This window comes from Halomonas sp. GT (assembly GCF_002082565.1).
Lineage (GTDB): Bacteria > Pseudomonadota > Gammaproteobacteria > Pseudomonadales > Halomonadaceae > Vreelandella.
Map to the genome: position 1 here is coordinate 3162294 of NZ_CP020562.1, position 115343 is coordinate 3277636.

The 115343-nt window shown below is 51.9% G+C and carries 84 protein-coding genes and 5 tRNA genes (2 of these 89 cut by a window edge); 29 read left to right on the forward strand and 60 right to left on the reverse strand.

Translation table 11 applies throughout. The features are described from left to right. From B6A39_RS14545 to B6A39_RS14595, 11 genes are all read right to left on the reverse strand, one after another. Positions 1 to 687 carry the beginning of a hybrid sensor histidine kinase/response regulator gene (locus tag B6A39_RS14545; protein WP_083006843.1) on the reverse strand. It extends 726 nt beyond the left edge of the window, so 687 of the gene's 1413 nt are visible here — the first part of the coding sequence; it begins with the start codon at positions 685 to 687; its stop codon lies beyond the left edge, outside the window. After that, positions 659 to 1846 carry a nitric oxide-sensing protein NosP gene (gene nosP, locus B6A39_RS14550; RefSeq protein WP_083006844.1) on the reverse strand — a complete coding sequence of 396 codons (1188 nt, stop codon included), beginning with the start codon at positions 1844 to 1846 and terminating at the stop codon, positions 659 to 661. Before nosP ends, B6A39_RS14545 begins: the two co-directional genes overlap by 29 nt. Next, positions 1800 to 4052, reverse strand: a complete 2253-nt coding sequence (locus B6A39_RS14555) for an ATP-binding protein (protein ID WP_083006846.1) — start codon at positions 4050 to 4052, stop codon at positions 1800 to 1802. The genes nosP and B6A39_RS14555 overlap by 47 nt, the downstream gene beginning before the upstream one ends. Further along, positions 4042 to 4581 (reverse strand): molybdopterin-dependent oxidoreductase, encoded by a 540-nt coding sequence (locus B6A39_RS14560; protein ID WP_083006848.1) that lies wholly within the window; start codon positions 4579 to 4581, stop codon positions 4042 to 4044. Before B6A39_RS14560 ends, B6A39_RS14555 begins: the two co-directional genes overlap by 11 nt. 223 nt (positions 4582 to 4804) lie before the next feature. Continuing rightward, entirely contained in the window at positions 4805 to 5623 is an 819-nt protein-coding gene (locus B6A39_RS14565) for a DUF2189 domain-containing protein (protein ID WP_083006849.1), read from the reverse strand. A gap of 321 nt (positions 5624 to 5944) precedes the next feature. After that, on the reverse strand, positions 5945 to 6373 hold the full coding sequence (locus tag B6A39_RS14570) for a universal stress protein (protein ID WP_083006851.1): 429 nt from the start codon (positions 6371 to 6373) through the stop codon (positions 5945 to 5947). Between the two features lie 11 nt (positions 6374 to 6384). Continuing rightward, on the reverse strand, positions 6385 to 8979 hold the full coding sequence (locus tag B6A39_RS14575) for a TRAP transporter permease (RefSeq protein ID WP_083006853.1): 2595 nt from the start codon (positions 8977 to 8979) through the stop codon (positions 6385 to 6387). 137 nt (positions 8980 to 9116) lie between these two features. Then, positions 9117 to 10091, reverse strand: coding sequence for a TAXI family TRAP transporter solute-binding subunit (locus B6A39_RS14580; RefSeq protein WP_038477850.1), 975 nt, complete (start codon positions 10089 to 10091; stop codon positions 9117 to 9119). A 427-nt stretch (positions 10092 to 10518) separates the two neighbouring features. Then, a complete protein-coding gene (locus tag B6A39_RS14585; protein ID WP_083006854.1) occupies positions 10519 to 11820 on the reverse strand; it encodes a TRAP transporter large permease in 1302 nt (433 codons plus the stop codon). Next, positions 11810 to 12289, reverse strand: coding sequence for a TRAP transporter small permease (locus B6A39_RS14590; protein ID WP_083006856.1), 480 nt, complete (start codon positions 12287 to 12289; stop codon positions 11810 to 11812). The genes B6A39_RS14585 and B6A39_RS14590 overlap by 11 nt, the downstream gene beginning before the upstream one ends. 62 nt (positions 12290 to 12351) lie before the next feature. Then, the gene (locus B6A39_RS14595) at positions 12352 to 13362 is read right to left on the reverse strand and encodes a DctP family TRAP transporter solute-binding subunit (protein ID WP_083006858.1); all 1011 of its coding nucleotides are present in this window, start codon (positions 13360 to 13362) and stop codon (positions 12352 to 12354) included. Between the two features lie 249 nt (positions 13363 to 13611). On the opposite strand from B6A39_RS14595, the gene B6A39_RS14600 reads away from it, so the two are divergent. Then, complete coding sequence (locus B6A39_RS14600; RefSeq protein ID WP_083006859.1) at positions 13612 to 14478, forward strand: DMT family transporter; 867 nt, start codon at positions 13612 to 13614, stop codon at positions 14476 to 14478. Positions 14479 to 14586: 108 nt separating this feature from the next. Here the strand turns inward: B6A39_RS14600 and B6A39_RS14605 are convergent, their stop codons facing one another. The 8 genes from B6A39_RS14605 to B6A39_RS14640 form a co-directional block, all read right to left on the reverse strand. Continuing rightward, complete coding sequence (locus B6A39_RS14605) at positions 14587 to 15111, reverse strand: DUF192 domain-containing protein (protein WP_083006861.1); 525 nt, start codon at positions 15109 to 15111, stop codon at positions 14587 to 14589. Next, positions 15108 to 16313, reverse strand: a complete 1206-nt coding sequence (locus tag B6A39_RS14610; protein ID WP_232318720.1) for an ABC transporter ATP-binding protein — start codon at positions 16311 to 16313, stop codon at positions 15108 to 15110. Before B6A39_RS14610 ends, B6A39_RS14605 begins: the two co-directional genes overlap by 4 nt. Next, the gene (gene modB, locus B6A39_RS14615; protein ID WP_083006862.1) at positions 16306 to 16974 is read right to left on the reverse strand and encodes a molybdate ABC transporter permease subunit; all 669 of its coding nucleotides are present in this window, start codon (positions 16972 to 16974) and stop codon (positions 16306 to 16308) included. The genes B6A39_RS14610 and modB overlap by 8 nt, the downstream gene beginning before the upstream one ends. Continuing rightward, on the reverse strand, positions 16974 to 17741 hold the full coding sequence (gene modA, locus B6A39_RS14620; protein ID WP_083006864.1) for a molybdate ABC transporter substrate-binding protein: 768 nt from the start codon (positions 17739 to 17741) through the stop codon (positions 16974 to 16976). The genes modB and modA overlap by 1 nt, the downstream gene beginning before the upstream one ends. A 3-nt stretch (positions 17742 to 17744) precedes the next feature. Next, the gene (gene pyk, locus B6A39_RS14625) at positions 17745 to 19229 is read right to left on the reverse strand and encodes a pyruvate kinase (RefSeq protein WP_083006865.1); all 1485 of its coding nucleotides are present in this window, start codon (positions 19227 to 19229) and stop codon (positions 17745 to 17747) included. A gap of 105 nt (positions 19230 to 19334) precedes the next feature. Next, positions 19335 to 20183, reverse strand: a complete 849-nt coding sequence (locus B6A39_RS14630; RefSeq protein ID WP_083006867.1) for a glutathione S-transferase N-terminal domain-containing protein — start codon at positions 20181 to 20183, stop codon at positions 19335 to 19337. A 92-nt stretch (positions 20184 to 20275) separates the two neighbouring features. Beyond that, entirely contained in the window at positions 20276 to 20767 is a 492-nt protein-coding gene (locus tag B6A39_RS14635) for an ureidoglycolate lyase (RefSeq protein WP_083006868.1), read from the reverse strand. 111 nt (positions 20768 to 20878) lie between these two features. After that, positions 20879 to 21700: a bifunctional allantoicase/(S)-ureidoglycine aminohydrolase gene (locus B6A39_RS14640; RefSeq protein WP_083006870.1), complete on the reverse strand. Its 822-nt coding sequence runs from the start codon at positions 21698 to 21700 to the stop codon at positions 20879 to 20881. Positions 21701 to 21981: 281 nt separating this feature from the next. Here B6A39_RS14640 and B6A39_RS14645 point away from each other — a divergent pair, with 281 nt between their 5' ends. Next, a complete protein-coding gene (locus B6A39_RS14645; RefSeq protein WP_083006871.1) occupies positions 21982 to 23430 on the forward strand; it encodes a YfcC family protein in 1449 nt (482 codons plus the stop codon). 10 nt (positions 23431 to 23440) lie between these two features. On the opposite strand, the gene B6A39_RS14650 is transcribed toward B6A39_RS14645, so the two are convergent. The 6 genes from B6A39_RS14650 to puuE all read right to left on the reverse strand — a co-directional run bounded on the left by B6A39_RS14650 (position 23441) and on the right by puuE (position 28495). After that, complete coding sequence (locus B6A39_RS14650) at positions 23441 to 24169, reverse strand: amino acid ABC transporter ATP-binding protein (protein WP_083006873.1); 729 nt, start codon at positions 24167 to 24169, stop codon at positions 23441 to 23443. Continuing rightward, a complete protein-coding gene (locus B6A39_RS14655) occupies positions 24150 to 24806 on the reverse strand; it encodes an amino acid ABC transporter permease (protein ID WP_022522260.1) in 657 nt (218 codons plus the stop codon). Before B6A39_RS14655 ends, B6A39_RS14650 begins: the two co-directional genes overlap by 20 nt. Next, a complete protein-coding gene (locus B6A39_RS14660) occupies positions 24803 to 25480 on the reverse strand; it encodes an amino acid ABC transporter permease (RefSeq protein WP_083006874.1) in 678 nt (225 codons plus the stop codon). The genes B6A39_RS14655 and B6A39_RS14660 overlap by 4 nt, the downstream gene beginning before the upstream one ends. A gap of 8 nt (positions 25481 to 25488) precedes the next feature. Continuing rightward, a complete protein-coding gene (locus B6A39_RS14665; RefSeq protein ID WP_198036722.1) occupies positions 25489 to 26343 on the reverse strand; it encodes a transporter substrate-binding domain-containing protein in 855 nt (284 codons plus the stop codon). A gap of 308 nt (positions 26344 to 26651) precedes the next feature. Then, on the reverse strand, positions 26652 to 27527 hold the full coding sequence (locus B6A39_RS14670) for a MurR/RpiR family transcriptional regulator (protein WP_083006876.1): 876 nt from the start codon (positions 27525 to 27527) through the stop codon (positions 26652 to 26654). A 23-nt stretch (positions 27528 to 27550) separates the two neighbouring features. After that, entirely contained in the window at positions 27551 to 28495 is a 945-nt protein-coding gene (puuE, locus tag B6A39_RS14675; protein WP_083006878.1) for an allantoinase PuuE, read from the reverse strand. A gap of 308 nt (positions 28496 to 28803) precedes the next feature. On the opposite strand from puuE, the gene B6A39_RS14680 reads away from it, so the two are divergent. The 3 genes from B6A39_RS14680 to B6A39_RS14690 all read left to right on the forward strand — a co-directional run bounded on the left by B6A39_RS14680 (position 28804) and on the right by B6A39_RS14690 (position 32716). Then, a complete protein-coding gene (locus tag B6A39_RS14680; protein ID WP_083006879.1) occupies positions 28804 to 29559 on the forward strand; it encodes an aspartate/glutamate racemase family protein in 756 nt (251 codons plus the stop codon). A gap of 252 nt (positions 29560 to 29811) precedes the next feature. After that, complete coding sequence (locus B6A39_RS14685) at positions 29812 to 31182, forward strand: NCS1 family transporter (RefSeq protein ID WP_083006881.1); 1371 nt, start codon at positions 29812 to 29814, stop codon at positions 31180 to 31182. Positions 31183 to 31249: 67 nt separating this feature from the next. Continuing rightward, a complete protein-coding gene (locus B6A39_RS14690) occupies positions 31250 to 32716 on the forward strand; it encodes an NCS1 family nucleobase:cation symporter-1 (RefSeq protein WP_083006883.1) in 1467 nt (488 codons plus the stop codon). Between the two features lie 94 nt (positions 32717 to 32810). Here B6A39_RS14690 and B6A39_RS14695 read toward each other — a convergent pair whose 3' ends face one another. The 3 genes from B6A39_RS14695 to uraH are packed head-to-tail and all read right to left on the reverse strand — an operon-like array spanning position 32811 to position 35115. Further along, positions 32811 to 33527 (reverse strand): GntR family transcriptional regulator, encoded by a 717-nt coding sequence (locus tag B6A39_RS14695; RefSeq protein ID WP_083006885.1) that lies wholly within the window; start codon positions 33525 to 33527, stop codon positions 32811 to 32813. Between the two features lie 24 nt (positions 33528 to 33551). Next, positions 33552 to 34751, reverse strand: coding sequence for a urate hydroxylase PuuD (locus B6A39_RS14700; protein ID WP_083006887.1), 1200 nt, complete (start codon positions 34749 to 34751; stop codon positions 33552 to 33554). 10 nt (positions 34752 to 34761) lie between these two features. Then, the gene (uraH, locus tag B6A39_RS14705; protein WP_083006889.1) at positions 34762 to 35115 is read right to left on the reverse strand and encodes a hydroxyisourate hydrolase; all 354 of its coding nucleotides are present in this window, start codon (positions 35113 to 35115) and stop codon (positions 34762 to 34764) included. A gap of 125 nt (positions 35116 to 35240) precedes the next feature. Between uraH and uraD the strand changes: the two genes are divergently transcribed. Beyond that, a complete protein-coding gene (gene uraD / locus B6A39_RS14710; RefSeq protein ID WP_083006890.1) occupies positions 35241 to 35783 on the forward strand; it encodes a 2-oxo-4-hydroxy-4-carboxy-5-ureidoimidazoline decarboxylase in 543 nt (180 codons plus the stop codon). A gap of 184 nt (positions 35784 to 35967) precedes the next feature. Here the strand turns inward: uraD and B6A39_RS14715 are convergent, their stop codons facing one another. From B6A39_RS14715 to B6A39_RS14725, 3 genes are all read right to left on the reverse strand, one after another. After that, complete coding sequence (locus B6A39_RS14715) at positions 35968 to 36324, reverse strand: phasin family protein (protein ID WP_083006892.1); 357 nt, start codon at positions 36322 to 36324, stop codon at positions 35968 to 35970. Positions 36325 to 36504: 180 nt separating this feature from the next. Further along, entirely contained in the window at positions 36505 to 37194 is a 690-nt protein-coding gene (locus B6A39_RS14720) for a glutathione binding-like protein (protein WP_083006893.1), read from the reverse strand. A gap of 93 nt (positions 37195 to 37287) precedes the next feature. Further along, positions 37288 to 37980, reverse strand: a complete 693-nt coding sequence (locus tag B6A39_RS14725; RefSeq protein WP_083006895.1) for a glutathione S-transferase family protein — start codon at positions 37978 to 37980, stop codon at positions 37288 to 37290. Between the two features lie 454 nt (positions 37981 to 38434). Between B6A39_RS14725 and B6A39_RS14730 the strand changes: the two genes are divergently transcribed. From B6A39_RS14730 to B6A39_RS14750, 5 genes are all read left to right on the forward strand, one after another. Then, the gene (locus B6A39_RS14730) at positions 38435 to 40126 is read left to right on the forward strand and encodes an L-lactate permease (protein WP_009721311.1); all 1692 of its coding nucleotides are present in this window, start codon (positions 38435 to 38437) and stop codon (positions 40124 to 40126) included. Positions 40127 to 40362: 236 nt separating this feature from the next. Beyond that, positions 40363 to 41862 carry a glycolate oxidase subunit GlcD gene (glcD, locus tag B6A39_RS14735; RefSeq protein WP_083006897.1) on the forward strand — a complete coding sequence of 500 codons (1500 nt, stop codon included), beginning with the start codon at positions 40363 to 40365 and terminating at the stop codon, positions 41860 to 41862. Between the two features lie 51 nt (positions 41863 to 41913). Further along, positions 41914 to 43014 carry a glycolate oxidase subunit GlcE gene (gene glcE / locus B6A39_RS14740; RefSeq protein WP_083006899.1) on the forward strand — a complete coding sequence of 367 codons (1101 nt, stop codon included), beginning with the start codon at positions 41914 to 41916 and terminating at the stop codon, positions 43012 to 43014. Between the two features lie 14 nt (positions 43015 to 43028). Beyond that, the gene (gene glcF / locus B6A39_RS14745) at positions 43029 to 44261 is read left to right on the forward strand and encodes a glycolate oxidase subunit GlcF (RefSeq protein WP_083006900.1); all 1233 of its coding nucleotides are present in this window, start codon (positions 43029 to 43031) and stop codon (positions 44259 to 44261) included. An 86-nt stretch (positions 44262 to 44347) separates the two neighbouring features. Further along, positions 44348 to 44749: a GlcG/HbpS family heme-binding protein gene (locus B6A39_RS14750; protein ID WP_083006902.1), complete on the forward strand. Its 402-nt coding sequence runs from the start codon at positions 44348 to 44350 to the stop codon at positions 44747 to 44749. Positions 44750 to 44882: 133 nt separating this feature from the next. On the opposite strand, the gene B6A39_RS14755 is transcribed toward B6A39_RS14750, so the two are convergent. The 6 genes from B6A39_RS14755 to B6A39_RS14780 form a co-directional block, all read right to left on the reverse strand. Then, positions 44883 to 44959 (reverse strand) — tRNA-Asp (locus B6A39_RS14755). Between the two features lie 78 nt (positions 44960 to 45037). After that, positions 45038 to 45113: transfer RNA gene (locus B6A39_RS14760), tRNA-Val, on the reverse strand. 51 nt (positions 45114 to 45164) lie between these two features. After that, a tRNA-Asp gene (locus B6A39_RS14765) sits at positions 45165 to 45241 on the reverse strand. Between the two features lie 36 nt (positions 45242 to 45277). After that, positions 45278 to 45354, reverse strand: a tRNA-Asp gene (locus tag B6A39_RS14770). Positions 45355 to 45403: 49 nt separating this feature from the next. Then, positions 45404 to 45479: transfer RNA gene (locus B6A39_RS14775), tRNA-Val, on the reverse strand. Between the two features lie 93 nt (positions 45480 to 45572). Next, entirely contained in the window at positions 45573 to 46331 is a 759-nt protein-coding gene (locus B6A39_RS14780) for an alpha/beta fold hydrolase (RefSeq protein ID WP_083006904.1), read from the reverse strand. 177 nt (positions 46332 to 46508) lie between these two features. Here B6A39_RS14780 and ccoN point away from each other — a divergent pair, with 177 nt between their 5' ends. The 11 genes from ccoN (at position 46509) to fnr (ending at position 57645) form a co-directional block, all read left to right on the forward strand. Further along, on the forward strand, positions 46509 to 47936 hold the full coding sequence (ccoN, locus tag B6A39_RS14785; RefSeq protein ID WP_083006905.1) for a cytochrome-c oxidase, cbb3-type subunit I: 1428 nt from the start codon (positions 46509 to 46511) through the stop codon (positions 47934 to 47936). 19 nt (positions 47937 to 47955) lie between these two features. Beyond that, complete coding sequence (gene ccoO, locus B6A39_RS14790; protein ID WP_009721304.1) at positions 47956 to 48564, forward strand: cytochrome-c oxidase, cbb3-type subunit II; 609 nt, start codon at positions 47956 to 47958, stop codon at positions 48562 to 48564. A gap of 3 nt (positions 48565 to 48567) precedes the next feature. After that, positions 48568 to 48786, forward strand: coding sequence for a cbb3-type cytochrome oxidase subunit 3 (locus tag B6A39_RS14795; protein WP_083006907.1), 219 nt, complete (start codon positions 48568 to 48570; stop codon positions 48784 to 48786). Further along, the gene (ccoP, locus tag B6A39_RS14800; RefSeq protein ID WP_083006909.1) at positions 48783 to 49712 is read left to right on the forward strand and encodes a cytochrome-c oxidase, cbb3-type subunit III; all 930 of its coding nucleotides are present in this window, start codon (positions 48783 to 48785) and stop codon (positions 49710 to 49712) included. Before B6A39_RS14795 ends, ccoP begins: the two co-directional genes overlap by 4 nt. A 213-nt stretch (positions 49713 to 49925) precedes the next feature. After that, positions 49926 to 51362 (forward strand): cytochrome c oxidase accessory protein CcoG, encoded by a 1437-nt coding sequence (ccoG, locus tag B6A39_RS14805; RefSeq protein WP_083006911.1) that lies wholly within the window; start codon positions 49926 to 49928, stop codon positions 51360 to 51362. A 7-nt stretch (positions 51363 to 51369) separates the two neighbouring features. Beyond that, positions 51370 to 51894, forward strand: a complete 525-nt coding sequence (locus tag B6A39_RS14810) for a FixH family protein (RefSeq protein ID WP_083006912.1) — start codon at positions 51370 to 51372, stop codon at positions 51892 to 51894. Next, positions 51891 to 54368, forward strand: coding sequence for a heavy metal translocating P-type ATPase (locus B6A39_RS14815; RefSeq protein ID WP_083006914.1), 2478 nt, complete (start codon positions 51891 to 51893; stop codon positions 54366 to 54368). Before B6A39_RS14810 ends, B6A39_RS14815 begins: the two co-directional genes overlap by 4 nt. Next, complete coding sequence (ccoS, locus tag B6A39_RS14820; RefSeq protein WP_083006916.1) at positions 54365 to 54586, forward strand: cbb3-type cytochrome oxidase assembly protein CcoS; 222 nt, start codon at positions 54365 to 54367, stop codon at positions 54584 to 54586. The genes B6A39_RS14815 and ccoS overlap by 4 nt, the downstream gene beginning before the upstream one ends. Further along, positions 54583 to 55278: a sulfite exporter TauE/SafE family protein gene (locus tag B6A39_RS14825; RefSeq protein ID WP_083006917.1), complete on the forward strand. Its 696-nt coding sequence runs from the start codon at positions 54583 to 54585 to the stop codon at positions 55276 to 55278. The genes ccoS and B6A39_RS14825 overlap by 4 nt, the downstream gene beginning before the upstream one ends. Positions 55279 to 55406: 128 nt before the next feature. After that, positions 55407 to 56834 (forward strand): oxygen-independent coproporphyrinogen III oxidase, encoded by a 1428-nt coding sequence (hemN, locus tag B6A39_RS14830; RefSeq protein WP_083006919.1) that lies wholly within the window; start codon positions 55407 to 55409, stop codon positions 56832 to 56834. 58 nt (positions 56835 to 56892) lie between these two features. Beyond that, positions 56893 to 57645, forward strand: a complete 753-nt coding sequence (fnr, locus tag B6A39_RS14835) for a fumarate/nitrate reduction transcriptional regulator Fnr (protein WP_083006921.1) — start codon at positions 56893 to 56895, stop codon at positions 57643 to 57645. Here the strand turns inward: fnr and ttcA are convergent. The 3 genes from ttcA to B6A39_RS14850 all read right to left on the reverse strand — a co-directional run bounded on the left by ttcA (position 57632) and on the right by B6A39_RS14850 (position 61137). Then, complete coding sequence (ttcA, locus tag B6A39_RS14840) at positions 57632 to 58597, reverse strand: tRNA 2-thiocytidine(32) synthetase TtcA (protein ID WP_442906322.1); 966 nt, start codon at positions 58595 to 58597, stop codon at positions 57632 to 57634. The two genes, fnr and ttcA, sit on opposite strands and share 14 nt — an antisense overlap. Before the next feature lie 66 nt (positions 58598 to 58663). Continuing rightward, positions 58664 to 59314 (reverse strand): DNA polymerase III subunit epsilon, encoded by a 651-nt coding sequence (locus B6A39_RS14845; protein WP_083007924.1) that lies wholly within the window; start codon positions 59312 to 59314, stop codon positions 58664 to 58666. Between the two features lie 5 nt (positions 59315 to 59319). After that, on the reverse strand, positions 59320 to 61137 hold the full coding sequence (locus B6A39_RS14850; RefSeq protein WP_083006922.1) for a putative nucleotidyltransferase substrate binding domain-containing protein: 1818 nt from the start codon (positions 61135 to 61137) through the stop codon (positions 59320 to 59322). 593 nt (positions 61138 to 61730) lie between these two features. Between B6A39_RS14850 and B6A39_RS14855 the strand changes: the two genes are divergently transcribed. The 4 genes from B6A39_RS14855 to B6A39_RS14870 all read left to right on the forward strand — a co-directional run bounded on the left by B6A39_RS14855 (position 61731) and on the right by B6A39_RS14870 (position 68465). Further along, positions 61731 to 61991 (forward strand): DUF4212 domain-containing protein, encoded by a 261-nt coding sequence (locus B6A39_RS14855; RefSeq protein WP_038477966.1) that lies wholly within the window; start codon positions 61731 to 61733, stop codon positions 61989 to 61991. A 6-nt stretch (positions 61992 to 61997) separates the two neighbouring features. Then, positions 61998 to 63779: a sodium:solute symporter family protein gene (locus tag B6A39_RS14860; protein ID WP_083006924.1), complete on the forward strand. Its 1782-nt coding sequence runs from the start codon at positions 61998 to 62000 to the stop codon at positions 63777 to 63779. 105 nt (positions 63780 to 63884) lie between these two features. Then, the gene (locus B6A39_RS14865; RefSeq protein ID WP_083006925.1) at positions 63885 to 64415 is read left to right on the forward strand and encodes a hypothetical protein; all 531 of its coding nucleotides are present in this window, start codon (positions 63885 to 63887) and stop codon (positions 64413 to 64415) included. 102 nt (positions 64416 to 64517) lie between these two features. Continuing rightward, a complete protein-coding gene (locus tag B6A39_RS14870) occupies positions 64518 to 68465 on the forward strand; it encodes a hybrid sensor histidine kinase/response regulator (RefSeq protein ID WP_083006927.1) in 3948 nt (1315 codons plus the stop codon). A gap of 183 nt (positions 68466 to 68648) precedes the next feature. On the opposite strand, the gene B6A39_RS14875 is transcribed toward B6A39_RS14870, so the two are convergent. The 3 genes from B6A39_RS14875 to B6A39_RS14885 all read right to left on the reverse strand — a co-directional run bounded on the left by B6A39_RS14875 (position 68649) and on the right by B6A39_RS14885 (position 72252). After that, positions 68649 to 69311, reverse strand: a complete 663-nt coding sequence (locus B6A39_RS14875) for a response regulator (protein ID WP_009721286.1) — start codon at positions 69309 to 69311, stop codon at positions 68649 to 68651. Positions 69312 to 69584: 273 nt separating this feature from the next. Continuing rightward, positions 69585 to 71534, reverse strand: coding sequence for an acetate--CoA ligase (gene acs / locus B6A39_RS14880; RefSeq protein WP_083006929.1), 1950 nt, complete (start codon positions 71532 to 71534; stop codon positions 69585 to 69587). Positions 71535 to 71703: 169 nt separating this feature from the next. Then, positions 71704 to 72252, reverse strand: coding sequence for a SprT-like domain-containing protein (locus tag B6A39_RS14885; RefSeq protein ID WP_198036723.1), 549 nt, complete (start codon positions 72250 to 72252; stop codon positions 71704 to 71706). A gap of 90 nt (positions 72253 to 72342) precedes the next feature. Between B6A39_RS14885 and B6A39_RS14890 the strand changes: the two genes are divergently transcribed. Further along, positions 72343 to 73017: a YecA/YgfB family protein gene (locus B6A39_RS14890; RefSeq protein ID WP_083006933.1), complete on the forward strand. Its 675-nt coding sequence runs from the start codon at positions 72343 to 72345 to the stop codon at positions 73015 to 73017. 18 nt (positions 73018 to 73035) lie between these two features. On the opposite strand, the gene B6A39_RS14895 is transcribed toward B6A39_RS14890, so the two are convergent. The 7 genes from B6A39_RS14895 to ampD form a co-directional block, all read right to left on the reverse strand. Then, positions 73036 to 74157 (reverse strand): phospholipase D-like domain-containing protein, encoded by a 1122-nt coding sequence (locus B6A39_RS14895; protein WP_083006934.1) that lies wholly within the window; start codon positions 74155 to 74157, stop codon positions 73036 to 73038. Positions 74158 to 74184: 27 nt separating this feature from the next. Further along, positions 74185 to 74895, reverse strand: coding sequence for a class I SAM-dependent methyltransferase (locus B6A39_RS14900; RefSeq protein WP_442906323.1), 711 nt, complete (start codon positions 74893 to 74895; stop codon positions 74185 to 74187). Between the two features lie 5 nt (positions 74896 to 74900). Beyond that, entirely contained in the window at positions 74901 to 75602 is a 702-nt protein-coding gene (gene tsaB / locus B6A39_RS14905) for a tRNA (adenosine(37)-N6)-threonylcarbamoyltransferase complex dimerization subunit type 1 TsaB (protein ID WP_083006937.1), read from the reverse strand. Between the two features lie 110 nt (positions 75603 to 75712). Beyond that, positions 75713 to 76366: an adenylate kinase gene (adk, locus tag B6A39_RS14910; RefSeq protein ID WP_083006939.1), complete on the reverse strand. Its 654-nt coding sequence runs from the start codon at positions 76364 to 76366 to the stop codon at positions 75713 to 75715. Positions 76367 to 76615: 249 nt separating this feature from the next. Beyond that, complete coding sequence (gene aceF / locus B6A39_RS14915; protein WP_083006941.1) at positions 76616 to 78658, reverse strand: pyruvate dehydrogenase complex dihydrolipoyllysine-residue acetyltransferase; 2043 nt, start codon at positions 78656 to 78658, stop codon at positions 76616 to 76618. 58 nt (positions 78659 to 78716) lie between these two features. Next, the gene (aceE, locus tag B6A39_RS14920; RefSeq protein WP_083006943.1) at positions 78717 to 81389 is read right to left on the reverse strand and encodes a pyruvate dehydrogenase (acetyl-transferring), homodimeric type; all 2673 of its coding nucleotides are present in this window, start codon (positions 81387 to 81389) and stop codon (positions 78717 to 78719) included. A 419-nt stretch (positions 81390 to 81808) separates the two neighbouring features. Then, positions 81809 to 82375, reverse strand: a complete 567-nt coding sequence (gene ampD / locus B6A39_RS14925; protein ID WP_083007925.1) for a 1,6-anhydro-N-acetylmuramyl-L-alanine amidase AmpD — start codon at positions 82373 to 82375, stop codon at positions 81809 to 81811. Positions 82376 to 82458: 83 nt separating this feature from the next. Here ampD and nadC point away from each other — a divergent pair, with 83 nt between their 5' ends. Beyond that, positions 82459 to 83313, forward strand: coding sequence for a carboxylating nicotinate-nucleotide diphosphorylase (gene nadC / locus B6A39_RS14930; protein WP_083006945.1), 855 nt, complete (start codon positions 82459 to 82461; stop codon positions 83311 to 83313). Positions 83314 to 83318: 5 nt separating this feature from the next. Here nadC and B6A39_RS14935 read toward each other — a convergent pair whose 3' ends face one another. Then, positions 83319 to 83864 (reverse strand): GNAT family N-acetyltransferase, encoded by a 546-nt coding sequence (locus B6A39_RS14935; protein ID WP_156886231.1) that lies wholly within the window; start codon positions 83862 to 83864, stop codon positions 83319 to 83321. A gap of 106 nt (positions 83865 to 83970) precedes the next feature. Here B6A39_RS14935 and tsaA point away from each other — a divergent pair, with 106 nt between their 5' ends. Continuing rightward, positions 83971 to 84705, forward strand: coding sequence for a tRNA (N6-threonylcarbamoyladenosine(37)-N6)-methyltransferase TrmO (gene tsaA / locus B6A39_RS14940; protein ID WP_083006946.1), 735 nt, complete (start codon positions 83971 to 83973; stop codon positions 84703 to 84705). 18 nt (positions 84706 to 84723) lie between these two features. On the opposite strand, the gene B6A39_RS14945 is transcribed toward tsaA, so the two are convergent. The 9 genes from B6A39_RS14945 to B6A39_RS14985 form a co-directional block, all read right to left on the reverse strand. Continuing rightward, complete coding sequence (locus tag B6A39_RS14945; RefSeq protein ID WP_198036724.1) at positions 84724 to 86964, reverse strand: CHASE2 domain-containing protein; 2241 nt, start codon at positions 86962 to 86964, stop codon at positions 84724 to 84726. Positions 86965 to 87010: 46 nt separating this feature from the next. Next, entirely contained in the window at positions 87011 to 88318 is a 1308-nt protein-coding gene (locus B6A39_RS14950; RefSeq protein ID WP_083006949.1) for a FecR domain-containing protein, read from the reverse strand. Between the two features lie 52 nt (positions 88319 to 88370). Beyond that, on the reverse strand, positions 88371 to 89288 hold the full coding sequence (locus B6A39_RS14955; RefSeq protein WP_083006951.1) for an SH3 domain-containing protein: 918 nt from the start codon (positions 89286 to 89288) through the stop codon (positions 88371 to 88373). Positions 89289 to 89374: 86 nt separating this feature from the next. Continuing rightward, on the reverse strand, positions 89375 to 89710 hold the full coding sequence (locus tag B6A39_RS14960; RefSeq protein WP_232318721.1) for a DUF6447 family protein: 336 nt from the start codon (positions 89708 to 89710) through the stop codon (positions 89375 to 89377). A 66-nt stretch (positions 89711 to 89776) separates the two neighbouring features. Next, positions 89777 to 90187 (reverse strand): hypothetical protein, encoded by a 411-nt coding sequence (locus B6A39_RS14965; protein WP_083006953.1) that lies wholly within the window; start codon positions 90185 to 90187, stop codon positions 89777 to 89779. A 96-nt stretch (positions 90188 to 90283) separates the two neighbouring features. Further along, a complete protein-coding gene (locus B6A39_RS14970) occupies positions 90284 to 91117 on the reverse strand; it encodes an OmpA family protein (protein ID WP_083006954.1) in 834 nt (277 codons plus the stop codon). A gap of 11 nt (positions 91118 to 91128) precedes the next feature. After that, the gene (locus tag B6A39_RS14975) at positions 91129 to 107292 is read right to left on the reverse strand and encodes a YadA-like family protein (RefSeq protein WP_083006956.1); all 16164 of its coding nucleotides are present in this window, start codon (positions 107290 to 107292) and stop codon (positions 91129 to 91131) included. A gap of 849 nt (positions 107293 to 108141) precedes the next feature. Continuing rightward, positions 108142 to 108933 (reverse strand): OmpA family protein, encoded by a 792-nt coding sequence (locus B6A39_RS14980; protein ID WP_083006958.1) that lies wholly within the window; start codon positions 108931 to 108933, stop codon positions 108142 to 108144. Between the two features lie 80 nt (positions 108934 to 109013). After that, on the reverse strand, positions 109014 to 115343 hold the 3' end of the coding sequence (locus tag B6A39_RS14985; RefSeq protein WP_083006959.1) for an ESPR-type extended signal peptide-containing protein. It continues 7500 nt past the right edge of the window; the window shows 6330 of its 13830 coding nt (coding positions 7501–13830); its start codon lies beyond the right edge, outside the window; the stop codon is at positions 109014 to 109016.

Here is a 115343-nt window from a genome sequence, read left to right on the forward strand (position 1 = left end):
TAAGTGACCATGTTCAGTGTAGCGCACGGCATTACTGAGAAAGTTGCGCACAACACGCGCCAGCAGCGCTAGGTCAGATTCGACCACCACACTCGACGGCACATAGTGAAGCGTCAGCCCACGCACGGCGGCTACTTGCCGATACTCTTCGGCCAAGGCGTCTAGCAGTGTTCTTACCGCAAACGGTGCTTTATCCGCATGAAGCACGCCCGCATCCAGGCGGGAAATATCCACCAATGTACCTAAAAGGCCTTCGACATCTTTTAACGAACGTCCTATATGCCCCACTAAAGCTTGGGAGGCCTCGGGGAGCGCATGCGTTTCTAAGGCACTGGCGAATAATCGGGCGGCGTTTAAAGGCTGAAGCAGGTCATGACTAACCGCCGCTAAAAATTTCGTTTTAGAAAGGTTGGCCGCCTCCGCTTCGGCATTCGCCGCCAGCAGTCGAGCATTTACTTGGCTAAGTTCATCTAATGTGCGGTGAAGTGCATCGGTACGTTCGCGTACTTGCTCTGCTAGCAGCACCGAGCGCTCAAACGCTGCATAGGGAGCGCTATTAGGGCTTGCGCCGGACTCCACACGCTCCATTAGCGCTTGGCAAACCTTACGCAAACGGCGGTTTTCCTCGCTCAGCGTGGCATTATCTGCCGCAGTATCGCTATCCGCCGCTAGTTGGAAGAGCGCCAAAAGCCACCCCCGTGAAAGTTTGATTTACGTGCATGCCATGATGATGTTCGCCATAGGTATTAAATCCCACCACTCGTGCTTGGCGAAGCAGCGCTGACGCCTGATCAAGCTGCTGCAAAGACTCAAGCGCCATACGCCTTAAGAAACAATCACAGCCTATAATCGAAGGTGTTGCACCCAGGCGCTGTTGCACGCGCTGTAGCATCACCTCTAGATCTAAAAGTAACGGCGCAGGCCGCATCGCGGTGAGCACAATGCCTGTTTCTACCGCACAGTAAAACGTTAGGCTAGCATCTTCATTTACGCGTTGTATTGAACGAATATAATGTTGACCACCGATATAAACTGCCAACGGGTGCTGGGCAAAAATGGATGGCGATAGCGCATCAACTGAACAACCGACTAACGCTGCATAAACATCAGCAGCAGGCAACCCGTTGAGTTCTAGCACTCGGCGCTGCTCCCGGTCAGCTTCTGTTACCACCAATTTATGGGCAAGCGGTTCAAGGTGATGGGTGGAAAATACCTCAAACGGGAGCCGCGTGTTAAGCATTACCACCACGGCGGCGCGGGTATGAAAACGCCCATTTGCATAAACATGAGTGTGGGTAAGATGATTATCATCACCGGCTGAGCCGCCAAAACTGGGAATACGGCCAAGAGCAGCGTCTAAGGTTGCTAATACCTGTTCTTCACGGCTGGACAAACCATCTAACAAGGTGAGTGCGAAGCTATGCTCGTTCACTGGTGCAACCGCCTGCTGTCGACAGCGCTCCAGCAAGGTGTCGACGAGCGGTTGTGCATGGCTAAGATCAAAGTGTTCAAGATCGTCTACCAGCGCGGTTTCAATCGCAAACACGCGTTTATCAAAACCTATCGCAACCACAGAGCCTCGATCATAGCCTTGCGGTGTAATCTCGCCTGCCGTCGTACAGCCACTCATCGGCACCTTATCAAACGCACCGCCAAGGGCCGTTGCTAGTTCCGCTAACGGATACTCAGCACTGCAAAAAAATAGCACAAACCCTAAGTGTTCATGACCAAGCTGTTGAGCCAGTTCATCGGCAGCTTGGCAAGGATTTAGCTGGTTACTGGCAGCGGTCTGAATACCGCTATTCTTCGGTGCTATCGTCACGGCGCCATTTCTCCAACGCTGCATGCGTTCGCGAAGCGGTTTGTCTCAGTAGGTTCATGGACTCAGTAAAATCTTGCGGTGAAGATGCGCTATTACTGGCGATTATTTCAAGCCGTTTAGCCTCAGCAGCCAAACGCTCTGCCCCAACACCGAGCGATTCGCCGCGCAGCTGGTGTGCTAAGCGCGCCACTTGCTTGGCTTGCTCCTCTGACAGCAATGCCGCATTCCTTAGGTAAGCAGCTAACTGTGCAGAGTAATCACTCACTTGCTGGTGATAAAGCATGATCAGCTGATCGATACTTTCAGCCCCCAACGACATAACCAGAGACTCTAGCGTTGCACGGTTAAGCAGTGGCTGTAATTCATGCTGCACTTGATCTAAAGGCAACGATGACAAGGCATATGGGCGTGAAACCGTAAATAACTGCAGTGACAGCACATTGCTAAGGGAAAGTAGTGATAGTGGTTTGGTAATGTAATCGTTCATTCCTGCTGCTAGACAGCGCTGACGAACATCTTCTACGCCGCCAGCCGTCATGGCCACAATCGGCACATTCGCCAGCCAACCGCCTTGAGAACGAAGCTTTTTGGTCACAGTAATGCCATCGATATCCGGTAGTTGGATATCCATAAAGATGAGGTGCACTTGCTGAGTCTGCACCATATCAAGGGCATCTTGGCCATTCTCAGCACAGACAACATCGCACCCAAGGCGCGACAGCAACCCAGTGGCGACTTTACGATTGACGGCATTATCTTCCACAAGCAGTAAGGAGGTGCCTGCAAAATCCAGCATCGGTTCAGGCGGCAACGTTGTGGTGACGGGGCTGGCTTCTACAAGGGGCAACTCAAACCAAAATGTGCTGCCTTGCCCAGGAATGCTACGAACCCCTAATCGCCCTTGCATGGCCTCGCTTAAGCGTTTACAAATTGCCAAACCTAGTCCAGTACCACCGAATCTGCGCGCAACAGACTCGTCAGCTTGCTGAAATGGCTCAAACAACGATGCCTGTTGCTCCTCACTTAAACCACAGCCGGTATCACGAACTTCAAATGACAGCCACTTTACTGTGGAATAAATACGTATATCGACTTCACCATAGTCAGTAAATTTAATGGCGTTAGCGATAAGGTTAAGCAAAATCTGACGCAATCGGCTGGCATCGATCATCACCCATGCTGGCACTAAAGGGTCAATATATAAGGTTAACTTTAGGCCTTTTGCCTTAGCACGAGGCTCAAAAAGCGATATGACGCTGTCGACTAATGGTTTAAGGGCGGTCGGCGAGGTTTCAAGTGTTAGATGCCCCGCTTCGATCTTGGAAAAATCCAAAATCTCATTGATCATCGCCAGTAGCTGATTAGCACTGTCATGAATCGTACGGGCATAGTCTTCTACTTGTGCAAGACTGGAGGGTTCACGCAACAACTCACTCATACCAATCACGCCGTTAAGTGGCGTGCGAATTTCATGGCTAACCATCGCTAAAAAGTCAGACTTAGCGTGATTCGCAGCTTGCGCCTGTGTGGCAGTGACTTCAAGTTGGCGGCTCAGTTGCTCCTGCTCACGCCGAGCAGCGGCACTTTCTCGCATTTCACGCACGAGAAACACAATTACCAGTAGTACCGCAAAGCTCATTCCCACTAGTAGCGACATTAAAAGTTTATATAAAACACTAAGTAGAGCACGCTCTTCAGTAGCAGACTGCGCTAAATAACCATTAATAGCGATAACAAATCGCTCTGTAAGTCGGGTGAGCGCAAGTAGCTCTGTCTCTAGCTCAGCAATTGGCAACTGGGGTAGAGAAGCATGAGGTTCAAACATTGGGTCTAACGTGTCTAGCTGCTGCTGAATTTGATCTAACAACGCTTTTGCCATACTGATATTGTCTAACAGCAGGCTCACTTCGCCCTCTTGTAACAGCGTCATTCGGCTATAAAGCAGTTCGAAACGTAGATTTAGTTCATCTTGACTGGAAGGTGAAAGTGGTCCACGAGTGGATGCAAGCAGGTGGTTAAATAGCTGAATCGCGTCGCGATCAAGTTTATAGACTACCCAAGCCGTATCTTCTCTCAAACTCTGCGTCAGATTATCCTGACGCCAAGCCGCTAACGCTGCCACTACCAGAGCTGCCGCAAACAACAGGACGGTAATCATGGCAACCACTTTCAAGCGACGTGGATAACGCAGCAAGCGAGGCGCCCGGGAAATAGACTGACTAACGGACATTTATCTGCATGACTTGCCAAACAGCTCTAAAACGCATTTTTTCACTCAAAAGAGTCTCATCTTGGCTGAAAGGATAGAGCACCCACAAAGGGCCGTACTCACGAATAGGAATGCTTTGCCCGTTCCGCTCTAGTGCTAGTATCACATCGTACTCATAAAAGTCACTGATCGGAATTTCTGCTTCGTACCCGTTTAAAGCAGAGACATAAACGCTATTTGCAGAGCTTTTTTCATCGCTATTTCTAGGGCTATTTCCAGAATGATCTTCAGAACCAGGCAGGCCAACGTACTCTAATAACGTGCGCATTAGCGGCCCGCTGTAGGTACTACTGCCCTCTGTCCACGGCGTGCCCGTTTCAAAGGAGTGCTGCGGTAAGGCTTGTAACATACCACGATCAAAGTGCATCTCCTGGGCAGCGTTGAAATGTGTTATGTCTCCGCTAATTGTGAGAATAACAGGCCCTTCGAGCACCTCTAGGGAAGCCTCTTTCCGCTCAAGACCCGCCACGGGAATGCTGAGCATCAGCATAGTAAATCCCAGTAAAAACGCTTTCACAACGTTTACCTCACGACGCAATATCTTGAAAATAAGACCGTTTCTGCCAACGACCAAGACAGGTAGGACTCTGAATAAAAAAAGAGATAGCGTAAAGGTTACGCTATCTCTTTTACATAGTCAGGTTAAATGCTTTTTTACTCAACCGTTAGCTTAAGGCTCAACGTTTCAATGCTTTATTCAATGCCGTCTACTACTAGGTCTCAAGCTTTTCAACTGGCTCAAAGCGCACCAAGTCTTCATAAGCATGCCATGTTGCGTGACCCAACACTGGCAAAATGAGTGCAAGGCCAATATAAAACGTAAGCACACCGATCAAAACACAGCCGGTCAAAATAGCAGCCCACAACAGCATAGGACGGAAGTTTTTAGCAACACAACGTACGCTAGCTTCAATACCTTCCATGAAAGTAAGATCCTGATCCATTAGCGTTGGGATAGCCACTGAGCTAATTGCAAACGCGCCGAAAGCAAGAATACCGCCTGCCACTGAGCCTACCGCAATCATACCTAAGCCTTCAGGCGTAGTGAGCAGCGATGTATAAAGGGTGGCAGGGTTAGGTACTTCAAATCCAAAGAACAACGCAAACAGCAGAGTTGCAAGACGAATCCAGGCGAGGAAGAAAATCATCATCATCACGCCCATCATTGCTAACTGACCTGCGTGAGGGCGCCAGCTACCGAAAGCATCTCCAAGGTTAGGAACTCTTCCCCGCTCAAGTGCCAGACTAATACCATAGGAGCCTACCGCCACCAGTGGTCCAACAAACATAAATCCAGCGATCATAGGCAATAACCAGTACCAGTAACCGAGTGTTATTGCACCCGCTGTAATGGCTATGCTTAGTCCTACCCAAAACATACCGTAGGTCAAACTGATAGCTGTTGCACGACGAAAATCCTCAAACCCCGCGGCAAGCCATGCACGCGGCCGATCCATACCAACCTTATTAATAGTAATTTTTACGTTAGACATATCTGCTCGGTCGTGCGTTTTTGTTGTAGCTGCATTCATGGCATGACTCCTTAGATTTACCCCACAGCAGCGGTGGCCCTTTTAAACCCAGTTTCGGTTGAAGTAAAACCTCTTCCCAGAAAAAAGGTTGCCACATGCATGAGTTCGTTAACCATGAGTTAATGGCTTAACGTATCTTTAATGTAGCTGAGCAATGACGAGGTGGGGTTGTATAGAGACATCGCGTACAAAAAATCCTGCTTTCATGCTATTAACGCCAATTTATTCGATGCGTTAGCCTGCGTTAATATAACCCCACAAGCAAAAACTCCAGGCCAAATGGCCTGGAGTTCGTTTAACAAACAATACGGTACTAAAGCGTCAACGCACGATCATTACCGATACCTTGGAATGATGAACCACATGTTCAGCGTTAGGGCCCAAAACGTAATCTACAAATTTACGCTTGGTGTGTGATGCCATAACGATCAGATCCACATCCAGTTTCTTACCAGCCTTGATAATTCCCTCCCATGGGGATCCATCCACAGTGACACTTTGCACCTGAATGTCCTCAGGCACTTTCTCCTTAATGAAGTCATGGAGTGCATCGGTGATCGCTGCATGCGCCTTTTTAGCGAAGTCCTTGGGAAAATAGGAACCCACCATAGGCATACGGTAATCCGGCAGTACCGTAACCACATGTAGCGAAGCACCAAAAGTACGACATAACGTCAGGGCTGTAGGCAACGCCTTTGACCAAGAAGCTTCCTCATTCAAGTCCACCGGCAACATGATCTTGCTATACATGGCATTCTCCTTCATGCGGCAGCAGTCGCTGACGTGTTGTTACGACGCCGGCGCTGCATCAATACAATCAGCCCAAAGACCAGGAACGCAGGAATCCACATCAGCTCTTTAGTCCAACGGTCAACAGGAGCCAACACCTCGATGATTTCTTGATCGAAGTCCAGGCCAAGATCCGCTGCCGTGCTGCCGAAGGCCACCATGTCGACCACGGCCCGCTCATCTTCGATCAGCAGCTCTAGCCCCAGGTTCTCCAGGCGCTCCTCACCCGTCTGCCCTTCAGGCACAGGCAGGATCATGTAGGTGGTAAGCGGGTCACCGAAGTCATCTTCACCGCGGATCTGCAGCCGCAGCGTGCTCTCCTCGTCGACATCACCCAGCGTCTGGACGAATTGTGATGGCGGCACCGACTCATAGGGATCATGGATCATGTCCATCCAGAACCCCGGGCGGAACAGCGTGAACGCAACCAGCAGCATCAGGATCGATTCATACCAGCGGTTACGCACGATCATGAATCCCTGGGTGCCAGCAGCGAAGATCAGCATCGCGATCGTCGATATGATGAAGATCAGGATGCCCTGCAGGAAGCTCACGTCGATCAGCAGCAGGTCGGTGTTGAAGATGAACAGGAACGGTAACGCTGCGGTCCGCAAGCTGTAATAGAAGGCCTGAAAACCGGTCCGTATCGGGTCTCCCCCAGAGACCGCCGCTGCCGCGAAAGAGGCAAGCCCCACCGGTGGTGTCACATCGGCCATAATGCCGAAATAGAACACGAACAGGTGAACGGCGATTAGCGGCACCAGCAGACCGTTCTGTTCACCGAGCTGCACGATCACCGGGGCGAGCAGTGCCGACACCACGATGTAGTTGGCGGTGGTGGGCAGCCCCATGCCAAGGATCAGGCTGAGCACTGCTGTCAACAGCAGGATCAGCATCAGGTTCCCCATAGAGAGGATCTCCACCACATCGGCCAGCACCAGGCCCACACCAGTCTGGGAAACCGCGCCAACGATGATGCCGGCTGTCGCGGTGGCGATACCGATGCCGATCATGTTGCGGGCACCGGTCACCAAGCCACTCCACAGATCAAGGACACCCGCACGGATATCCTCGGCCAACTCGCTCTGTCCGCGGAAGATTGCCGTGATGGGCCGCTGGGTCAGGATGATGAAAACCATGAACACCGTGGCCCAGAATGCTGACAGCCCAGGCGACAAGCGTTCCACCATCAGGCACCACACCAACACGATCACCGGCAGAATAAACTGCAGCCCGACCATCACTGTTGGCCGAGTCTGGGGCAACTTGAAGATCGGCTCATTCGGATCATCGAGTTCGAGCTCCGGGTAGCCTGCAGCCACCTTGAGCAGTGCGATGTAGATCACCGCCAGAGCCACACTCACCACCCAAGGCGTGGCGGAGCCCAGAACGGGTTTTAACCACCCCAGGCCGTAGTAGACCACCAGCGCCGTTACCATCATCAGCAACAAACCGCCCAAAAAGCCGATCACCTTGCGCACCAGCGGCTTGGGTGGGTTGCTGGTTGGCAAGCCCTGCAGGTTGGCCTTCATGGCCTCGAGATGGACGATATAGATCAAGGCGATGTAGGAAATCAGTGCCGGCAGGAAGGCATGCTTGATGACCTCCACATAGGAGATACCGACATATTCGACCATCAGGAAGGCCGCGGCCCCCATCACGGGGGGCATGATCTGCCCGTTGACAGAGGAGGCCACCTCGACGGCACCCGCCTTTTCGGCGGAAAAACCGACGCGTTTCATCATCGGCACGGTGAAAGTACCGGTAGTTACCACGTTGGCAATCGAGGAGCCCGAGATCAGACCGGTCATGCCCGATGCCACCACAGCGGCCTTGGCCGGCCCTCCCTTGTAGTGGCCCAGCAACGAGAACGCCACCTTGATGAAATAGTTGCCGGCACCCGCCTTATCGAGTAAGGCACCGAACAGCACAAACAAGAATACGAAACTAGTCGATACCCCAAGGGCGATACCGAATACCCCCTGGGTAGTCAGCCATTGGTGATTAACCAGACCAAAGAGACTTACGCCCCGGTGGGAAAGAATGCCTGGCATGTAGGGCCCGGCAAGGGAATAGATAATGAAGATCGAGGCAATGATCATCAGCGGTGGCCCAAGCGCTCGACGCGTTGCCTCAAGCAGCAACAGGAGCCCCGCCACCCCAATGATCACATCCTGTAGGATCGGTGCCCCCGGTCGTTGAGATAGCTGTTCATAAAACATGAACATATAGGCACCACAGAAGGCAGCAGCCGAGGCCAATACCCAATCCTGAATGGGAATGCGGTCGCGCGGTGAACGCTTTAGCGCTGGATAGGCCATATAGGCCAGAAACAGCGCAAAAGCTAAGTGGATAGAGCGAGCTTCAGTGGCATTAAAAACACCAAACCCCAAAATGAAGGGCACTGGAGAAGCGATCCACAATTGAAATAGAGACCATGCCGCTGCAATGCTTACCAGAAGCTTACCGGGCATGCCGCTCGGTTTACGGGCTCCCGTGTCACTGGAGGCTACCATATCCTCCAAGTCTACTCCGGCTCCCGAAGGTCTATTCTTATCTTCAGTCATATGCCTGCCCTTCTCCGAGACGATTGACGCATAATTGCCATATCGAAATGCCCTATAAACATTCTAAACTAAAATGCGCGGTACCCTGGGGTAGCCGCGCATTTCTTACCAAGGTAACAGTACGTCAAGCTATACGGTTACTCGATCCAGCCTTGTTCACGGTAGTAACGGGCGGCACCTTCATGCAGTGGCGCCGACAGACCAGAGGTCACCATGTCTTCGGGGTCGAGGTTCTCGAAGGCCGGGTGCAGGCGCTTAAAGCGATCGAAGTTATCGAATACCGCCTTGACGGTCTGGTAGATGATGTCTTCATCGGTCTCCGCGGTGGTCACGAAGGTCGCTGCGACGCCGAAAGTTTCGACGTCTTCGTCATTACCTTTGTACAATCCACCTGGAATGACCGACATGGAATAGTACGGGAACTCGTCAACGATTCCCTGAACCGTCTCATCGTTGAGAGGTACCAGATGCGAATCAACGGTGGTGGTCGCTTCCTGGATGGCCCCATTGGGGTGACCCACGACATAGGCCATAGCGTCGATGTTGTTGTCAGCAAGCGCGGCAGCCATTTCGGCGGCATCAAGCTGAGACGCTAACGAGAAAGAGTCCTCGGTCCAACCTTTCGCCCTCATCACCACTTCCATGGTGTTGCGCTGCCCGGAGCCTGGGTTGCCGATATTGACGCGCTTACCTTCCAGGTCATCAAGCGTTTCGATTCCCGAGTCAGCACGCGCAAGCAGAGTCAAAGGCTCACCGTGTACACGGAATACCGCGCGCAGGTCTTCATAGGCCTCGCCTTCGAAATTGCCGGTGCCATTGTAAGCTTGGTACTGGACATCCGACTGAGCAACGCCCATGTCCAATTCGCCAGACTTGATACCATTAATATTGGCGACAGATCCACCTGTGGAAGGAGCATTACATTTGATATCTGCGTCTTCCAGACGGTTCACCAATCGACAGATCGACTGACCGACTACGTAGTACACACCTGTTTGGCCACCGGTGCCGATAGTGATGAAGCGTTCCTGTGCAACCGCCGGGGATGCAAATGTTGCGGCCGCAATCAGCGCGCCAGAGAAGGCGGCAGTGGAAAATACATGGCGTTTCATGGACACACCTCTTTATCTTGATGTTGTGAGCGTTATACGCTTTAACTCCACCTGCTGAACGATTCCCTCAGGTGTTTTTTTGCCAAAACGTTTTCAAGACAATCTGTTATCAACGTCGACTAATACAGCCGACACTTACTACTTTAGCGAAAAAAAACATACTTGGCGAAATACACAGCAAGTCATGACTGATATAGCGCCCCTACACATCCTAGTGCTTGCAATTAAGTCCTACTGTTCAACAGATACACTTAATGCTTAGAGACAATGCCCTATAGATGACATTGCCTACCACAAGCAGCTCAGACAACAAACTTAGATTACCGATGAATTACGTTTAGTTACCGTTAATAGCCATGCCGTATTCGCATAGCGTATAGCGGATTGAACATCTTATGGCGAATTACGTCCGGCATAGGCTTGTGTTTTAGATGTTATAGCCGAGTACCGATGGCAGCCACAGCGCAATACTTGGAAAAATGGCAACAAGAGCGAGTGCGCCCCCCATCGCCAAAACAAACAGCAAGGCCCAACCCAAGGTCTCTTCCAAACGGATTTTGGCAACCTCTGTCGTTACCATTAAATTCACCGCAACCGGCGGGGTAAATTGTCCAATCGCAATATTCATGGCTAGCAGAATACCGAACCAAACCGGGTTCCATTCAAAGTGCTGCATGACGGGGATCAGCACTGGCATCATGATGAGATAGATAGAAATAGCGTCAAGCAGCATGCCAGCGACCAAAACCGCTAGCATCACAAGCACCAGCAACAAAGCACCGTTGTCGGTTAAGCCAATAATCCACTCTGCCAAATGGCGGAAAGTCCCCAGCATGGTACCGGCCCAAGCAAAAATACCTGCCAGGGCAATAATCAACATCACCACTCCAGAAATAATCGCGGCCTCTCCTAACAACTCCCATAGGTCACGTAACGAAAGCTCTTTCGTCAAAAACAGCCCCACGATAGTGCCATAGGCAACCGCTACTACGGCAGCTTCTGTCGGGGTAAACAGGCCTGAGCGCAACCCTCCTAAAATGAGCACAGGAGCAAACAAGGCGGGCAACGCCTGCCTAAACGTCGCACGCACGGTCAAGGTTTCAGCGCCTGCTACCGGTGTTCCTTCCCAGCCGAAACGCTTAGCGACAATCATCGCAGGCACCAGCAGCGCTAGCCCCGCCAAAATGCCGGGAAAAAGTCCTGCAGCAAATAACGCGCGCAGATCGACACCAGGCACCACAATCGAGTAAAGAATTAGTGCCACAGAAGGAGGGATTAAAATAGCGGTGGATGCTGATGCTGCAATGAGTGTTGCGGAAAATGGCTTTGGATAGCCCGCTTTCGTCATACTTGGCAGCATTACCATAGCCACTGCCGCTGCATCCGCTGGGCCTGACCCACTCATGCCCCCCATAATCATGCACACCAACACAGCGACGAGTGCCAGGCCGCCATGGCGAGGCCCAATAAGTGCCTGCGCAAAGCGTACCAAACGTAGCGCCACACCAGAGCGCTCAAAAATCAGTCCAGTCAGTATGAAGAGCGGTATCGCAATCAAAGGGTACTTGGCGATGCTGTTATAGGTATTCGTGCCTAACGTTGCCAGCATATCGGGAGAAAGCCCAGCGACAATACCCACCGAGCCAGCTAACGCAAGCGAAAATGCCACTGGCACACCCGCTATTAAAAACCCGGCAAAGGCGAGAATCATCCAGACATCAGGCGTCATTATTTAGCCCTCCGCTCAATCGATCTCGGGTTTGCTGAACAAGACGCCATACCATGGCAACTGACAATATCGGAAGCCATACCAAGTACCACCACTGGGGCAACCCTAACCCTGGCGAGAGCGACTCCCATTGGTACTCCTGCCAGGCTAGTTTTCCACCATACCAAGTAATCAAGCCTAAGACGGCTAACCCGCATAAAGCTTGAAAAAAGATAAGTGCAGTGCGCCAGCGCCCTGGTAATGCCCTCTCCAAAAAACCGATACGAATATGGCGGTTTCGCCTAAGCGCCACCGACGCCCCAGCAAACGTCAGCACTACCAGCAAAAATACGGAAAATTCTTCAGTAAACGAAAATGAGCCGCCTGTCAGGTAACGTGTGACTACATTTCCCAAACTAATCAACGAAATAATAATAAGTGACAGCGCGCCCAGCCAGCGCTCAGGGCGTGCATCGGGAAAGCCTTTCATGGCAGCCTCATAACAAAAAGCTACCGGCCATAAAGGCCGGTAGTTAAAATACTAAGGAGTTATTAACGTGCGTCGATAGCCGACTGAGCAGCATTTACCACGTCTTCGCCAATACGCGGCGCCCATTTTTCATACACGGACTGAGTGGCTTCAACAAAGGCTTGGTATTGCTCATCGGTTAATTCGGTAACCGTAACACCGCGCTCTTGAATGGCCGTCAGGCGTTCGCTTTCTTCCTCGCGCGTCATGGCAATTTCCCACTCCCCCGCTTCAATGGCCGTTTCGCGCAACAGCACTTGCTGCTCTTCATCGAGCGACTGCCATACCTGCTGGTTTACCGCAAAAATCAGCGGATCGTTCATGTAGTTCCAGAGCGTTAAATGTACCTGTCCCACCTGATCGATACGCGCAACGTCAAATACTGAAAGCGGATTTTCTTGCCCATCAACCGCACCAGTGGTCAATGCTGGCTGGGCATCTGTCCAGCTCATTTGCGTAGGGTCTGCTCCAAGGGCAGAAAAAGTATCCTGAAACAGCGGTGAACCAACCACGCGAATTTTCAGGCCATCCAAATCTTCAGGCTGACTAATCGGCCCACGGGAGTTCGAAACTTGCCGAAAGCCATTTTCGCCCCAGGCCAATGGCATCACACCACGTGATTCAATCGCCGCAAAAACCAACTCCCCTGCATCTCCACCGGTCACGGCATCCACAGCAGCTTCATCGGGAATAAAGAATGGTAAAGAGAATAAATTCAGTTCAGGAACCTGAGGCGACCAGTTAATCGTCGAGCCTACCGCAGCATCAATTAGCCCCGAACGCATGGCCGAAAACTCACGAGTTTGGTCACCGGAAACCAACTGAGAGTTCGGGTAAACCCGCAGCGTTAGTTCTCCACCACTGCGCTCTTCCACCAACTCCGCCCACTTTTCCGCCGCCTGCCCCCATGGGAAAGCATCAGATAAAACAGTGGAAACAGAGAGTTCACGTGCTTGTGCAGAGAAAGAAGCCGAGAGTAAGGCCGCACCAGCTAAGCCTACCGTTAAACGAGCCATAGAGCGTGTCAGCGTCATTATTGTCGATCCTTTTTTATCAGTTGGTATCCAGCGATATCTATTATCTACCCACAGTGTGCCGCTTTTTGCTACAAAATAAGCGCTAAAGCAGGCAACGCTCTATTGTAGGCACTCATGAGTTTAAAGGAAGCCGGTCGTTAGCATTTCGCCGTTAACTGCAGATGGATGAACTCCGTGCCATTACGCTGCAGTAGCGCTTACTGATATGCTAAAGCCACTGTTAAATCGTTACCAACGGATATCAACGTGCCACTACGCGACCTGTTATTAGGCCTATTTGTCATCGCCATTTGGGCGCTGAATATCATTGTCATAAAGGTGGGTGTGGCGGAGCTACCGCCACTACTAATGACGACCCTGCGCTTTATGCTGGTCGCTGTTCTATTGGTGCCTTTCTACCCTGTCGCTCGAGCTCAGCTGCCTTTTCTGCTCTTGCTTTCGTTTACGTTTGGCAGCCTGCATTTTGCACTGCTATTTATTGGCTTAGGCCAAGCAGAGGCAGGCACAGGCGCACTTCTGGTGCAGATGGGCACGCCTTTTGCCACGCTGCTAGCGGTGGTGTTTCTCAAAGAAAAACTGGGGGCAAAGCGCATCGCGGGGCTGTTGCTCTCTTTCGCTGGCGTCATTGTGCTGGCCGGCGGGCCAACGCTACCCTCGCCGCTGCCGCTGACCATTCTTTTGTTAAGCGCCTTAGGCTGGGCAGTTTCCCAACTGTTGATTAAGCGCGGCCCGCCTATTGCTCCATTAGCATTAGCGGGCTGGGTAGCGCTGTTTGCGATTCCCCAGGTCGCGCTAGGGTCTTGGCTGTTTGAAACTGGCCAGTGGCAAGCCATTCAACAAGCGAGTTGGCGCGGGTGGGGAGCGATGATTTACACCGCCGTGATGTCATCAATTGTTGCTTACGGCATTTGGTACGCCTTACTACGCCGCCACCCTGTGAATCGCGTGGTGCCAATGACCTTGCTGGTACCGGTACTCGCTGTTGGCTTGGGCGCGCTATTAATGGGCGACAGCCTAGGTATCCATAAGCTGTTAGGCGGGGGCCTCGTGGTAGCCGGTATTGCCTTGATTGTACTCAACGTTGGCAAACGTCCTCCAGCAAAGCCTCTTTAGTACGCCGGTGTCGGCGTACTGTTTCTAAGTGCCCGTTGTTATAAGTGCCTGTTGTTATAAGTGCCTGTTGTTATAAGTGCCCGTTGTTATAAGTGCTCGTTATAAATGCTAGGTATCAGGACGGCAAAATCCTGCCAGCGCAGGGACTGATACGCAGTCGCCCACCTGAATACCGCGCTCAGCGAAGTAGCCTGCATTTACCTCCAGCGCAGCATGGTATGACGCACCGGCTGGATAGGTAGGACACTCTCGAGGGGTATCGGACGCACAGGGTTGCATGGTGTTAATCGCTACAATGCGCCCTTCACCGTTGATAAAAGCAATATCCAGCGGGATTAACGTGCGGTACATCCAGAAGGCGTTGCCAGCGGGCTGTTCGCTCTCGAACCGAAATAGCATGCCACGCGCTTCCGGCAGGTGCTCGCGTTCCATCAAGCCGCGCTGTCGCTGAGAAGCGGTCTCAGCCACTTCAACATCTAATCGGTGGGGGCCTTTCTGGCTGTGAATCGCCAGCGGCAATGTCGAGGCTTGGCGAGACTCACCAGCCCAAGCGCTCAACAGCGGCAACGGTAAACTCGCCGCTAGCGAAACTCCTAAAGACGTCTTCAGTAGCTGACGGCGAGTAACAGTCATGACAGATTCCTTTTATGATGAGAGGACATGTTATTAGAAGACTGGTTATTTGAAGACTGATTATTTGAGGACGTATGGCGTGAGGACATAGCAACATGCTTTCCTGACATAATATGAATGCCTTCAGCAAGCAGAGAGACATACACCTGCTCCCCCAGTGCTAGCTGGTTGCGCCTAGCGGCATGGGTGGCGATATCGAAACGTAGCATATCGCCATGCAATACGCGCAGCGAGATCGAGGTGATACCGCCAAGAACAACCATTTCATGCACGGTAGCGGCCACAGGGTTTTCACGCTCACCCTGTGAAGGCCGACCACGGCGATGCAGCACAATATCGGAAGGCGGTAAGTACCAGGTTACTCTCTCACCCTGCGGCAGATCAGTGATGCCACCGGCAACCTCTAAGTATCGATCTCCCCACTGCAGCCGTTTCTGGCCATTAACACTGGCAACTTCACCTTCGAAAATATTGTGGCGATCTAAAAGCCTTGCCACCAGCGGCGAAGCAGGCCGCCGAAACAGTGTTTCCGGGCTCCCCTGCTGCAGACTTACGCCGTTATGCAGCACGCAAATTTGATCTGCTAACGCAGCGGCTTCTTCTAAATCGTGGGTAACCAGGATAATCGGAATCGATATTTGCTGACGCAACAGCGCCAGTTCTCGCTGCAATCGGCGTCGGGTCACCTGATCAACGGCTGAGAAGGGTTCATCTAGCAGCAATACCTGCGGCTCACGCGCTAAGGCGCGTGCAAGCGCCACCCGCTGGCGCTGGCCGCCAGACAGTTCGCTGGGAAAGCGCTTTTCCAGCCCCTCCAAACGCACATTGGCAAGCCACAGTTTCGCTCTTTCCGGACGTTCAGAGTGGGGAAGATGCCCCAGGGCAAGCTGGACATTCGCTAACGCATTGAGATGGGGAAACAACGCATAATCTTGAAACACTATTCCAATTTTACGCTGCTGGGGAGTGAGGGAGTAGCGCTGCTCCGTTGCCAACCAAGTGTTGCTCAAGCATGCCACATGGCCCTGCTCTGGTTGATACAGGCCTGCAATGGTACGTAGCAACGTGGTTTTGCCACTACCGGACGGGCCTACCAGCGCTAAAAGCTCCCCCGCTGGGCAGCGAAATGTCGCGTCCAGCGGTATCGGGCCGCACTGCTTGGCCATTACCTCCAGTCCACTGCCAGTGATCACTTTAGCCACGCACCCACCTGCGCCTGCCTGCAAGCCCGTATACCAGCCCTAGAGTCGTTAAAGACACCAATAGCAGCAGCGCTGACATACGTGCGGCGCCCTGTTCATCAAACGCCTGTACCCGATCATAGATGGCAATCGCTAGCGTGCGCGTTTCTCCATCAATCGCACCACCAACCATTAAAATCACCCCAAACTCTCCCAACGTATGAGCAAATGTTAATGCAACAGCGGAAAGAATGCCTGGCCATACCAACGGTAGTTCAATGCGTAAAAAAGTTTGCCAGGGGCTCAACCCGCTGCACCAGGCAGCTTCACGCAGGTTGGTTGGTACATTCTCAAACGCGCGCTGAATAGGCTGAATCGCAAAAGGTAAATTAGCAATTAATGAGGCTAGCAAGATACCGCTAAAAGTGAAGTTGAGCCCGCCCCCTGTGAACGAGGCCCACATGCTTCCCAAAGGTGCGTCGCGGCCAAATTGCTGTAGCAAATAAAAGCCGAGCACGGTGGGTGGCAGCACTAACGGCAAGGCCACTAGCGCTTCACAAAGCCCTTTGCCACGAAAGTGTGCGGTAGCCAACGTACGGCCTAGCCACACCCCAATGGGCAGCAAAAAGAGGCAGGTCAATCCTGCTAAGCGCAGCGATACCGAAAGCGCTGTCCAGTCCATCAATCTGTATTAAAACCGTACTGTTGGAAAATAGTTTGCGCCTCTGCTTGCTGAAGCCATGCATAGAACGCCTGCGCCACGTCTCCTGCCTGGGGTGTCAATACCATGCGTTGGTACAGCGGCGTGTGCCACGTTTCGGGAATCAGCACAAACTCACTTCGCTCGCTGAGTGTTGAAGCCAGCACTAAAGAGTACGCCACTAACCCGCCACGAGCATCATCCGACAGGGCAAACTGCAGCGTTTGCGACACATTTTCACCTTGAATGCGTAATGGCTCGGTTGTTTCCCACAGCCCCGCATTTTGCAATACCTCTTGAGCAGCAACTCCATAAGGCGCGTGTTCAGGGCTGGCTATCGCAATACGCTGGCGTAGCCCTTCATCAAGTGCGGCGATAGCCTCATGAACACCATTAAGCGGCGCGTGCGGGTCAGGTGGCGGGTACTTTCCTTTAGGTTGTGCCCACGCAAGCCTTCCACGAGCGTAAAGAACGCCCTCGTTATCGACGTGGCCTTCTTGATAAAGCGCTTTTACAAAGCTTTCGTTCGCTGAGAGAAACAGCTCAAAAGGGGCCCCTTGAGCAATTTGACGGCGAAAATTTCCGGAGGAGCCAAAATTGAGGCGCAGAGTATGGCCCGTTTGCTGGGTAAAGCGTTCCGCAGACTCTTCCAACGCAAACTGCAGGTTAGAAGCTGCCGCAATAATAGGTGCGCCTGCAAACACAGGCGCAGCAATAAACAGCAAACACGCTAACAGCAGGATTCGCATCAATCAGCGCTGCGCTTGCTCAACATGCTGTTCGGTAATTGCCATGATCTTCATGGTATTAGTGCCGCCATGAGCGTTCATATGATCACCACGAGTCAGTATCACATGATCGCCAAGCGTAACAACACCCTGCTTGACCAGTAGCGTCAACGCTTCATCATTCAACTCTGTAGCGCTCATTTCTGAGGTATCAAACGGCAATGATACAACACCACGATAAAGCGCCATACGACGTTGAGCAATGGGAGTGTGGGCAAGACCCACGATAGGTAAGCCTGAACGAATACGCGAGGCAATTAGCGGCGTATAACCCGAGGAGGTCATACAGGCAATCGCAGTAACGCCTTTCATATGGTTAGCAGCATACATTGCCGAAAGTGCAATGGTTTCGTCTGGCCGCGAAAAACCTTCATGAATACGGTGTCCTGACTCCTGGGCTGTTTTCTCACGCTCGGCGCCTAAGCATACTCGTGCCATCGCCTCTACGGTTTCTAGTGGGTAGTCGCCTGCGGCTGTTTCGGCGGAAAGCATTACCGCATCACTGCCATCCAGCACCGCGTTGGCAACATCAAACACCTCTGCGCGGGTAGGCAGTGGCGCTGAAATCATGCTTTCCATCATTTGTGTGGCAGTAATCACGGCGCGGTTAAGCGATCGTGCGCGTTTGATCATGCGTTTTTGCACGCCGACCAACTTGGCATCGCCAATCTCTACCCCCAAATCGCCACGCGCCACCATGACCGCTTCTGATGCTTCAATAATGCCGTCAAGGGTTGCCTCATCCGCAACGGCTTCAGCACGTTCCACCTTGGCAACTAAACCAATATCCTTACCTGCCTCACCGAGTAGACGGCGCGCCTCTAACATATCTTCCGCATGACGGGGAAATGAGATAGCAAGGTAGTCGACACCAATCTCAACAGCGGTTTTTAGGTCGATTTTATCTTTCTCGGTCAACGCGGGAGCAGAAAGCCCACCACCCTGCTTGTTAATACCTTTGTGGTTGGAGAGCTTACCGCCCACAACCACCTCGGTGTGCACCTGCTGGCCATCTACCCGTGTGACATCCAGTACCACACGGCCATCATCTAGCAGTAAGCGATCACCGGCAGTCACATCTTGTGCCAAGGTTTTGTAGTCGCAGCCCACTTGGTGCACATCGCCCGCATCACCATCAAGCGCCATATCGAGTATAAACGGCTGGCCCTCTTGAAGAACCACAGCCCCCTCTTTGAAGCGCGCGATACGAATTTTAGGGCCTTGAAGGTCACCCAGCGCAGCGACGCTTCGGCCCAACTGGGCAGCAATTTCACGCACGCGCACTAAGCGTCGGCGATGATCATCTGCTGTGCCATGAGAGAAGTTTAAACGCACCACATCAACACCCGCCGCTAACATGGCTTCTAAGACACCTTCCCGGTCGCTGGCGGGGCCAAGGGTGGCGACAATTTTAGTACGACGGATCGAAGAGAAGTGCAGTGCGTTCATAGTTTTCCTAATTATTAATAGAATGAGAACAAAAACTTAATAAGCGTTCATCAGCGTGGGGACGATTACATCTTTCGCATCCCCCCTTTTACAAGTACAGGGTAACTACTGTGCCAACGCCTGCTGGATGAACAGCTCACAATGCTGCCGTGCAGGACGGTTTTGCAGCCCCGCCCAGTAATATTCGAATTCAGGACGGCGTGGAAGGGTTCCAAACTGCATTCCCCATCCAATGTGGGAACCGACATAAACATCGGCGGCGCTAAAAGCATCGCCAGCGATGAAGCGGCGCCCATCAACGGCCGTAGCCAGAGCGTCAATAACCGTCGCATAGTCGCCAGACCCTAGCCGCATCCGCTGCTCTGCATTAGGTTGGAAGCCCAAGCTATTCAGCGAAGCAGCAGCTTCTAACGGCCCAGCAGCGAAGAATAACCAGCGATAATAGTTGTCTCTTGCTGAAAGCGGCGGTGCCAAACCAGCCTCGGGGAATGCATCGGCAAGATACGCACAGATAGCCGCAGCCTCTGTGACCACTCGCTCACCGTGGCGAATAGCCGGCACCTTCCCCACCGGGTTGATGGCTAAATAGTCTGGCGAATACATAGTGGATCCGTACTCCAGGATCACTAAGCGATAAGGTACACCCAGCTCTTCAAGCATCCAGTGCACAATGCCTCCCCGCGAAAGGGGGTGGGTATAGAAAATCAGTTCGTCAGACAGTGCGTTGGTCGGTTCGCTCAGCGCTGGGGGAGGTAATTGAGCGCTAGCCGGGAGCACATAGCCTTGCCCTGGTTCACTAACAATTTCTATCCCTACCGCTCTAAGCACAGCAATATCTTTGTAGAGAACACTCAGCGGTATCCCCAGCGCTTCAGCCAGATCCGCACCGCTGACGGGATCGTCGTAGTGACGCAGCATTTTGAGTAGTTTTGGCAAACGGTGGGCTTGTGACATGCTGGTCTCCTACGCACAATGTGCGCTCTATTTTTCTCGTTCAGTCAAAAGCTAACCTGAGCAAGATGACAACCGTATGCTGTTAGCGCAAGTTATTCGCCTAGAGTAACGATAATATCAAGCGAGTACTCATCGCAGTTATTGCCATCTCCCCCCCTATCTACCACTAGAAACTCGCCCTCACGCTCAAGCACCGACTGAATAGCGTGCCAAGTACCTGCCCGATAATTGACGCCCTGACGGCCATCAGTGACAAACGCACGTACATCTGCGGCATTAATGGTGTCACCAGGGGGGGCTACCACCACAATAAAGCGCTCTTGATGCAGCGGCATAAAGGCTTGGCTACCCTGAGGGTGCCGCTCTAAAAAGGTTAATTCCAACGGTAACGTAATCGGCTGGCTAACAAAAATGTTAATCAGCGTGTGGGCGTTGTCACCTAATGTTTCAACGCTCGCCAGGTCATGATGACGCTGGGTACGACCAGCATTAATAGGAAACGACGCTGACGTGCGGGCATCTATCACATCGCCAAAAGGCGCAAACGCCTCGGCTGTTAGCGGTTCGGCTATCAGTTTAATCATTATAAAATCCTAAAATAGTCTGCTTCGCCGGATAAAACACAGCGAAGCAGCCAACGCCGGAACTTATATACCAGAACTTATATCCCAGAACTTCAACGCCTGAGCTCAATATTAGAGCTTGAGTGCGGCGTGGCGGTTGACGTCTTTGTATAGCAAGTAGCGGAATGGCCCCGGGCCGCCGGCGTAACACGCTTGAGGGCAGAATGCCCGAAGCCACATAAAGTCGCCAGCCTCCACCTCAACCCATTGCTGGTTAAGGTGATACACCGCTTTCCCTTCTAATACATAAAGCCCGTGCTCCATCACGTGAGTTTCATCAAAAGGAATCACGCCGCCTGGCTGGAAAGTCACAATATTGACGTGCATGTCATGGCGCACATCAGCTGGATCGACAAAGCGCGTGGTTGCCCAGCGACCTTCGGTTCCCGGCATTTCGAGAGGAGCAATGTCTTGCTCATTGGTGACAAAAGCTGTCGGTACGTCTAGCCCCTCCACAAACTGATACGCTTTACGCACCCAATGAAAACGTACGGGAGCAGAAGACTCATTGCGCACTTGCCAGTGGCTACCCGGGGGAATAAACGCATAGCCACCAGGGCGCATCGTGTGGCGCTCACCCGCCAGAGTAAGCGTTAACTCGCCTTCCACAATGAACAGCACGCCTTCGGCCTGGGGGTCTAGCTCCGGCTTTTCACTGCCGCCCTCAGGCTGTACTTCCATAATGTATTGAGAGAACGTTTCAGCAAAGCCTGAAAGCGGACGCGCCAGCACCCATAACCGAGTACCTTCCCAGAAAGGCAAATTGCTAGTGACGATATCGCGCATCACACCTTTGGGAATCAACGCATACGCTTCTGTGAACACGGCACGATCAGCGGTTAGCTGTGTTTGTGGCGGATGCCCCCCCGTAGGGGCGTAGTAGTTAGCTGGCATTTTGGAACCTATATGACCAAGTGAAGACACAATACTCTCATATTGTATACAATATTAACGAGCCACAATAAAGCGATTTCACGAAATACTTGTGAAACAATCCTCCCAAGAGTAAATTATTTAGCAACTTTCGTTTCATAACTCTAAAACTAAACGGACATGCCCATATACAGCAACTTTGGTCGACCTGCTCGTTGCTCCCACGGACCATGTCATTGCTCAAGGTAAGTATTAATAACAATAGCCGTCATGTATGGCGGCCTTATAACGCGAGGCATAACATGTCCCAACGCCCCTCCTCTTCGTCTTCCTCTGATAGCCCAGCGGCTAAAAAAAGCTGGTGTCGGATCCCTGATATTTACGTGGTTCTGTTCATCTTTATCGGCTTAGCAGCAATAGCGACGCATTTCGTGCCTGCCGGACAGTTCGAGCGTGTTCCTGGACCGAACGGACGTATCACTATCGATCCATCCTCTTACGAACAGGTCGCTGCATCTCCAGTTAGCCTCGTCGACTTTATGCTGGCGATTCCTAATGGTTTGATGAGTGCCGGTGAAGTCGTCTTTTTCACCTTCATGATTGGCGGCATGTTTATGGTGCTAAGACGCACCGGTATTATTGAAATAGGCGTTGATAAGCTAACGCGTCGCTTTGCACGACAGAGCTTACTCACTATTCCCGTATTGATGACGGTATTTGCACTGATCGCGACCGTTATCGGTACGCAAGAGTTGGCGCTGGTCTATGTGCCGGTTATCTTGCCGCTAATGATTGCCTTACGTTTCGACTCAGTCACTGCAGCGGCAGTGGCACTCTGCGCCACCACCGTCGGCTTCACAACGGGTGTACTCAACCCCATCAATACCGGCCTTGGGCAGCAACTCTCAGATCTTCCTCTTTACTCCGGCTATGGCTTGCGCGTCCTGGCGTTTGTGGTGATGTTAGCCGCGGCCATTTTCTTCGTTATGCGTTACGCCCGCAGGGTGCACCAGACTCCTTCGCTTAGCCTGCTGAGCAGTGACACTAGCGAATCCGAAAAACGTACGCTTTACCAGCATGCTGATAGTAGCCCTACCTTAATCGCCACCGCTCGCCAGAAACTGGCTGCCGTTGCCACCTTCGCCTTCTTCGCGGTACTCGTCTATGGCGTGCTGCAGCAAGGCTGGTTCATGATGGAGATGGCAGGCCTGTTTATCATCATGGGGATTGTAGTGGGCCTAATCGCAGGCCTCGATACCGACGAAATATGCGCAGGCTTCAACCAGGGTTTCCGCGATGTATTAGTTGGGGCCATGATCGCCGGCGTGGCGCGGGGTGTTGCCGTGATGCTGGAAGATGGCCAAATCATGGACACACTGGTATTTGGGCTTGGCAACCTCGTCGGAGGCCTGCCCACCCTGCTTTCAGCGATTGGCATGTTCTTCGCCCAGCTAGGTTTCAATTTCATCGTCCCCTCCGGTAGCGGCCAGGCCCTGGTCACCATGCCGCTGATGGCACCGCTCTCCGACATCATCGGCGTTACCCGGCAAACGGCGGTGCTAGCCTTCCAGTTGGGTGACGGTATCGGTAATATCCTTTATCCGACCTCGGGCTACTTTATGGCGACCCTGGCACTGGCGGGTGTGCCGTGGCAAAAGTGGGTCAAATTCTTCTTCCCACTTTTTTGCGTCTGGATAGTGATTGCCCTGGGCTTTCTTATTTTCGCTCAGGCAACGCAGTGGATCGGTTAAAAGGGATCGACTAGAGTACGGCAGAGATAAACTGCTTCAACTCCGGGGTTTGCGGATTGCTAAATAGCTCGCTGGGGGCGCCCTCTTCATGGATGCGCCCCTGGTGCATAAACACCACGCGATCTGCCACATCGCGGGCAAAGCTCATTTCATGGGTAACCAGAATCAGCGTCATACCCTCTTTTGCCAACGCTTCGAGTACGCGCAGCACTTCCCCCACCAACTCGGGGTCCAGCGCTGACGTTACTTCATCGCAAAGCATTACTTTGGGGCGCATGGCCAGTGCCCGAGCAATGGCGACCCGCTGTTGCTGTCCACCGGAAAGCTGCGCCGGGTAGGCATCGTATTTGTCGGAGAGTCCGACTTTCTCTAGCACTTCACGGGCAATTCTCTCGACCTCAGCTTTTTCCTCGCCACGTACCACCAGCGGCGCCAAACAGACGTTCTCACCGACGGTTTTATGGGGAAACAGGTTAAAGCTTTGGAATACCATGCCGACGTTTTCACTCAGCTCTTTGGGCGACATTGACGCCGCATCCAGCTGCTTATCGGCAATGGTGATCTCACCGCTGTCGTGTTTTTCGAGCTGATTCAGGCAGCGCAGCAGAGTACTTTTACCCGAGCCACTGCGGCCAATAATCGCCACCACTTCGCCTTGCGCAACCGAAAGGTTAATACCTTTAAGCACTTCCAGGTCGCCAAAGGCTTTATGAACGTTATCAACGTAAACCAGCGTCATAGAGCTTTTTCTCCAGATAGCGCGCGTAGCAGGAAAGTGGGTAGCACAGCGCGAAGTAAAGCAGGGCCACAAGGGCAAAAATGGTGAAGGGTTCGAAGGTGGCGTTATTGAGCATGGTGCCCGCCTTGGTCAACTCGACAAAGCCAATGATGGAGGCCAGCGCCGTGCCTTTGATGACCTGTACCGAGAAACCCACCGTGGGTGGAATCGAAAGCCGCAGCGCCTGAGGTAGAATCACATGGCGCATGGTCTGGAAGTAGTTCATGCCCAGCACCCGCGCCGCGTGCCACTGCCCTTTGGCAACCGCCTCTAAACAGCCTCGCCAGATGTCACATAGGAAAGCACTGGTGAACAGCGTCAGTGCGATGGAAGCCGCCAGCCAGGCAGAGATCGGATGCCCCATGGCAGCAGCGCCAAAGAAGATCAAAAACAGCTGCATCAATAGCGGTGTACCTTGGAACAGGTCAACATAAAGAGACGTTAAGCGCTGCAGCCAGCGGTTGCTGGAGAGGCGCATGAAGGTCAGTAGTAACCCCACCGTCGCACCGCCCACAAAGGCAATCAATGACAGCACAATGGTCCAGCGGGTTGCCAGCAGCAGGTTGCGCAGAATGTCCCAGAAGGTGAACTCAATCATCGTTGTTCTCCTTGCTGATAGGCGAATACCCGCTTGCCTATCAGCATAAAGCTGCGCCGCATGCCGAAGGCGAGGAGCAAATAGACCAACGTGATCAGGAGATAGACTTCAAAGCTGCGGAAGTTGCGCGATTGGATAAAGTTAGCGGCGTAGGTCAGGTCAAATACCGATATTTGCGACACCACCGCCGAACCCAACATTACAATGATCGACTGACTGATCAGCGCCGGGTATACCCTGGCAAACGCGGGCACCAGCACGATATGGCGATAGCTTTGCAGCGTGGTCATACCCAATGCACGCCCAGCTTCCAACTGCCCTTTGGCCGTGGCGCTAATACCGGCGCGTAGAATCTCGGCACTGTAAGCAGCAAGATTGAGCGTCATGGCAATAAACGCCGCGGTAATGGCATCAATTTTGATGCCGAGCCCCGGCAGCCCAAAGAAGATAAAAAACAGTTGAACAATAAAGGGGGTGTTACGGGTTACTTCAACGTAGCCGCCTAGCCCCCAGCGCACCCAAGGCTGCGCATTCACGCGTAAATAGGCTACCGCCACTGCCAGCGACAATCCCGTTAAGGTCGTCACCACGGTCAAAATGACCGTGGTGGTAAATCCTTTGAGAAGCTCACTGGCGTAGGGCAACAGGGTAAGAAAATCGAGTGTTGGCCCCATGTCGACCCTCAGCTACCGAAGTTTTCAGGAAGGTCGGCACTGAACCAGCGCTGGGACATCTCATTCAAGGTGCCATCTTCCAGTCCCGGGGCGATCAGGCGATTCACTTCCTCCATTAACGCTGGCTCGTTTTTATTCATGCCCACGTAGCAGGGTGAATCTTTGAGCTGATAAATCAGCGAGGGCGCACGGTCGCTGTTTCGCTCGGCGATTTCGGCGGCGACTACGTTACCGGTGGCGACGTAATCGACCTGACCGGAAAGAAACGCAGAAATGGTGGTGGCGTTGTCTTCAAAGCGCTGCACCGTCGTGGAGTCCGGGGCAATGTTGGAAAGCTCCATATCTTCCACGGCACCGCGGGTTACACCAACCGTTTTATCAGCCAAACCTTCTGGGCCTTCCACGCTTTCATCTTCATCAGCACTGAACACGCCTAAGAAGAACGGCGCGTAGGCATCGGAAAAATCAATCGCCGCTTCACGCTCCGGATTTTTACCCAGGCTAGAGATCACCAGATCCGCCTGACCGGTCTGCAAATAGGGAATACGATTAGCGCTAGTGACGGGGATAATTTCCAGTTCCACGCCCATTTCGTCAGCGAGGTATTGGGCCATATCAATATCGTAACCGCGCGGCTGTAGGTCGATACCTACTGAGCCAAACGGTGGGAAATCTTGCGGGACTGCTACCCGGATGGTGCCACGTGATTCGATATCCTCTAGCGCATCCGCCTGAACGTTTGGGCTAGTGGTAATAGCACCAAGGGCAACTACGGCACTCAGCCCTGTGGCTACAACACCGGACTGTAGGCGTTTGAGTGAGTTAGAGAAAGAGTGATTGAAGCGGCGCGATAGCGATTGCATGGTGTTCTCCTAACAAGGGCATGCCGGCCAGTGAAGTAGCCGTAGCGGTATGAGCAAGGGATGCAGAGCGAGTAAAAGCTTTGTTGCATAAAATCTAACAAAGAAACTTTCGTTTCACCCGACCTCCTAATTGCAACAGTGATACCAGAAGTGGCTAACATTTTTCAGAACAGCAGCTTAGCGGACACGCGAAGCCACAACGCAGCGATTGCCGCGTTGAGAAGAGGATTTAAAAGGAGGAAAGTGCAATGTGTTGGTGCAGTTTTATCCTTCAACAGGACGGGGTGCACCATGAAAGGAGGCCCAGCCTACTGGGCGCTCCAATCCACGCTCATAGTCGGCGCTTCCAGCTCACTAAGTTCAGCGTAAACATCGCTGATCGCGCTAATGCGCTCTCGACCTTCTGCAAGACGACGGTGCAGCACGCCGTTAGCAATCAGGCAGATCAGGCTATTAGCGGCGGCGTAGCTATCAAATGCCGAGAGGCTTTCCAGCGGCGTTTCAAAAAACCACGTTACCTGTGAGGCGACATTGACCGCGGTGGGGTCAGCCAGTAAGGCGACCTTGGCCGGTGAGCGCTCAAGTGCATCGATAAGCGAAGCAAATGCTGCTGGGCGGCGGCGAAAGCCAAACAGCACCACCACATCCTGCTCAGTGAGATCAACAATCTCTTCCGCTAACGACTGATTGGGGTGAGGAACCACCCGCACCTGGGTACGCGCTTGAATCAACTGCTGGCGAAAATGCAGCGCTAGCGGGTAGCTGTTACGAAAGCCGATCACGACCACATGACGCGCGCTATCCAACCGCTCTACCAGTGCCGCAAATTGATCCGCCGCAATGCCGTTTAAGCAGCGCTGTAGATTATCCTGCTCCCGCTGCAAATGGCGCTGAAACGGTGCCCCGGCCTCTTCCTGCATGGCGTTGGGGTCGATCACCAAAGGTACACCCAGGTTACGTAGCTGGCGGGCGTGGTCTTTAACAGTGCGGTAGCTTTCAAACCCCAGTCGCTTGAATAGGCGGCTGACCGTCGATTTGGACACCCCAGTCAAACGCGCCAAATCAGCGGCGCTATACACCGCCAGATCATCAAAATGATCGAGGATAAAGCTCGCCACCCGCTGCTCCTGGGCAGTTAGCGCGTCAAACTGGGCGGTAATCCGCTGTCCGATATGCGGCGTCATAGCATCCTATTTAAGCTGCTTAATTAACGAGTTGCAGGGTGATGTTCCGCCCAGTGACGGGCGATATCAACCCGTCGAGCCACCCAAACACGGTCGTGGGTTTCGATGTAATCCAAGAAGCGCTGTAGGGCTCGAAAACGCCCAGGGCGACCCAATAAGCGGCAGTGCATGCCCACCGAGAGCATTTTGGGCGCCTCCTCCCCTTCCGCGTAAAGTACATCAAAGGCATCGCGCAGGTAGGTAAAGAAGTGATCCGCAGTGTTGAAACCTTGCGGCGCAGCAAAGCGCATGTCATTGCTGTCCAGCGTGTAGGGCACAATCAGGTGGTTATGGTCACTTCCCTGACTATCGGTCACCTGCGTCCAGAAAGGCAAGTCGTCGCCGTAGTAGTCGCTATCATAAAGGAAACCGCCTTCGTCTAGCACTAAGCGCCGGGTGTTAGGGCTATCGCGCCCGGTATACCAGCCTTGTGGCTTCTCACCGTAAAGACGCTGGAAAATCTCCATGGCTTTCTGCAAGTGCTCTCGCTCAACGTGCTCGGGCACTTCCTGATAGTGAATCCAGCGGTAGCCGTGACAGGCAATCTCGTGACCTAACTCTTTAAATGCCTGGGCGACCTCAGGGTTACGTTCCAGCGCCATGGCAACGCCAAACACCGTGAGAGGCAAATCACGTTTTTCAAATTCACGCAGAATGCGCCACACCCCGGCGCGGGAGCCGTACTCGTAGATAGACTCCATGCTCAAGTGGCGATCCGGATAAGCCGGTGCACCGATGATTTCCGACAGGAACTGTTCGGAGCCTGAGTCGCCGTGAAGGACGCAGTTCTCCCCGCCCTCTTCATAATTCAACACAAACTGAACAGCAATTTTCGCATTGCCTGGCCAATTAGCATGAGGGGGGGTACGGCCATATCCCATTAGGTCGCGAGGGTAAGCATTCGATGGTCGATCAGATGAATGTGACATTCAACGGCTCCTTTATACGATTGTAGATAGCTGGTTGCAGAGCGGTTTATTGGAATTAAAGATCTACAATACAGAAAATAATTGTATACAAAATAGCGACTTTATAGAACAACCGCAATCCAACAACCGCTTAATTAGCTGAGATAACTAGCATTTTAAAGTAAGCAAGCCGCTAACCTGTTGAAACCTGAACATTTGGTCAAGCGATGCCCGCACTTTAAGTGCATAAAAAGGCTTGCGGTCGACGTAAAACAGCCCTATTTTCGTATACAAGATGCTCAATTTTGTCTACTAGCGAGCGATTTAACATGCATATACGCATTATCAATCCAAACACAACAGCCTCAATGACGACTGCCATTCATCAAGCCGCCCAGCGGCAGGCAGCGGCATCAACAACGGTTTCCGCCACCCAGCCCGATGCGGGGCCAGTGTCCATCGAGAGTCATTTTGACGAGGCCATTAGCGCGGTAGGCGTCGCCGAAGAAGTTCTTAAAGGAGAACGTGAAGGCGGCATCGATGCTTACGTAGTGGCCTGCTTTGGCGATCCTGGTTTACTAGCAGCCCGCGAGTTAACACGCGCGCCTGTCATCGGCATTGCGGAAGCTGCCTTTCACCTAGCCACCCTGGTCAGCACTCGCTTCTCGATTGTAACGACGTTAGGACGCACTGGCATTATTGCAGAACACTTACTTGAGCAGTATGGGTTCCGCCACCACTGCCGCCGCATTCGCGCTGCAGAAATTCCGGTTCTCGACCTTGAACATCACCCTGATGCCGCCTTTACCCGCATTGTCGAAGAGTGCTGCCGCGCCCGCGATGAAGACGGCATTGGTGCCATCGTTTTAGGGTGCGGCGGGATGGCGAATTTGACTGAAGAAATCACCCGCGAGGTTGGCTTACCGGTGATAGAGGGCGTTAGCGCCGCATTAAAGCTTGCAGAATCGTTGGTTAGCCTAGGCCTCCACACCAGCAAACATGGTGACCTCGACTACCCCCGCCCGAAAGCATTTACCGGTAAATTCTCTGCACTCTCCGACCTTCATCTCCCCTTGTTGAGGTAAACATCACTATAAAACACATTAATACTCACCACCTGAAAGACAGCTCTTTGAGAACCGTTCCAAAAGATCAGGTCTTAAAGGACAGCTTTTAAAAGACAGCTTTTAAAAGACAGTTTTGAAAAGACAGATCTTAAAAACAATAACCTCAAAAAATAACTGTATTCCCGTTAGCACGCCATGCCGCAAGCATCGCTTGGGCGCGTAATGCGCTCAGGCTGCCAATAACACCGATAATCTTGCGAGGACGGAAACATGAGCAACTCCAACCCTGCTCTTACGTCAGAAGAACCACCCGTTGCGAACACCGCAATAGCTGACAAAGCCATCGGCGCAGAAAGCCTAGCACCGCAAAGCACGCGAATCATGGGGCGAACGTCCTACTTTTTAGCCTGGTTTGGTGGGTGCGTCTCAATTGGTACCTTTGCCATGGGCTCAAGCGTGGTGGGTACCTTAAACCTACTACAGGCAACACTCGCTATAGCGATTGGCTGCTTTGTGATCGGTATTGCGCTGGCAGTTAATGGCGCAGCTGGTTACAAATATGGCATTCCCTTTATGGTGCAAGCGCGTAGCGCCTTTGGCTTTACCGGCACCCGCATTCCTGGCTTGGTAAGGGCTGTGCCAGCGGTGGTGTGGTACGGTTTTCAAAGCTGGATTGGCGCAGGCGCGCTCAATATGGTGTCTGCCACATTGTTCGGTTTCGATAATCTGATTTTCTACTTTATTACCTTCCAATTTTTGCAGATTGGTTTGTCAGTGCTGGGCTTTCAGGGGATTAAATGGCTTGAGAATATAGGCAGCGTCTTTATTTTGCTTTCGCTGATGTATATGTTCTACGCCACGGTGCAACGCTACGGCGATGAGCTGTCAGCCAGCATTTTGACCATGGAAGGCTCTTGGGGCTTGCCATTCTGGAGCGCTACCATGCTGTTTCTGGGCATTTATAGCACCATGATGCTGAATGTTAGCGACTATTCACGAGAGCACAAGAAAGGCACCCGCCAGAGCTTATTAACGACGATCTATGCCATGTCTATTCTGCCCTGTACGCTGTTTATGGGCTTGATTGGCTACATGGTGTCAGAGGCGACAGGCACAGCAGATCCCATTCAGGTATTTGCTAACGCTGTAGACAACACGCCACTGCTAATGACCACCCTGCTATTCATCGCCTTTGCACAGGTAACCACGAACGTACTTAACAATGTGGTGCCCCCTACCTACGTATTAATGGACGTATTCAAACTTAAGTTTCCGGTAGCCACCGTCATTGTAGGCCTACTGGCATTTGCCACTTTCCCATGGAAACTTGTTCAGCCTGAGTCGGCTGCTGGTCTGCAGCTATTCGTACAAACCTACTCAGCGTTTCTTGGGCCTATTTTTGCCATTCTCGTTGTCGATTACTACATCATACGCCGTCGCACACTGGACATTAGTAAACTATATGACCCTTCTGGCCCCTATCAAGGCGTCAACAGGGCCGCCTTAGTTGCCACGGTAGTCGGTATTGTGGCCGCGCTAACATTCTCTTCGATCTCATGGTACGCCAGCCTTATTCCTGCTGGGCTGACCTATTACCTACTGATGAAGCATTGGCCTGCCTGCCAACGTTTTACACAGTAACCATGATGCGTATCTGCCTGCTCGCTGCGCGTGGCAGGCAAACGTTTCCGACAAGAGAGCGTTAACCATGAATAATCAGCCGTCCAACAATGATCTCGATATAAAGCAAATTGATCCCACTCTTTACAATGAAGATCTTGCTCCTTTAAAGCCCCAAGACCGTAACTGGGGTGCGTTTGAAATCTTCAACGTGTGGTCGAATGATATTCAAAGCCTGTTTGGCTACACCCTGGCGGCATCGCTGTTTCTGTCCTATGGCCTGAATGGCTGGGCAGTGATGGCAGCCATCATTCTCGCCGGGGTCATTGTCATGTTTCTGGTCAACCTGACCGGTAAACCAAGCGTCAAATACGGCATCCCTTTTCCTGTTATGGTTCGCGCCAGCATGGGAGTACGGGGGGCTAACCTGCCAGCGATGTTACGCGCGATCGTTGGCATTTTTTGGTATGGCGTACAGACTTACTTTGCCTCAACGGCTGTGGCGCTGCTCATCACAGCCCTGTTTGGGGCTGGCAATGGCAGCACTTTTCTGGGCCTTTCAGGGGTCGCTTGGTTGTCTTTCGTGATTGTCTGGTTATTTCAAATCGCCATTTTCTGGCAGGGCATTGAGCGCATCAAACACTTTCTAAACTGGGCAGGTCCGCTGGTTTATGTGGTGATGGTCGTACTGATGATCATTGTATGGTTCCAAGCCGGAAGTGAACTGCTACCCGCAGTGAGTACTATTTTTAGCGGTAGCGGCGAGCAAAGTGGCAGTAGTCTTGGGGCGTTTCTAGCAATTGTTGGTACTATGGTGGCCTACTTTGCAGCGGTAGTGATTAACTTTGGCGATTTCACGCGTTTTGTGAAAACCGAGCGCCAAATGAAACTTGGCAACTTACTGGGATTACCATTAAACGTCGCATTTTTCTCGTTTATTGCGTTAATCATTACTGCTGGCACATTGGTACTTTTTGGGGATGCTTTGACCAATCCCGCCGACATTGTTGAGCGTGTTGATTCACTACCATTGACCATTGTGGCTGCTCTCACCTTCTTCGCGGCCACCGTAGGCATCAACTTGGTTGCTAACTTTATTCCACCGGCTTACGACTTGGCCAACCTGTTTCCCAGCAAAATCAGTTTTAAAATGGGAGGCCTAATTACCGCCGTGATTGCTTTCTTTGTCGGTGCGCTATGGATTTCGGTGATTAGCCAAATCGGTGTACCTGGCTTCGTTAACGCGCTAGGCGCTATTGTGGCGCCGTTTTACGGCATCATTGTGGTGGATTACTACCTGATTAAACGCCAACACCTTAATATGCAAGAGCTATTTTCCTCAGCACCGAGTAGCGCTTACTACTACGTTAATGGCTGGAATACCCGTGCTTTGCTGGCTTTTAGTGGTGCAGCGTTATTCTCACTCTCTACGGTCGTCGTACCTGCGTTCGAAAGCCTTGGCGGTTATGGCTGGTTGCTTGGCGCAGGGTTAGGTGGGCTATTCTATTATGGCTTAATGCGCCAGTTTAAGGCTGTCCCGGCACCTGCGGTATAACCACTCACACAGCATTAAACTTCCGACCTTCACAAAAAAGCCCAGGCCTTCAGGTCTGGGCTTTTTCACTGCCTATTTTCACCACTGAATAGACTTAACCACCAAAAATCTGCTGCAAGTCTGGCACATTCTCTTCTTCTTCAACCATTGAAAGTGAGGCTTCAATCGCTTTCAGGTGGCGGCTCATAAACGCTTTCGCTCGCTCGCCGTTACCCGCTTCCAGGTAGCCGATCAAATCATCGTGATCGTGGGATTCGCAGCCTAAGTGACCACGATGACCGTAAACCGCCAGAATCAACGACGAGCGTGAGCACAGACGCTCAACAAACTCTGCAAGCGTTGCGTTACCTGAAAGCTGGGCAAGGCGCACGTGAAAGTCAGCAGACAGGCGGATAGCGACGCTCTGTTGGCCATTGCGTAGCGCTTGGCGCTCTTGACGAGCCATTTCCCGTAGTTCAGCGGCTTCTTTCTCTCCAACCCGCCTTGCCACATCCGGCATTAGCCCACACTCAATCATCTGGCGTGCGTCGAACACATCCTTGGCCTCTTCAGCAGTAGGTCGTGTTACGCTGGCTCCCCGACGTGGCGTGAGCGTCACTAATTGTTCTAATGCTAAGCGCTGCAAGATTTTACGAATGCCGGTACGGCTGATGCCAAAGACGTCTGACAAGGCGTCTTCGCGCAGCCGGGCTCCCGGTTTTAGCCGCTGCTCTACAATGGCATCGCTAACCGCGCGATAGATTGACTCGTGACGCTCCTCGCCTTCTTTTTCTGCGGGTCTTTGCTTTAACGCCGCCTGCGCATCACTCATAGGCTCTCCTGTCTGCGACTTTAATCACTCCTCCCACGCGGCAATAATATCGCGCTCTTCATCACTCATGTTGGTGATGTTGCCAAGTGGCATATATCGACTCGCGACGACTTGCTGAATTTGCGCTTGATGGCCCAGAATTTCATCCCAAGTATCAAACGCGTAGCCTGCAGGTGGCGCTGAAAAACCGGCATGGTCAGGGTTACGAGCATGGCATTGAGTACAATGCTGATCAATTAACCCTGAAATTTGTGCTTGGCTCGGCACCCCTGACGCGCTCGCATTACCTGCACCTGGGCTTGGTGCAGCTACCCAAAACGCTAATAGAATAAGCCCTATCCCTACGGCAGGATAGGCTGGCTGCGTTTTTCCTGCGTGCATTAATACAAAGAACTGCCTAATAAGGGCACCGGCAAAAATGAACAGTACCATGACCACCCAGGAAAGCTCATGGGAGTAGATGAAAGAGTAGTGATTACTCACCATCAACAGTACTACCGGCAACGTAAAGTAGGTGTTATGTACCGAACGCTGCTTGCCACGCTTGCCATCCAATGGGTTAGGCGCTTCGCCTGCCTTCATGGCTTTCACCATACGGCGCTGGCCAGGAATAATCCAAAAGAACACGTTAGCTGACATGGCGGTGGCCATCACAGCCCCGGTTAATAGAAAGGCGGCACGTCCGGTGAACATCTGGGTGCTTAAATAGGCGACCACTATCATCATCACCGCAACTGCAACGCTGAGAAGACCGTCGCGGTCCATGTTAGGGCTTATGCGTTTACAGAGCTCGTTATAAACCACCCAACCACCGAGCAAGAAAGCCAACGCCAGTAGATTGGCCTGCCAGCCGGTCATACTCGCCGCCCATGCCCAGTTACTATTGGGATTAACTAGATAGAAGCCCGGGTTTGCCATATAAAGAATAACGAACAAGGCAAAACCCGATAGCCACGTCGTATAGGCTTTCCAGAACGACCAATGAAGGTCATTCGGCAGCTTGGCAGGCGCAGTCGCGTATTTTTGATTATGGTAAAAACCACCGCCATGCACGGCCCACATCTCTCCAAATACGCCTTTTTCACGATCTTCGGCTGCTTTCGGCGTTCTTAATCCATTGTCCAGCATAACAAAATAGATCGACTCACCGATCCAGGCAATAGCCGCGATAACGTGTAACCAGCGAAGTAGTAAATTAACAAAATCAATAATATATGCTTGCATAACAGACCTCTCAGCTACCGCGGTAGGTGGAGTAGCTGTAAGGAGATAGCAGCAGCGGCACATGGTAATGCTGGCTAGCATCTGCAACGCCAAAACGTAAAGGAATCACGTCCAAAAAGCGCGGCTCTTGAGAAGCTATGCCTTGATCACGCAAGTAGTCACCCGCGTGGAAAACCAGCTCATACTCACCTACCGTAAGAGCATCACCCTCTAAGATAGGCGCGTCACAACGACCATCGCTGTTAGTAATAACGCTGCCCAAGTGTTCTCGCGTGGTCCCTGCTAGGCGAAACACGTCAATGGTAATCCCCTGGCCGGGCTGTCCTTTGGCGGTATCGAGTACGTGAGTAGTTAACCGTCCCATAGCAACTCCTTAATAATCACGGTTGTTGAGCATAGTTGTTCGACTTAACCTATTGGTCAAAGAGTACCGTTGATGCTATTTATTGTATACAGTATTTCCATTATTAAACACACTGGAGAGATTTAGTGTCTATCTCAACATCACTCACGCTTTCGCCCGCCCCTAGCACATGCAGCTTGGAAACATTTACTCAACATTACGGCGATGTATATGAACACTCTCCCTGGGTGGCGGAAGCTGCATGGAAGGAAGGGTTAAGCGATGTGCATAATGCACCGGACGCGCTAGCTGATCTAATGGGACTTATGCTGCAGCGGGCAACACCTGAACAGCAAATCGCTGTTATTCAGGCCCACCCTGACTTAGCAGGCAAAGCGGCGATGTCGGGCGAGCTGACCCAAGACTCTTCACGTGAACAAGCAGGTGCTGGGCTAGATCAATGTACGCCTGAAGAGTTTGCCCGCTTTGAACAACTTAATGCTGCTTACAAAGATAAATTTGGCTTTCCCTTCGTTATTGCCGTAAAGGGGCTTGATCGCCACGCCATTTTGGCGGCGTTTGAAGCACGTTTACACAACGGTTTAGCTGAAGAACGTGAAACAGCAATTAATGAGATTATTCGTATCGCCCGTTTCAGGCTGAACGTACGGGCTGAACAGCCGTTGTAACGGGCAATCACCACGCAAAGCCCACCGCATGCAGCCACTCTTTTTTTGCTTGCAGAAATAACGTCTTATAACGCGTTAATATGCATATAGACAAAAAATGCCGCACCTGACGGTGCGGCATTTGATCTATCGATTAATAGCGTCTGATCGTTCATTATCAGTCACTTATCTAATGCAAAATAGATTACTGCTTAGCGGTTTCCACTGCTTTCTTAGTGGTCTCTTCCGCCATTTTTTGGCTCTCTTGCATAAAGTTTTGGCTAATAGCGGTGACTTTTTCAGAGTCGCCTTTCATGCGCTCCATTAGGTCAGACGCTGTTTTTTGCTGACTTTCCATCGCTTTTTTGAAGCTGTCGGCATCTTTAACGTCTAACCATGTGCGTGCCTGAGCAATTGCCATGTCAGAGTATGAACGTGCTGCATCCATTTGCGCGCTGACGACCTGCTGATAGTAGTCAAGCGCTGCCAAGGTATAAGAACGCATTGGCGATACAAAGACAGACTCAAACTGCTGGGTAGATTTCTCTGCGGCCTTGTTCATCACATAATCTCCTTAAGTGAGCTAGCGATTCGACACGCATCGATGAGCGGTCGATGATCAGGCGGTTGCCTTTACTAACAACAAAGCTAGCAGTGCTTTTTGTGCAGCGCAACATGATTTTTTCATAACATTGCGACTAGCCACCGACAACAACAACCCCATCAACCAACCAGTGACTACTTAGCGATTGCCAAACAAGTATTTACGTGCATGCTCATCCATTTCGCCCCCCGCCTGCGGGTTGACATCTTCGATCAAAGAATAAGCTTTTCGGACAGCAGGGCGTTGCGCTATTTCATCAAACCATCGTTCTAAGTCAGGAAACTCTTCTAACGTTTGGCGCTGCTTCTCCCATGGCACAATCCATGGATAAATCGCCATATCTGCAATGGAGTAACGATCGCCGCCCACGTAATGCTGCTGGGATAAGCGTTGATCTAGCACACTATACAGGCGATGCGTCTCGCGAACGTAACGTCCGATAGCGTATTCGATTTTATGCGGCGCATATTGACAAAAATGGTGGTTCTGACCCGCCATCGGCCCCAACCCGCCCACTTGCCAATGAAGCCATTGCAGCACGACATAACGCTCACGCCCCTCTGTGGGCAGATACTGTCCGCACTTATCAGCCAGATATTCCAAAATAGCCCCTGACTCAAACAGTGCCAGGGGCTGACCACCGTCTTGAGGCGCATGATCAACAATGACAGGAATACGATTATTCGGCGCAATGGTTAAGAACTCGGGGTCAAACTGCTCACCACGCCCTATGTTGATAGGTGTTACCCGATAAAGAAGCTTAGCTTCTTCAAGCATGATGGAGATTTTATGGCCATTGGGAGTTGTCCAGTAATACAGGTCAATCATTGCCATCTCCTCTCATACATACGGCATAAGCCGCTTGTATGGCTTTCTTCGTACATACGATGGATACAGGCGGCATTATTGCCGCCTGACACATTATAGATCACGAATAGTGACGGCCTTACCCGCGACCGCCTCGTGCACCTCCAGCATACGCTTAAACCACTCATCAACAGGATCATTAGCGTCAACTAATGACTCAAGTGACACTGTATATGCCCACATCATGCTGCCAAATAGTAGGTAATCGGCTCCACTAGGTACTTCGCCATCTAAATATGGGCTACTCCGAAGCTGATCACGCACAGGGGCCAACAGCTGTTTCAACTGTGCTCGGCCCTGCTCTGGGTTATTGACGTCTTCTAACGACATACCAAAACGGGCTTCGCGAGTCTCTCGGAAGTAGGCGCGATCATCAGGATGGATGGCCGCTAATAAATCTAGTGCAACCGTTCGAAAAAGTGCCGGGGTAACGCTACGCTCAATATAGAGCTTAAAAAAGTGGACTCGCTGATAGCTTACCCCCTCTCCCAATACTGGATTGGCAGGGTAAGCCTTATCTAAGTAGCGCATGATCTCGAAGCTATCAGTGACAACAGTGTCACCATCGGTTAACACCGGCACTTTGTCGTAGTCGGCAAAGGCAAGTGACTCTTTATCGAGAAAACGCCAAGGAACCGTTTTATATTCCAAACCTTTGTGTGCCAGTGCCATACGAACGCGCCAGCAATAGGGAGAAAAGCGTAAGCGTTCATCACGCCCACATAAGTCATAAAGGGTTATTGCCACTGTGACGGCCTCCTTGTTGTTAAGAAACATGGTTAAAACCAAACACACGCTGACAACAATGGGCTCAAGCCACCAAGGACGCAAGTAACCAGATTCGCTTGTGCTGAACGTTCTCCCAGGGTCGTCGTATCACCTGAGTAAACGGGCAGCTTTTTCTTAGTTCACTTGCTCTGTACTTCCTTTTCAGATGGAAACTGCACTGTCTATTAGTCTAATGGTTTGCTGGCACTCCTTCTTGATCATGAAGGCTCAAAAACAAATAAAAACAAATCGTTAAATTTAAAAAAGTGGTTCAAGACCTACACATACAACCACCCACAATTGGTAAGACCAATTATCCAATATAGCCATTTTTTCTACCTAACCGTATCTTTCGCACTGACCCGACCAGCATTGCCACGACCGCTGGCATCTGCCGAGCACATCAAATCAATAACAAGGGGCCATTCCTAACATGAATGAAACTACACTTGCACTTCTGGCATTTCTGCCGCTGTTGCTTGCCGGTATTTTGCTCATTGGTTTTAAAATACCCGCAAAAATAGCGATGCCGATTGTTTTCCTGACGGCGGCCATCATTGGTCTGACCGCTTGGGACATGTCGTTTAGCCGCGTTGCTGCGTCTACCATACAAGGGCTAATTCAAACAGCAGGCCTTTTATGGATTATCTTTGGCGCTATTCTGCTGCTGAATACGCTTAAACATTCTGGCGGCATCACTGCAATTCGTAACGGTTTTTCAGGCATTAGCCCTGACCGTCGCGTTCAAGCGCTAATTGTTGCTTGGTTATTCGGCTGCTTTATTGAAGGAGCTTCAGGCTTTGGTACGCCCGCTGCAGTCGCTGCTCCGCTCATGGTAGCGCTTGGCTTCCCTGCGCTGGCGGCGGTTGTTGTCGGCATGATGATTCAGTCCACACCGGTTTCTTTTGGTGCCGTCGGCACACCTGTTGTTGTGGGTGTGGGTAGCGGGCTTGATCGCGCAGGCATCACTGCCCAGTTGGAAGCTAACGGCTCTACATGGGACGTATTTTTCCAGCAAGTCACTAGCTCTGTGGCCATCACGCACGGCATCGTAGGCATTTTAATGCCTTTGATCCTGGTATTGATTATGGTGCGCTTCTTCGGTGCTAACCGTTCCTGGAAAGAAGGCCTATCCATTGCGCCCTTTGCGATCTTTACTGGCATTTCATTTGTCGTGCCTTACATGCTGGTCGGCGTTTTCTTAGGCCCAGAATTCCCGTCTATGATTGGCGCTATGGTGGGCTTAGCGATTGTTGTACCCGCTGCTCGCAAAGGCTTCTTGCTGCCGAAAGATACTTGGGACTTCCCTGAATCAACTTCATGGCCAGACGAGTGGATCGGTAACCTGCAAATCAAGCTGGATGACGTCGCTGGCAAAGCGCCAATGTCAACCTTCAAGGGCTGGATTCCTTACGTTTTACTCGCCGTATTCTTGGTTGCTTCACGCATCGTGGAACCGCTAAAAGACGCGTTGACCTCCGTTAACTTGAGCTGGAACAACATTTTAGGTGAGGCCGGTGTTAGCGGTGGCGTGCAGCCACTTTATTTGCCTGGCGGCATTATTATCGCGGTAGTCATCGTCACCTACTTCTTGCACCGCATGAACCCGCAGAAAATCAGCGCTGCTGTGTCTGAATCCACTAAAACCATCTTTGGTGCTGGCTTTGTCTTGATCTTCACCGTTCCGATGGTGCGCATCCTGATTAACTCTGGCGTGAATGGTGCGGACCTTGTGTCAATGCCCGTTATGATGGCCCAAGCGGTAGCTAACAGTGTGGGCGGTATTTATCCCTTCTTTGCACCTGCGGTCGGGGCGATGGGTGCCTTTATTGCCGGTTCAAATACCGTTTCTAACCTGATGCTAGCGGAATTTCAGTTTAGCGTTGCCGAAACACTTGGGTTGTCTACGGCGATGATGGTAGCCCTGCAAGCCGTTGGTGCAGCAGCAGGTAACATGATTGCGATTCACAACGTCGTCGCCGCATCAGCGACGGTTGGCCTACTGGGCCGCGAAGGCACAACGATTCGTAAAACAATTATTCCCACAATCTACTATCTGATCTTTACTGGGATCATTGCCCTTATTGCTTTCTATGTGATTGGCATTACCGATCCACTGATGTGACGGGTAAACGTTAATCAAGAGTGAGCCATCTCTGCTGGGTAGCCTATGGGCTACCCAGCAGCCTCTGCACATGAGGTTACTCCCCATCAACCCAAGCAGAAACATTGTATCACTGGGATGCCATTAAAATTTTCACTCTATGCAAAAGTTTTTCAGCGTCAGATTGGTTATTTATGGAAAGCTTTTCCATAAAGTGATTAGATACTTTTCTGCTCTCCTCACCCACAGGAGCTAACATGAACATTCTTTTCGATGAACGCCTCGACGGCGAATTCATTCACCGCGATAAAGCAGACGTATTGGAAGATCTGCAAAACGCAGTGCCGTCTTTGACACTGCTTCACCGTGAAGAGGACTTGCACCCCTTTGAATGCGACGGCCTTGCCGCTTATCGCATCTTGCCGATGCTGGTTGCATTACCCGAGACTCTGGAACAGGTAGAAGGCCTTTTAAAGCGCTGCCATGCTTTGGGTGTTCCAGTCGTTACTCGCGGCGCAGGCACGGGACTTTCGGGGGGGGCTTTACCGCTTGAACGCGGCGTCCTGCTAGTGATGTCTCGCTTCAACACGATTATTAGTGTTGACCCAGATGCTCGTCTTGCACGTGTACAGCCAGGCGTGCGGAACTTAGCTATTTCTGAAGCTGCTGCCCCTTACGGGCTTTATTATGCACCCGACCCATCGTCACAGATTGCATGCTCTATTGGCGGTAACGTGGCGGAAAACGCAGGAGGCGTGCACTGCCTCAAGTATGGCCTCACTGTCCATAACGTGATGCGCGTTGATGTTATGACGATTGAAGGCGAGCGCATGACACTAGGTTCCGAAGCACTGGATGCACCGGGCTTTGACCTCCTCGCGTTGATGAATGGCTCTGAAGGCATGTTGGGTGTGGTCACTGAAATCACCGTAAAGCTGCTGCCCAAACCCGAAACCGCCAAGGTACTCATGGCCAGCTTTGATGACGTAGAGAAAGCGGGCCGTGCTGTTGGCGACATTATTGCCGCGGGGATTATTCCTGGCGGATTAGAAATGATGGATAAGCTGGCCATCAAGGCTGCAGAAGATTTCATCAAAGCTGGTTACCCCGTTGAGGCAGAAGCCATTCTTCTGTGCGAACTAGATGGTGTTGAAGCCGATGTGGACGACGACTGCCAAACCGTTCGCCGAGTCTTAGAAAAAGCAGGGGCGACCGATATTCAGCAAGCTCGCGATGAGGCTGAGCGGGCCAAATTCTGGGCAGGGCGAAAAAATGCCTTCCCCGCGGTGGGCCGCATGTCGCCTGACTACTACTGTATGGATGGCACCATCCCTCGCCGCGAACTCCCTCGCGTCCTCAAAGGTATTGCCGCCCTGTCGGAAGAGAGTGGCTTGGCGATTGCCAACGTCTTCCATGCCGGTGACGGCAATATGCACCCGCTGATTCTATTTGATGCCAATAAAGAGGGAGAGCTGGCTCTTGCAGAGGACGTCGGCGGAAAAATTCTGGAGCTATGCGTGGCGGCGGGCGGCTCTATCACTGGCGAACATGGCGTCGGCCGCGAAAAAATTAATCAGATGTGCAGTCAGTTTCAATCCGATGAGCTAACGGTATTCCATGCATTAAAAGCAGCCTTTGATCCACAGCGCTTACTCAACCCGGGAAAAAACATCCCTACCCTGGCCCGCTGTGCTGAGTTTGGTGCCATGCATGTGCACAACAACGAATTACCGCATCCGGAACTACCACGCTTCTGATGCTACACCTAGTCGACTAACCACTAGGAAGCATAATGATTAGGAATCACCATGACTGAACTAGCGATACATGCTGCCGATCGAGATATCGCTGACGACCTGTGCGAACAGGTGCGCAGCGCCTATGCCGACCGCACGCCACTGCGCATAGTAGGTGGCGATACTCGCGCTTTTTACGGCCGACCGGTAGAAGGCCAGGCCCTCAACATGACGGCCCATAGCGGTATTGTCTCTTATGACCCAGTAGAGCTTGTGGTTACTGTTCGTGCTGGTACGCGTTTAAGCGAACTCAACGCAGCTCTAGCCGAAAAAAATCAAATGTTAGCCTTTGAGCCACCAGCATTCAGCGATGCCAGCACCATTGGCGGTGCCGTTGCCACCGGCATGTCCGGTCCACGCCGCCCATGGGCTGGCGCAGCGAGGGATTTTGTCTTAGGCACACGTGTGATCACCCAAGAAGGCAAGCTATTGCGTTTTGGCGGTGAAGTTATGAAAAACGTCGCCGGATACGACCTCTCACGCTTGATGGCAGGCGCTCAGGGGACGCTAGGTGTGCTCGCTGATATCTCGTTTAAAGTACTTCCCATCCCCACCGCCAGCCACAGCCTACGCCTAAGCATCGGCATCGATGATGCATTGGATAAACTCGCCGAACTAGGGCGTCAACCGCTGCCTATTACCGCCGCCGGATGGCACGCAGGCGAGCTATTTGTTCGTTTAGAAGGCGGTGCAAGTTCCGTTAATGCGACCAGGGCACGTCTAGGTGGCGAGTCACTTTCCAGCGATTTCTGGCAGCAATTGCGCGACCACCAGCATCCTTTCTTCAGCGTGAATGAAGGACAGGCACTGTGGCGCTTATCATTACCCCCCAATACGTCACCGTTAGCCTTGGATATACCTCAAAGCGATATCTTCTATGACTGGGGTGGCAGCCAGCGGTGGATAAAAACCAGCGCAGCAGCAGACACGTTACGCACGGCTTGCCAGCAGGCTGGTGGTCATGCCACCTGCTTTACCCCCTACGCCCAAGGCGGAGCAGAGTCACCGTTCACTCCGCTCACCCCCGTGGTCGAAAAGTATCATCGCAACCTGAAGGCCGAGTTGGATGCCTACGGCATTTTCAACCCAGGCCGTCTTTATGCGGCGTTTTAACCAGGAGAGCAGACATGCAGACGCACTTTACCGATGCTGATCGCCAAAAACCGCATATTCAGGAGGCCGAGCGTATTTTGCGCACCTGCGTACACTGCGGCTTTTGTAATGCCACCTGCCCCACCTATCAACTGCTAGGCGATGAGCGGGACGGGCCACGCGGGCGCATCTATTTAATGAAAGAGCTGCTGGAAAGCCGCGATGACGATGATCAGGTCACCGAAGAGACACGCCTGCATTTAGACCGCTGTTTGACCTGTCGCAATTGTGAAACCACCTGCCCTTCAGGCGTGGAATATCACAAACTTTTGGATATCGGTCGTGCAGAAATTGACCGCCGGGTTCCTCGCCCCATGGCCGAACGCGCCCAACGCTATGCGCTGCGTAAGATGCTGGTAGACCCTAAGCGCTTCAAAGCACTTCTGTCCTTAGGGCAAACTTTCAAACCCCTGGTGCCTGGCAAGCTACGCAGTAAGATGCCACCGACACCAGTCGACGCAGGCCAACGCCCGGATAGCCAACGCCATTCTCGCAAGGTGCTAATATTAGAAGGGTGCGTTCAACCAGGCCTATCGCCAAACACCAATGCAGCGACCGCTCGACTGCTAGACCGTCTTGGGATTAGCGTGACGCCCATCAGCGAAGCAGGCTGCTGTGGAGCCATTGATTTCCACCTGAATGCCCAGGACGATGGTCGCACTCGCATGCGTGCCAATATCGATGCATGGTGGCCACAGATAGAACAAGGGGCCGAAGCCATTGTTCAAACGGCCAGCGGCTGCGGCGCCTTTGTTAAAGAGTATGGTGACATGCTCAAAGACGACCCGGCCTATGCCGAGAAAGCGCAAAAAGTCAGCTCACTGACGAAAGATATTGTCGAAATCCTGCGTGATGAGCCAGTAGAAAAGTTACAGCTTAAAGAGCATCAACGTCTCGCATTTCACTGCCCCTGCACACTGCAACACGCCCAGAAGCTCAATGGTGCAGTTGAAGGCGTGCTCAGCAAGTTAGGCTTTTCGTTAACACCAGTGAAAGATGCCCATCTATGCTGCGGCTCAGCAGGCACTTACTCGGTCACCCAGCCAGCGCTTGCCACACAGTTGCGCGATAATAAGCTCAATGCGCTGGAAGCTAGCAATCCAGAGGTTATCGTCACTGCCAATATTGGCTGCCAAACCCACCTTGCTAGCGCTAATCGCACCCCGGTACGGCACTGGGTGGAAGTGGTTGATGCTGCCCTGGTATAAACACTAATTCACTTTGCCGCGCCAATATGCTTTTACCAGCAAATACGGCGCGGCACTTTACTCCCCTTGATGAAAAGGAAAGTTTGATGCAAACCAAAGCTGTTCTCGGCCAAGCCGATGTCATTCAGGTACTAGACGCTGCTCAAAAAGAAGCCGATAACAACGGATGGCCAGTTACCATTGCCATAACGGATGATGGCGGACACTTGCTCGCTCTGCGACGCTTAGATAATGCTGCGCCGTTCAGTGCAGATGTGGCTACCCAAAAGGCACGCAGTGCAGCGTTAGGCCGCAAAGAAACACACGTTTTTGAAGAGATGATTAACGGCGGCCGCACCGCATTTTTGTCTGCTCCACTACAGGGTCTACTATCTGGTGGCGTTCCTATCATCGTAGACGGCAACGTAGTGGGCGCTATCGGCATCTCAGGCGTAAAGCCTGACCAGGATGTACAGATTGCCAAAGCAGGTGTAAGCGCTATCGCCTAATACTACCGTGCAGCTTCATGGCTGCACATAATGGGCCCAAGGTACTAAATTACACGCAATAAAAAGCCCAGATCAGTGATCTGGGCTTTTCGGAATTCGTTCGACTAAAATATTAAGTCGATGAGCGCTTAAATGGCGGACCGGACGAGACTCGAACTCGCGACCTCCGGCGTGACAGGCCGGCATTCTAACCGACTGAACTACCGGTCCACTTTAAGTCACTTACTTCAAACCATAAAACTAACCATTTTAAAGCGGTTCAGAGGCGCTTATAAACATTAAGTTAAATGGTGGGTGGTACTGGGTTCGAACCAGTGACCCCCAGCTTGTAAGGCTGGTGCTCTCCCAACTGAGCTAACCACCCAGGGCATTGAAAGCAATAAGCTTTGCAATGGTAAAACTAAAAAAGCTATCGTGGCGGACCGGACGAGACTCGAACTCGCGACCTCCGGCGTGACAGGCCGGCATTCTAACCGACTGAACTACCGGTCCGAATAGCGATAACTTTCATGCGGTAATAATTGATGATGGCGGACCGGACGAGACTCGAACTCGCGACCTCCGGCGTGACAGGCCGGCATTCTAACCAACTGAACTACCGGTCCACTAACGCATCAATTGCTACTGCTTCACGTTCCCAAACGACCAAATAAATGGTGGGTGGTACTGGGTTCGAACCAGTGACCCCCAGCTTGTAAGGCTGGTGCTCTCCCAACTGAGCTAACCACCCGCTGGTCACGTGGCGCTGCATTCTACAGGTTATTAGCAAGATGTCAATACGATACGTTTAAATTTTCGATTCAAACCAGCGTATTGCCTTCTATTACACGTACCCTGCTGCACCTACTTGATGAGCGCGGACGAAGGATGCCGCAAGTATGGCTGCTTCGTCAATCAAAACCTGCTGATTTAACCCAGAAACACGCCTGGGCTTAAAGTCATGATCCCCATTAGCAAGCCAAACAACATCAATATTAGTAGGAAGGCTGTAGCCTGACACTTCATCCCTGCTGCCAAAGGGGTCTCGTTCACCTTGTAGAATCTGCCCAGGACAACGAATAGCAGGAAAATGCTCCAAGCGGGTTTTATCTGGTTTTCTAGGTGGATGGAAAGGATAGCCCGCGACAATAACACCAGGGCCATTCACTTCATTGGATAGCATTTCACTGGCAAATAAAGTTGCAACACGCCCTCCCATCGACTTACCGCCCACCCACAAGGGCTGATCACTCAAAGGCGCAAGTAGCGCGTACCATGAGGCAAAATTAGTCACCGTTTGCTTGATGGGAGGCGGCGGACGGCGCTTGCCCTGCTCGTTAATCTGCTGCATGTAGGGAAAATCAATTGCCAGGACCTGTATCCCTTGCGCTGCTAACGTCGCGGCAAATTGCCGCATAAATACAGAGCAATGACCCGCCCCAGCACCATGAGCAAGCAGTATTCGGCCAACCTTAGGCGATCCCAAAACTGAAAGCGGGCCGTGCCCAATCACTATAAACCGCTGTACGGTGGGATTAGCTAACGCATCGTTTAAAGCTGCTGGGTGTATATCGACGAATCCAGAATCGGCGTAATACGACACGATTAACTCCTAATAATTCAGTGTTACTTCTATTGGCGTGTTCAGCTTAGGGCGTGGCTGCGATAGAATCTCTATCGGATCTTGACCTGCATCATCAAGCGGGTGGCCGCACCCGGGCAAAATGCTAATGCAAAATGCTACGGGTTACCCCCTAACCGCGTTCGATGGGAACATGAAATGAGCACAGCACTGGAACACCCGACCTACAACTACAAGGTAGTTCGGCAGTTCGCGATCATGACCGTTGTGTGGGGCATTGTAGGTATGACGCTTGGCGTTATCCTTGCCTCCCAGCTAGTTTGGCCGCAACTGAATCTCGGCTTACCTTGGACAAGCTTCGGACGTCTTCGTCCGTTACACACTAACGCCGTTATCTTCGCCTTCGGTGGCTCTGCGCTATTTGCGACGTCTTACTATGTCGTACAGCGTACCTGTCAGACTCGCCTGTTCTCTGACAAGCTCGCAGCGTTTACCTTCTGGGGATGGCAAGCGGTTATTCTCTCTGCGGTGGTGTCTCTGCCGTTGGGCTACACCACTACAAAAGAATACGCAGAGCTCGAATGGCCGATCAACATTTTGATTGCGGTCGTTTGGATTAGCTACGCTATCGTGTTCTTAATGACGATTAAAAAGCGCACCACTTCCCATATTTACGTGGCGAACTGGTTCTTCGCAGCGTTTATTATAACCGTCGCGGTGCTGCACATCGTTAATAATGCGGCCATTCCGGTCACCCCCATGTACTCCACCTCAATTTATGCGGGTGCGGTAGATGCGATGGTGCAGTGGTGGTATGGCCACAATGCGGTCGGCTTCTTCCTAACGGCAGGCTTCCTGGGCATGATGTATTACTTCGTGCCGAAACAGGCAGAACGCCCGATTTACTCTTATCGCCTCTCAATCGTCCACTTCTGGGCGTTGATTATGATTTACATGTGGGCAGGTCCTCACCACCTGCATTACACAGCGCTGCCTAACTGGGCACAATCGCTGGGTATGATCATGTCTATTATTCTTCTTGCGCCATCTTGGGGCGGCATGATTAACGGCATGATGACGTTATCTGGTGCCTGGCATAAGCTACGTACCGACCCTACCCTTCGTTTCTTAGTAGTTGCACTCTCGTTTTATGGCATGTCGACCTTCGAAGGGCCGATGATGGCAATTAAGACCGTCAACGCGCTATCTCACTATACAGACTGGACCATTGGTCACGTACACTCGGGCGCACTCGGTTGGGTAGCAATGATTACCATCGGCTCAATGTACCACCTGATCCCACGCTTATTCGGGCGCACCGAAATGCACTCCGTCAATCTAATTGCCGTGCACTTCTGGTTAGCTACTATCGGCACAGTACTATATATCGCCGCCATGTGGGTCAACGGCATTATGCAGGGCCTGATGTGGCGCGCGATTAACGCTGACGGCACGCTGATGTATACCTTCGTGGAGTCTGTCGAAGCTAGCGGTCCAGGCTACTTTGTTCGCTTAATAGGTGGCCTATTCTGGGTCGTAGGCATGCTGATCATGGCATACAACGTTTACATGACCGTCAAACGTCGCGAAACGATTGGTAGCTATTCCGCGCCACAAGCCGCTTAAACCGGGGAAGTTGAGACCAATGAAACACGAGATTGTTGAAAAGAACGTTGGCCTGCTCGCCGTGTTGATCCTGGTTGCGATCAGCTTTGGCGGCCTGGCCGAAGTGGTGCCACTGTTCTTTCAAAAGCAGACGACCGAGCCGGTTGAGGGTCTTCAACCCCTCACCGCACTCGAACTGGAAGGACGTGACATTTATCGCCGTGAGGGCTGCGTAGGCTGCCACTCACAGATGGTTCGCCCGTTCCGAGCAGAAACCGAGCGCTATGGCCACTACAACGTAGCCGGCGAACAGGTTTATGAGCACAACTTCCTGTGGGGCTCTAAGCGCACTGGGCCGGACCTTGCTCGCGTAGGCGGACGTTATAGCGATGATTGGCACCGCGCGCATATGTATAACCCCCGTGACGTAGTACCCGAGTCGGTCATGCCTGCATATCCTTGGCTGTTCGAAAACACCCTGGATGGCGAATCAACACCGGCAAAAATGCGCGCCCTGCGTCAGCTAGGCGTGCCCTATGACGATGACGATATCGCCACTGCGACAGAAGAGGTTCGCGGCACCCAGGAAATTACCGCACTAGTAGCCTACCTGCAGCAGTTAGGAACCGTGCTCGAGGGCACTCGTTAAGTTATGGATACGGGAACTTTCCGCGGTCTTATCACGCTGATTTTGATCGTCGCTTTTATTGGCATCTTTATATGGGCCTACTCAAAGCGACGCAAACCAGACTTCGACGAGGCAGCCAACCTGCCCTTTGCCGATGATGATAAGCAACCGCCCCGTGATAAGCATACTTCGTCTAAGCACGAAGTGGATTCCCGCCACGACAGGGGAGATAAAAATACATGAATAATTTATGGGGTGACTCCCTATCCAGCTTCTGGAGCGCCTGGATTATTGTCATCACGCTGGGCACTATCGCACTAAGCGTTTGGATATTATTTGCCAACCGCCGAACCGATAAAACGCCAGATGCCGATGGGAATGTCGAAACCACTGGCCACGCGGCCGACGGGATAGAAGAGTATGACAATGCGCTGCCCCAGTGGTGGTTTAAGCTATTTGTTCTCACTGTTATTTTCGCCTTGGGCTACTTAGTACTTTACCCAGGCTTAGGTAACTATGCTGGCATTTTGGGCTGGTCCCAAGAAGGCCAGTGGGAAGAAGAGGTTGCTGATGCTGAAGAGCGCTTCACGCCGATTTTTGCTCAGTATCAGGAAATACCTATTCCTGAGCTGGCAAGAGACGCTGAAGCAATGCGAGTAGCAGAGCGTGTTTACTTGAACAACTGTGCGGTATGCCACGGCTCTAACGCCCAAGGGGGCTACGGCTTCCCAGACTTGACTGATGATGACTGGCTTTATGGCGGCGAGCCGGAAAACATCATGATGACATTGAATAATGGTCGTAATGGGTTAATGCCTGCTTGGCAACAGTTAGGTGAAAGCAACATTGAGAACCTCACCCAGTACGTACTCTCTCTCTCCGATTTGGAGCACGATGCAGAGCGTGCAGCCAGCGGTGAAAGCACGTTCCTTGCGGCTTGTGCCGCGTGCCATACACCGAGTGGAACAGGCAACATCGCCTTGGGCGCACCTAATCTGACGAATGATATTTGGCTTTATCAAGCACCAGGGCAAAGTGTTGCCGACTCTGTCCGTCAAACGCTGCGTAACGGTCGTAACGGCCACATGCCAGCGCAAGCGGCCTATATCGGTGAAGAGCGTGTTCACCTAGTGGCAGCCTATGTCTACAGCCTGCGCTTCAACGACTAGTTTCTCGCTAGCTGCATAGATCTATAGGTGTATATAGGGTGCGGTTTCATACCGCACCCTTTCTTCATCCATCGCTCATCCAGACACCATCTCTATCCGTTACACTATTGTTTAGCGACACGGCATACCGTTGCGTTATCTAGCGTCGTAGGTTTAACGCCACGATATCCATGCTGCCGCCTATTCTTGCCTTATTGAGCTGCGATCATCGCCATGGAAAAAATACCTAGCCAAGATATTACGCCGCCACCCGTTGGGCACCACACCCCTGGGGAAAGTACAACTCAGAGCATGTATGCTAAGCGCCGACATATTTATGTGCGCGAAATTAAAGGGCTCTTCCAAAAAGTAAGGCGTAGCGCTAACTGGGCGCTTATGTTGGGCTTTTTCCTGCTTCCATGGCTGAACTGGGGAGACCGCCCAGCCATATGGTTTGACCTTCCAGGTCGAGAGTTTCATATTTTTGCTGCCACATTTTATCCCCAAGAGTTCGTATTACTTTCGTGGTTGCTTATTATCTGTGCCTTTGGGCTATTTTTTATTACTGTTTTTGCTGGACGCGTTTGGTGTGGTTATACCTGCCCACAAAGCGTCTGGACATTCTTGTTTATTTGGCTTGAACACCGCATAGAGGGATCTAGAAACCACCGCATTAAGCTCGATAAGCAGCCAATGAATGCTGACAAAGCATGGAGGAAAGGAGCTAAACATTCCGCTTGGCTACTGATTTCTTTGGCTACTGGCATCACGTTTGTGGGCTACTTCACTCCTATTCGTACGCTAGTGATGGAACTGCCTACGCTAGAAGCCCATGGCTGGTCCTATTTTTGGGTTGGCTTCTTTTTAGTGTTTACCTATTTAAATGCAGGTTGGCTACGCGAGCAGGTGTGTATTTATATGTGCCCCTATGCGCGTTTCCAATCAGTCATGTTTGATCGCGACACGCTGATTGTGTCGTACGACGAAGCACGCGGCGAGCCAAGAGGTCGACGGAAGAAATCCCTTAGCCATACACAGGCGAGAGAAGCTGGCTTTGGCGACTGCGTAGACTGCGAATTATGTGTTCAGGTTTGCCCAACAGGTATCGATATTCGTGATGGGCTACAGTACGAGTGCATTACCTGTGCTGCCTGCATTGATGCCTGTGACAGCGTTATGGACAAAATGGGCTACCCTAGAGGACTTATTCGTTACACAACGGAAAACGCGCTAGAAGGCAAGAAAAGCCATATTTTACGACCTCGACTACTAGGCTACTTTGCCGCACTGATTATTATGGTGGTTGCCTTTGCCTGGGCGGTTAATGACCGTATACCGCTTAGTTTCGACGCTGAACGAGAGCGCACACAGCTCTACCAAATGACCCGAGAAGGGCAAATCAGCAATGTGTACAGCCTCACAGTACGTAACCTTGATAACGAGCCACACACTTATCAAATCAGTGTGTCAGGCTTACCTAGCTTAACGCTAGATAATACGTCGATTAGCGTACCAGCAGGCGAGTCACGCATTCAGGTAGTGACCGTTCTCGCAAATCCACAAGACCTGAGCCAACCCAGCCACCCCATTACTTTTGTGCTACAAGCACAACAAGATGAGCAAATCCGTCAAGAGCGTGAAGCCCGCTTCTTAGGCAATGCCAGGAGATAAATGCGTTATGTCAGACCCTACGATTACGCCTTGGTACAAACAGTTCTGGCCATGGTTTTTGTTAGGCCTGCTGTTCTCTTCCATTGTGGTCAGCACGACCTTTGCGGTTTTGTCGATTAAAAGCTACGACGGTATGGTGGTGCAGGAAGATTATTACGAGCACGGTAAAGCGATTAACGTGATATTCGCGAAGCAAGAGCAAGCCCGCGCTTTGAACTTAAGTGCTGAGCTACGTATTGATCCGCTTACCAGCGATATCGTTATCGACCTTGCTGGTGATGCTCGCCCAGACAAACTCTATCTAGATCTTATTTTCCCCACCGAAGACGACCGTGACCAGTCATTTGTACTTGAGCATGTGCGTGAAGGTCGCTATGTCACCCAAGGGCCTGACAATTTGCGCTATCGCTGGTATCTACAGCTGCAGCCAGAACAAGGTAGTGAAGCAGATTGGCGGCTAATCGGTGAAGCACGCTTCCCTGATGAAAACACTATTGCATTACTACCTGGTGGGCGCTCGGAGAACGAATGACCACAACCGCCCTCAGCTGCTACCACTGCGGCAACCCGGTGCCCGAAGGGGCACCGTGGCGAATTAACATTGACGACACCCCCCACCCGCTGTGCTGCCCAGGTTGCGAAGCCGTCGCCCATGCCATCGTCGATGGCGGATTGGAAAGCTATTATCGCTATCGCACAGAAATGCCAGAGCGCCCTGACGAGCGCCAAGCTGCCAAAGCAGAAACCTGGTCGGTATTTGATGATCCAGGGCTTCAAGCGCAGTTTGTTCATCCAGAGGGTGACGAAGGACAAGTTCGAGCCACACTGGCTGTGGATGGCATCACCTGCGCAGCCTGCGCCTGGCTCATTGAACATCGCTTGAATGCACTCGATGGCGTCACTTCCAGCGCGGTCAATCTCACCCATAATCGCCTTCGTGTGAGCTGGGACCCTACTGTCATCAACCTGTCACAGCTGTTCGCTGAACTAGCGGCCATTGGCTACGATGCTCAGCCCTATGAACCTGACCTAGCCCAAACACGCTTGCAACATGAAGAACGCATGAATGTGCGCCGCCTGATTGTCGCGGCTGTCGGGATGATGCAGGTCATGATGTTCTCCATTCCCATATATGTATCGGGGCCAGGTGAGCTTAGCGAAGACTTTTACGCCCTGTTTCACTGGCTATCGTTTGCACTAGCTACGCCCGTGGTATTTTTCTCAGCGCAGCCTTTTTTCCGTAACGCATTGCGTGATCTGAAAACCGGCGTTCTTGGCATGGATGTACCGGTCTCGCTAGCTATTGGCGGTGCCTATTTAGCAAGCAGTTATGCAGTGCTGTTTAACGTTGGTGATGTTTATTTCGACTCGGTCGCCATGTTTACCTTTTTCTTGCTATTTGGCCGTTATGTAGAAGGTAGGGCTAGACGGCGCAGCGGCCACAGCGGCAATGCGCTGAGCGGAGTTTTGCCAGTGTCCGCTATTCGCCTTGAAGCTGATGGCAGTGAACGCATTCTTCCTGCCAGTGAACTTACAGAAGGTGACCGCGTGCTAATCAAGCCCGGTCATGGCGTTCCCGCTGATGGCATTATCGAAGACGGCGAATCCAGTCTTGATGAGTCGATGCTGACCGGTGAGTACTTGCCAGTGACTCGGCGGGTAAGCGAAAGTGTGGTGGGTGGCAGCCAAAACATGGAAAACCCGCTTATCATAAAGGTAACCCATGCTGGCAATAGCGCCAGAGTGGCCGGCATTGTCGATTTAACCGATCGCGCTTTTGCAAGTCGCCCACGACTTGCCCAGATGGCGGCGCGTATGGCGCACCTGTTTGTGTTACGACTGCTGATCGTTACCGCGTGTGTCACCGTAGTATGGTGGTTTATTGATCCGTCTCGCGTGCTATGGGTACTACTCTCGGTATTAGTAGTCACCTGCCCTTGCGCACTGGCACTGGCTACCCCCACAGCACTGACAGCAGGCCATGGACAATTGCGCCAGCGAGGCGTATTAATTACACGTGCTGACGCGATCGAATCACTCTCCAACGTCACCCGCGTAATTTTTGATAAAACCGGTACGCTGACCCGCGGCGAAATGCAGCTGACCCAAACGTATCCTATTGACCAACAGCATCTCGCCCACAGCGATACACCGCTCAGTGAAGAGCATGCTCAAGCCATCGCAGCGGCGCTAGAGGCACACTCTGAACACCCCATTGCCAGGGCTTTTCGCCCATTCCGAGATGCCACACTGCAGGCACGCAACGTCAAAAGTGTGACTGGAAGCGGGCTAGAAGGCACTTTAAACGGCGCAACATGGCGATTAGGCAAACCCGATTTTGCGACGACAACCACACTGCCTCCACCAGGCACCGGCCAATGGCTTTTACTCAGTGAAAACAGCGCACCACGTGCCTGGTTCAAGCTACACGATGGCATTCGTGAAGATGCGGCTCAAACCATTGCCGCACTTCAAGCCCGTGGATTGGAAGTAGAACTACTTTCTGGTGACACGCAAGAAGCGGTAGAAAGCTTGGCAGAACAGCTCAATATTACGACGTGGCACGCTGGCAAATCGCCTGAGGGCAAGCTGGCACGATTACGTGAGTTACAAGCCAGCGGTGAGCGTGTTGTGATGATCGGTGACGGTATCAATGATGTGCCGGTATTGGCTGGCGCTGACGTCGCCATTGCCATGAATGGCGCCACAGACCTTGCCCGAACCCGCGCCGACGCGATATTGCTCAGCCCACGCCTAATGCGTATTTTTGAGGCGATTGATATTTCCTGCGCCACACGTCGAATTATGCGCCAAAATATGATGTGGTCGGTTTGCTACAACTTTTCGGCACTGCCTTTAGCAGCAATGGGCTTAATTCCCCCCTGGCTCGCTGCGATTGGCATGTCGTTAAGCTCCCTGATCGTGGTAGGTAACGCGCTTCGTCTCACTCGCTGGCGTACGCCGCTAGCCCCTCAGATTGCCCTATCAACACCGGTGACGGCATGACGATTTTATACTTACTGATTCCACTTTCACTCATTCTTCTGGGTCTCGCGGTGTGGGCGTTTTTCTGGGCCGTGAAGCACGACCAGTTTGACGATTTAGAAGGGCCAGCCCACCGCATCCTATTCGACGACGATGAGAATGACCTGTCTCCCGAGCAGCGTGCAGCGCGTAAAAAAAGCGGGTCCTCTTCTCAAGATGACCAAGAGCCTCCTGTATGAATCCGACGGGACTCGATTTACCGCCCCTACTAGCCGCATTTGTATTTGGCTTAATGGGCGGCGCCCATTGTATCGGCATGTGTGGCGGCATTATGAGCGCGCTAACCTTTGCCGTTCCGCCTAGCATGCGACACCCAGCCCGCATGGGTGGACTGTTGATTAGCTATAACGCGGGACGTATTCTCAGCTATATGGTGGCGGGTGCTATTGTTGCTGCACTTGGCACACTCATATCGCTTTCGCCATCTGCACGCATTGCGCTGCAGGCTTTCGCCGCATTGATGCTCATCTTGATGGCACTCTATATCGCTAACTGGTGGAAAGGGCTTCTGAGAGTAGAAGCCGTTGGAAGATACCTTTGGCGTTATATAGAGCCAGTGGGAAGACGCCTGATGCCCGTCGTCCAACTTCCTCAAGCCTTCGCCCTGGGGTCACTGTGGGGCTGGCTGCCCTGCGGTCTGGTTTACTCCATGCTAGCCTGGAGCTTAGCGATTGCAGACCCACTCGATGGCGCTCTTTTAATGGGGGCTTTTGGCCTGGGTACACTCCCTGCTCTGCTGGCAACGGGATTTGCAGCACAACAGCTGAGCCATTTAATCCGCCACCCCGCCACTCGAAGCGTCGCCGCACTGTCGATAATAAGCTTCGCCCTTTGGCAGCTATGGACGCTGATACCCCTAACAACGCATTAGGCATACTCTTCTATAGCTTGATATAGCTCAACGCTTTCCAAGTGTCTCCGACGTAGCATTCCAAGAGAATACTGAGCAACTGCGCTCAGTCACTCCTTTTGTTTACTTCTCACTTCGGAGCGCTCGCCATGCCCGTTCATGCCACTGCTGCCTTCTCACCTACCAACACTGATGTGTCTGGGGCTAATGCCTGGGATGAAGCGCTGCTGCGTCGCTATGACAAAAGTGGCCCACGCTATACGTCCTACCCGACAGCTCTAGCGTTTCATGAGCAGTTTAGTGCCGATGACTTTACTCAGGCGCTAGCGCGCAGTAACGAGAGCCACCGTCCGCTATCACTGTATGTGCATGTGCCCTTTTGTCGAAAAATTTGCTTCTACTGTGCTTGCAATAAAATCGCAACGAAGAATACCGCCCTTGCAGAACCTTATCTTTCTCAGCTAGATCGAGAGATGGTGCTCACTGCCCGCCATTTAGACACTTCACGGCCGGTGCAACAGTTACACTGGGGCGGTGGTACGCCCACATTTCTAACCTTGGCACAGATGGGAGATCTGATTGATCGCCTAGATGCCCGTTTTGGTTTATCTGGCTCAGCCGATCGTGATTACGCTATTGAAATAGACCCTCGTGAAGCAGACGTATTTACGCTGCGCCACCTACAGTCTCTCGGCTTTAATCGACTAAGCCTTGGCGTACAGGATTTAAATCCGCAGGTACAAAAAGCCATCAACCGAGTACAACCCCGGGTACTCACCGAAACGTTGATGGAAGAAGCACACCGTCTTGGTTTTCGCTCACTCAATCTTGATTTGATTTATGGACTGCCATTTCAAACAGAAAAAAGCTTTGCCGAGACACTAAGTCAAGTCATCGAACTCAACCCTGCACGGCTGTCCGTATTTAATTATGCGCACATGCCCACCCGTTTTGCGCCACAGCGACGCATTAACGAAACGGACCTTCCCAGCGCTGATGAAAAGCTGGCTATTTTGCATACCACCATAGAAATGCTGACTAACGCAGGCTATGTGCATATTGGCATGGATCACTTTGCACGACCTGACGATAGCCTAGCGATTGCTCAGCGCAACGGCACCTTACAACGCAATTTTCAGGGCTACTCTAGCCATGCACAGTGCGATTTAGTTGGCTTAGGCGTATCCGCCATATCACGGGTTGACGACGTTTACGCACAAAACCCGACCCAGCTTAACCAATATGAAGCAGCCTTAGATCAAGGTAAGCTGGCAACCGTTAAAGGATTAAGGTTAAATAAGGATGACCTAATACGAAGAGACGTGATTGAACGGCTAATGTGCGACATGCATATTGATCTAGCGGACGTTGGAAAGCGTTGGCACATCGATGCCAATGACTATTTTTCCACCGCAATTGAGCAATTGAAGATAGCTGAGCAAGACGGCTTGATCACTCGCCATCAGCAAGTTATTAGCGCCACCCCCTCTGGGCGGCTGCTGATTCGCCATTTGGCGATGGCTTTTGATGCTCGCCTAGCTGACCAGCCGACTCAGCGCTACTCTAAGATTGTATAAGCTTCTTGAGACGTCTTGCACCTGGGCCTATGATGGCTAACGAGAAAGGGAGAATAATATGCCACACCCCGCCAGCCAACGACGCTCACTGCTGCAAGAGGCGCGCTGCCAGACCTGTAGCCTAAGCTCGCTGTGTCTACCGCTTGCCTTAGAGCTTGAGGACATGAGTCAGTTTGATGCCATCATTCGTCGCCGCGCTCCGCTTAAAAAAGGCGAGCCCCTGTTTCGCCAGGGTGATCACTTCACCAGCGTGTATGCCGTCCGCTCAGGCAGCCTGAAACAGGTAACCAGCGAAGGTAATGGCAATGATCAACTGACAAATTTCTATCTTCCCAGCGAACTGGTGGGGTTAGACGGAATTGATGAAGAGCACTACCCCGGTAGCGTCATTGCACTGGAAACCACAACGGTGTGTGAAATCCCGTTTGATCGCTTGGACCTACTTTCCGAAGAACTACCCGAACTACGTGGTCAGCTTTATCGGAGTATGAGCAAAGAATTGCGGGATGACCGACGCATGATGCGCTTGCTATCGCGCAAGACGGCCGATCAGCGACTAGCAAGCTTTTTAGTTACCCTTTCAGACCGTTTTCGTCGACGTGGATACTCGCCTTATAGCTTCAGGCTCTCCATGTCTCGCGCCGATATTGGCAACTACTTAGGCTTGGCGGTAGAAACGGTCAGCCGTATTCTTAGCCGCTTTCAACAGCAAGAGGTAGTGGCTGTTTCAGGGCGCGAGGTTAATATTTTAGATATGCAACGCCTCATCACGCTAGCTGAAGAGGAAGAACAGTCGGCTAGTCCACGGTAAGCGCCTGAATACGCCCTTCCATCAACGCCGCTTGTTTGGCTTCAAGGCCAGCAAAGTCAAACAAACGGCGGTCTGCCAGCTGGGAAGGCGCTACATTGGTCACTGCTTTAAACATGCTCTCTAGCCGTCCTGGATGTTTTTTATCCCACTCAGCCAGCATATCTTTGACGACTTGACGCTGAAGATTGGGCTGAGAGCCACATAAGTTGCAGGGAATAATGGGGAATTCCATTAGCCGAGAAAACTCTGCAATATCAGCCTCTTTGCAGTAGGCAAGGGGGCGAATGACAATGTTTTTGCCATCGTCAGATAAAAGCTTGGGAGGCATTGCTTTCAAAGTGCCACCAAAGAACATGTTAAGAAATAACGTTTCTAAAATATCTTCACGATGATGCCCTAGGGCAATTTTTGTTGCCCCAATTTCCTCAGCAAACCCATAGAGAGAGCCACGTCTTAATCGTGAGCAGAGTGCGCAAGTCGTTTTTCCTTCAGGGGTTTTCTCTTTCACCACGGAGTAGGTGTCACGCTCTAAAATGTGGTATTCAACACCCACTTTATCTAAGTATTGGGGCAGCACATGCTCTGGAAAACCTGGCTGTTTTTGATCCATATTGACGGCGACCAGAGAGAAGTTAACTGGCGCGTTGCGCTGCAGGTTAAGCAGTATCTCCAGCATCGTATAGCTATCTTTGCCACCAGACAGACACACCATCACTTTGTCACCTTCACCAATCATTTGATAATCAATGATGGCGTTGCCAACCTCTCGCCGTAAGCGCTTTTGTAGCTTATTAAATTCACGCTTTTGTTTAGCGGCATGATGCTCGGATGGTGTCTGTGAGCTATTAACAGCAGAGCTGCTAACAGAAACAGTCTCAAGTGCAGCGGGATCAAAATAGTCAGGTTGTAGCATGGTGTAGGCACTGCCGATGGTAGAAGAAGCAGCGAACATTCTAACAAGACTCACCACCTCCACCCAAGATAAACCCGTGGATTCATCGTATGAGGGTAGTAACGACTACGCCTGCTGGGCGATCTCGCGCTGCAAACGCAGATATAAAAGCGCGCTTGCGGTAGCATCCCCCAACACCCCCATCCATTGAAGAGCGGGTATTTGCCAACGAGCGAGCGCTTCCGTTAGGCGGCCGCTCGTCTCACACTGTGGATGTAAGCGACGCAGCTGACGATAGTGCAGCTTTCCAACATCAACCTGGGCATTGGGCAAACCAAATCCCAGCCCGGCTTTAAACAAAAGATTAAGATGTTCCACCGAGCGGCCTAACTGCCAACCAATTAGCGGCCGATTACCGATAAATTCAGCTAGCGCCCCAAGATGCTCAGCGTTAGGCGCCAGCACCGTATCCGTCGCATAAAGCTGATGATGTCGCCGCAATGCAGGGCCGTTGTTGTTTTGCTCTTCTGCCAGGGTAGCCACCCAGGCTTGGCTGGTCTGCACTCTCCCTGGGCTTAAGACAACAGCAGCGACGCTGACCACAGGCGCTTGGCCCGGGCTAACCTGGCAGGCAAGTGCCACCATTTCTTCCCCCATGTAGGGCTGAAACAGCCATGCGTAGGGGGAATCTGCCCAGCGTCGGCGGTCGCTTTCGCGCTGCATTAATGTACGCAGCGAGCCACTGAGTAATGACATATGCCGGTCTAACAAGCGCATTCCGCTCACGAATACTCCAAATGATAACGATGGGAGAGCCGCTGCTTAAAATCTTTTACGATATGCAGCGCCTCACGCAACAGATCACGCTCAAGGGACGAGAGTTCTTGCACCACCACACGGTTGCTGCGCTGCTGAGTCGACGCTTCTGCTGTCTGCAACTGCTGCTTTAAACGTAGTTCGGTAAATAGCGCCAGCGCCTCCCCCAGGTCGTCAGCAAAACGGCGATCAAGACGACCATCTTCTGCTAAAGCGTCCAAGCGGTCTAAGGTGGAAGTGGCGTTAATTCGTCGCTCGAGCGCCATTGTGCGCACCCCATGAACAATAGGGAAAATCCCGCCTTTTTTAATATCAATTCCATGCTGGGGCTTTTTTAAGGAGCCAAATAGCGTTAGCGGTGTTGAGAAGCGCAGCGCAGCGCGTGCAAAGTAGGACAGTAGTAGCTCATCGCGTGAGCAGCGTTCAAACAGCGCTGCCCGCACGCTGTCTAGCAATTGCGGGTTACCGGCCACCCCGTGGGCATCCAGCAAAATTGCCAGCTTCATTAGGCTATCGCCATCTCTTGCACTCACCCATTTAGTAATGTTGTTTTTCCATTGCGACACAGTGCCAACCCATTCAGGATTAGACACCATGATATTACCTGGGCACGGTGGGTAACCGAGCTGAATCAGCGTCTGGGTAAGCGCATTCATGTCGTCGGCAAGCGAAGGCCATTGGCTGTCATCAGCTAAAATCAGACCATTATCTTGATCTGTTTTAAGAATTTGCTCACCGCGTCCTTCACTTCCCATGACCATTAGGCAACTGTGAGAGTGATACTGCTCGGGAATAACAAATGACCACGCTTTATTGATGATTCGGCCATTCAACGCGGCCAGTAGGTCCATAGCAAAACGTAGTTTAACCCCTTGTGCCATAAGCGCATTCACCAATTCTGGCGTGCGCTGGCTGGCAGCCGCCAATGCTTCTAAGCTATTTGCCTGTTCTACCTGCAGGCTAACCACATAGCTACGGCTCGAAAAATAGCTCAGGACATCCGTTAGCTCTACCACCCCTTTCAGGGCTCCCTGCTCCATAACCACCACGCGCGTTACTTTATGCCGAGTCATCAGCACGAGCGCTTCAAATAAGTATTGGTTGGGGGTAACAGTCACCAACGAGAAATGGGCCACATCCTCAACGGGCGATGTATGTTCAAAGTTATTCAGCACGACGCCATTGAGCAAATCGGTTTTAGTAACAATGCCAAATTCGCCCTGGGTTTTGACTAACAAGCTATCCGCATGACTGTCGTTGAGCTGGCGCACCGCGCTAGCAATATCTGTCGATGCGTCCATGATAAGAGGTTCGCGCATACATTCGCTGACTTTAGCCAACATAAAGCCAGCCATCGTCACACCGCCTTCGGCACGCTTTTCAGTCATTAAACGCGCTTTATGAGATAGCGACTGCTTGAAAAAATTTTCGAAGTCAGGATGGTGACGGCATAGCTTTATAAATAGAGCCTTAGGCATCACATAACACAAGCATTCTTGCTCAGCTTGGAAACGATAGCGGCTTTTACCATTCAGAATACTAATGGCACCAAACAGGTCACCAGCCGTGTAGTGCCCAATCCGTGCACTGGACGCTGGCAAGGTAGGGTCCAGTTCAGCAACTTCGCCTTTATGAATCAAAAATACCGATTCACCCGCTTGTCCCATCTCGATAATAATTTCATCACGATCAAAATAGGCGATGTCCATACCACGACGCACGTGGTCACGCCCTTCATCATCAATTAATGTGAAGGGCAATTGGGAAAGATCAACGTCAATCATGAGTGACCCCAGTTAACCGCGATGAAGAACAAAATGGCTTAAGGTTTGATTGTTTTTTAACCAGCGCCTTTATTATACCTTTTGCTATACCGCTAACGTCGCAAAGACGTTTGTTTAGCGACCAAAGTAGCGACACGAATTAGCAAACTTGATCATTTAATATACCACTTATTAAAAGTAGCAAACATTGCTTTTAAGCGACCCATAGACCATCGTCCTATCACCTAGGACGAAATGATCAAAAAACTTCAAAAACAAGTATTTATTTTCATAAACTAACATCACAATACGTGCTGAAAGCTCATTGATACCAAAGTCTGGGATTTATTTTTTGCGATTATTGCTCACTATTAACAACGGGCTATACAGGATGTTCATGTGTCACTTGTTAAATACTTATCAAGACACTGAAGAAAACCTTGCCAAACCATTAACCAGCAGAGCAACTTAACTAACAAGGTGATGTGTCTAACCGCACTAAATCATCGCAGACAACTAAAAGAGCGGTTTTCTATGAAGGATTGCCCTAATGGATCACACGCTATCCTGAGTTAACTTTCCAACCCTAAAAATCACAACTGGAGAGCACCACAATGGCAGATGACAAATCCAACGCTGCTGAATACTGGAAAGCCAACGTCCGACTAATCTTTGGATGCTTGGCCGTTTGGGCGTTCGTTTCTTATGGATGTGCCATCCTCTTTCGTCCGCTGTTAGCGGGCATTCCCGTTGGTGGGACTGACTTGGGCTTTTGGTTCGCTCAACAGGGCTCCATCCTCACCTTCATCGTACTGATCTTCTTCTATGCCTGGAGAATGAACAAACTCGATGCAAAATTCGGCCTTGGGGAGTAAGCCAGTATGAGCCAGTTTGCGATTAACCTATTGTTTGTCGGCGCGTCGTTTGCGCTCTATATCGGGATTGCGATATGGGCACGAGCCGGGTCGACCAAAGACTTCTACGTTGCCGGCGGCGGCGTTCACCCAATCACCAACGGCATGGCGACTGCCGCTGACTGGATGTCAGCTGCATCGTTTATTTCAATGGCTGGCCTGCTAGCGTCTGGCGGATACGCTAACTCCACCTTCTTGATGGGCTGGACAGGTGGTTACGTTATCCTGGCAATGCTGCTAGCGCCTTACCTGCGTAAGTTTGGCAAGTTTACAGTGCCCGACTTTATTGGTGACCGTTTCTACAGCAACACTGCGCGCTTCGTCGCGATTGTGTGTTTGATCGTTGCCTCTGTTACTTACGTTATCGGTCAAATGACCGGTGCTGGCGTTGCTTTCTCGCGCTTCTTGGAAGTGAGCAACACCTGGGGTATCTGGATCGCAGCACTGATTGTTTTCCTGTATGCCGTTTTTGGCGGCATGAAAGGCATCACCTACACGCAGGTTGCGCAGTATGTAGTACTTATCATCGCCTACACTATTCCGGCGGTGTTCATTGCCATGCAACTAACTGGCAACCCAATTCCGATGTTTGGTATGTTCAGTACCCATACGGAATCTGGCATTCCGCTGTTGACGAAGCTGGATGAAGTCGTTACTGCGCTTGGTTTCCGCGACTATACTGCTGACGTTGATAATAAGCTGAACATGGTGCTGTTTACCCTGTCGCTAATGGTGGGTACTGCTGGTTTACCCCACGTCATTATTCGCTTCTTCACTGTGCCGAAAGTTGCTGATGCGCGCTGGTCCGCTGGTTGGGCACTTGTGTTCATTGCACTGCTGTATCTCACCGCACCCGCGGTTGGCTCCATGGCACGCTTGAACTTAGCTACCACCGTCTATCCAGAGATGGCAGGGCAGGTAGAAAATTACGAAGAGGCCGCCCGCAATCCGATCCTCTATGAAGATCGTCCGGAGTGGGTGCGTACTTGGGAAGAAACCGGACTTATCACTTTTAACGATCTGAATAACGACGGCCGCATCCAAATGTACAATGATGCTGTCGACTTTTCTGATCGTGGCTGGGAAGGTAACGAGCTGACCGTTAATAATGACATCCTAGTATTAGCAAACCCAGAGATTGCTAACCTGCCAGGCTGGGTTATCGGCCTTATTGCAGCAGGCGGTATTGCTGCGGCCCTCTCAACAGCGGCCGGTCTGCTATTGGCCATCTCTTCAGCCATTAGTCACGATTTGATCAAAACAATGATCAATCCGAAGATCTCTGAGAAGGGTGAAATGCTGGCAGCACGTATCTCAATGGGAGGCGCGATTCTGCTGGCTACCTACCTCGGGCTTAACCCACCTGGGTTCGCAGCGCAAACGGTTGCACTTGCCTTCGGTATCGCTGGTGCCTCACTATTCCCAGCGCTGATGATGGGCATTTTCTCCAAACGCATGAACAGCAAAGGCGCGATTTGCGGCATGCTGGCAGGTCTGGTCTGCACCCTGCTCTATATCTTCACCTATCTCGGTTGGTTCTTCGTCCCCGGCACCAATATGCTGGCTAACACGCCAGACAACTGGATCCTGGGTATTTCACCACTCTCCTTCGGTGCAATAGGCGCGATGATTAACTTTGCGGTTGCGTTTGCTGTCTCTAGCGCAACGGAAGAGCCTCCGCAGGAGATTCAAGACCTGGTAGAAAGCGTTCGCTATCCGAAAGGTGCTGGTGTAGCGCTCGACCACTAAGTCATAATCGAGTCCTCTCTTTGGCACACTGCCATTAGATTCGGAATCGATACTTATCATCGGGCTTCCTTAGGGGAGCCCGATGTCATTTAGAAAGGATATTTTATGATCTGGCATCTTGTTGCCGCTGTATTCGCAGGACTTGCTGCTGCAGGGATAGGCCTGTTACTTAGAACGCTTAGCCGTAAACGGCTGCCTAAATGGATTGTGCCCGTTTTTGGTGGTTTGGGTATGCTGGGTTATCAGGTCTCAACCGAATACAGCTGGTTTGAACACAAGCGCTCTCAACTTCCTGAAACTGCCATCCTCATTTCCAGCGATACGTCTAGCGCTGTGTGGCGTCCGTGGACCTTTGTGTTTCCGATGACGACTAAATTTAGCATCGTTGATAGCGACAATGTACGCGCTCGTCACATCGACGATGAGCTAATTGCTGAATTTATTCTCTACCAATTCGAACGCCGCCATACCGATATACTGACCACTCAGCCTTATGTCTTGAACTGCACACACCGCGAGATAGTTCCCCTGAATACAGAGACTGGCGATGCTGAATTAAGCGAACGCCGCACGCTACGGGAAACCGCGCCTTTGTTAACAACCGTTTGCCAACTTGCCGCCGATCAGCAGACGTGATGCTCCTCCTTCGCCTAGAATAGGGCCTTTATTTAAATGATCGTTCTTAAATAGTTGTTATTAGATAGTCGCTAGGCGAAGCTTTCAACGTGGGGAGACGACATGTTTCATGGCGGTCTGCTGGTCGCAGTATCATTGCTTTACATTGCGGTGCTGTTTGGAATTGCCTGGTTCGGTGATCGCCGTGCACGAACTCACGGCGCAAGCCGCCGACGGCCAATCATCTACAGTTTGGCATTGGCCATTTACTGCACCTCGTGGACGTTTTACGGCGCGGTGGGGCAAGCAGCCACGGCTGGCTGGTCATTCGCCAGTATCTTTGTCGGCCCGATATTAACGTTTCTGCTGTTTTGGCCTGTTCTGGCAAAAATGATTCGCGTTGCTAAACACCAAAACGTCACGTCAATCGCTGACTTTATTGCTTCCCGCTACGGCAAAACACAGTCTCTTGCGGCGTTTGCCAGTTTAGTCGCCCTCATTGGTACCCTGCCCTACATTGCCCTGCAGTTAAAAGCGGTGTCTACCACCTTTAGCGTTCTGACCGACGCAGCGGATATGACCCATACGCCGCTATTTGGCGACACAGCGTTTTATGTTGCTATTGTTATGGCAATCTTCGCTATCCTTTTCGGGACTCGCCACACGGACGCGACAGAGCACCACGAAGGCCTGATTCATGCGGTAGCATTTGAATCTCTGGTAAAGTTGCTGGCGTTTGTTGTCCTCGGCGCGTTTGTTACTTGGGGCATGTTTGATGGCCTAGGCGAACTAATGGGCCACGCCGAAAGCCAATTGGAGTTGCAGCGCCAGCTAGCCAATCAAGATTTTGGTCAAAGCTTCTGGGCGCAAACACTGCTCGCGATGCTCGCCATACTTTGCCTGCCTCGCCAGTTTCATGTGGCGGTGGTGGAAAATATCCATCCAGACGATGCAACGAAAGCACGCTGGCTATTTCCTCTTTACCTACTCGCAGTCGCCTTTTTTGTTGTGCCTTTGGCGGCAGCTGGTTTACTGCTATTTTCTGAAAGCGGGGTTGAGCCTGATACTTATGTACTTGCTCTTTCGATGGCGTCCGGCCAGCAGTGGCTGACCCTTCTCACCTTTATTGGCGGATTCTCTGCCGCGACAGGCATGGTTATTGTGGCGGCCGTGGCAGTATCCATCATGATTTCTAATGAAATTGTGATCCCAGCACTATTTAGATTGCGTTGGTTCGACACCAAAGCCCGCGACTATGGCCGCTTAGTACTCCGCGCGCGCCGCTTGACCATTGTTGCTGTCCTAGCCATGGCCTATGGGTTCTACCAGCTTATTGGCGAATTCACCTCGCTGGCTTCGATTGGCATGCTTTCCTTTGCCGCTGCCGCTCAATTTGCCCCAGCACTCATCGGCGGGCTGTACTGGAAACGCGGTAACCGTCTCGGCGTTATTGTTGGCATGAACGCAGGCTTTGCGATCTGGGCATACAGCCTGCTAATGCCCGCAATGATCAATGCCGGCGTGCTCCCTCAAGTCTGGCTAGCGGGCGGTCCTTTAGGGCTCAATTGGCTATCGCCCACAACCCTATTTGGCTTAAACCTCGGCGACCCATTTACCCACGGTGTCATGCTGTCGCTGGGTATCAACTTATTCTGCTACATCTTTGTTTCACAAGTGACTTCTCAGCGGGTTGTAGAGCGTATTCAGGCATCGCTTTTTGTCGATAGCGTTGAAACACGCCAAACCTCCGTAAACCGCCCTTGGACAGGCGCCACTACTGTTGGCGACCTTAAAGTACTTTGTGAGCGTTTTCTGGGGGCAGGCCAAGTAGATCGCGCGTTTGAGGATTACGCACGACGCGCGGGCAAACCCATGGAAGATAGTTCACGGGCGTCTATCGACGTCATCCAATTTACCGAACGCTTTCTTGCGTCAGTGTTAGGTGCATCGTCAGCACGAATAGTCGTTAACTCAGCACTTCAGGGGCGCGGCATTGGCATTTCAGATGTCATTTCAATCGTTGATGAAGCCTCTCAAGTCTTAGAGTTCAACCGCGCATTGCTCCAAGCCACCATTGAAAACATCAACCAGGGTATTAGCGTGGTTGACCAGAATTTACGCTTGGTGGTGTGGAACCAACGTTATTTAGAGCTGTTCCGCTTCCCTGATCACTTGATACGGGTCGGCGCCCCCATGGATCGCATTTTTCGCTACAACGCGCACAACGGCGAATATGGCCCAGGAGACCCAGAGGAGCACGTTCAACTGCTGCTAGACAACATTCGCGACGGCCAGCCCCATCGTTATGTGCGCTATCGCCAAGATGGCAGCGTATTGGAAGTCCAAGGCAACCCGATGCCTGGCGGTGGTTTTGTCTATACCTATCAAGATATTACTCAGCAGAAGCGCATCGAAGAGGCGCTGATCCGCTCTGAAAATAACATCCGTATCTACACCGATAATGTACCCGCGCTGATTGCCTACTTTGATAAAGAGTGCCGTTACTTATTTACCAACCGCGCTTACGAACAAGCTTTCGATATTGATCGTAATGCCGTGATTGGACGCCGATACGAAGACGTATTACCGGTTAAAAAAGCCGAAGAGCGTATGCCATGGGTTCAGCGAACGCTGGCAGGCGAGCGCGTCAGTTTTGAAGTCTCAATGCGCGTTAATGATGCCATGCGCTATATGCTGGTCACCTATACGCCCCACTTTGGCGATAGCCAATCGATTTTAGGTTTCTTCGCGCTTTATCAAGACATTACTGAGCGCCGCCAAGCTGAAATCGCTTTGAAAGAGACTAACGAAACTCTGGAAGAACGCGTTCGCGAGCGCACACAAGCACTTTCCGAGGCCAACGCGGCGCTGCGCCAAGAGAACCGTGTGCGCGCTGAAGCAGAGCAAGCGCTGCGCCAAGCGAAGCAATTAGCTGAAGATGCTAACGCTTCCAAAACGCGCTTTTTGGCTGCCGCCAGTCATGACTTGCTACAGCCGCTGAACGCAGCCCGGCTGTTTACCTCCGCATTAATGCAGAACGTCACCGCTAGCGACACCCAGCGTACCATCAGCCATATTGATAACTCACTTCAAGCCGCTGAAGAGCTGCTTGGCACTCTGCTAGATATTTCAAAGCTTGATGCGGGTGCCCTCACACCGCGACGCAGCCACTTTGCACTGGCGGATATTATTCGTCCACTGCGTGCCGAATTTGAAGTAATGGCCGATGACCGTGGACTGGATCTTGTCGTCGTACCGACGCAACAGTGGGTAGATTCCGATCCGCAGATGCTTCGCCGGATTGTACAAAACTTTCTTTCCAACGCGATCCGTTATACTCAAGAAGGTCGTGTACTACTAGGCTGCCGCCGCCAAGCCGGAAGGCTTTCCATAGAAGTATGGGATAGCGGGCCTGGTATTCCCGAATCGAAGCTAACGGAAATTTTTCAAGAGTTCCGTCGGTTGGATCAAGTTTCGCGCCATAAAGAAAGTGAGAAAGGGCTCGGCTTAGGCTTATCAATCGCCGATCGTATGAGCCGTGTACTTGACCACCCAATTAAGGTTCGATCCTGGGTAGGTGTGGGAACTGCATTTTGCGTCAGCGTACCCATTGTTGCCGCCCGTGAAGTAACCTTAGCGGACCAAGAACCCCAAAACCGCCGTAGCGGTAATAAGTTAGCGGGTACCCGCATAGTTTGTATCGATAACGAAACGCTCATTTTAGAAGGCATGACGGCCATGCTAAGCGGCTGGGGATGCGAGGTATTCACAGCGACCAGCATTGGCGGTGCAAAATCGATTCTGCGTAATATGGACGGCGACCCCGATGCTATTTTGGCAGACTATCACCTAGACAACGAAGTCACGGGCCTGATGGCACTCGAAGCCCTCAGTGAGCGCTTTGAGGGTGCCGTACCAGGCATTGTAATTACCGCCGACCGGACGGAAACGGTGGCCGAGGAAATCAAGCGCGCGGGTTATCAACTGCTGCTTAAGCCGGTCAAACCTGCCGCGCTGCGCGCGCTTTTAACTCGCACGCTTCAGGCCAGCCGGGCAGGAGGGAAAACGTAGTGATACGGCGGATTGCCCGACAAAAACGCCTGCTTCAAAATGGATTCCCGCTAAAAGCACGCGGGAATGACAGAGCCGCGAGACGAAGGCATCACACCGTCATTCCCGAAGGGGGTTATCGGGAATGATAGAGCGGCGAGACAAGCAGCAACTTAAGAAACTTTTATATCAACCACTTACTCTTCAAGAAGAAACTTTCGGCGGTTCCACTTCAAGTTTCTGAGCAGCAATAACTGCCTGAGTGCGTGAGTGCACTCCCAGCTTGCGCAGAATAGCCGTCACGTGGGCCTTAATAGTGGCTTCTGAGACGCTAAGCTCATAGGCGATTTGTTTATTCAACAAACCTTCCGTCAGCATATTGAGCACACGAAACTGCTGCGGTGTCAGTGAGGCAATTGCCTCCGCAAAACGCGACTCTTCTTCGCTGGTTTCATCTAATACATTCGCCAGCGCTTCTGGCAGCCAAACTTCCCCTTGTAAAATTTCCCCCACAGCTTCAGCAATTAGCTGTAGTGAGGAAGATTTAGGAATAAAGCCTGACGCGCCGTAGTCAATTGCACGACGCACTACATAGGGCTCGTCACTGCCTGAAACAACCGCCACCGGAATATCGGGCATCTGGCCACGCAATTGAATCAAACCTGAAAAGCCATGCGCTCCAGGCATATGGAGGTCTAGCAAAATCAAATCAGCATCAGGATGTCGATTAACGACCTCAGTGGTGGCTTCCATGGTGTCGGCTTCGACAATCTCAGCCTGGGGGGCTAACTGGCGCAACGCCTGGGTGAGCGCTGCACGAAACAGCGGATGGTCGTCTGCGACGATAAACTTATGGGCTACTGCCATGGATATTCCTCCGGTTCCTCGAGCAGCGGGGTTGGCTGCCGCCGCGACGCTAGGCTCATACGGTTGAAGCATGGTACCCCATGGGCTTCGTCATTCCCAAGCATCACATGCACTATTTGTCATCAATACGTCATCCAAACAGAAATAACAGTGCCGGCTCCATGGCCGGCACTGCAACGGATCCGTCCAGTTTGCCTTATTTAACATAGCAAATGAATGACATCCGTCATTTAAAATTGCCCCCAACAACAGGATAACTGGGGGCAGAAAGCATTACTGGTTTGCACGATGCTCAATGAGTTCATCCACCACCGACGGATCAGCCAGCGTGCTGGTATCTCCTAGGCCGTCACATTCATTGGCAGCAATTTTACGTAAAATGCGGCGCATAATTTTACCAGAACGTGTTTTTGGCAGCCCAGGAGCCCACTGAATTACATCTGGCGATGCAATCGGACCAATATCTTTACGCACCCATTGGGTTAGCTCTTTTTTGAGTTCATCCGTGGGATCAATACCATCATTTAGTGTTACATAGATATAGATGCCCTGGCCTTTAATATCGTGCGGGAAACCGACGACGGCGGCTTCTGCCACTGCCGAGTGAGCAACGAGAGACGACTCTATTTCAGCAGTACCCATACGGTGGCCTGAGACGTTAAGTACGTCGTCAACCCGGCCTGTAATCCAGTAATAGCCATCCTCATCCCGGCGGCAGCCATCCCCAGTGAAATACATGCCGTCGTAAGTAGAGAAGTATGTCTGTACAAAGCGTTCGTGGTCGCCCCAAATGGAGCGCGCTTGGCCCGGCCAGGAGTCGAGAATGACTAGGTTGCCTTCTGTCTCACCTTCCAATTTATGGCCTTCATTATCCACCAGCGCAGGGTTCACACCAAAGAAGGGCGTTGTAGCAGAGCCAGGCTTTAGATCAGTAGCGCCGGGAAGTGGCGCGATCATAATGCCGCCCGTTTCGGTTTGCCACCAGGTGTCTACAATAGGGCACTTCTCATTGCCAATGACGCGATAGAACCACTCCCAAGCTTCGGGGTTGATAGGTTCGCCCACAGAACCCAGCAAGCGAAGTGAGTCACGCTTGCTGGAGTCCATCACGTTATCACCATGCGCCATTAATGCACGGACAGCAGTAGGCGCGGTATAGAGGATATTGACCTGATGCTTATCAACAATTTCCCCCATGCGGCCATGGCTTGGATAGCTCGGCACACCTTCAAACATTAGTGTGGTTGCACCATTGGCAAGCGGTCCGTACACGATATAGCTATGGCCGGTCACCCAGCCTACGTCCGCTGTACACCAGTAAACTTCGCCTTCTTGATAGTCGAAAACGTACTGATGAGTCATCGCTGCATAGGTCAGGTAGCCGCCAGTGGTATGCTTTAAGCCCTTAGGCGCACCGGTTGATCCAGAGGTATAGAGAATAAACAGCGGATCTTCGGCATTCATGGTTTCAGCCTGGCATTCGGTAGATTGCTTATCCACCAGCTCGTCAAACCAAATGTCACGACCTTCCTTCCAGTCAATATCACCGCCTGTACGCTTCACCACCAATACGTTTTTGCACACATCAGTGCCATCGCGCGTCAGAGCCGAATCGACATTCTCTTTAAGGGGTACGTGTTTACCACCACGCACTGACTCATCAGCAGTGATCACCAGTTTAGAATCAGCACCAATTACCCGCTGAGCGACTGCGTCCGGAGAAAAGCCGCCAAACACAACAGAGTGCACTGCACCAATACGGGCACATGCCAACATAGCCATGGCCGCCTCGGGAATCATTGGCATATACAGCGTCACTGTATCGCCTTTCTTTACTCCCAGCGACTTCAGGCCGTTGGCCAGCTGGTTAGTGCGCTCATAAAGCTCACGGTAAGTAATATGTTTTGAATCGTTAGGATTATCTCCCTCCCAGATAATCGCTGTTTGGTCGCCACGCTTCTCCAAATGGCGATCTAGACAGTTGGCGCTAACGTTTAGCTCACCATCTTCAAACCAGCGGATATCAACATTATCTCGTGCGAAGGAGGTGTTTTTAATCTTCGTTGGCGTTTTGATCCAGTCAAGACGCTTTGCTTGCTCGGCCCAGAAACTCTCCGGGTCATCCATGGACTGCTGATACATTGCCGCATATTTATCTTTATCAGCCCATGCACTGGCAGCGATACTATCGCGCACTGGATAGACGTTTTTATGCTCGCTCATGAAGTTGCCTCTGTCCGTGAAATTGCACTCTCTGGAAAATGGTGTCGGTATTATTATTAGTCGCACCGACGCGCTTAATATTTACCTAGCATAAACCTCCCAACGCCGGCTTCCCTTTAGACATTGGTATTAACATTTTTAACATTCAAAACAATAAGTTAAAACACTTTCAAAGTTTTTCAAAAGCGCTGTAGACCAAGGTCTGATCACAATGACGGCAGCAATAGCGACGTCCCTTTACCACTAAAGAATGACGCCTGGCAGTGAAACGATGTGTTTGACAGCCACATTGATAATAATATGGCCGAGATTGGGCATCCTGAACATCAAAGCGATGAGTCACCTTAGGCTCCAGGCCAAACAGGTCTCGCATGACGGCTTGCCATTCTCGACCATGCGGTTTAAAGCGCGTGCCATTCGCTAAATGAAAGACTAACCAATGCGCCATTTCATGGGGAATCACCTCGTCAAAAAACGCCTGCCGATTATTGCTCAGTAAAACAGGATTAAAACGCAGCCCGCCACGCCCTAGATGCGCCTGCCCTGCTGAGGCACCTTTTAAGTCGAACCACACCTTTGGCGCTGGCAGCGCAGGATAGACTTCTTGGCAGCGTTTTAACGCTTCATCAGCTCTGTCTCGCACGGCATGCATGAGCGCCTCTGAAGATAGTGTCGCAAGTTTTTCAGCAGGCCATGGGGGCAATGGTAAAGTCTTCATTAGTGATAAACTAACCAGTAACGATGTTGCCAACGTGTGTTGCCGATCAACATCTTTTTCTCAAAGACGATTTTTATGATGAGGCCCCTTATGGCAGAGCGCAATAACGTTCACGCAGCAACGTCGCCCAATAACACCCCACCTCAGCCGCTACTTGATGACGAGCAACTTGATCGATTGGATGACTTTCTCGACTCAGAGCAGGTCGGCGAAGATGCGTTGGATCTTATCTCTGCCCATGGCTTTTTAGTGGCGCTGGCGGTTGCCCCCAGTGAATTACCCACCAGTCAATGGCTAACTGAGCTGTTTCAGGGAGAGCCAAGTTATCGGGACGATGCCGAACGAGACGAGATTATCCAGCTGTTAACACTGCTACGTGACAACGCCGTCGCAGTGCTTGAACAGGGCGGTTTACCAGAGCTACCCTTCGAGCTAACGCTAGATGGCATCCCCGCTGAGGAAACGCCCATCGGCGACTGGTGCGCGGGGTTTATGGAAGGTGTCTTTAGCGACGAAAGCGCGTGGTTCCAAGATGACGAAGAATCTGCCGCCACGCTACTATTGCCCTTTATGTCGCTCTCAGGTTTATTCGATGATGAGCCAGAAATGGCTGAGATGGCCCAAGATCAGGCCAGCCAGGAAACCTTTGTTGCTCAATTGCCAGAATTAGTACTGGATCTTTATCTTCACTACCGCGTGCCCCCCGAAACACCGAAACCTAAGCCTCGCAAGAAAACCCCGGCCAAAGGTAAAAAACGTCGATAGCCGATTGTTAGTCGCATATTATTTAAGGCGAGTAACAATACCATCCACTACGCCATAGACCCACTCTCGGGCTCGCTGCCGCCAGGGTCGTGCGGCCCAAGCGGCAGCATCGACTTCCTGGCTGGCGGCAAAGTTACGCTCAAAAAGCGATTGAACTTGCTTGGCAAAGGCTTGGCTTTCTACTTCTTGATTAGCTTCAAGGTTCCAGTGCAGATTCCAATGATCGAAGTTACATGAGCCAATACTGACCCAATCATCTGCTAACACAAACTTGGCATGAATAAAGGTGGGCTGGAACTCAAAGATCCGCACGCCGGCTTTTAACAACGCTTGGTAAAACCGCTGCCCTGCATAACGCACGCCTGGGTGATCATGTTTACTCCCCGGTAATAGCAAACAAACATCCACGCCACGTCGTGCTGCGCGAATGAGGCGTCGGCGCAGCGTGAAGGTCGGCACAAAATAAGGCGTACATAGCCAAAGCCGTTTGTTTGCCTGGTTTACCCGCCCATAGAGCGAGTGGCGGATAGCTTGATAACGATACCCCCTCGCTGACATCACACGGCCGCGCATGCCATCAGCATAACGCACGGCTGTCCGCTGTGGCGGCAGCACTGAGCTAGCTCGCCCATCACCTGCTTGCCGTGTTAGCCGGGAACGCCATAAACGGCGAAAAAGCCCTTCCCAATCAGCGACCACCGGGCCTTCGATGCGCACCGCAATTTCGTACCATGCTTCCAGAAACTCATCCACCGCACCAAACCCGCCGGTAAACGCAACGTCGCCATCCACGACAACAATTTTGCGGTGGTCACGACTTAAGTTGCGAGCCAGCGAGTGAAAACCAATGGGATTAAAGAATCGCAATGCAACACCTGCTTGCTCTAGGCGCCTACGATCACGATGCTCCAATCCCATAGAGCCATAACCATCAAGCAGCAAATGCACCTTAACACCACGCTCAGCAGCATCGATCAGCGCATCACTCATCTGGCTCGCTAACTTACCTGACTCCATCAAGTAAAGTTCCACCAGCACGTAGTGCTCCGCTTGGCTAACCGCATCAAACATAGCTGGCAAAAATTGCGTTGCTTCCGGCAACAGAGTAGTGCGGTTGCCTTCACGCCACACGTGCTGCATAGAGACTCCTTCTCTTAATAAAACGACTCAGCGACGAGCCAGCGAGCGATGGACGTACAAATCGTAACGGCTCGTTTTACCTTCTAACGTATGCTGCGGCGCAGGGCCACCGATAGGGGGAGCTTTGCGGGGGCGCTTGACCACCACTCGATGCGTCGCTACATCCAGCGCTGCTTCTAATAAGCGCGGTGCATCATCGTCATCTCCCGCAAGCTCTCGAAACAAGCGCATCTCTTTTTTGACCAACGCCGACTTTTCACGGTGCGGAAACATCGGATCAAGATGAATAACCTCAGGGTCAAAGGCTGCACTTTCCACAAGAGCGGCAAGCTGATCAGCGGCATCACCATGGCGAAGCGTCATACGCGAGGCAATCTCTGCTGTCGTGTCTGTTTTTGCGGCACGCGCGAGGCCATCTTGAAGCAGCGCGGCAATCGCCGCAACACGTTCAATTAATAGGACATTTGCGCCTAGGCTCGCCAGTACAAACGCATCCCGACCCAAACCAGCCGTGGCATCCACGACGCTAGGAGTGATGCCTTTAGCCAGTCCACAGGCTTTTGCCACTAACTGCCCGCGACCACCCCCAAATTGACGACGATGGGCCGCCTTACCAGCGACAAAATCCACGCTAAGCGGTTTTCCGTATTGACGCTCATTACCTGACAGTGCCAATTGGCCATCAACGTAGCTAAGCGCTAATCCCGAAGGCAAAACAAGCGTATCTGGGCTTGCCATCTGGCTCATGCTGGCTTTTTCCAGGCCACGTCGTTGCGCAAATAAACCGGCTGTGCTTCATGGGCTGCCTGACCTAACCCCGCTTCCAAATCACGAGCGGCGAGCCACGCCATCTCTTCTGCCCGTGGCTCAAGATCAGTAAGGTGCTGAGACATGTTGGTTTGTAGGCTTAACGCAAAGTCATCCCACAGCACAAACCCCGAACCCACGCCTACCCAGTCGGTCTGCTCAGCAGGTAAACGGAAGTTAGCAGGCGCCACGACCATTTCGTCACTTTGCAAGCTAAGCGTGTCATTTAAACAGTGCCAAGTAGCCGCATAAATTTCGCCCATTCGGGCATCTAACGCGGTCACTACATGACGAAAATGGTAGCGGCGATGGGCCTGAAGCGCGAGCGCTTCCAACGTAGAAATACCCAACAATGGACGATCTAGCCCAAACGCCAAGCCTTGCGCTGCACCTGCAGCGATGCGCAAGCCGGTGAATGAACCGGGGCCACGCCCAAACGCAACCGCATCTAGCTGCTGTGTAGAAATATTGGCCTCAGCGAGAATGTCATCCACCATTGGCATTAAACGCCGGGTATGGGCCCGGGGCGTCATCTCGAAACGCGCCAAGCATTCACGCCGGCTACCTTGCTGACGCAATAAAGCCGCAGAGCAGGCACTAGAAGATGCGTCCAGTGCGAGAAGGTATAACGATGACATCGGTTCTGCACTCCATAAAATATGGCCATCATTATACCTTTAGACGGCCTCAACGACGATGGCCCGCAGGTAACCTGCGGGCCATCGTGTCATTCACTAGCGTATGGTACTTAGCAAAGCGCTTCTTTCACTTGCCGAGTAATGTCAGCCACACTGCCTACGCCTTCAACCCGATGATACTGTGGCGCAGCCTCTGGATCTTCTTTCGCCCACTGCTGATAATAGGTGACCAACGGAGCGGTTTGGTCGTGATAAACCGACAGGCGGTTACGCACGGTAGACTCTTGATCATCTTCACGCTGAATCAGCGCTTCCCCAGTCACGTCATCTTTACCCGGCTCTTTGGGCGGATTATGGTCGACATGGTAAACACGCCCAGACGCCGGATGCACACGACGCCCCGCAAGTCGGCTGACAATTTCTTCGTCTGGGACGGCAATTTCCAACACGTGGTCCAGCTTAACGCCAGCCTCTTTCATCGCATCGGCTTGCGGGATGGTGCGCGGAAAACCATCGAACAAGAAACCATTTTCACAGTCGGGTTGGCTAATGCGCTCTTTTACAAGATCGATAATGACATCGTCGGACACCAAACCGCCGCTATTCATAATCTCTTTTACTTTGAGCCCCAATTCGGTGCCGTCCTTGATGGCCGCGCGCAGCATATCCCCGGTGGAAATTTGAGGGATCTTAAATTGCTCACAGATAAACTGAGCCTGAGTCCCCTTCCCCGCGCCGGGGGCACCCAACAGGATTAAACGCATGGCACTGCTCCTTGAATGTTAGTCGTTAGATATGAATAATTTTAAATAATGGACTGACAATAACCGTGCCGTTCGGATGACACAACTCCCCAAAAGCCTGATAACGCATTTTTTTAACATTTTCTTAAGCAAAAACAGTCAGGTGGCAACTCCTTGTACTTTGGTCACCCCTTCCTTGCAGACCTACTGAACTGTTTTAAACACAAGCGGCGCCCTATTGGGCGCCGCTTGTGGCTTACTCAGAGACGATTACAGCAGTAATCGGCGAATGTCCGTCAACACATCCGCCAGGAATGCCGTAAAGCGGGCGGCATCCGCACCGTTAATCGCCCGGTGATCGTAGGAAAGCGATAGCGGCATCATTAAGCGCGGCTGGAAGGCATTGCCATCCCACACCGGTTTCATCTGCGCTTTCGACACCCCCAGGATCGCTACTTCCGGCGCATTAACGATCGGTGTGAACGCGGTTCCACCAATAGAGCCAAGGCTCGAAATGGTGAAGCAGCCACCGGTCATCTCGTCGCGCTTAAGCTTCTTGGTTTGCGCTTTCTTGCCGAGCTCCGCCATCTCCTTGGCAATCTCAATCAAGGATTTTTTATCGGCGTTGCGCACTACCGGCACCATCAGACCATCAGGTGTATCCACGGCAATCCCAATATGCACGTAGTTTTTCCATACCAGCGTTTCGCCGTCACCTTTCAGGCTGACGTTGAACTGGGGGAACTTACGCAGTGCAAAGGCACAGGCTTTAACCATAAACGGCAACGGTGTCAGCTTGGCGCCTTGGGCTTCGGCCTCGGCTTTCATGGCTTTACGGAAGCTTTCGAGCTCGGTAATGTCGGCCTCGTCGAACTGCGTCACGTGAGGCACATTGAGCCAGCTGCGGTGCAGATTCGTCGCGCCCATCTTGAGCAGGCGCCCCATCGGCTTCTCTTCTACGTCGCCAAACTGACTGAAGTCGACGTCCGGTATTGCGGGAATGCCAGCACCACCACTCGCTGCTGGGGCAGCCGCTGTTTGTGCTTTACCTTGGTTGGCAATGGCCTGTTTCACGTAGGCCTGCACATCTTCTTTCAGCACCCGGTCTTTCGGGCCACTAGGCTTAACAAGACCGAGGTCTACGCCAAGTTCACGTGCCAGCATGCGTACTGCTGGGCCTGCATGTACCAGTTTCCCATCGCGGGGCTTATGAGAGGCCATCTGCGCTTCAGGGCTAGGCGTACCTTCTGGTGAAGAAGCGGTAGGCTTAGCACTTGACTGACTGGCACTAGAGGACGGAGCTTTCTCCGGCGCCGCTTTTTTAGGGGCTGCCTTCTTGGCACCAGCTACTTCTATGTAGCCAATCACATCGCCTTCAGAGACAGTGTCACCCTCTTTCACAGTAAGTTCTAAAAGCTTGCCTTTATAAGGACTCGGCACGTCCATCGATGCTTTGTCAGACTCCAGAGTGATAAGAGGGTCTTCTTCGTTAACCTCATCACCTGCCGCCACACCAATTTCGATAATCGGCACGTCAGAAGAGCCTGACAGATCAGGTACGCGAATCTCTTTGCGCTCAGGCTCACCGCTACCGCTATCTTCTTCAACCGCAGACTCTTCAACAGCCACTGCTTCCGGCGCGCTGCTGGTTTGGCTAGCGGCTTGCGCTTGCGGCGCGTCTGCGCTGTCGTCACTACCCTCGCCAGCGATTTCCATCTGGCCGATCACGTCGCCTTCCGAGACGGTATCGCCTTCTTTCACCGTAAGCGCAACGATCTTACCACCGTGCGGGCTGGGTACATCCATCGAGGCTTTATCCGACTCGAGGGTGATCAAAGTGTCTTCAGCGTTGACCTCATCGCCGGCGCTGACCGCGACTTCGATGATTTCAACGTTGTCTGAACCACCCAAGTCCGGCACTTTAATATCGACCGTTTGCTTGCCGCCACTGGCTTTTTTAGCGGCTGGGGCTTGCTCTTTAGTCGGTTCTTTCGGTTTGTCTTCTTTCGCTGGCGCGTCGTTGGGCTGGCTGTCAGACGCGGGGGCTGACGTCTCTTCGCCACCGTCTGCGCCACCTTCAACCTCCAGCTCAACGATGTCGTCGCCTTCAGAGACGGTATCGCCTTCTTTCACCAGCACTTTGAGCACCTTGCCGCCTTTCGGGGCCGGGACGTCCATGCTGGCTTTGTCAGATTCCAGGGTGATTAGGGTGTCTTCCGCTTCAATGACGTCGCCTTCTGACACCGCAATCTCGATGATTTCGACATCGGCATCGCCACCGATATCGGGAACTTTGATGATTTCGCTACTCAAGGTCGCGCTCCTTCCAAATCGGATCGAGCCGGCGGGCATCTGCCCGCCGGGCAGCGGTTTAGCTGGTCAGCGGGTTCGGCTTGTTGGCGTCAATGCCATACTTCTTCAGCGCCTCGCCGACGTGCTTGCGATCAAGCTCACCACGGTCTGCCAGCGCACGTAGCGCCGCCACGGTGACGAAGTAGCGGTCTACTTCAAAGAAGTAGCGCAGCTTCTCGCGGGTGTCGGAACGGCCAAAGCCGTCCGTGCCCAGCACGGTGTACTCGCTCGGCACCCAGGCACGCACCTGGTCGGCGTAGAGCTTCATGTAGTCGGTGGAGGCAATCACCGGGCCGTCACGTCCTTCCAGGCACTTCGTCACGTGGGGCTTATTGCCCTCAACGTCCGGGTTCAAGAAGGCTTCACGCTCCAGCAGAAGGGCTTCGCGACGCAGCTCGTTAAAGCTGGTCACGCTCCAGATATCCGCGCCAATGCCCCAGTCGTTGGCCAACAGCTCCGCAGCCGCTTCGACTTCGCGCAGGATGGTGCCGGAGCCCAGCAGTTGCACGCGGCCTTTATCGCCCTGCGTTTCGTTGAGCAGATACATGCCTTTGACGATATCGTCGGTGGGCACGGTCTCAAGCGCGGGGTGTTCGTAGTTTTCGTTCATCACCGTCAGGTAGTAGAAGCAGTTCTCTTTGTCGGAGAACATGCGCTTCAAACCATCCTGGAGGATGACCGCCACTTCGTGGGCGTAGGTCGGGTCGTAACTGCGGCAGTTGGGGATGGTGGAGGCTTGAATCAAGCTGTGGCCATCCTGGTGCTGCAGACCTTCACCGTTGAGCGTGGTACGCCCGGCGGTGCCGCCAACCATAAAGCCGCGGGCTTGCAGGTCACCGGCGGCCCAGGCCAAGTCACCAATGCGCTGGAAACCGAACATCGAGTAGTAGACGTAGAACGGCAGCAGGGTGACGTTGTTGTTGCTGTAGGACGTCGCGGCGGCAATCCATGCGGACATGGCACCGGCCTCACTAATCCCTTCTTCGAGAATCTGGCCTTTCTGATCCTCGCGGTAGAACATGATCTGGCCTTTATCGACCGGCTCATACTTCTGACCTTCCGAGGTGTAGATCCCGAGCTGACGGAACATGCCTTCCATGCCGAAGGTACGCGCTTCGTCAGGAATAATCGGGACGACATGTTTGCCGAGCTTCTTATCCTTCACCAGACCGTTCAGAACGCGCACGAACGCCATGGTGGTCGAGACTTCGCGCCCTTTGGAACCCACCATTTGCGAGGCAAAGGTTTTGTCTTCCAGGCTGGGGATCTCCAGCGCTTCAAAGTCACTGCGGCGGCTCGGCAGGTAGCCGTTTAAGCGTTCCCGCTGCAGGTGCATGTACTTAAGCTCGGGAGAGTCTTCTTCCGGCTTGTAATAGGGCACATCTTTAAGCTGCTCGTCGGTGAGCGGAATACCAAAGCGGTCGCGGAATTTACGCAACGCCTCGTACTCCATGCTCTTGACCTGGTGGGCTTCGTTGGCGGCTTCGCCATCGCCACTGCCCATGCCGTAGCCTTTGACGGTATGCGCCAGAATGACCGTGGGCTTACCGTTGGTCTGGTTGACCGCTTCGTGGTAGGCCGCGTAGACCTTGAACGGGTCGTGGCCACCGCGGTTGAGCTTCCAGATGTCTTCATCAGACAGGTCGTTGACCATCGCTTCGGTTTCGGGGTACTTACCGAAGAAGTGCTCACGGGTGTACGAGCCGCCGTTGGCCTTGTAGTTCTGGTACTCACCGTCGACCGCTTCATCCATGCGTTTTTGCAGGATGCCTTTCTTGTCCTTCTCGAACAGCGGATCCCAGTGACGCCCCCAGACGACCTTGATGACGTTCCAACCGGCACCACGGAATACGCCTTCGAACTCGTCCATAACGCGGGAGTTGCCGCGTACCGGACCGTCCAAGCGCTGCAGGTTGCAGTTGATGACGAAGATCAGGTTATCGAGGTTTTCACGACCCGCCAGGGAGATCGCGCCCAGTGACTCCGGCTCATCACACTCGCCGTCGCCCATAAAGCACCAGATCTTGCGGTCGTACATGTCTTTCAGCTCACGGTGATGCAGGTACTTCATCACGTGGGCTTGGTAGATGGCCTGAATCGGGCCAAGGCCCATGGACACCGTGGGGAACTGCCAATAATCCGGCATCAGCCACGGGTGCGGGTAGGAAGACAGGCCATCGCCGTCGACTTCGCGACGGAATTTGTCCATCTGCTCTTCTGATAAACGGCCTTCCAAGTAGGAACGCGCGTAAATACCCGGGGCAACGTGGCCCTGGATGTAAATCAGGTCGCCTTCAAAGTCGCCTTTGGGGGCGCGGAAGAAGTGGTTAAAGCCAACATCGTACAGCGTGGCTGACGACATAAAGCTGGCAATGTGGCCACCCAGCCCGGGGTTGGCGCGGTTATTACGGATGACCTGGGCAATGGCGTTGTAACGAATCAACGACCGAATGCGGCGCTCCATAAACAGATCGCCGGGCATCGGTGCTTCGCGATGCACAGGGATCGTATTCCGGTGCGGGGTTGTCACCGAGAAGGGCACCTTCATCCCGTCCCGGCGCAGGCGATCCGCCAAGCGGGTCATCAGGTAGCGGGCACGATCTTCGCCCTCACGATCCAGTACTGATTCCAGGGATTCCAGCCACTCCGTGGTTTCGAGCGGATCGAGATCTTCTCTTGTCTCCAGACTCATAGAGGTCTCTCCGAATGACGATAAATGACAATGAGCCCCGCCAACCCTTAGGGCCTGGGGCGGCTGCGGTGTTTAGCCACCACAGGCCGATAAAACGCCGACGCCTGAGCGCCGTGCAGGGGTTTTCTTTCTACATTCAACAAGCTACGTACTTTTCGATGTAGTAAAGCTACACAATTGTCGTGAAAGTTAGCCTTTTGTATATGCGAAGATACCGCAAAGTCGTCACTCTGCCAATTCCAGCAAGCCCTAAAAGGCTATCGAAAACAAACTATTGCACCGCAACATAAAGAAATAACCAGACTTTAGTCGAATCTACCAAACGCTCAAAAATGTAGCCAAACTACCGTTTTATTTACTTACGAGTGAAGTACTTACTTAAATTTCCAACGTTCTTTTACAAGTTTATTAGCCCAGCGCTAAGCATCTAACTGTTGATAATAATAAGCCCAGTCAAAGGCTGGACCTGGATCAGTTTTACGCAGTGGAGCCACGTGGGCATGACCGGTAATGCGTGACTTATCCAGCTGTGGATAGCGCGCTATTAGCCACTGAGTTACCGCTACTAACCTTTGATATTGCGCTTTGGTAAAGGGGGTCACGTCATCACCTTCCAGTTCAATACCTACCGAAAAGTCATTTAGAGCTGTTCGCCACGCTTTTTGATACGGATCCAGCCAGCATGAACGCCCGGCATGCCAAGCGCGATGATCCGTATCAACAAACTGTAAGCATTCGCCATTGCGTCGAATCAAAAAGTGAGCTGATACTCTAAGATGCGCGATCTCAGCAAAATAGGGGTGATCTTCTGGCTCTAGCTGGTTAGTAAACAGCGCCTCAATGGCATCGCCACTAAACTGACCTGGCGGCAAACTAATAGCATGAATAAGTAGTAGCGAGACCTCATTTTTTGGGCGCAGATCGCAGTTAGACGATATCTTTTGCCTAGCGCTTGGCCACTGCCCCTTACCGATTGTTCTTTTCATAACAAACACGCTCTCCTCTACGTTGGCGCTCTCTTTCACTATAATGCCCAACACACCCAATAACGCCTAGAGAACGCATCGCCATGCATTATGAAAACGCTCTTGCCGAAGAGATACGCGCTAGCGCAGCCCGCCTATTGGCCGAGGACATTGGTCCTGGCGATATTACAGCGCAGCTAATCCCTGAGAACCAATGGGCAACCGCAACTATCATTACTCGGGAACCCGCAGTGCTCTGTGGTGTTGCCTGGGTCGACGAAATTTTTCGACGGTTAGATAGCCGCGTTACGCTACGTTGGCAGGCAGCAGACGGCGACTTTCTTCGAGCAGATCAATGCTTTTTAGAGTTAGAGGGGCCTGCGCGTAGCCTACTGACGGGAGAGCGCGCTGCCCTGAATATGCTTCAAACATTGTCTGCCACGGCTACTTCAACGCGACATTACGTTGATTTAATTGACGGTACTAATGTCCGCTTACTTGATACTCGTAAAACGTTGCCTGGTATGCGCCTAGCCCAAAAGTACGCAGTAACTTGCGGCGGCGGACACAATCATCGTATTGGATTGTGGGATGCATTCTTAATTAAAGAGAATCATATTGCTGCCTGTGGCGGCATTCAAGCAGCCGTTGCGCAAGCCCGTAAACTGGCAAGTGACCTGCCAGTAGAGGTAGAGGTGGAAACGTTTGAGGAGCTTGATCAGGCACTGGCCGCAGGAGCAGATATTATTATGCTCGATAATTTTGCTTTAGAAGACTTGCATGTAGCAGTCGAAATAAATGGTGGACGGGCAACGCTTGAGGCCTCTGGTAATGTCAGTGCATCAACATTGAAGGCAATTGCCGATACCGGCGTTGACTGCATTTCTAGCGGGGCACTTACCAAAGACCTGAAATCAATCGACTTATCGATGCGTATTACTCACACTTTTGACGTTTAATTTACTTAGGTTTCGACAGCGTTAAGCTTTTTGACTAAACGATAGCGTTTCAAAAGTTCACCACTTCGCTCTACCCACTGCTCGCCGAGGTTGGTAAAACCTCGGCGCAGCAATCGTTCATAAAGCACTGAGCTTGCTTCAATTTCTACACGCGACACGCCCTGCTCAAGCAACATACGTTCAGCGTGTATCAACAACGTGGTACCGATCCCACGTCCAGTCAGTGATGGCCACACATAAAGTGTCTCTATACGTTTAGCCGCAACGTCCAGCTCTAAAAACCCTACACATCGCCCATCACAGCTTGCAACTAACGTAGTATAAAGCATTTGCCTGGCCGCCCAGGCGCTTGCCTCACGTGGCAGTGCATTTGCCCAAGCTCGGCGTTCGTCGACACCATAGTGGGAAGCGGCGCCCTGCATCACAGCGTGATAAAACACCTCTGCTTGGTCAGCTGCATCGCGAGCAAACCCTTCACGATAGGTAATTCGTGGAGTAGGCACAGAAGGTGTTTGGCACGCGTTAGTACTTGTCACATTAGTACTTAGCATTTATTACAACTCCACTATTTATTTATCGCACCTTAACGTGTCAACACATCCCTATTGGATGCCTGACTACTTTATACTTCGGCTTTATTTACACGTAAGGTGTGTCATGCACGATATATTCGCAAATGAATCGTTTACCATCAATTCTATAGGTTACATTGAAAGCGATTATCCTGATAAGTTTGGCATTCCTCGCCAACCAGGGCTAGCGACAGCAGCGAAAGCGACGCTGGTATTAACGCCCCCTTTCAACACATCATTAAGCATTCGTGGACTGGAGGCATTTAGCCACTTATGGATCAGCTTTATTTTTCACTGTAGTCCTGAAGGGTGGGCCCCCCTTGTACGCCCTCCTCGACTGGGTGGCAACAAAAAAATAGGGGTATTCGCGAGTCGTAGCACACATCGGCCTAATCGTTTAGGTCTGTCGCTTGTTGAGCTAGTGGGTATTGATACGCACCACGGTGTACGTCTCTTGCTTAAAGGGGCAGATTTAATGACGGGCACGCCCGTAGTCGATATCAAACCTTACTTGCCTTGGACTGAAGCACACCCAAATGCACGCTCAGGCTTTGCCCCAACACCCCCCCCCTTCTACCCTGTAAAGTTCTCCTCAGCGGCCGAAACGGCGCTCGCCCAACGCGCAGATGCTAGTGACTTAAAGCAGCTGATTACCCAAGTGTTAGGCCAAGACCCACGCCCGGCCTACCACCATGGCCAAGCAGAACGGGAATATGGCATGCAGTTAAGAGATGTTAATATTCGTTTTCAAATACAACAGATACCTGAATCAGGCAACGTCGTTCATGTAATTAACATTCAAAAGATGATTAACAATTAATACTTGAAGAAAAATATATCAAAGCTCACAAGAAGGAAGCTTCATTGTAAACTGACTACCACTACCAAGCTCACTTTCACAGTGAATTTCGCCGCCATGCTTAGCTGCTACCGTTTTCACTAATGCTAGCCCTAGGCCGTGCCCTTCCGCCACGCCATCTTTATCGCTGCGGGTAAAGTCGTCAAAAATATCGTTAATCCCATCGGACTCAATACCTACGCCATTGTCAGAAACCTGCAGCACAACCCACTTATCCTGTCGATACACAAACACATTAACTTCGCCCCCAGAAGGCGTATACTTAACTGCATTTTCAATTAAGTTAAAGACCGCTCTTGCAAGATAGTTTTTGTCGCCCATCATCGGGGCGCCATCTTCATCTTTTAACTTGCTCACTATTTTAATATCTTTTACTTTCGCAAGTGGGTAAACTTGATCCAACACTTCCATAACAACATCTTCAAACAACAAAAACTCTTTTTTCAAGTCAAATGACTTGGCTCGCGTTAAATTAATAAAGTCATTAATCATCCCAAGCCCCATCGTGAGGCATTGTTCCAAATAACTATAGAAATTAGCCTGTGTTGCGGCCGACGTTGGATCTTTTTGGGCTTCTAGAAATGCTAGCGCTCTTGCCTGAGGAGCTTTCATATCATGTGACAAGAAGCTAAGCATACTCGATCGCTGTGCTTCAGCTTCTACTTCACTCGTCAGGTCAACCAGCCATACTAACCAGCCCCCAGCGGCACTATTCGTCTTTGTAGATAACTCTCCCATTTCAAGCCGGTACGTTCGCCCATCCCTGTCAGTACATAAGCCACCTATTTGAATGCCGTTGACGTCACTCATACCAGTTGGCTGGGGTGGCCATATAGTCGAAAAACCGTGTTTCTCTTCAAAAGTTAGAAAGGATGGCAAAGTATCAATGTGATCGATGGCATGCCCTCCTTCTTCCCAACAAATCGCCAATGCTTTCTTATTTGCTAGCAGAATTTCTCCCTTCTTATTTAGTATGAAGATAGGGAGCGGCAATGAGTGCATTGCATCTAATATAAATCGCCGCCCTTCTACAATTCGACTTAGCGCAAACTCAAGTGCTTGAGACTGCTGATAAAGCTTCCCACCCTCTCCTCGGATATCATCTGGCTCCCTAAATGGCAGGATAGATGGCTCTTGATATAACAATTCCAGCTCTCGCTTAAACCAAGACAGCAATGCTGCCTGGCTTTGCCAAACAATTGCAATGAAGGCGATACCCAATGCTATTAAGCTCGCAAAAGGGGGCCACCACCACCTAAAGCTCAGCGCCACTACAGAAACACACAACACTCCAGCACCGAGCGATAGCACCACTAATAATAAAAATCGAAATCTTAGCCACCAGGCCAATAGCATTAAGACTACAATAGGCAAACTTGCTAAAAATGCCCCTATCCAGCTGCCTACTTGGCGTATATAAGTTTCATTTCGTAGGGCATCGAGTAAGTGGGCATGTACTTCAACCCCTGGCATTAGACCAGAAGATAGTAACGATACATTATAACGATCGCCCAAACCAAGAGCGGTCATGCCCACTAAGACAGTGCGCCCCCTAAGTAAAGAGTCGGGAACATACCCCATTAATACATCATGGTAAGAAACAGTTGGATATGTGCCCGTCGGGCCTCGAAACGGTATTCTTATTGCCTCAGTTGGCCAGTTTGATACATTACGCTCTCCTTTATTCTCTTCATCCGCAAGAAGCGTCATGAGCTGTGGCCATACATCACCCCGGCGCTCAGTCAACAATTCCACCGACCGAGCCACGCCATCAGTATCAAGTACCACGTTGATATGCCCAACCCCCTTCGCGGCAGAGAATAATGGAGAAGGGGGGATTAAAATATCTCGTGTACTACCTTCCAATAAAGATTCAGAAAGCAGTGCCATTGGTAGATAAGTGCTGCCATGGCGACGCATTGCATTGGCAAGCCCCGCATCTTCTTCCGTTAGCCGACTTGGCTCAACGAGTAAGAAGTCCAACACAATGGATTGCACACCCGCTGCATTCAACTGATCAATCAGCCTTGTGTGAACATCTCTAGGCCAAGGCCAACGACCCAATGCTTGTAGACTGGGCTCATCGATCGCTACAACCAAAATATCGGCAGAGGGAGGCTCTGATTGCCTGGACAGCCAAGTGTCGTAAAAAAAATTATCAGACAGTAAGGGCGACAAACTATAAAGAAAAAAAGCAATGGGCAGTAGTAAACTGCCCATTGCACACCATGTCATCACAAACCGTCGGTGCAATGCTCTAGAAAGGCTACTGCCCTGAGTCATTTAGTGTTCCAGTGTCGAGAACAACCGTCATATCTGTACGTTCATCCAAACTGACTACACGCCAGAATATTTCGTTGCCAGGCAGACGACTCACCCTCAAAGGACCGTTATTTTGAGGTTCATAATCCAATAAAACTTTTGTAAATTCCTGATCAGCTGCTAATTGCAAACGGTAGTTTATTCGTGATCTATGGAGCCACTCGAATATCCAGGAGCCTTCTTCCTGCTTAACGGATACTCGATTACCATGATGATGAATAACGAAAATAGCGCTATCACCCTCAATACCAAACTCATCTATAGCGGCTATTCGCAAATGATAGAACCCCGAAGCAAGTGGGTCGAACTGTATTTGTCTGTTCTCAGATCGTTGATCACGTATTACCGTTAAAAAGTTTGGATCACTTGCTATTTGTGCTCTGTAAGCCTGCCCCTGCATAGGAGGCAAAATATCTATTTGTATGGCCTCATTTGACAGCGAAGTGATATCCACACCCTTTGGTGGTGGCAATAGCTGGACGACTTGAATGCCACCCGCTTCATCAATACGTGCGCCCTCACCTTCACTTATCGAGGCTTCTATAGTATCCATTCGGTTTTGAGCAACGACATTCCCTTCATAAACCGACGTTAGCAATATTTCATCTGAATAGCTTGCCCGAAAGTGAGTACCACGCACACCGAGCACGCCCGTATTTGTTTCTATATTGTATGCTCGCCTGCGCATCCGATTTGAAGGTACGTAAGACTCTATCTCTCCTTGCTCTAATTGAAACGTGATCCCCCTCTCCCCTTCACGCTTTAATACAATGCGTGAATTAGAGGGCACCACCGCCCTAGCCCCATCGCGCATTTGCACGGTCAGAACAGAGCCAGGGCCAGTTTGAATAACGGAATCAGCCTCAATGGTGTTGCCACTTTCTAAAAGGTTATCTCCGTTCTCTTCAACTAACCATACCTCTCCCGTGCGGTACAAAACTGTCAATGGAAAAGGATCGAAAGCACTCAGGTCCACCATGGTATCGGGCTGAAGCTTGAAGGGATCAGTGATCGCATTCAATTGCTGCAAAGCAGGCCATTCGTCAGGAGTTCCATAATAATATTCTGAAATATCCCAAAGCGTATCGCCTGGCATCACTTGATGGTGCGTATCAGATGCGTAGGAAAGCCCGCAAGTCAGTAAAAACACACCTCCAACAAAAACGCCTAAAAAACGTTGCAATAGCGACTTAGCCTTCAGATTACTCCCGCTGCTTCTTTTATTCATAACGCCACCAACTTTGATACGCATAGGCACGCTCAGCAATGTATTGTTCAAATAACACTAACTATTCATTAATAATTCATTCAATTAGCGTATTGGATATCCAACCTAAAGCGGGAGCATTGTCCTGTTGGAAGTAGATTTGGCTCCACCCATCCATGCTCCCTAGCACGTAAACAGTGGTGCCTTTTGTCAATGATGCAATACGTTCAAAATCTGTACTTGCTCCAGCGCGAATATTGACGCGCGTTCCAGCAATTTGCTTTTCTTCAAGATTAGACAAGCTGGCATTAATATTTTCTTTTGCTAGGTCATTGCCACCTTGGGCAGCCATAACGAACCAAAAAACAGCCCAAGCATGGTTACGCTCAACCCCGTGCCCCCTAGCATGCATTGCACCTAAATTATTTTGCGCGAACGGATCATTTTGCTTCGCAGCACGCTCATACCACTCAAACGCACGGTTATAACTTTGCTCTACTCCACGACCTGTTTCGTAAAGGCTTCCGATATTGTTCTGAGCTGCCACGTGCCCCTGCTCAGCAGCCAACTCAAACCATCTAGCAGCCAGCTCAGCATTTTCATCGACACCCTCGCCTTCTAAATACAATAAACCTAATTGAAATTGCGCAGCAGCATTGCCTGCCTCGGCAGCCCTCTCAAACCATTGCGCGGCTGATCCTGAGTCGCCATCAAGACGTTCAAGAAGATAAAGTTCAGCCAGTCTAACCTGAGCATCTGCGAGTCCATTATCCGCCGCAAGTCGATACCATTTGTAGGCTTCATCTAAGCTGGCACTAACGCCTTGGCCGCGCTCGAACATCATTCCTAGTGCAAACTGAGAATCCGAATTACCTCGTTCTGCAGCCGTACGCCACTCATGAATAGCGGAGGCATAATGACCACGCTGGTATTCGTCAAGCCCTGCCTCATAATCCGCACTGGCTAGCGTGCTAATCCCGACAATAATAAGGCTCAACCAGGGTAGCATCCTCATATTCAGGCCTTCCTTCACAAAAGCCCGATAGACTCTCGTCTACCGGGCGTTCAACAAAATTGAGCAATCTCACACAGCTTGCGAGATTACTTCACTGGCGTTACCGACTTAGTCACTTCTGCCAATATACGTGCATAAGTATTACGGGCAGTTTGTGTAATCGCCAATTGATCTTGTAAACGCTGTAGTTCTTGATCAGTTACTCGCAGGTTCTGAAGCTGTTCGCGTCCCTGCTGTCCCAGGCTTTCAAGCGTATACTCTTTACCATCTATCGTGACAGTTGGCTGCGATGCTTGTTCGCCAACAGCCACTGCTGATTCGCTCTCATTAGCAGTCACTTGTTTTTCGCTTTTGTTGGCTTCACTTTTACTAGTACTAGTCGCTCTACTTTTTACTGAACCTGACGTGCGCGGCTTGCTCATCAGAAATTACCTCTCAATCAATGTAAATTATCGTCAAATAATAAGAGTAATAATCTCAACACTACGTTAGGAATCTTCTTCGACTATTTCTTCTTCAGCTGCTTCAATAGCGTTACCATCTTCAGCTGGCGTTCCAATACGCTCATGAGTCAGCACACAAAGCACACCTGTGCGCGTATGTTGAATTTCAAAGTTTGTATCGCAGTAAAGAGCCATGGTATTAAGCACACGGTTTTCAAGTATTAGCGCGTTTTGCAAGTCACTTTCATTTATAGCCAAACGTGCCAGAAACATACCGCCTTCGGGGCACCCTAGTGCTTGTTCGTCACTTGCCGCCACACATACCGAGCCTTGATCCACAGACCTCTTAGCTGGCTCCTCTTGCTGTTCCGCCATCACCCCCATACTGAATACAGATAGACCAACTGCTACCGCGACTGCAGCAACGAACGTAGTGATATAGCCAACATATTTCATTATTCAAGTTCCTAATTTTTAGTTTTAAAAAGTAGGGATAACACTATACCCCTACTGTTAATAGTTATCTTTAGTACTAGCTGACTATATAAGCAACTAGTGAGTTGTCTCAGTAACCGTGATTTCTACTCTCCTATTAGGCCTCAAACACTCAGTGACACTGGGTGTTGCACTTACTCCTGGGCACTCAACAACAGGGTCAGCCATACCACGTCCAGCAGTCATAATATTTGACCGGCTAATTCCTTGATTCGCCATACGGGCACCTACCGTTTCAGCACGAGAGTTTGACAACGCTAGGTTATAAGCCTCGCTACCAAAGCGATCTGTATAACCGATTATCAACACACTTGGGCTTACAAAGTCATTTGTGATCGTTTGAGTTACCTGGTCAACGGCACGACGCCCCTCTAACGTTAGCGTGTCACTATCAAAATCAAACAACACATCGCCTGATAAGGTTAGCTTCTCCGCGCGCGGCTCAGCAGCAATCTCCTCTACTTCAATTGGCACTAGCAGTGCTGGACACTGTACGTCTCGCCAACGCGTGCTTTCTAACGCCATCTCATCGTCATAATGCACTTGGTATTGGCAGGTGATGTACTCATTGCCGTTACCCGTGTACAAGTTGAACACATAGTTCCACTCTCGAACGCCAAAGAACCCTTCCGAATAATGGGGATTTCCAATCAACTGGCGTACTTGGTCCTTCGTCTGGCTTTCCTGAATACGTAAAATGTTTTCAGGATCAACAAACTTGCCGCCGTCATACCAGTTACCCGCTAGTGCTGGAAAGCCATCTCCGGCGTCACGCAATTCGGTTCGGTCGTTATTAGGTGGGCTAGCGCAGCCCGTCAAAACGAGAACGGCGGCGATACTGGCGGCCCCGAGGGCCGCCTTGGTCATCATGCGATTGCTACGGTTGTTCACGTCGTTCTCCTTTACCAGTGCCAGCCAGCGCCAATACCTGCGCCGAAGTTGCTTTGCGAGTCGCCCGTCACCTTACCTTGGATAACCCAGCGGCCATTGTCGGACAGACGCGAGATCCCCACCGATACCGCCGACTCACCACCATAGGTACCAGCCCCCACACCGACCATGCTCTTACCGGGCATCCAGGCTTGTGGCACCGTGGAGGCGGCGATGGCACTGGCAGAGCCAGCATTGGCATTGCGCTCAACGCTGTCGATACGGCCATGCACGTTGACAATCTCGTTTTCAAAGCGACGGCCAAGATCATTCAACTGCCCCACGTTGACGGCATCGTCAGCATTGATGCCAGGCGCCACATTGGTGATGGTGGTACCTTCATCGCCTTTCAGGGTGATGGTGCTGTAGTCAACATTGCCGTCTTCATCACGGTCATAGTTCACCGCGCCGCGCTGAACCGCATCCAACTGACGAACGTTAACCGCATCAGTGGCTTGGGTACCGCCTGCCACGTTGGTGATCTGACGCTCATTCCCTTCACTACCCACAGAAACAGCACCCTGTGTGGAAGCAACAGATTCGTTGGAGAAGCGCTCACGTTCACCGTTCATGCCTTCACGGTCAGCAACAGAATCCGCACCAAGGGCAACGCTGCCGTCAGCCGTTGCTTGGGCACCGGCACCTGACGCTACGCTTCGATCGCCTGCCGCAACGCTGCTTGGCCCCATGGCGATGCTGTCAGCACCTTGTGGGTCTGCGGCAGGGCCGTCGCTATTGGCGCGGAAGTACTTGGAGCCCCCTTGTTCAATGTTGGTGATTTGGTTCTGCACATCCCATAGCTGGCTACCGTTCACGGCATCCGAGCTATTTTGCGCAATATCACCGGGGGCAACGTTGGTGATCTTCGTGCCGCCATCGCCTTCCAGGGTAATGGTGTTGTAATCAACACTGCCATCGTCGTTGCGGTCATATTTCACCGCACGGTCATCCAGGTTTGCCAGATCGTTGGTGATATTGCTGATATCGCCTTCAACAGTGGTGACGCGGTTGTCTAACGCACCGACCGCTTGGTTGGTGGCATACAATTGGCTGCCGTTAATCGCATCGGTACTCTCTGCCGAAATTCGGCCTGCTGCGACGTTCGTCACCGTACGTTCAGCCCCGACGCTACCAACGCTAACGGTGGCGACCGGAGAAGCCCCCGCAAACTGGTAGGTTTGACCCGCGATCTCTACCGAAGCGGTACCAACCGCAGCGGCAGTACGGGCGCCTTCCCCTAGCGCAACGCTGCCTTGATGTGAAGCAATCGCGTCGTACCCCATCGCCAATGCACGATCTGCCGAAGCGACGGCTTCGTAGCCAACAGCGGTGGAGCCTTGCCCTTGAGCAAAGGCATCACTCACAGTTAGGCCACTGTCGTTAGTGCGCACATAACGAATGCCACGGCCATTATTGGTCACATATTCATTACTAACGTCGCCAGTAACGTTAGTAACAATGCTTTCCAATTGATAAAGCTGCGAGCCATTAATAGCATCTTTACTATCTGCGGATACGTCACCATCAGTCACATTGGTGATTTTGTTATCACCCATGTCGATACCGTCACCGCTAATAGTCGGGCCACCTTCACCTACGGTAATGCTGTTGACGATTTTAAGATTATCATTCAGGGCCAGTTCCAGCGTTTCATCATCAGTCAGCTTGGTGATAATGTTGCTGTTACCTTCCTCATCAGTTTCTCCCAAGATGTCTAGACGGTCACCCAGACGGCGTTCAGTGTCATCACCCTCGTTGGCACCAAACGTTAGCGGCGTATTGGTAACTTCGTTAACCGAGTTATCAACATAGCTCTTATTGGTGATGTGGTTGTCTTCGGTGATATCGCCGTCGTAGGTGACATTACCTTCGTTGTTGACGAAGAAGTTGTCACCCAGGCGGGTCTCGCCTTGTACCGTCAGGTTCTCGTTCACCGTCATGTTGTTGGTAGTGACGCTGTCACCATCAATGAAGGTGTCGCCCACCGTTACGCTGTTGCCGATCTTGAGATCGTCATTCAGCGCCAGTTCGAGAGTTTCTTCATCGGTGAGCTTGGTGATGATGTTGCTATCACCTTCCGCATCTTCTTCACCGACGATGTCGAGACGGTCACCCAGACGACGATCCGTATCGTCACCTTCGTTGGCACCAAAGGTCAGCGGGGTATCGCCTAGCTCAGTTACGCTGTTATCAACGTAACTCTTGTTGGTGATATGCGTATCTTCGGTGATGTCGCCGTTATAGGTGACGTTACCTTCGTTGTTGACGAAGAAGTTGTCGCCCAGCTGCGTGGTGCCTTCCACCGTCAGGTTTTCGTTGATGGTGGTGTTACCAGCAACCGTCAGGTTCTCGTTCAGGAACGTGTCACCTTCAACAGTCAGGGTCTCATTCACCGTGACGTTATTGGTGGTAACGCTGTCACCATCAATCAGCGTTTCGTTAATCGTCAGGCTGCCGTCTTCACCCAGGTCGATGTTCTCGGCCAGCTGGATGTTGAGCGTGTCTTCACCATCTGCCACCACACCGATGTTGCCGTCGGTTAAGCCGCCTTCAGCACCACCTTTCACGTTGGTCTGCTCACCTAGGCGACGCTCGAAGGACTCGCCGCTGTCGCCAGCGAAGGTCAGCGGGGTATCGCCCAACTCAGTGACGCTGTTATCAACGTAGCTCTTGTTGGTGATGTGGTTGCCTTCGGTGATATCGCCGTCGTAGGTGACATTACCTTCGTTGGTTACGAAGAAGTTCTCACCCAAACGTGTCTCGCCTTCAACGGTTAAGTTCTCGTTCACCGTCAGGTTGTTGGTAGTAACGCTGTCACCATCAATGAAGGTGTCGCCCACCGTTACGCTGTTGCCGATCTTAAGATCGTCATTCAGCGCCAGTTCGAGAGTTTCTTCATCGGTGAGCTTGGTGATGATGTTGCTATCACCTGCAGCATCTTCTTCGCCTACGATGTCGAGACGGTCACCCAAGCGGCGCTCAGAGTCGTCACCTTCGTTGGCACCAAAGGTCAGCGGGGTATCGCCTAGCTCAGTTACGCTGTTATCAACGTAACTCTTGTTGGTGATATGCGTATTTTCGGTGATGTCGCCGTTGTAGGTGACGTTACCTTCGTTGTTGACGAAGAAGTTGTCGCCCAGCTGCGTGGTTCCTTCCACCGTCAGGTTTTCGTTGATGGTGGTGTTACCAGCAACCGTCAGGTTCTCGTTCAGGAACGTGTCACCTTCAACAGTCAGGGTCTCATTCACCGTGACGTTATTGGTGGTGACTTGGTTACCGTCGATCAGCGTTTCGTTGATCGTCAGGCTGCCGTCTTCACCCAGGTCGATGTTCTCGGCCAGCTGGATGTTGAGCGTGTCTTCACCATCTGCCACCACGCCGATGTTACCTTCGGTCAGGCCACCTTCAGCACCACCTTTCACGTTGGTCTGTTCACCTAGGCGACGCTCGAAGGACTCGCCGCTGTCGCCAGCGAAGGTCAGCGGGGTATCGCCCAACTCAGTGACGCTGTTATCAACATAGCTCTTGTTGGTGATGTGGTTGCCTTCGGTGATATCGCCGTCGTAGGTGACATTACCTTCGTTGGTTACGAAGAAGTTCTCACCCAGACGTGTCTCGCCTTCAACGGTTAAGTTCTCGTTCACCGTCAGGTTGTTGGTAGTAACGCTGTCACCATCAATGAAGGTGTCGCCCACCGTTACGCTGTTGCCGATCTTAAGATCGTCATTCAGCGCCAGTTCGAGAGTTTCTTCATCGGTGAGCTTGGTGATGATGTTGCTATCACCTGCAGCATCTTCTTCGCCTACGATGTCGAGACGGTCACCCAAGCGGCGCTCAGAGTCGTCACCTTCGTTGGCACCAAAGGTCAGCGGGGTATCGCCTAGCTCAGTGACCGAGTTATCAACATACTTCTTATTGGTGACTTGGTAGTCGTTGGTGATCTGGTCGGGCTCAACGTTGTAGATCGCTTCGTTGTTAACGACCGAGAAATCGTCACCTAGGAACGTGTCGCCATCAACCGTCAGGTTCTCGTTGATGGTGGTGTTACCCGCCACTGTGAGGTTCTCGTTCACCGTCAGGTTGTTGGTGGTGATGCTGTCACCATCAATGAAGGTGTCGCCAACCGTTACGCTGTTGCCGATCTTAAGATCGTCATTCAGCGCCAGTTCGAGAGTTTCTTCATCAGTGATCTTGGTGATGATGTTGCTATCACCCTCAGCATCCTGTTCGCCTACGATGTCGAGACGGTCACCCAGACGACGATCCGTATCGTCACCTTCGTTGGCACCAAAGGTCAGCGGGGTATCGCCTAGCTCAGTGACCGAGTTATCAACATACTTCTTATTGGTGACTTGGTAGTCGTTGGTGATCTGGTCGGGCTCAACGTTGTAGATCGCTTCGTTGTTAACGACCGAGAAATCGTCACCTAGATAGGTGTCGCCATCAACGGTTAGATTCTCGTTGATAGTGGTGTTGCCGCCAATGATCGTGTCGCCTGCAATCGTGGTATCACCAGCAACCGTTAGGTTCTCATTCACCGTGACGTTGTTGGTGGTAACGCTGTCACCATCAATCAGCGTTTCATTGATCGTCAGGCTGCCGTCTTCACCCAGGTCGATGTTCTCGGCCAGCTGGATGTTGAGCGTGTCTTCGCCGTCTGCCACTACACCGATGTTGCCATCGGTTAAGCCGCCTTCAGCACCACCTTTCACGTTGGTGTTCTCACCCAAACGACGCTCGAACGGGGTGCCACTGTCACCGGTAAAGGACAGCGGCGTATCGCCCAGCTCGGTCACTGAGTTATCAACATACTTCTTATTCGTGACTTGGTAGTCGTTGGTGATCTGGTCGGGCTCAACGTTGTAGATCGCTTCGTTGTTAACGACCGAGAAATCGTCACCTAGGAACGTGTCGCCATCAACCGTCAGGTTCTCGTTGATGGTGGTGTTACCCGCCACTGTGAGATTCTCGTTCAGGAACGTGTCGCCCTCAACGGTCAGGTTCTCGTTCACCGTCAGGTTGTTGGTGGTAACGCTGTCACCATCAATCAGCGTTTCATTGATCGTCAGGCTGCCGTCTTCACCCAGGTCGATGTTCTCGGCCAGCTGGATATTGAGCGTGTCTTCGCCGTCTGCCACTACACCGATGTTGCCGTCGGTTAAGCCGCCTTCAGCACCACCTTTCACATTGGTGTTCTCACCCAAACGACGCTCGAACGGGGTGCCACTGTCACCGGTAAAGGACAGCGGCGTATCGCCCAGCTCGGTCACTGAGTTATCAACATACTTCTTATTCGTGACTTGGTAGTCGTTGGTGATCTGGTCGGGCTCAACGTTGTAGATCGCTTCGTTGTTAACGACCGAGAAATTGTCACCTAGGAACGTGTCGCCATCAACGGTTAGGTTCTCGTTGATGGTGGTGTTACCCGCCACTGTGAGGTTCTCGTTCAGGAACGTGTCGCCCTCAACAGTCAGGTTCTCGTTCACCGTCATGTTGTTGGTGGTGATGCTGTCACCATCAATGAAGGTGTCGCCAACCGTTACGCTGTTGCCGATCTTGAGATCGTCATTCAGCGCCAGTTCGAGAGTTTCTTCATCGGTGAGCTTGGTGATGATGTTGCTATCACCCTCAGCATCCTGTTCGCCTACGATGTCGAGACGGTCACCCAGGCGGCGATCGGTGTCGTCACCCTCGTTGGCACCAAAGGTCAGCGGGGTATCGCCTAGCTCAGTGACCGAGTTATCAACATACTTCTTATTGGTGACTTGGTAGTCGTTGGTGATCTGGTCGGGCTCAACGTTGTAGATCGCTTCGTTGTTAACGACCGAGAAATCGTCACCTAGGAACGTGTCGCCATCAACCGTCAGGTTCTCGTTGATGGTGGTGTTACCCGCCACTGTGAGATTCTCGTTCAGGAACGTGTCGCCCTCAACGGTCAGGTTCTCGTTCACCGTCAGGTTGTTGGTAGTAACGCTGTCACCATCAATGAAGGTGTCGCCCACCGTTACGCTGTTGCCGATCTTAAGATCGTCATTCAGCGCCAGTTCGAGAGTTTCTTCATCGGTGAGCTTGGTGATGATGTTGCTATCACCTGCAGCATCTTCTTCGCCTACGATGTCGAGACGGTCACCCAAGCGGCGCTCAGAGTCGTCACCTTCGTTGGCACCAAAGGTCAGCGGGGTATCGCCTAGCTCAGTTACGCTGTTATCAACGTAACTCTTGTTGGTGATATGCGTATCTTCAGTGATGTCGCCGTTGTAGGTGACGTTACCTTCGTTGTTGACGAAGAAGTTGTCGCCCAGCTGCGTGGTTCCTTCCACCGTCAGGTTTTCGTTGATGGTGGTGTTACCGCCAATGATCGTGTCGCCTGCAATCGTGGTATCACCAGCAACCGTTAGGTTCTCATTCACCGTGACGTTGTTGGTGGTAACGCTGTCACCATCAATCAGCGTTTCATTGATCGTCAGGCTGCCGTCTTCACCCAGGTCGATGTTCTCGGCCAGCTGGATGTTGAGCGTGTCTTCGCCGTCTGCCACTACACCGATGTTGCCATCGGTTAAGCCGCCTTCAGCACCACCTTTCACGTTGGTGTTCTCACCCAAACGACGCTCGAACGGAGTGCCACTGTCACCGGTAAAGGACAGCGGCGTATCGCCCAGCTCGGTCACTGAGTTATCAACATACTTCTTATTCGTGACTTGGTAGTCGTTGGTGATCTGGTCGGGCTCAACGTTGTAGATCGCTTCGTTGTTAACGACCGAGAAATCGTCACCTAGGAACGTGTCGCCATCAACCGTCAGGTTCTCGTTCACCGTCATGTTGTTGGTGGTGATGCTGTCACCATCAATGAAGGTGTCGCCAACCGTTACGCTGTTGCCGATCTTAAGATCGTCATTCAGCGCCAGTTCGAGAGTTTCTTCATCAGTGATCTTGGTGATGATGTTGCTATCACCCTCAGCATCCTGTTCGCCTACGATGTCGAGACGGTCACCCAGACGACGATCCGTATCGTCACCTTCGTTGGCACCAAAGGTCAGCGGCGTATCGCCTAGCTCAGTGACCGAGTTATCAACATACTTCTTATTGGTGACTTGGTAGTCGTTGGTGATCTGGTCGGGCTCAACGTTGTAGATCGCTTCGTTGTTAACGACCGAGAAATCGTCACCTAGATAGGTGTCGCCATCAACGGTTAGATTCTCGTTGATAGTGGTGTTACCGCCAATGATCGTGTCGCCTGCAATCGTGGTATCACCAGCAACCGTTAGGTTCTCATTCACCGTGACGTTGTTGGTGGTAACGCTGTCACCATCAATCAGCGTTTCATTGATCGTCAGGCTGCCGTCTTCACCCAGGTCGATGTTCTCGGCCAGCTGGATGTTGAGCGTGTCTTCGCCGTCTGCCACTACACCGATGTTGCCATCGGTTAAGCCGCCTTCAGCACCACCTTTCACATTGGTGTTCTCACCCAAACGACGCTCGAACGGGGTGCCACTGTCACCGGTAAAGGACAGCGGCGTATCGCCCAGCTCGGTCACTGAGTTATCAACATACTTCTTATTCGTGACTTGGTAGTCGTTGGTGATCTGGTCGGGCTCAACGTTGTAGATCGCTTCGTTGTTAACGACCGAGAAATCGTCACCTAGGAACGTGTCGCCATCAACCGTCAGGTTCTCGTTGATGGTGGTGTTACCCGCCACGGTGAGATTCTCGTTCAGGAACGTGTCGCCCTCAACGGTTAGGTTCTCGTTCACCGTCAGGTTGTTGGTGGTGATGCTGTCACCATCAATGAAGGTGTCGCCAACCGTTACGCTGTTGCCGATCTTAAGATCGTCATTCAGCGCCAGTTCGAGAGTTTCTTCATCGGTGAGCTTGGTGATGATGTTGCTATCACCTTCCGCATCTTCTTCACCGACGATGTCGAGACGGTCACCCAGGCGGCGATCGGTGTCGTCACCCTCGTTGGCACCAAAGGTCAGCGGCGTATCGCCTAGCTCAGTGACCGAGTTATCAACATACTTCTTATTGGTGACTTGGTAGTCGTTGGTGATCTGGTCGGGCTCAACGTTGTAGATCGCTTCGTTGTTAACGACCGAGAAATCGTCACCTAGATAGGTGTCGCCATCAACGGTTAGATTCTCGTTGATAGTGGTGTTACCGCCAATGATCGTGTCGCCTGCAATCGTGGTATCACCAGCAACCGTTAGGTTCTCATTCACCGTGACGTTGTTGGTGGTAACGCTGTCACCATCAATCAGCGTTTCATTGATCGTCAGGCTGCCGTCTTCACCCAGGTCGATGTTCTCGGCCAGCTGGATATTGAGCGTGTCTTCGCCGTCTGCCACTACACCGATGTTGCCGTCGGTTAAGCCGCCTTCAGCACCACCTTTCACATTGGTGTTCTCACCCAAACGACGCTCGAACGGGGTGCCACTGTCACCGGTAAAGGACAGCGGCGTATCGCCCAGCTCGGTCACTGAGTTATCAACATACTTCTTATTCGTGACTTGGTAGTCGTTGGTGATCTGGTCGGGCTCAACGTTGTAGATCGCTTCGTTGTTAACGACCGAGAAATTGTCACCTAGGAACGTGTCGCCCTCAACAGTCAGGTTCTCGTTCACCGTCATGTTGTTGGTGGTGATGCTGTCACCATCAATGAAGGTGTCGCCAACCGTTACGCTGTTGCCGATCTTGAGATCGTCATTCAGCGCCAGTTCGAGAGTTTCTTCATCGGTGAGCTTGGTGATGATGTTGCTATCACCCTCAGCATCCTCTTCGCCTACGATGTCGAGACGGTCACCCAGGCGGCGATCGGTGTCGTCACCTTCGTTGGCACCAAAGGTCAGCGGGGTATCGCCTAGCTCAGTGACCGAGTTATCAACATACTTCTTATTGGTGACTTGGTAGTCGTTGGTGATCTGGTCGGGCTCAACGTTGTAGATCGCTTCGTTGTTAACGACCGAGAAATCGTCACCTAGATAGGTGTCGCCATCAACGGTTAGATTCTCGCTGATAGTGGTGTTACCGCCAATGATCGTGTCGCCTGCAATCGTGGTATCACCAGCAACCGTTAGGTTCTCATTCACCGTGACGTTGTTGGTGGTAACGCTGTCACCATCAATCAGCGTTTCATTGATCGTCAGGCTGCCGTCTTCACCCAGGTCGATGTTCTCGGCCAGCTGGATGTTGAGCGTGTCTTCGCCGTCTGCCACTACACCGATGTTGCCATCGGTTAAGCCGCCTTCAGCACCACCTTTCACGTTGGTGTTCTCACCCAAACGACGCTCGAACGGGGTGCCACTGTCACCGGTAAAGGACAGCGGCGTATCGCCCAGCTCGGTCACTGAGTTATCAACATACTTCTTATTCGTGACTTGGTAGTCGTTGGTGATCTGGTCGGGCTCAACGTTGTAGATCGCTTCGTTGTTAACGACCGAGAAATCGTCACCTAGGAACGTGTCGCCATCAACCGTCAGGTTCTCGTTGATGGTGGTGTTACCCGCCACGGTGAGATTCTCGTTCAGGAACGTGTCGCCCTCAACGGTCAGGTTCTCGTTCACCGTCAGGTTGTTGGTGGTAACGCTGTCACCATCAATCAGCGTTTCATTGATCGTCAGGCTGCCGTCTTCACCCAGGTCGATGTTCTCGGCCAGCTGGATATTGAGCGTGTCTTCGCCGTCTGCCACTACACCGATGTTGCCGTCGGTTAAGCCGCCTTCAGCACCACCTTTCACATTGGTGTTCTCACCCAAACGACGCTCGAACGGGGTGCCACTGTCACCGGTAAAGGACAGCGGCGTATCGCCCAGCTCGGTCACTGAGTTATCAACATACTTCTTATTCGTGACTTGGTAGTCGTTGGTGATCTGGTCGGGCTCAACGTTGTAGATCGCTTCATTGTTAACGACCGAGAAATCGTCACCTAGGAACGTGTCGCCATCAACCGTCAGGTTCTCGTTGATGGTGGTGTTACCCGCCACGGTGAGATTCTCGTTCAGGAACGTGTCGCCCTCAACGGTTAGGTTCTCGTTCACCGTCAGGTTGTTGGTGGTGATGCTGTCACCATCAATGAAGGTGTCGCCAACCGTTACGCTGTTGCCGATCTTAAGATCGTCATTCAGCGCCAGTTCGAGAGTTTCTTCATCGGTGAGCTTGGTGATGATGTTGCTATCACCTTCCGCATCTTCTTCACCGACGATGTCGAGACGGTCACCCAGGCGGCGATCGGTGTCGTCACCCTCGTTGGCACCAAAGGTCAGCGGCGTATCGCCTAGCTCAGTGACCGAGTTATCAACATACTTCTTATTGGTGACTTGGTAGTCGTTGGTGATCTGGTCGGGCTCAACGTTGTAGATCGCTTCGTTGTTAACGACCGAGAAATCGTCACCCAGGAAGGTGTCACCCTTCACTGTGGTGTCACCTTCAATCGTCGTATTGCCCGCTACATTCAAGTTTTCGGTGACGTCGACGTTAGTGAACTCGACATCATCTGCGGTAGCAACCGTGATATCAGTACCAGTACGCGTGATATCGATGTTCTTGCCATCAATGAACTGAACGGTAGCGTTGGGTGCCACATTGGTCGCAACATCACCATTGGTCTGAACATTCCACCCAGCGCTGGCAACATCATTTACTGCCTTCAACTGACTAACGTTGACTGCATCTGTATCTTCTGCACCAGCGGCAACGTTGGTGATACGACGCTCATTATCTACACTGCCGACAGAGATCTCACTATCTGCTGAAGGTGCTGCAACCGCAGCCGGGTTGCCATTAACATCCAGTGGCTGGTAAGCCGCCGTGCTCAGCGTGCTGCCATCGGCAACAGAGCCAGAACCTAACGCAACATTCTTATTACCCTGCGCGGAAGCACCATTACCAATGGCAACAGCTTCTACACCACCATCAAACATATCGGTTGAAGCTTGCGCTCCTGAGCCAATGGCAATTGATTGATTGCCACCAGCTAAGGCATTTGCTCCCACTGACACCTGATTTCGACCAACGCTTGCTGTACGCGCACCGTCACCTACAGCGACAGAGGAGTTGCCATCAGAGACAGCATTAGTACCCGCCGCCAGGGCGTTGATGCCAGTCGCGCCGTCATTATCATAGTTGCCTTGCTGAATGCCGTTATCGTTAACGCTGTAGTAGTGAGTTTCAATGCCATCGACATACTGCTTATTAACAACGGAGTTATCGTTATTAATCGGGCCGTCGTAAGTTACTTCGTTGTTGACCACCGAGAAGTTGTCACCAAGGAAGGTATCGCCCGCAACATTTAGGTTCTCGGTGACGTCGACATTGGTGAACTCGACATCATCTGCAGTAGCGACTTCGATGCTATTACCCGTACGGGTGATGGCAATGTTCTGGCCTTCACTGAAGTCAGCAGTTTCACCTGGAGCGATGTTCTCGCCGGTCGCTTCGCCGTTCGCAGTGAGATCCCAACCTTTGTTAGCCACGTCACTAACGTCGGTAAGCTGATCAACGTTCACGGCGTCAGTGCCGTTAACACCCGGCGCAACATTGGTGATGGTGGTGTTGCCCGCATCAATGCCAGTGTTAGTGATGCTCGGGCCGCCAACGATGGTCAGGCCATCGTTGTTAACGGTGGTGTCGCCCATAACAACGCTACCGTTGGTACCCAGATCAACGGTCTCGGCCAGCTTGATATTGAGCGTATCAGTGCCATCAGCCACCACACCGATGTTGCCATCGGTCAAACCGCCCGTTGCACCGCCTTTGACGTTGGTAGTGTCGCCAAGTTGGCGATTAAACGGCGTTCCACTATCACCATCAAAATTAATACCGTCATTGATAGCATCGGTGTTGTTGGTGATATTGGTGGTGTTGTTCGCGATATCACCAGCGTTATTGGCGATATTGGTCGTGTTGTTGTCTACGTTTTGATTGGTCGCGAACAGCTGGCTACCGTTAACGGCGTCACTGGAAGTATCGCTAATTTCACCATCTGCCACATTGGTGATCTTGTCACCGCCAACATCCAGACCATCAGCGGTGCTGGTGATAATGGTATTGTTGGTGGCATCGCCGATCGTTACCTGAGTGAACTCAACATCGTCAGCGGTGGCAACGTTAATGCTCTTGCCATTACGCGTGATGGCAATGTTCTTGCCTTCCTGGAAGTCAGCAGCGTCGCCTGACGCAATCGTCTCACCAGCAGCACCTTCGCCGTTAGCGCTGAGAATCCATTCACCACCATCGCCACCTATAGCGTTAACGGTATAAATTGTCTTACCAGTCGCCGCATCGGTAACAGATGTTACCGTGGTATTTGTGCCTTCCTGAACTTCCGTCAGTTGTCCAACATTGGCGACATCACCCGGGTTGGTACCCGCCGCCACGTTGGTGATCTGGTTGCCACCCATATTAACGATCGTGTCCGCCTGCAAGGTCAGGCTGTCACCAATGGTGGTGCCACCATTCAGAGAGGTAGGGCCATTCACGGTGAGCGAGTCATTAATCGTGACATTATTGACATCCAGGTCATCGCTGAGCGCAATAACAAGGGTCTCTTCATCCGTTACTTCAGTGCTGAGATTGGCGTTGCTGGTGACGATATCCAGACGCTCACCTAGCTTACGGTCTGTAGTGCCAGTATCACCACCAAAAGTGATCGGGGTATTCGCTAGCCCGCCCACTTCGCCATCAACATAGGTCTTGTTGGTGATGTGGTTCCCTTCGGTGATCGCGCCATCGTAGAAAGCTTCGTTATTAACGACCTTGAAGTTGTTACCTAGGAAGGTGTCACCTTCAATCGTCGTATTGCCCGCTACATTCAAGTTTTCAGTGACGTCAACGTTGGTGAACTCGACATCATCTGCGGTAGCAATCTTGATGCCGCCATTTTCAGCAGTCAGTGCAATGTTATTGCCTGTGATAAAATCGGCGTTGTTGTCATCCTTGCTCAGAGTTTTAACGTCTGCCCCATCGATCTGGGTGACAACTGTCTGTAACGATGAATCAGCTAAATCAAGACTATCTTTGGATGCTTGGCTCAAATCCACTGCATAGTCAGTAACATTGTTAGCATCGGGGCCTGCCGGTGTGACACTGACCGCTGTTGAACCTTCGCTGACCGATGCACCGTTAGCATTCACCGTATACGTTGTGCCGCCGTCAGCGTTGTCCGTTACGGCTACATCTGTAATGTTAGTACCTGCTTCAACCTTAGATTGCGAAGCAATTAACTGGCTAACGTTAACCGCGTCATCCAGCTCAGTGCCAGCAGCAACACTAGTAATTTGTCGGCTACCCACATCAACGGCAGCCTGCTGTGCAATAGTACCGCTAATATTGGCAGCGTCTGTACCTGTTGCGCCGAAAGGAACGTAACCTGCTACGCCAGAATCTGTGTCCGCGAAGGAGTTTGCCCCAAGCGCAACACTATTTGCCAAGGTCGCTGTTGCATTGGCCCCCATAGCAATAGCGCCTCGAGCGGCTGCTTCCGAACGTGCACCAATTGCTGCAGCATCTAACGCTGAAGCAGTTGAATTAATACCTGTTGCAATCGCATTCTGGCCTGAGGCTGTAGCTCTACGGCCAACAGCCACTGCACTATTTCCCGTGCCCTTAGCGTATCCACCAAACGCGATACCAAAGTTTTGTTGTACTCCGGTTTCAGCTTCATAACCGATCGCAATTGAACCTGCAGTATCTGTAGTAGCTCGCGTACCGATTGCAATTTGCGAACCACCCAGTAAAGGGCTGGCATCAGGTGCAGGGGATACGACATTGTTCGTAAATGCGTCGGTACCAACTGAAATATTATCAACTTGAGTTGCCTGCGCACCATTGCCCACAGCAATAGCGCGTTCAGCTGTAGCTGTCGAATTAGTGCCTAATGCACTTGAAAAAGCACCCGTTGCAGTTGCCGTGTGGCCATAAGCAGAAGCATTGTTACCGCTTGCAGTACTAAACTCACCAAAGGCTTGGCCGCCATTACTAGCATTCGCACCAGTACCTACCGCCCAGGAGCCAGTTGCCACGGCACCACGGCCGATGGCGCCGGTATCAACGCCCGACGCAATACTGTCTTTACCAATCGCGATTGCATTTGTAGCCGAGGCTTCTGCGTTATTACCCACTGCAACTGTGTCTACGGCGCTCGCATCAGCGTACAGCCCCATCGCAATAGAATTTTCGCCCCGAGCTTCAGCCAAGCTGCCTAATGCAATACTATCGTTCTCCATGGCACGAGCATCAAAGCCTTGAGCAATGGCACCACGCCCATCAGCAATTGCAGGCGCGTAAGCAGCTGGGGAAATGGCAATTGATACGTTTCCTGTTGCCTGTGCACCTGCACCAATCGCGGTTCCCGTACTCACTTCCCCATCAACGTCACCTGGCCCACCTGCTACTGCGTCGAAACCAATAGCAGTACCTGCTAGCGCTTTTGAGCCAGCTCCAACCGCCGTAGTCGGCAGATCGTCTTCTAATTGATAACCATTTGGATTACTAGCACCATCAAGTGCTTTGGTGCTAACCTTATTCCAACTCGCCGTAGCAGCATCGCCAATCGCAACCGAACGATTTCCTTTTGCGTGAGCAGCTGTACCAATGGCAACCGATCTATCTCCTTCGGCATGGTTCATTGCACCTATAGCTGTTGAATATTTTCCTTGAGCCAGAGATGCAGCACCCACTACTGTGGAGCCTATTTCATAACCAATGGACGACGTACCCACCACTGTCGACCCAGTTTTTCTCGCCTGAGACTTCAGATATCCGTCATTGCCTCCCATAGTAAGAGGATCAACGTCATCAAGAGCGCCTTGATAGGACCAGCCTTTATCGGCCAGATACTGAGTTAGCTCATTGTCACCGATGAAGTTTCCATCTTCATCATAGCTCATAAGATCATCACCACCGATCACAACAGCTCCACTACCTAACGCACTGGTATCGTTGCCTATCGCGGTTGACTGCGAACCAGTAGCGCGAGCTCTTGAACCTAAAGCAAGGGCTTGATCAGCACCTGCGTAAGACTGCCCTCCAAGAGCAACAGTAGAGTTGTTACCAAAACCATCACCAGGATCAACTGTTTTCGCATAGCTATCGAAGCCAATGGCAATTGCGTTGTTACCATCTGCCAACGCATTCTTACCTGTGGCAATAGCTTCAGCCCCCTCAGCCCTAGCCCCATCGCCAACAGCTACGGAACTGTTACCTTCTGCGCTGGCTTTAGTCCCCATAGCGATGGCGTCATCACTCAACGATTGCGCATGAGCACCCAGTGCAATAGCACGCGCACCTTCCGCTTGGGTTCTCTTAAGCTGATCGTCCTGATAGCTCAAGAATTTATCATTGTCACTGCCAATGGCGATCGCCTGATCACCTAACGCCGTCGCAGAGGTACCGAAGGCTATAGCAGATTCTCCTTCTGCTACTGAAACGCGACCAATAGCATTGGCATGACGACCAATGGCAGCGGCTCCCCAACTCACCGCTAGGCCACCTATTCCTTTCGTTACCGCAGCATTGCCCAGCGCCATGCCCGCATCATCGCTATCGGCCAAGTGGCCGATAGCGATACCTCTAACAATTGACTTAGAATGCCTGCCAATAGAAATACCGCCTTCGGTATACGCCTTATCACCCATGGCAACGCCAAAGGTGCTAAGTTGGTTACCACCATTAGCATCCATGTAATCCTGAGCAACGGAATTTTTTAGTGGGTCAGCAAACTGCTCTATGACCCTAAGATTTCCAACAGATTCGACCGCTACTCGCGCATTAGACCCAATGGCGACAGACCTTTCCCTCTCTGTTATTGCACCGGCACCAATGGCCGTCGACCAGTCGTGGCAGGCTTGGGCATTCTGCCCTATGGCAATCCTGATGTTACTGGTACCGCCAACGCAATCCGTACCCCCAGCCCACCCAACTGCCCGCGCCTCTGGCGCGACCAGCACCAGGGAACCTGCGGCGAGTGCCACAACAACAAAGACTGGTTGCAGTAGCCCAGGAATACGAGAGGCGGCTTCCGGTACCGGCAACTGACCGACCACCCCTTGCCGCGTAGCCGCTTTATCGCGGCTACGTGCCGCTTCAGATGTCACCACCAACCGGCCAAGAGTACGGTTCCAGATTAGGCGAAATACGTTATTCATTTGCTGAGAACTCCACTAACCATTCAATGAGGAGGCGCTTTCGCCTCACACAATTTTTCCCTTGGCCATCTCGGTGCGATGTTGAAGCTCAGGGAGGACTCCTAACCTGGGGCAACATCATTCCGACTGGGCAACCGTTGAGTGCCATCACGCAGTGAAAAATGCTCGTAGCACTACGCAAGGCAGACAAACGGCGTCCACAGATACTCTTAAACCTCTGTGTATAAACACAGAGACTTACGAATACCGTTCAAGGCATTTATTTAGTGGATACATTCTCTTACTTAGATAAGCGCTAACTCAACACACAGTTATTATTGTTAATATTCAAACAGCAAAACCAATCCGCTCTGACAAGAGTTTTAATTTACTTAATTTTATAATTAACATTTTTAAACACTTACCTCAGCAAACGTTATGCAAAACGCTCATGACCCCAGATCTTCATATCTTTATAAAAAAACTAGCAGACAAAAAAATTATTCATAAAAATCATGAGATTATTAAAATAAAAACTTAATCAAAAATAGTGTTTTAGCCGACAAAAAATAGCTACCTATGCAAAATTAATCATGATAAAAAAGGGGTCACTTTTAATTAACCTTTTTAAACAATGCTCGTCAATCTTCCCTATTATTTTTTAATTTACAATTGTTCATAAAAAAGACCTGCCATGACACTGTTTTTATGGGGATACAAAGCCCCTTTATTAATAAACAGTTTTAAACATTTAAGTTTTTCCACTGAAAAAAATTTATGAAACGTAAAAAAATGCCCGTAATGCCCAAGCTGATTAAAGCACGAGCTTCACGGGCGTGACCTCTGAGACAGGGCTATTGACTTACTTGCTTAGTGTGCATGTTTCAGCGTCATCTCCACTCTTCGATTGGGCTTCAGACACTCTTTCATGCTTGGCGTGGCCATTTCCCCTGGGCAAACTACAATAGGATCTAACTCTCCCCTTCCTTCCGTGTTTAGGCTAGAGCGTTCAACACCTTGACTGATCAGGTAACTTCCTACTGTTTCTGCCCTTGCCTGGGACAGCCGCAAGTTGTATTGCTCACTACCGAAACGGTCGGCGTAGCCTGCAACAAAGATACTTGTTGGTTGATCTGTTCCATGAAAGGCTTCCACCACTCGGTCTAACGCACGTCGGCCTTCCAACGTCAATTGATCGCTATCAAAGTTAAATAGCACATCACCGGATAGCGTCAACTTCTCTTGTCGTGGTTCAGCGGCAAGCTCCTCTACTTGGATAGGCACTAACAGCGCTGGACATTGTGCGTCGCGCCAGTACGTGCTTGTGACGCGCATCTCGCGGTCAAATAGCAATTTGTACTGGCAAGTAATGTAGTCACTCCCATTACCAGTATAAAAATTAAAGGCATAGTCCCATTCGCGCACGTCAAAAATTCCTTCGCTAAAATGAGGATGACCGAGTAGTCGCCGTACCTGATCTTTATGCTGTCCTTCGGAAATACGCAGTACGTGATCAGGTTCGATAAAGTCACCGACTTTCAGATAGGTACTTTCGAGGTCCGGGAAGTGTGTATCGCCACCTACCGTTGACTGAGAGCTGGAAACGCAGCCTGCTAATCCGACAGTTACGCTGATTGCTATTAATGTGGATTGGTTTTTCATGGTCACATCCTATTCCGTTATACAAGCCAGTTAGCAATAGAAATTAGGGAGAGGAGAGCCTCTCCCTCAAAGCTTGCGGATTAATCAATCACCCCTGAAATACCGACACCAATAGTGGCACCTGCCCGCGAACCGGCAATGCCTGCGTTTAAGCTCCAGCGTCCATTATCGGCAGTGCGGCGAAAGTTAACGCCAACTGCACTTTCTCCGCCGTGATGGCCTCCCCCTACGTGGTAAGTAAGCTTTCCAGGCACATAGGGTGCATGCCCCATCGCAGCAACCGCCGCAATACCGGCATTGGCATTGCGTTCGACCTTGTCGATACGACCATGGACATTGTTGATTTCATTTGCAAAACGCTGACCCAACTCGTTCATCTGGCCGACATTGACCGCATCGTCTACATTTACACCCGGTGCCACATTAGTAATAGTCGTGCCGTTAGCATTGAAGCCTGCCTGCGTCATGCTGGGTCCATCTTGAATGCGCACACCTTCATTATTGACCGTGGTATTACCCGTGGTAACGCTATCTACTTTTAGCTCACGGTTGAGCGTGACCTGTACCCCCTCTCCCGTTGTCCGGGTGGTGATGTTTTCATCACCAGTCACCGCCACGGTATCACCTAGCTTGCGGTTGACACTTCCCCCTTGGTCAGCGATGACATTCAGCCCCTTATCCACGGTGCTGCCAAGGTCAGCAATACTGTCGCGGTTACCTTCAATATTAGTTGTATTGTTGTTAATGCCTGCACGGTTATCTTCAATACTGCTGGAGTTGCCAGCCACACTCTGGTTGGTGTCATGTAGCTGACCACCAGTCACAGCGTCCGAACTATCGGGTGCGATCTCGCCCGGCGCGACGTTGGTGACCTTAGTGCCATCTTCGCCAGCCAGTTCGACAGCACCTGTATCAATAGACCCGTCATCGTTGCGTGCATATTCGACAGCTCCTTCACCTGTGCCTGGCTCTATTCCAGCCACAGTTTCACTGAGACCTCCCAGGTCACCTTCGACGATAGTCAGTCGGCTATCCACGTCGTTCATGAAATCCACAGCAGCATACAACTGACTACCGTTAATGGCATCGGTACTGTTGGCCGTAACCCTGCCTGCTGCTAGGTTAGTAATGGTACGCTCACCGCCTACATTACCCACACTCACAGTGGCGACCGGATTAGCGCCGGCGAAGGTATATGATTGATCGCCAATATCGATGGAAGTAGTGCCTACCTGTGCACTCGTGCGGGCACCTTCACCTAGCGCCACACTGCCTTGGTGTGATGCCATTGCTTCGTAGCCCATGGCCAGCGAACGGTCACCCGTAGCACGCGCTTCGTACCCAAGGGCTGTGGAACCTTGCGCTTCGGCAAAAGCATCACTCACATCAAGGCCCTCATCGTTGGTACGCGCATAGCGAATACCTCGACCGTTATTAATGATGTACTCGTCACTCAGGTCGCCTGCGATGTTGATGACCCCACCTTCCAGGTTCTTAATCAGATCCTGAGTCGCCCAGAGTTGCGAACCATTAATGGCATCGGTGCTATCTTCACCAATACCACCTTCGCCTACCCCACTAATAATGGTGTTCCCACTCTCATCCATATTGTCTGCATTGATGCTGACACTACCTATATCAACTTGATCAAAGCTAACTTCATCTGCGGTAGCCACTGTGTAGATAACCTGCCCATCATCACCGATGCGATCAGTAACCATGATGTTGTTACCAGCTTCCACTTCCGTTTTGGCGGCGGCGACACTGCTGCCAAGGTTATTGGCAACGTTTTGCAAATCACCGGCGTTAATAACATTACCCAGTGCATCGCCTTCTAGCTCGTCCAGCGGGGTGTCACCAACCCCACTTGCCGCATTGGTAATCTGTTTATTACCAGCATCTATACCTTGTGTAGTGACACTTGGGCCACCCGTGATCACCAAACCGTCGTTACTAATAGATGTATCTCCCACCGACACGCTGTTACCGATACGCACATCATCGGCTAGACGATAATCAATCGAAGTACTGCCGTCTTCGCTACGCGTATGGGAAATCACCACGTTGTCATCGCCGCTAACAAAGTCCACGCTCGCGTTAGGCCCTACATTGCTGCTAGCAGTACCTGTTTCATTTGAGGTGGTGACGTTCCATCCTGCGTTAGCTGAGCTACTAACCTTTTCCAACTGGCTGAGGTTAACCGCATCGTTGGCATCTACCCCATCAGCAAGGTTACTGATGGTGGTGGCGTTCATATCAATGCCGCCACCGGTCAGCGTGGGGCCGCCGGTAATCGCCAGGCTGTCGCTGTTGATACTGGTGAAAGTGACATCATTCGCGGTGGCGATTTTGATGCCACCCGCGTCATCGGTCAGCACGATATTGTCACCGGTGACGAAGTTGGCGACATTATCGTCCTGGTCGAGGGTTTTAACCTCGGTGCCGTCAATCTGTGTGACCACGGTTTGTAGCGCGGAGTCGGCCAGTTCCAAACTGTCTTTACTGGCTTGGCTGAGATCCACCGCGTAGTCAGTGACGTTATCGGCATCGGGGGCGGCGGCAGTCACATCCACCGCACCGGAACCGGCACTCACCGATGCGCCATCGGCATTCACGGTGTAGACCGCCTGACCATCCGCACCGGTGGTTTGGTCAACGCTGGCGACGTTGGTGCCCGCTTCCACCTCGGTTTTTGAGGCAGCGGCAGCGCCTTCCAGCTGACTGAGGTTAACCGCGTCGTTGGCATCCACTCCATCGGCGAGGTTGCTGATGGTGGTGTTATTCATATCGATACCGCCACCGGTCAGCGTGGGGCCGCCGGTGATAGCGAGGCTGTCGCTGTTAATGCTGGTGAAGGTGACATCGTCGGCGGTGGCGATCTTGATACCGCCCGCTTCATCGCTAAGCACGATGTTGTCGCCGGTGACGAAGTTGGCAACGTTATCGTCCTGGTCGAGGGTTTTGACCTCGGTGCCGTCGATCTGGGTGACCACGGTTTGGAGGGCGGAGTCGGCCAGTTCCAAACTGTCTTTACTGGCTTGGCTGAGATCCACTGCATAGTCGGTGACGTTATTGGCATCGGGGGCAGCGGCAGTCACATCCACCGCACCGGAACCGGCACTCACCGATGCGCCATCGGCATTCACGGTGTAGACCGCCTGACCATCCGCACCGGTGGTTTGGTCAACACTGGCGACGTTGGTGCCGGCTTCAACTTCGGTTCGGGAAGCCGCGGCGGCGCCTTCTAATTGGCTGAGGTTAACCGCATCGTTGGCATCTACCCCATCAGCAAGGTTACTGATGGTGGTGGCGTTCATATCAATGCCGCCACCGGTCAGCGTGGGGCCGCCGGTAATCGCCAGGCTGTCGCTGTTGATACTGGTGAAAGTGACATCATTCGCGGTGGCGATTTTGATGCCACCCGCGTCATCGCTAAGCACGATGTTGTCGCCGGTGACGAAGTTGGCAACGTTGTCATTCTCATCCAGCGTCTTAACCTCGGCACCGTCGATCTGGGTGACGACGGTCTGGAGCGCGGAGTCGGCCAGTTCCAAACTGTCTTTACTGGCTTGGCTGAGATCCACTGTATAGTCGGTGACGTTATCGGCATCGGGGGCAGCGGCAGTCACATCCAACGCACCGGAACCGGCACTCACCGATGCGCCATCGGCATTCACGGTGTAGACCGCCTGACCATCCGCACCGGTGGTTTGGTCAACGCTGGCGACGTTGGTGCCTGCTTCAACTTCCGTCTTCGACGCCGCAGCAGCGCCTTCCAACTGGCTGAGGTTCACTGCGTCGTTAGCATTCACCCCATCAGCCAAGTTGCTGATAGTGGTGTTGTTCATATCAATGCCGCCTCCGGTCAGCGTGGGGCCGCCGGTAATCGCCAGGCTGTCGCTGTTGATGCTGGTGAAAGTGACATCATCCGCGGTGGCGATCTTGATGCCGCCTGCGTCATCGGTCAGCACGATGTTGTCGCCGGTGACGAAGTTGGCGACGTTATCGTTCTCGTCTAGGGTTTTAACCTCGGTGCCATCAATCTGAGTGACCACGGTTTGTAATGCGGAGTCGGCCAGCAGCAGGCTGTCTTGGGTGTCTTGGCTGAGCGCGACTTCATAGTCGGTGACGTTGTCACCATCCGGGCCGGCAGCGACCACATCAACACCCGTGCCTGCAGAGACCGATGCGCCGTCGGCATTCACGGTGTAGATAGCCTGACCATCCGCGCCGGTGGCTTGGTCAACGCTGGCGACGTTGGTGCCGGCTTCAACCTCGGTTTTTGAGGCGGCGGCAGCGCCTTCCAGCTGGCTGAGGTTCACTGCGTCGTTGGCATCTACCCCATCAGCCAAGTTGCTGATAGTGGTGTTGTTCATATCAATGCCGCCACCGGTCAGCGTGGGGCCGCCGGTGATGGCGAGGCTGTCGCTGTTGATGCTAGTGAAAGTGACATCATTCGCGGTGGCGATCTTGATGCCGCCTGCGTCATCGGTCAGCACGATGTTGTCACCGGTGACGAAGTTGGCGACATTATCGTTCTCGTCGAGGGTTTTAACCTCGGTGCCGTCGATCTGTGTGACCACGGTCTGGAGTGCGGAGTCGGCCAGCAGCAGGCTGTCTTGGGTGTCTTGGCTGAGCGCGACTTCATAGTCGGTGACGTTGTCACCATCCGGGCCGGCAGCGACCACATCAACACCAGTGCCTGCAGAGACCGATGCGCCGTCGGCATTGACGGTGTAGATAGCCTGGCCATCCGCGCCGGTGGTTTGGTCAACACTGGCGACGTTGGTGCCTGCTTCAACTTCGGTTCGGGAAGCCGCGGCCGCGCCTTCTAATTGGCTGAGGTTAACGGCGTCGTTGGCATTCACCCCATCAGCCAAGTTGCTGATGGTGGTGTTGTTCATATCAATGCCGCCACCGGTCAGCGTGGGGCCGCCGTTGATGGCGAGGCTGTCACTGTTAATGCTGGTGAAGATGACATCCTCGGCGGTGGCGATCTTAATGCCGCCTGCGTCATCGGTCAGCACGATGTTGTCGCCGGTGACGAAGTTGGCGACGTTGTCATTCTCATCCAGCGTCTTAACCTCGGTGCCATCAATCTGTGTGACCACGGTCTGGACCGCGGAGTCGGCCAGCAGCAGGCTGTCTTGGGTGTCTTGGTTGAGCGCGACCTCAAAATCGGTGACGTTGTTGGTATCTGGGCCTGCTGCAACCACATCAACACCCGTGCCTGCAGAGACACTCGCGCCATCGGCATTCACAGTGTAAATAGCCTGGCCATCCGCACCGGTGGTTTGGTCAACGCTGGCGATATTCGTGCCGCCGGTGACTTCAGTTCTTGAAGCTGCGGCGCTGCTCTCCAACTGGCTAACGTTGACGGCGTCGTTGGCATCTACCCCATCAGCAAGATTACTGATGGTGGTGGCGTTCATATCAATGCCGCCACCGGTCAGCGTGGGGCCGCCGGTGATGGCGAGGCTGTCGCTGTTGATGCTGGTGAAAGTGACATCATCCGCAGTGGCGATCTTGATGCCGCCCGCGTCATCGCTGAGTACGATATTGTCGCCGGTGACGAAGTTGGCGACGTTATCGTTCTCGTCGAGGGTTTTAACCTCGGTGCCGTCGATCTGAGTGACCACGGTTTGTAAGGCGGAGTCGGCCAGTTCCAAACTGTCTTTACTGGCTTGGCTGAGATCCACCGCGTAGTCGGTGACGTTATCGGCATCGGGGGCGGCGGCAGTCACATCCATTGCACCGGAACCGGCACTCACCGATGCGCCGTCGGCATTCACGGTATAGATCGCCTGACCATCCGCGCCGGGGGTTTGGTCAACACTGGCGATATTCGTACCGCCGGCGACTTCCGTCTTCGACGCCGCGGCTGCGCCTTCTAGCTGGCTGAGGTTAACCGCATCGTTGGCATCTACCCCATCAGCAAGATTACTGATGGTGGTGGCGTTCATATCAATGCCGCCACCGGTCAGCGTGGGGCCGCCGGTGATGGCTACTTCTTCAAGACCTGTTAGGTTCTTGGCCAGCTTGATTTCAAGCGTATCATCTCCATTAGCAACAACACCGATATTGTTGTCGGTCAGGTCAGTAGCACCGCCAATGATATTGAGCGTCTCGCCCAGTTTGCGATCCACGTCGTTCGGAGCACCGGCGTTATCTCCGGCAAAAGTTAGCGGAGTAGTGGCTTGCGCATTGACTGCTTTCAGCTGCGCTACGTTAACGGCATCACTATCAGTAGTACCTGCCGCAACACCAGTTATCTGACGATATAAACCGTTGCCTTCATCGCCAACCGCCACAGCACCATACGTTGATTTGGTAGCCGCAATATCTAGATCATTATCATCCGAGACACCCGTCAGCGGGTTATAACCGGAAATACCCGCTCCAGTGTTGGC

Bases quoted from the DNA above. Each gene is read 5' to 3' on its own strand.
- modA (WP_083006864.1), bottom strand. From the start codon at position 17,741: ATGCGAATCCTGCTGTTAGCGTGTTTGCTGTTTATTGCTGCGCCTGTG.
- B6A39_RS14860 (WP_083006924.1), top strand. From the start codon at position 61,998: ATGAGCCAGTTTGCGATTAACCTATTGTTTGTCGGCGCGTCGTTTGCG.
- B6A39_RS14570 (WP_083006851.1), bottom strand. From the start codon at position 6,373: ATGTATAGCAAGATCATGTTGCCGGTGGACTTGAATGAGGAAGCTTCT.
- uraH (WP_083006889.1), bottom strand. From the start codon at position 35,115: ATGGGACGGTTAACTACTCACGTACTCGATACCGCCAAAGGACAGCCC.
- ccoN (WP_083006905.1), top strand. From the start codon at position 46,509: ATGAGCACAGCACTGGAACACCCGACCTACAACTACAAGGTAGTTCGG.
- B6A39_RS14795 (WP_083006907.1), top strand. From the start codon at position 48,568: ATGGATACGGGAACTTTCCGCGGTCTTATCACGCTGATTTTGATCGTC.
- B6A39_RS14555 (WP_083006846.1), bottom strand. From the start codon at position 4,052: ATGTCCGTTAGTCAGTCTATTTCCCGGGCGCCTCGCTTGCTGCGTTAT.
- B6A39_RS14965 (WP_083006953.1), bottom strand. From the start codon at position 90,187: ATGAAATATGTTGGCTATATCACTACGTTCGTTGCTGCAGTCGCGGTA.
- B6A39_RS14690 (WP_083006883.1), top strand. From the start codon at position 31,250: ATGAATAATCAGCCGTCCAACAATGATCTCGATATAAAGCAAATTGAT.
- B6A39_RS14630 (WP_083006867.1), bottom strand. From the start codon at position 20,183: ATGTCACAAGCCCACCGTTTGCCAAAACTACTCAAAATGCTGCGTCAC.
- B6A39_RS14815 (WP_083006914.1), top strand. From the start codon at position 51,891: ATGACCACAACCGCCCTCAGCTGCTACCACTGCGGCAACCCGGTGCCC.
- ccoP (WP_083006909.1), top strand. From the start codon at position 48,783: ATGAATAATTTATGGGGTGACTCCCTATCCAGCTTCTGGAGCGCCTGG.
- B6A39_RS14855 (WP_038477966.1), top strand. From the start codon at position 61,731: ATGGCAGATGACAAATCCAACGCTGCTGAATACTGGAAAGCCAACGTC.
- tsaA (WP_083006946.1), top strand. From the start codon at position 83,971: ATGCACGATATATTCGCAAATGAATCGTTTACCATCAATTCTATAGGT.
- B6A39_RS14945 (WP_198036724.1), bottom strand. From the start codon at position 86,964: ATGGGCAGTTTACTACTGCCCATTGCTTTTTTTCTTTATAGTTTGTCG.
- B6A39_RS14575 (WP_083006853.1), bottom strand. From the start codon at position 8,979: ATGACTGAAGATAAGAATAGACCTTCGGGAGCCGGAGTAGACTTGGAG.
- ccoS (WP_083006916.1), top strand. From the start codon at position 54,365: ATGACGATTTTATACTTACTGATTCCACTTTCACTCATTCTTCTGGGT.
- ccoG (WP_083006911.1), top strand. From the start codon at position 49,926: ATGGAAAAAATACCTAGCCAAGATATTACGCCGCCACCCGTTGGGCAC.
- B6A39_RS14655 (WP_022522260.1), bottom strand. From the start codon at position 24,806: ATGATTGAGTTCACCTTCTGGGACATTCTGCGCAACCTGCTGCTGGCA.
- B6A39_RS14870 (WP_083006927.1), top strand. From the start codon at position 64,518: ATGTTTCATGGCGGTCTGCTGGTCGCAGTATCATTGCTTTACATTGCG.
- B6A39_RS14890 (WP_083006933.1), top strand. From the start codon at position 72,343: ATGGCAGAGCGCAATAACGTTCACGCAGCAACGTCGCCCAATAACACC.
- B6A39_RS14810 (WP_083006912.1), top strand. From the start codon at position 51,370: ATGTCAGACCCTACGATTACGCCTTGGTACAAACAGTTCTGGCCATGG.
- acs (WP_083006929.1), bottom strand. From the start codon at position 71,534: ATGAGCGAGCATAAAAACGTCTATCCAGTGCGCGATAGTATCGCTGCC.
- B6A39_RS14605 (WP_083006861.1), bottom strand. From the start codon at position 15,111: ATGACTGTTACTCGCCGTCAGCTACTGAAGACGTCTTTAGGAGTTTCG.
- B6A39_RS14720 (WP_083006893.1), bottom strand. From the start codon at position 37,194: ATGATTGACCTGTATTACTGGACAACTCCCAATGGCCATAAAATCTCC.
- B6A39_RS14900 (WP_442906323.1), bottom strand. From the start codon at position 74,895: ATGGCAAGCCCAGATACGCTTGTTTTGCCTTCGGGATTAGCGCTTAGC.
- B6A39_RS14865 (WP_083006925.1), top strand. From the start codon at position 63,885: ATGATCTGGCATCTTGTTGCCGCTGTATTCGCAGGACTTGCTGCTGCA.
- B6A39_RS14980 (WP_083006958.1), bottom strand. From the start codon at position 108,933: ATGAAAAACCAATCCACATTAATAGCAATCAGCGTAACTGTCGGATTA.
- B6A39_RS14975 (WP_083006956.1), bottom strand. From the start codon at position 107,292: ATGAATAACGTATTTCGCCTAATCTGGAACCGTACTCTTGGCCGGTTG.
- B6A39_RS14580 (WP_038477850.1), bottom strand. From the start codon at position 10,091: ATGAAACGCCATGTATTTTCCACTGCCGCCTTCTCTGGCGCGCTGATT.
- B6A39_RS14635 (WP_083006868.1), bottom strand. From the start codon at position 20,767: ATGATTAAACTGATAGCCGAACCGCTAACAGCCGAGGCGTTTGCGCCT.
- B6A39_RS14695 (WP_083006885.1), bottom strand. From the start codon at position 33,527: ATGAGTGATGCGCAGGCGGCGTTAAAGCAAAGACCCGCAGAAAAAGAA.
- aceE (WP_083006943.1), bottom strand. From the start codon at position 81,389: ATGAGTCTGGAGACAAGAGAAGATCTCGATCCGCTCGAAACCACGGAG.
- B6A39_RS14885 (WP_198036723.1), bottom strand. From the start codon at position 72,252: ATGAAGACTTTACCATTGCCCCCATGGCCTGCTGAAAAACTTGCGACA.
- B6A39_RS14585 (WP_083006854.1), bottom strand. From the start codon at position 11,820: ATGACGCCTGATGTCTGGATGATTCTCGCCTTTGCCGGGTTTTTAATA.
- B6A39_RS14955 (WP_083006951.1), bottom strand. From the start codon at position 89,288: ATGAGGATGCTACCCTGGTTGAGCCTTATTATTGTCGGGATTAGCACG.
- B6A39_RS14845 (WP_083007924.1), bottom strand. From the start codon at position 59,314: ATGCGCTTGTTAGACCGGCATATGTCATTACTCAGTGGCTCGCTGCGT.
- glcD (WP_083006897.1), top strand. From the start codon at position 40,363: ATGAACATTCTTTTCGATGAACGCCTCGACGGCGAATTCATTCACCGC.
- B6A39_RS14730 (WP_009721311.1), top strand. From the start codon at position 38,435: ATGAATGAAACTACACTTGCACTTCTGGCATTTCTGCCGCTGTTGCTT.
- B6A39_RS14670 (WP_083006876.1), bottom strand. From the start codon at position 27,527: ATGACGCCGCATATCGGACAGCGGATTACCGCCCAGTTTGACGCGCTA.
- hemN (WP_083006919.1), top strand. From the start codon at position 55,407: ATGCCCGTTCATGCCACTGCTGCCTTCTCACCTACCAACACTGATGTG.
- B6A39_RS14590 (WP_083006856.1), bottom strand. From the start codon at position 12,289: ATGAAAGGCTTTCCCGATGCACGCCCTGAGCGCTGGCTGGGCGCGCTG.
- pyk (WP_083006865.1), bottom strand. From the start codon at position 19,229: ATGAACGCACTGCACTTCTCTTCGATCCGTCGTACTAAAATTGTCGCC.
- ccoO (WP_009721304.1), top strand. From the start codon at position 47,956: ATGAAACACGAGATTGTTGAAAAGAACGTTGGCCTGCTCGCCGTGTTG.
- adk (WP_083006939.1), bottom strand. From the start codon at position 76,366: ATGCGTTTAATCCTGTTGGGTGCCCCCGGCGCGGGGAAGGGGACTCAG.
- B6A39_RS14685 (WP_083006881.1), top strand. From the start codon at position 29,812: ATGAGCAACTCCAACCCTGCTCTTACGTCAGAAGAACCACCCGTTGCG.
- ttcA (WP_442906322.1), bottom strand. From the start codon at position 58,597: ATGTTCGCTGCTTCTTCTACCATCGGCAGTGCCTACACCATGCTACAA.
- B6A39_RS14935 (WP_156886231.1), bottom strand. From the start codon at position 83,864: ATGCTAAGTACTAATGTGACAAGTACTAACGCGTGCCAAACACCTTCT.
- nadC (WP_083006945.1), top strand. From the start codon at position 82,459: ATGCATTATGAAAACGCTCTTGCCGAAGAGATACGCGCTAGCGCAGCC.
- modB (WP_083006862.1), bottom strand. From the start codon at position 16,974: ATGGACTGGACAGCGCTTTCGGTATCGCTGCGCTTAGCAGGATTGACC.
- B6A39_RS14875 (WP_009721286.1), bottom strand. From the start codon at position 69,311: ATGGCAGTAGCCCATAAGTTTATCGTCGCAGACGACCATCCGCTGTTT.
- B6A39_RS14960 (WP_232318721.1), bottom strand. From the start codon at position 89,710: ATGAGCAAGCCGCGCACGTCAGGTTCAGTAAAAAGTAGAGCGACTAGT.
- B6A39_RS14700 (WP_083006887.1), bottom strand. From the start codon at position 34,751: ATGCAAGCATATATTATTGATTTTGTTAATTTACTACTTCGCTGGTTA.
- ampD (WP_083007925.1), bottom strand. From the start codon at position 82,375: ATGAAAAGAACAATCGGTAAGGGGCAGTGGCCAAGCGCTAGGCAAAAG.
- B6A39_RS14595 (WP_083006858.1), bottom strand. From the start codon at position 13,362: ATGACGCTGACACGCTCTATGGCTCGTTTAACGGTAGGCTTAGCTGGT.
- fnr (WP_083006921.1), top strand. From the start codon at position 56,893: ATGCCACACCCCGCCAGCCAACGACGCTCACTGCTGCAAGAGGCGCGC.
- B6A39_RS14565 (WP_083006849.1), bottom strand. From the start codon at position 5,623: ATGAATGCAGCTACAACAAAAACGCACGACCGAGCAGATATGTCTAAC.
- tsaB (WP_083006937.1), bottom strand. From the start codon at position 75,602: ATGTCATCGTTATACCTTCTCGCACTGGACGCATCTTCTAGTGCCTGC.
- B6A39_RS14660 (WP_083006874.1), bottom strand. From the start codon at position 25,480: ATGGGGCCAACACTCGATTTTCTTACCCTGTTGCCCTACGCCAGTGAG.
- B6A39_RS14750 (WP_083006902.1), top strand. From the start codon at position 44,348: ATGCAAACCAAAGCTGTTCTCGGCCAAGCCGATGTCATTCAGGTACTA.
- B6A39_RS14950 (WP_083006949.1), bottom strand. From the start codon at position 88,318: ATGCGTATCAAAGTTGGTGGCGTTATGAATAAAAGAAGCAGCGGGAGT.
- glcE (WP_083006899.1), top strand. From the start codon at position 41,914: ATGACTGAACTAGCGATACATGCTGCCGATCGAGATATCGCTGACGAC.
- glcF (WP_083006900.1), top strand. From the start codon at position 43,029: ATGCAGACGCACTTTACCGATGCTGATCGCCAAAAACCGCATATTCAG.
- B6A39_RS14650 (WP_083006873.1), bottom strand. From the start codon at position 24,169: ATGACGCTGGTTTACGTTGATAACGTTCATAAAGCCTTTGGCGACCTG.
- B6A39_RS14640 (WP_083006870.1), bottom strand. From the start codon at position 21,700: ATGCCAGCTAACTACTACGCCCCTACGGGGGGGCATCCGCCACAAACA.
- B6A39_RS14665 (WP_198036722.1), bottom strand. From the start codon at position 26,343: ATGCAATCGCTATCGCGCCGCTTCAATCACTCTTTCTCTAACTCACTC.
- B6A39_RS14680 (WP_083006879.1), top strand. From the start codon at position 28,804: ATGCATATACGCATTATCAATCCAAACACAACAGCCTCAATGACGACT.
- B6A39_RS14825 (WP_083006917.1), top strand. From the start codon at position 54,583: ATGAATCCGACGGGACTCGATTTACCGCCCCTACTAGCCGCATTTGTA.
- B6A39_RS14895 (WP_083006934.1), bottom strand. From the start codon at position 74,157: ATGCAGCACGTGTGGCGTGAAGGCAACCGCACTACTCTGTTGCCGGAA.
- B6A39_RS14715 (WP_083006892.1), bottom strand. From the start codon at position 36,324: ATGAACAAGGCCGCAGAGAAATCTACCCAGCAGTTTGAGTCTGTCTTT.
- nosP (WP_083006844.1), bottom strand. From the start codon at position 1,846: ATGCAGCGTTGGAGAAATGGCGCCGTGACGATAGCACCGAAGAATAGC.
- B6A39_RS14560 (WP_083006848.1), bottom strand. From the start codon at position 4,581: ATGCTGATGCTCAGCATTCCCGTGGCGGGTCTTGAGCGGAAAGAGGCT.
- B6A39_RS14645 (WP_083006871.1), top strand. From the start codon at position 21,982: ATGTCCCAACGCCCCTCCTCTTCGTCTTCCTCTGATAGCCCAGCGGCT.
- puuE (WP_083006878.1), bottom strand. From the start codon at position 28,495: ATGTCACATTCATCTGATCGACCATCGAATGCTTACCCTCGCGACCTA.
- B6A39_RS14850 (WP_083006922.1), bottom strand. From the start codon at position 61,137: ATGATTGACGTTGATCTTTCCCAATTGCCCTTCACATTAATTGATGAT.